This window comes from Agrobacterium sp. 22-214-1 (assembly GCF_053522465.1).
Genome location: NZ_JBNWCK010000010.1, coordinates 57,672 through 162,031, shown reverse-complemented (window position 1 = coordinate 162,031; position 104,360 = coordinate 57,672). Strand labels below are relative to the sequence as shown.

Below are 104,360 nucleotides of genomic sequence, written 5' to 3'. Positions count from 1 at the left end.
CTTGATTTCTTAAGAACGAAAGTCGCCGTCGCCAGCAGCGCCGCCGCCCTCGTTCAGTGAGCGGACTTATAAATCCACACCCTCAAACAAGTCAACACAGCAATATCAAAAAAAATCAGAAATGTGATAGGTAACTGATTATAAAGGCGAATTTGAAGATTGTCGTATAAATTAACGGCTTTTAACGGTTTTCCCGTCGGTGTCCGTCAAGCTTGATGGGCCGTCCCCTATATAGGGTCTCCATATCACAATAACAGGGACCGAGGCCTTGTAGATATCAGTCGGAAGACGGGCTGAAGCGGGCGACCAACGCATGCGCATTGCCGGGATAGGTGAAGCGCACATAGGTGACAGCGCCCGAATTGCTCCAGGTACGGCGCTCCACGACAAGACACGCCTGCCTGTCGGAAATGCCGAGCAGGCGCGCGATCTCCTTCGAGGGTGTTTCGGCGCTGATCCGGTGTTCGGCGGTGCTCCAGGGAACATGGCCGAGCAGCCAGGGGCCGGGCGCAATTTCGGTGAAGTCGGTTTCAGCCGCTTCCGGCACGGCCGCCAGATTGATGAGGCGCTGTTCGACACAGAATTCGCGTGCACCGGCGAAATGGATGCAGAGAATGTCGAGCAAGGGTGTCCCGACGGAAACGTCGAGCCGCTCACGATCCGCGCTTTTCGCGCTGCGCCTTTCGCGCTCCAGGATTTTGAAGCCATAGTCGAGGCCAAGGGATTCGACCTCGGCCCCGATATCGTGAATTTGGAGAACGGCGGACTGGATCTGCGGCTGGCGAACGAAACTGCCGGATTTCTTGCGACGTTCGATCAAACCGGCCTTGGCCAGCTGGCCCATGACCTTGTTCACGGTCATGCGCGAACAGTGATATTGATCGGCGAGGTCGACCTCGAAAGGCAACCGGTGGCCCGGCGGCCATTCTCCCGAAACGATCCGCCCCTCGATCTCACTGAGGATACGCTGGTGCAGGGTCTGCCCGGCTGATGCTTTCGTCACGTCCGCAATGCCTTTCCCCGCTGGCTTTTTCCCGTTTCTGCCGAGCCCATATCAGCTATCGAGAAGTTCAGCCATGACCTTGTTGAAACGATCGGATATTTCACGGCGATGGATATGCCGGCCGGCCTGCACGCGCTTTTTGCCGCGCACCCAAACGGAATCGACAGAAACGCCGCCCGCGAATATCCACTGATCGAGAATCTGGGATATAGGAAGATAAGAAACGGCGGAAACATCAAGAGCGACGAAATCGGCGCTTTTTCCACTTTCCAGACCGCTTCGCGACGCCAGAGCCCTACCGCCGCCTTCGAGCGCCTGCCGGAAAAGTTTTTCTCCCGTGGAATGACCGGCATCGGCAATGACATTGCGCGCGCGGTGCGAGAGACGTTGCGAATATTCAAGCGTTCGCAATTCTTCCGGCACGGAAATCAGAATGTTGGAATCGGATCCGACACCATAATGGCCGTTTTCAGCGAGAAACGCCGGAGCCGGGAAGATGCCGTCGCCGAGATTGGCTTCCGTGATCGGGCAGAGGCCGGCAACAGCGCCGCTTTTTGCCATGCCTCGCGTTTCGGTTTCCGTCATGTGTGTCGCATGGATAAGGCACCAGCGGCCATCGACCGGCGCGTTTTCAAGCAGCCATTCCACCGGTCTCGCACCGGAAAAGGCGAGCGAATCTTCCACTTCTTTCGTCTGTTCCGCCACATGAATATGGATCGGCCCGCCTTTTGCCAGCGGCTCGATGGCTGCCAGCTCGTCGCCGGTCACTGCACGCAGGCTGTGCGGCGCGATCCCGAGGGTGGCGCCCGGCAGCCTGTCCACCACGGCCTGCGCCCCCTGCATCAGCTTTCCGTAACTGTCGAGCGAATGGATAAAGCGCTTCTGCCCGTCGATCGGCGCCTGGCCGCCGAAACCGGAATGGGCGTAGAAGACCGGCAGCAATGTGAGGCCGATGCCCGTCTGCGAGGCGGCCGCGCCGATACGTTCGGCCATTTCGGCGATATTGCCGTAATGCGAACCATCCCTGTCATTATGCAGATAGTGAAATTCTCCAACCCGCCCGAAACCGGCCTCGAGCATTTCCATATAAAGCTGGGCGGCAACCGCCTCGACATGGTCAGGCGTCATGGAGAGCGCGAATTTATACATGACGGTGCGCCAGCTCCAGAAACTGTCATCGCCAGGACCACGGATTTCGGCAAGCCCCGCCATGGCGCGCTGAAAGGCGTGGCTGTGGAGATTGGGCATGGCCGGGACAATGACGGCATGTCGCTCATCCTGCGGCTGCGGGGAAACGCCGGTTTCCACGGATAAAATAGCACCTTCATCGCAGACGATGCGAACATCCTTCGCCCATCCATCCGCCAGAAGCGCTGCGCCCGCGTGAATTGCCGTCATGCCACCCTCTCCTTTGGTTCTGTCCGGCAAGGCCATTTCAAACAAGAAATTGCAGCTTGCCAAGCCGATTATTATGTATATACATTTAACTCACAAAGGAAAGGCGAAAAGCAAATGCCAGGGAACAAATCTGCAAACGGAACGGCGACGGGGAACGCCACGGCTTTGTGGCGCGACGCCCGGCTGGCAACCTTCAACCCCGACATGGAAGGCATCGGCGCCGTCGAAAACGCCGTGATTGCCGTGCGTAACGGCCGCATCGCCTTTGCCGGCCCTGAAAGCGATCTGCCCGCCGATCTGGCGAAAGCCGATGAGACCAACGATTGCGGCGGCCGCTGGATCACCCCTGCCCTGATCGACTGCCACACCCATCTCGTCTTCGGCGGCAACCGCGCCATGGAATTCGAGATGCGGCTGAATGGGGCGACCTATGAGGAGATCGCCAAAGCGGGCGGCGGCATTGTTTCTTCGGTGCGCGACACGCGCGCGCTTTCGGAAGATGCTCTGGTGGCGCAGGCTTTGCCGCGCCTCGACACGCTTCTTTCCGAAGGCGTTTCCACGGTCGAAATCAAATCCGGTTACGGTCTCGATATTGAAACCGAGCTGAAAATGCTGCGCGTCGCCCGCAGGCTCGAGACATTGCGGCCGGTCCGCATCGTCACCAGCTATCTTGCCGCACATGCGACACCAGCAGATTATAAGGGGCGCAACGCCGATTATATTGGCGATGTCGTTCTGCCGGGGCTGGAAAAAGCCCATGCGGAAGGACTGGCGGATGCGGTTGACGGTTTTTGCGAAGGCATCGCCTTTTCCGTCGAGGAGATCGACCGGGTTTTCAAGGCTGCAAAACACTATGGCCTTCCGGTCAAACTGCATGCCGAGCAGCTTTCCAACCTTGGCGGTTCCGAGCTTGCGGCATCCTATAACGCCCTTTCGGCCGATCACCTGGAATATCTTGATGAAGCCGGTGCGAAGGCACTGGCGAAAGCAGGAACCGTGGCCGTGCTTCTTCCCGGCGCTTTCTACGCGCTCAGGGAAAAACAATTGCCGCCGGTGCAGGCCCTGCGCGATGCCGGGGCCGACATTGCGCTGGCAACGGACTGCAACCCCGGCACTTCGCCGCTCACCTCCCTGCTGCTGACCATGAATATGGGCGCAACGCTTTTCCGCATGACCGTGGAAGAGTGCCTGACGGCGACGACACGCAACGCGGCAAAGGCGCTCGGGCTGCTTAGCGAAACCGGCACGCTCGAGGCTGGAAAATCCGCTGATTTCGCCATCTGGGATATCGAGCGTCCGGCGGAACTTGTCTACCGCATCGGTTTCAATCCGCTACATGCCCGCATTTTCAAGGGACAGAAGGTTTGCCCATGACCATGAAGACCATCACGCTTCACCCAGGCAATGTGACCTTAGCCAATCTCGCCGAGATATACTGGGAGAACGGCAGCGCCAGACTCGACCGCAGCTTCGATAAAGGCATTGAAAAGGCGGCGGCCCGCATCGCCGAGATCGCTGCCGGCAATGCGCCGGTCTATGGCATCAATACCGGCTTCGGCAAGCTCGCTTCCATCAAGATCGACGCGGCCGATGTGGCGACGCTGCAGCGCAATCTCATCCTGTCGCATTGCTGCGGGGTCGGCGCACCGCTTCCTGAAAACGTCGTGCGGCTGATCATGGCGCTGAAGCTGGTTTCGCTCGGTCGCGGCGCGTCCGGCGTGCGGCTGCAGCTTGTGCGGCTGATCGAAGCCATGCTGGAGAAGGGCGTCATCCCCGTCATTCCCGAAAAGGGTTCGGTTGGGGCTTCCGGCGATCTCGCGCCGCTTGCCCATATGGCGGCGGTGATGATGGGCGAAGGCGAGGCCTTTTATGCGGGCGCGCTTCTGCCAGCCGGCGAAGCGCTTGCGAAAGCCGGACTGACCCCGGTGGTGCTTGCCGCCAAGGAGGGGCTTGCGCTGATCAACGGCACGCAGACTTCGACGGCGCTGGCGCTGGCCGGTCTTTTCCGCGCCCATCGTGCGGCACAGGCAGCACTGATTACCGGTGCGCTTTCCACAGATGCCGCCATGGGGTCTTCCGCACCTTTCCATCCCGATATTCACAGCCTGCGGGGTCATAAGGGCCAGATCGACGCCGGAGCCGCCCTTCGCCGGTTGCTGGAGGGTTCAGAAATCCGCGTCAGCCATATCGAGGGCGATGAGCGGGTGCAGGATCCCTATTGCATTCGCTGCCAGCCGCAGGTGGATGGCGCCTGCCTCGATCTTCTGCGGCAGGTGGCCCGCACGCTGGAAATCGAAGCCAATGCCGTGACCGACAATCCGCTGGTGCTTTCAGACAATTCCGTCGTCTCCGGCGGCAATTTCCACGCCGAACCGGTGGCCTTTGCCGCCGACCAGACGGCGCTCGCCATTTGCGAGATCGGCGCGATCGCCCAGCGACGCGTGGCGCTGCTGGTCGATCCGGCCCTCTCCTATGGTCTGCCGGCCTTTCTTTCCAGGAAGCCCGGGCTGAATTCCGGCCTGATGATCGCCGAAGTCACCTCCGCCGCGCTGATGAGCGAGAACAAGCAGATGGCGCATCCGGCCTCGGTGGATTCCACACCCACTTCCGCCAATCAGGAAGACCATGTCTCCATGGCCTGCCATGGCGCGCGCCGCCTGCTACCGATGACGGACAATCTCTTCGCCATTCTCGGCATCGAGGCGCTTTCGGCCGTACAGGGCGTGGAGTTGCGCGGGCCGCTGAAAACCAGCCCCGAACTGCAAAAGGTAATTGCGGCATTGCGCGCGGCGGTGCCTTCGCTGGAGGAAGACCGCTATATGGCCCCGGACCTGAAGGCTGCGGCGGAATTGATTGCCTCCGGCGCGCTGGTCGCGGCAATTTCGGACGGCATTCTGCCAAAGCTGGAGGCGTGAAATGATGAGTACTTTATCCTCTTCTGCCGTGGGGTTACCCCCCTCTGCCCTGCCGGGCATCTCCCCCTCAAGGGGGGAGATCAGATGCCGCACCCGCTCGTTCTCAGATATTGTGGCGCAAGGTATTCGCCGCTTGCCGATCTCCCCCCTTGAGGGGGAGATGCCCGGCAGGGCAGAGGGGGGTAACCCCACGGCAGAAGAGGCCGATCGATGAACAGACCCTTCACGCTTCACCAGGGCACCTCGCCCATCATCCTCGGACTACCTCACACCGGTACGGATGTTCCGGCTGAGATTTGGGATCGTCTCAACGACAACGGCAAGATTCTCGCCGATACGGACTGGCATATCCATGAGCTCTATGCCGACCTTCTCGAGAGCGCGACAACCGTAAGGGCGACCTTCCATCGTTATGTGATCGACGCCAACCGCGACCCGGCCGGGGTAAGCCTTTATCCGGGCCAGAACACAACAGGGCTTGTTCCGGAGACCGATTTCGACGGCGAGCCGATCTGGAATGAAGGACAGGAACCCGCAGCGGACGATATTGCGTACCGTCTGGAAAACTTCCACGCGCCCTATCACGCGGCCCTTGCGGCGGAAATCGAGCGGGTCAAATCCATCCACGGCATCGCCATTCTCTATGATTGCCATTCTATCCGTTCGCATATTCCCTTCCTGTTCGAAGGCAAGCTACCGGATTTCAACATCGGCACGGATATGGGCAAAACCTGCGATCCGACCATCGAGAAGATCGCCGTCGAGGTGACCGCCGCAGCGGAGGGCTACGACAGCATTCTGAACGGTCGTTTCAAGGGCGGCTGGACGACGCGCCATTACGGAAAACCGCAGAGCGGCGTGCACGCCATTCAGATGGAGCTGGCGCAATCCACCCATCTTCAAAGCGAGACGCCGCCTTTTGCCTATGACACGGGCAAGGCCGAACGGCTTCGCTCCCATCTCAAAACCATTCTCACGCGCATGGAAAAATTTGCGCTCGACACGAAACGATAAGGGGAAAACACATGAACAATCCACGCCACAATATTCGCGATGTCCGCTCGCCGCAGGGCACTGACCTCAATGCCAAAAGCTGGATGACGGAAGCGCCGCTGCGCATGCTGATGAACAATCTCGACCCTGACGTGGCCGAGCGTCCGCATGAGCTGGTGGTTTATGGCGGCATCGGCCGCGCCGCCCGCACCTGGGACGATTTCGACCGTATCGTCGCGACGCTGAAGGATCTGAACGAGGATGAAACCCTCGTCGTGCAGTCCGGCAAGCCGGTCGGCGTGTTCCGCACCCATAAGGACGCGCCGCGCGTCCTGATCGCCAATTCCAACCTCGTGCCGCACTGGGCGAACTGGGATCATTTCAACGAGCTGGATAAGAAGGGCCTTGCCATGTATGGCCAGATGACGGCCGGTTCGTGGATCTATATCGGCACGCAGGGCATCGTGCAGGGCACCTATGAAACCTTCGTCGAGGCTGGCCGCCAGCATTATGACGGCAACCTTAAGGGCAAGTGGATTCTCACCGGCGGTCTCGGCGGCATGGGCGGCGCACAGCCGCTCGCTGCCGTCATGGCCGGCGCCTGCTGCCTCGCCGTCGAATGCGATGAAACCCGCGTCGACTTCCGCCTGCGCACCCGTTATGTCGATGCGAAGGCGCATACGCTCGATGAGGCGCTGGCCCTGATCGACCAATGGACCAAGGCGGGCGAGGCGAAATCCGTCGGCCTGATCGGCAATGCGGCGGAAATCTTCCCGGAACTCGTCCGTCGCGGCGTTCGTCCCGATATCGTTACCGACCAGACCTCGGCGCACGATCCCGTCCATGGTTACCTTCCGGCCGGATGGACCGTTGCCGAATGGCGCGCCAAGCAGGAAAGCGACCCGAAGGCCGTTGCGGCTGCCGCTCGCGCCTCCATGAAGGTGCATGTACAGGCCATGGTCGATTTCTGGAACGCCGGCGTTCCGACGCTCGATTACGGCAATAATATCCGCCAGGTTGCCAAGGATGAGGGCCTGGAAAACGCCTTCGCCTTTCCGGGCTTCGTACCGGCCTATATCCGCCCGCTATTTTGCCGCGGCATCGGCCCGTTCCGCTGGGCGGCCCTTTCCGGCGATCCGGAAGACATCTACAAGACCGACGCCAAGGTGAAGGAACTGCTGCCAGACAACAAGCACCTGCACAACTGGCTGGACATGGCGCGCGAGCGCATCGCGTTCCAGGGCCTGCCGGCGCGTATTTGCTGGGTCGGCCTTGGCGACCGCCACCGTCTCGGCCTCGCCTTCAACGAAATGGTCAGGAACGGTGAGCTGAAGGCGCCAATCGTCATCGGACGCGACCATCTGGATTCCGGCTCCGTCGCCTCGCCCAACCGCGAGACCGAGGCCATGAAGGATGGCTCGGATGCCGTTTCCGACTGGCCGCTTCTCAATGCGCTGCTCAACACCGCATCCGGCGCGACCTGGGTATCGTTGCATCACGGCGGCGGCGTCGGCATGGGCTTCTCGCAGCATTCCGGCATGGTCATCTGCGCCGATGGCACCGACGATGCCGCTCGCCGGCTGGAGCGCGTGCTGTGGAATGACCCGGCAACCGGCGTCATGCGCCATGCCGATGCCGGTTACGACATCGCCGTGGAATGCGCAAAGGAACAGGGCCTGCGCCTGCCCGGCATTCTCGGCAATTGATCCTCTTTCGGCCGGAAAGAGAAACACCTCTTTCCGGCCGATCCCTCTCAAAAGTGGAAAACCATGACCCTGCTGCGCGCAAGCGATTACAAGCGAATGCCCTGGAAAAACGGCGGCGGCGAGACGGTGGAAGTCGCCATCTTTCCACCCGCGTCTTCCGTCGAGAATTTCGACTGGCGCATCAGCATGGCGACGGTGGCGAGCGACGGGCCGTTTTCGATCTTCCCCGGCATAGACCGCACCCTCTCCATTCTTGAGGGAAACGGCATGGCGCTGGCAATTGCGGCCGGCGATCCGCTGCTGCTGACAATGGAAAGCCCACCCCTGCCCTTTCCGGCCGATGTTCCCGTGAATGCGACCCTGCCCGATGGCGCGATCACCGATCTGAACGTCATGACCCGCCGCTCGCGCTTTCGTCATGTCGTTAAAAGGCATTCCGGCCCGTTTTCGGGAAAAGCCGCCGGAAACACGACGCTTGTTCTGGCACTCGACCCGCTGACGATTTTAACCGGTGAAAGCAAGGACCGATTGGGGAAGCTGGATGGTCTGCTGATTGAAGGCGATTTACCGTTCACCGTCGAAGGAGATCAAAGCGAAAGCGCGTTTTTCCTGATCACCCTCGAGCGTCTCTGAAGCCTTCCGGAAAAGGCTTCACAAATTTCGTCCAGATAATGCCCAAACCGCTGCCGCCTCAGTCCAGCCCCAGCGGATCGGCCACCCGTGGCCAAAGCTCAAGGCTCGCCTTGCGATAGGGCGTTTTCGCCGGATCGGTCGGATAAGACGTCGGGGCCGCGATATAGACGATCTCGGAGGCGACCGGCGCAAACCCCGCATGGAAATGATTGGTGGACTTGACCAGCAGCACGTCTTTCTTCGCAAAATCGACGCCGAGATTGGAAAAGATATCCGGCTCATAAGTTTGCGTGCGGCTGGTGATGAGGATGATATCGATCTGCGTACCGAGCGGCCGGACGACAGCGGCACGGCCGAGCGTTACGCGGCTGTTGCGGAAACTCTGCCAGCCGGCCTCGGCCGTGCGCATCACCTTTATGCGGAAATCGAGCGGCTCGCCGCCTTCCGGGCTGGATTTGCCGCCGATGCGCAGGTCGATCTCGGCCCCCTCGCCCGCTGCATGACAGAAAGACACCGCAATCGGGTCCCAGATCGTCGCGACGGCGATATTGTCCATGCCGCGCTCCACCATGCGCCGCAGAATATGGGTGGCGTCACCGGCGACACCGCCGCCCGGATTGTCCCAGATATCCGATACGACGACCGGCCTGTCCGGATTATTGCTGCGAATGGCAAGAACCTGGTCGAGACCTGATTCCGTATCCAGCATCGGCATGGCGGTCAGCTTGCGCATGGCATAAAGCTCATGGCCGAGCTTTTCGGCCAGCGCATCGCCCTTTGCCCTGTCATTATCGGTCACGACAACGATACGCGTTCCCATATCCGGCACGTCGCCCGCCATGAAACCGTGAATGACGGAAATCGACAGGATGTCATCCTTGCCTTCCATGGCCTTCAGCCGGTCGACGTAAGAGCGCATCGGCTCACGGCTGGTGGGATAAATGGTGATCATGCGGCAATCGAAAGTGGAGATGACCGGCTTGATCTCCCCCCGAAGCGTGCGCAGCGCCATTTCCACCACATGCTCGCCGCGCTCTTCGAAATCCGTATGCGGAAACTCCAGAAACGTCGCCATGATATCGAGATTTTTGACCCGAAGCGCCGTCAGATGGCTGTGCGGATCGAATTCCGCCGCGACCAGCACATCCGGTCCAACCAATGCGCGGACGCGTGACAGGAAATCCCCCTCCGGATCGTCATAACCCTGCGCCACCATAGCGCCGTGCAGACCGAGCACCACGGCATCGACCGGCAGGGCGGCATTGAGTTCGGCGAGAATCGTATCCCGCAGCGTTTCATACGTCTGGCGCTGGATAAGGCCCGCCGGTTCCGCCCAGCAGGAGGTTCCCTCTATTACCGTGAACCCTTCCGCCTTACCGCGGCGGCGCAAGATCGGCACTGGCGATGAGCAAAGCGTCGGCGTTTCGGGATGCTCCCCCGGTCCGGCATAAAAAGCCGCGCGAAAAGCGTCCATATCCGTCGGGACGGGTGAAAACGTGTTGGTTTCGGTGGCGAGTGACGCCGTGAAGATGCGCATGTCTCTAGATTCTCGTTACCGCAATCTGCCCTTCGGCAGCTTTATTTCAGAATTTAATTAGCCGGGTAATTTTACCAGACCGTACCGCGCGCTGCGACCTGCTCAACCCGCGTCACGACGCCGTTTCGATGAAAAACCATCCTGTCGAAAAGATTGCTGACGACACAGGTGTGGTTCGGAACGACCCTAACCACATCGCCGATTTCAGGCCGGCCCGAGGCACAGCCGGATAGATCGACAACCGCATGTTCTTCCGAAAGCGAGATGATTTTCGCACCTTCGTAGCCTTCGAGCAGCCCGTAATCGCTGAAACCCAGAAGATCCGAGGTCAGAGCCTTGGAGCCGCAATCCAGCACGGCCCGGTCGGCTGTCGGTCGCGATACGACGGTGGCAAGAACATGCATGGCGAGATCGCCCGCCGTGCAATGTCCGGCGCGCAGCATGGCGCGATCATTATAGACATAGGTGCCGGCCCGATGTTCGGTGGCGGAAGGAACGAGATGCGCGGCGTAAAAATCCGGAGAACCGCCGCTGGATCGCACCGGGCAATCCATGCCCTTTGCCGCCAACAATGCCATCGTCTCGCGAAGGAAGTTTTCCACCGTCGCGGCTCCGCCCGGTGCCGGATAGGTCAAAATGCCCTTGAATGTGAGGCCCGGTGCCGAGGCAATCTTTTCCGCAAGCGCCAGTGCCGCTTCCGGCGTCTGCACACCGCAGCGCTTGCCGCCCGTGTCGCATTCGACCAGCACGGCAAGCGGCCTTGCCGCATCGAATGTATCGGCAAGGCCGGCAATCGTGACCGCGCTATCGGCAACCACGCTCAGCCGACCGATCCGCGCATTCAGCGCCTTCAGCCGCGACAGCTTTGCTGCACCGAGAATATTATAGGTGATCAGAATGTCATCGAAACCGGCATCCGCAAAAACCTCCGCCTCACTGACTTTCTGGCAATTAATGCCGATGGCGCCAGCCTGAAGCTGCTGCTTGGCGACAGCGGGTATCTTGTGCGTCTTGATATGCGGCCGAAAGGCCTTGCCGTGATCATCCAGATAGGATTGCGCCCTGAGGATATTGGCGGCGAGCCTGTCCTCGTCGATGACAGGCATCGGCGTCGAAATCGCATTGAGGGGTGTGCCCGCATCAGGCCAGGGATAGGTCATCATCTACTCTCAAACATCGGCAAATTGGGCTTCAGGCCAGCGGCTTATAGGCGATAACGTCCATTTCCACCTTGGCATCGACCATCAGCGGAGATTGCACGGTGGAGCGCGCCGGCGGATGATCGATGAAATATTTCTGGAAGACAGCGTTGAAGCTCGAAAAATCCCGGGCATCGTCCAGCCAGACATTGACCTTGACCACATCCGCAAGCGTACAATCGGCAAGCGCCAGAACATCCTTGATATTCGCAACCACCTGCTCGGTCTGCGCCACGATTCCGCCGGTCACCACCTCGCCATCGACGGTTGGCACCTGCCCGGAAACATAAACGAAATCGCCGGCCCGGACGGCCTTGGCAAATGGTCGCCGCTGTCCACCAGCCTGATTGTCCGCCGCCTCATATCGTATCAGTTTCGGCCCTTGCATAAGTCCTCGCAAATTATTTTCATAATTTCAGAAATTTTCGCGATTTGTAGCCGATTTCATGACGCATTTCCACAAGCAATGTAAATTATTTAGCAATCGCGCACATTACGTGCGAAATCCGCTGCCGTGCTTACCGCCGATACATTATAGGGAAATGTATGGCTCATGGTCGATATATGGCGTGATTCATGGGGGAACTGCATGCTTATAATGCGGTCCCCGTGGGCATTCGCGCTACATTCCACTCGCCAAATTCGACATCCATGGAATTTCCAGCACATTATTCAGAAAACGAGTTTGCCGCGGCTAACCTCTTAGGAGAGGTACTGGACACGTCTCGCTTCGGGCAGTCCTTCAACCAGCTCACCCGCGTGCGGAAAGCCGATCGCTCGCTGTCACCCTATCCGTTATCTCTTGCGCGATTTTCTGCGCCTGCACGCGAATATCCGGAACAGCGGTAATCTCCCAGAAGCGGCCCGCCGTCAGCGCACCGGCGGCGAAAAGACCGGGCCAGCTTCGTCCGTCCGTCCGCAGCAAACGGGACTGGCCGTCGACTTCCACCCCGAGCCCGAAGGGATCGAGCAAAATAACGCCGTCAGCGCGCATCGTTTCAAGAAGCCGCGAATGGCCGATGCCGGCCCGCTCCATCCCCGTGCAATTGACGACCCAATCGACCTGCAGTTCCTTCAATATCTGCGTATGTCTGCGGCGGTAACGCACGGCGATCCCCTCCTCTCCTTCTTCTATGGAGCGAAGGTAACCCGCATGGATTTCAAGAATACCATCTGAAAGCAATTTCCCGAAAGCGCCAGACACTTCAGGCGCGATACGGTGCCGATGGATGTTCCACCACGGCAAGGCATGCCGAAGGAACCGGCTGCGTTGCGCAGGTGTAAGACGCTGCCAAAGCGATTGAGTTTGCGGCCGCAAGCCATCCATGACAGTGCGCCACGGCGCACCGTCGCTCACTTGCTTGCGCAGAGAGTGCAGCAACCAGCTAATCTCCGTCGAGCCTTCGGGTAAATTCGGCTCCACAGGCGGTGACGGCGGACTGACATGCGGATGCGGCACCAGACCACGACGGGACAGGACATGGATTGGCCCTTGATGTCCTTTTCCCCTCAGAGTCAAAACCTGATCGATCATCGTCAGGCCCGACCCCAGAATACAGATGCGATCCCCGGCCTTGATTTTGGACAACCATCCCGGCTGCCAGCAGTGGCCAATGATACGTTGCGGCCCCTCTTCTTCCCTTGCGACAGTTTGCACCGGCAAACTCGCAGCGCCGACACCGAGACACAGAACGACATTCTGCGCGCGCAGCTGCTCACCATTTTCCAGTGTAAAAGAAAATCCGCCCATGCCATCCGGCCGACAGGCCGAAGCCTTGGCCCGAACGAAGTCTACTCGGGCCCGTTGCTCCCTGCTTCTAAGCAGGCCGGCCAGTCTGTCGCGAAGATAAAGACCATAGTCACCGCGCGAGGCGAACAGCAGGGGATTGTCCGCGATCCCGTTTTCCGCCAACCAGTCGACAAAATCATCCGGCCTGTCAGGGAAGACACTCATTCGCCCGGCCGGCACATTCAGACGATGATAAGGCAGCTCCGTGCGATAGGCGGTGCCCCGCCCGAAATCCGACTCATCGCCGACGATAGCGATAGAGGCTTCCGCAGGCAGGGACGATAAAAGATGGGCGGCGGTACAGATGGCCGAAAAACCCGACCCGACGAGAGCGACATCATAGGACATTCATTCCTCCAACCTGCGACAGCTTGAACAGCCAGACGACGGGTGTCGAACCCAACGATACTCTAGTCAACGAGTAGAGATTAAACAGATGCGAATGTCTACCCTTCACTTTCTGGCGCCGGGATTATCGGAAGCATAAAGGTCAAACCCAAAAGTTAGCCGCGGCAAACTTCCGCACGGGGCGGATATTCGGCGCACCAAAAGACGCGACAACGCCCTTCATTATGATCAACAACGAGAAGTTAGCCGCGGCTAACCGTCGAACCGTCACAAAAAGCAAATGTGATTCTTCCACAATGCTTTAGCGGCACTTTCCAACCTGAGAAAAAAGCCTATTGCGCCAAAAAGAGAATCGGCGCTTATATCTCAGTTGCGGAAAAAACCGCCTTTTTCGAAAAAAACCGCTACTGCAATTTCGAGCGAAAGAAGACCGATGACACAGAGTGCCGATTTAAGACGTGCCGCAGGAGCACCCGACCTGACGAGTCTTATACAACAGCATTCGGCTGCGTTGTCAGCCCAATTGCAGGCTCATAATGCAAATACATTTTCCCCGCACACCGAAAAGAGCATGCGCCATTTCTCGCCGGCGGAAACCGCCCGATTGATCGGCATCGGCGAAGCCTATCTTCGCCAGATCGCCGCCGAGCGTCCGGAGCTCGATGCGGCGCAGGCTTCCGGTCGTCGTTCCTATTCCGTCGAAGATATGGACGAGATCAGAAAATTCCTCGATCAGGGCGCGCGTGGCACACGCCGTTATCTGCCGCATCGTCGTGACGGCGAAGAGTTGCAGGTCATCGCCGTCATGAACTTCAAGGGCGGCTCGGGAAAAACCACGACATCGGCGCATCTGGCGCAATATCTGGCGCTGCGCGGTTACCGGGTGCTTGCCATCGATCTCGATCCGCAGGCCAGTCTGTCCGCTCTCTTCGGTCATCAGCCGGAGATCGATGTCGGTCCGAATGAAACGCTTTATGGCGCGATCCGTTACGACGACGAACGCCGGCCGATCGCCGAGATCGTTCGTGGCACCTATATTCCCAATCTCCATATCGTTCCGGGCAATCTGGAGCTCATGGAATTCGAACACGACACGCCCCGCGCCCTGATGCGTCGCGCGCCGGGCGATACGTTGTTTTTTGCCCGCATCGGCCAGGCGATAGCCCAGGCGCAGAACTTTTATGACGTTGTGGTCATCGATTGCCCGCCGCAGCTTGGTTATCTGACACTTTCGGCCCTGACGGCCGCCACATCGGTTCTCGTCACCGTTCATCCGCAAATGCTTGATGTGATGTCGATGAACCAGTTCCTTGCCATGACCGGCGATCTTCTCGCTGAAATCGGCAGGGCGGGAGCGCGTTCCGACTATAACTGGATGCGTTACCTGATCACCCGTTTTGAACCGAGCGATGGGCCGCAAAACCAGATGGTCGCGTTCCTGCGCTCGATTTTCGGTGAAAACGTCCTCATCCACCCGATGCTGAAGAGCACGGCCGTCTCAGATGCCGGACTGACCAACCAGACACTTTTCGAAGTGGAAAGAACCCAGTTCACCCGGTCCACCTATGACCGCGCGCTGGAAGCCATGAACAACGTAAACGCTGAAATCGAAGGACTGATTAAAAAAGCGTGGGGTAGGGCAGCATGAGCAGAAAACAGATCTTTGCCAATCTCGGTACGCCGGGCACCGACAGCAACGAGACTGCCACCGAGCGGTCGCGTCCGCGTATCAGGCCCATCCTCGGTTCTCCGGAACTTGTGACGGATGTTCTGAATTCCCCGGTCGGCATGATCGGCCAGTCGCTCAACGAAGTATCGGAACGGGCCAAGCGCGCAGAAGAGATCGAAAAGCAGCTCGCGGAAGGTCTTACGATCGTTTCGCTCAGCCCTGCCGATATCGATCCCTCTTTCATACCGGATCGCATGCCAGCCTCTGAAGAGGCGGATACTGGCCTGGTAGAAGCCATTCGTGAACAGGGCCAGCAGGTTCCCATTCTGGTGCGCCCGCATCCCGAATTCCCCGGCCGTTATCAGGTCGCCTTCGGCCATCGTCGCCTGCGCGCCGTCTCCAGCCTCGGTATTCCGGTCAAGGCGGTCGTTCGTGATCTCAGCGATGAGCAGCTCGTCGTTGCCCAGGGACAGGAAAACAACGAGCGTCGCGACCTCACCTATATCGAAAAGGCACGTTTTGCCCAGAAACTGCAGATGCGGTTTCCTCGGGATACGATCATGGCCGCCATGTCGCTGCACAAGGGCGATCTCTCCAACATGCTTTCGGTTGTCGGCCGCATTCCCGAGGATCTGGTCGATCTGATTGGCCCGGCCCCGACTGTCGGCCGTCGTAACTGGATGGATCTTGCCGATCAGCTTTCCTCCTCGCAGGTCAAGGAAGCAGCCCGCGCCTATGTCAAGGATACATCGGTTGCCGCCCTGCCATCGGAAGAACGTTTCAAGTCACTTCTGGATTTTCTGAAGCCCAAGGCGCAGGCGAAAAAAACCGGCGTGTGGACATCGCAAACCGGCGGCCGACTGGCAAAGGTGGTCGAGAGCGACCGCAAGCTGGATATCTCCATCGACAAGAACGAAGCCCCGGAATTTGCCGAGTTCGTTCTCGAACATCTTCAGACGCTGTTTGCCGAATACCGGTCCAAGCAGTGATTTTTAACTCGAACGACTAACAGGAGACGCATCACAAAAGAAAAAAGCCCCCGAACGTTGCCGCGCGGAAGCCTTTCTTTGATTTAAGCACCCGAAGAATCTCATTTCCGCGAATCATAGTCAAGAGTCTTGGCATCGAATTTTTCGGTGAGCGATTTTCTTTTGCCTTGTGAAAGGTGAAAGACATGAACAGCACATGTGTAACGACGCCCTTTGGGCGGCGAGCGATGTCGTTTGGCGTCCTCGCAACCCAGTTCGCCGCGCAGAAAAACAAGAAAATCGAAGCGGTCGATAAATGGAAACTCTATCGTTCGGTCTGCGAAGCCAGGCCATTGCTCGGTGTGACTGATCGCTCGCTTGCGGTCCTGAACGCGCTTTTGAGTTTTTATCCGAAAAACGAGCTTTCCAGCGAAGCCGGATTGGTTGTCTTCCCTTCGAATACGCAATTGTCACTCAGGGCCCATGGCATGGCCGAGCAGACATTGCGCCGGCACCTTTCGGCTCTTGTCGAGGCCGGTCTTATCATTCGCAAGGACAGCCCTAACGGAAAACGATACGCCCGCAAGCATAGGGGAGGGGAAATCAGCGAAGCTTACGGTTTTTCGCTGGCGCCGCTTCTTGCCCGCAAAGCGGAAATCGAGGAACTGGCCGAACGCATCGTCAGCGAGCGGCTCGATCTTCAGCGGCTTCGTGAAAATATCAGCCTTTGCCGCCGCGATATCCAGAAACTCTGCGAGATGATTGCCGCGAGCGGTGAAGTCGAAACCTTCGAAGGGTTTCAGACCCGCTATAATGGGATTGCCCGCTCTCTCGGCCGCAATTCCAAGCCTGCGGAGCTTCGGGAAATCGCAGGATTTTTGGCCTCTTTGCGCGCGGAAGTGACCAACTATCTGGAAAATATTGAAAAATCGGAAAAAACGGGCGGCAATGACTGCCAAAATGAGCGCCTCATAAAGAATTCAGAATCCGAATCCATATCTGAACGGCAGGATTTGTGCGAACCGGCAACCGTTGCACCTGCCAGCACGGCAAGCACCCAGCCGGCATATGTGGCACCCGTCAGTGCAAAAGCTTCGCCGCAGTCAGCAAAGCCTGTTCTTCATAAGCAATTTTTTGTTCCTGATATTGTTTTGGTTTTGAAGGCTTGCCCGGATATCTCGCTCTATGCCCCAGGCGGAGCGGTTACCGGATGGCGCGATCTCGAAGTGGCGACATCCGTCATCAAAACCATGTTCAACATCAGCCAGTCGGCGTATCAGGATGCGCTTGTCACATTCGGCCGACAGGGAACGGCAGCCATTCTCGCATGCCTTTTGCAGAAAGCGGACCAGATAAGCTCGCTCGGCGGATATCTGCGTAATCTGACCCGTAAGGCGCAGGAAGGCGGCTTCGATGTGCAGACAATGCTTCTGGCGCAGTTGCGAGGGCGTAAGGACACCATGGAGGCGAACATGCTTTCGTGAGTTCTCACGGGCCGCGGGAAATGGTCATCGCTTGCGGAAAAAGCAGACGGAAGTTACATTAACGCCGTTTCCGCAAGTAGAAAGAGATTCGCATGAGGCTACTGTAGCAACAGTGCAGCCGGTGGATTTCTATGGTTAATGCAAGGTAATGAAAACTAAGTTCGGTTTAGCTTTCGTTTGCGTTTTTCCATGATTGGTTTCAATCGCTTGAGTCGAGGGTGTTTTTCGTCGAAATTGCGACGAGAAGAGCGGAAAAGCGCAATCTGTATGCGCGGAGCACCTGGCAAAACAGGCATGTGGTACTGAATAGAAGCGCATGCCCGGGCGCCGCAGGACCGGGATATGGCCATCGGAAGTAAATGCACGGTCGACAGACAAAGCCTCGCGCCGAGGCGGCGAAGTTGAACTTTCTGCAAGGTCCTGCGTTTGCGCTTGATTGCTGGAACGGATGGCTGAGCTGATGAATTTTCCGGATGACATGGAACTGGCCGTCGCCCTCTACATGGCGGATAACGCCTTGCCCCGGGAAAGGGCTATCGAAAAGCTCCTGAGGGCAGAGCTCGAAAACACTGGCCATCTGCCCGGTGGCGAAGGGCGGCCGCCGGAGATCGTCGGTGGGCAACCGAGCGCCGACTATGTTCAATATAGCTCCTATCTCGATGGGGATAGCTGACGAGCGGCGGAACCAAAGCGGGCGAGGGCTGTTTATGGCGCAGACAATCGCGCCAGGATATGCGTCCCATGTTTCCCAGATCATTTCTTCTCTCAGCCGCACTCACCGCGATGACGAGCGTGCCGGCAATTGCCCAGCCTCTCGAGGTCAGCACGCTTGCGGTTTCCAGCGCCGACAGCATTCCACTTTCGCCAGAGGCCGCGACCCTGAACTACATTACCGACGTGTCTGGGAAGAAAGTCCGTCTGGTTGGGCCGCGCTTTTATCCCGACAGTGCGCGGGCGCTGGAGTTTCCCGGCCGAAGGTCGAACCCGGTTGCATCGGGCAGCGAAGAGGCTTTGTCGCAACGGTGAGGGGGCGTGTTGAGAAGACCGGTCGACATATTGCGGCGGAGGTGGAATGAGAACCGGGGGTGAGCTTCAAGAACACAAGGCGGATGCGGAAAGCTGGATAAGGCAGGAGGGCCAGGACGCCGGCAAGGCCAGTTTCCCCGAATTATTCTTCGATCTGGTCTTTGTTTTCGCGCTGATCCAGCTCTCCCACGCGCTGGCCAAGGATTTTGGGCCGACAGCAGCGCTTGAGGCCGGCATCCTGATATTGTCGCTCTGGTGGCTATGGATACACACCACCTGGATCACAAACCTGCTGAACACGGAAAAGGAGCCGGTCAGGATCCTGCTGTTCGTGCTGATGTTCGGCGGCGTTCTGCTGGCCATCGCGCTGCCGGAGGCTTTTGCGGAACAGGGTCTTGTCTTCGCCCTGATTTACAGCTTGATGCAGGTCGGTCGAAGCCTGTTCGCCCTCTATGCGTTCAGGGGTGAAGACCGGCAGTCTTTTCTGGTTTTCGTGCGCGTGACGATCTGGCTCGTGGTATCGAGCCTGTTCTGGCTGGCCGGTGGGTTCGTCGATCTGGCGGATCGCATTCTCCTGTGGGGCATTGCGCTTGCAATTGAATATGCCGGCCCCGCCTGCCGTTATGTCGTGCCGGGTGTAGCCTCGAGCGACGAGGACAGGCTGCATCTTTCCGGCGAGCATCTGGCGGAGCGATGTGCGCTCTTCGTCATCATCTGCCTTGGCGAAACGATCCTGACCACGGGACGCACGGCCACAGAATATATGAATTCGGGCCTGACATTCATCGTCTTCTGCTCCGCTTTCGTCAGTACCGTGGCGATGTGGTGGATTTATTTCCATCACGGGCAGGAGGAGGCTTCGAGAAAAGCCGAGAATGCCGAAGAAAAGGCGAAGATCGCCCATAATCTTTTTAACTACGGGCATTTGCCCATCGTAGCCGGTATCATCCTTACGGCGGTGGGTGAGGATTTCAGCCTCTCCCATGCGCGGGATGGCGCAACGATGCGCGAGGCGCTCGCCATTCTCGGCGGTCCGGTCCTGTTTCTGGCCGGCAATATCGGCGTCAAGATCGCCGTCGCCTATCAGCGACCGGTGTCGCATTTTGCCGGCGTGGCGGCGCTCTGCCTGCTTTTGCCGGTGCCGGGTGTTCCGCTTTTCGTGCTGCAACTGGCTAGCACGGGAATTCTTCTGCTTGTCGCCCTTTGGGAATATCTGGCGCTGAAAAGGGCCGTCGCCAATGCCTGATCGCTGATCAGGCGTTGACGAGATTGCGTGCCCTGTCGTTCCAGAGCCGAAGGCTGCGGGCATAGGCTTCCTCGAAGGGCAGAGCCATATCGTTGACCAGCATCAGCGCGATGGCTGCCGTCGAGATGATAATGGTTTCTGCCCTTTCGTCCCTTGCGGCGCCCGTCCAGACCGCCCGCCAATATTCGAAGGTTGTGAACATGGTCGGCATTTCGGCGGGCGGCGTTTCGCGTGCGGGAACGATAAATTCCACATCCCTGCCCTTTGAAAGACCGAAAATCCGGGTGCTGCGAAACGGCGTGAATTGCGCGAAATCCCGCGTATTGCCGAGAATGGCGAGGTTTTCCACCGAAAGCAGTCGCGCCGTGTCGCGATGAAGTTCCTGATATGACGGGCGGGCGACGCCGATGATCGTGCTTCTGGCGCGAAGCGGATTGAGAAGATGCACGACCGTGTTGAGCGGCAGACGCATCTCCAGAATGCCGTACAGGCCGAGCAGGCTTTGAAACTGCAGGGACAGACCACCGATCGGCAGGTAGGCGATGCGTTCCGAGGCTGTGGCTTTCGCCGCCTGCGAAAGCGAGTGGCAAAGGGGCATGCCGCAGGCCTGTGCTGCAAGTTCAAGCTTGCCGCCGTTTTCTCCCTGCCCCACATGCCCGTGCAGCAGGACGCTATATCCCGCCATGGCGACAAGACGCGCGGAATGGAGGAACCACGGCGCATCGCGATGTTTCGGCGACATATAAGCGGGCCAGTCGAGATCCGCCGATGCAGGAGCTTGCTGGTCCCTCTCTATATGTCGCCACATGGCTTCGATGAAACCGGCAAGCTCCGCCGCGGTCACGCCGCGATAATGCATGGTGGCAAGCAGCGCGCCTATCTGTATCGGGTCGGCATCGCCGTCGAGAATGATCGAGAGCGCATCCATCGCTTCCACCTGGCTGAGCGGGCGGCTGTTGCCGATGCCCATCGCCGAGGTTGCGATATATTTGGCAAGCCTCTGCTGCGGATCGGCATTGTGGCCGATGCGCGCAAGACGGTCGGCGATGTTTTCCGGTGTCGGCTGACCTTCCAGAAGAACGCTGGGGCGAAGCGAAAGCGGCGGCGCCTTCATCAGCACGGGCTGCTCCCAGCCGCTTGCACTGGCGTTGGCCGGGGCGGCGGGTTTTTCCTGCGAATAGTCGATAAGGTTCTCGGCCTCCGCCGCCAGCGAACGAATGCGCAGCCGCATGTTTTCGGCAAAGGGGGTGGGACGCAGGCCCTGGCCGGTGCGCAGAAAAAGCTGGTCGCCGTATCTTTCGCGCAGCTGCTGCAAGATGCGGCTCATGGAAGATGTCGGCAGTCCCATGCCCGCCGCCGCGCGGCTGACGCTGCCTTCCCGCAACAACGCATCGAAAGCGACAAGTAGTTTCAGCTGCCCAAGCCTGTCTGGCCTTGTCGTGGAAGCGGGTTCATCTTTTCTCTTGCCGGTTGTCATCTTGCGATTTTTTTACTCCGCCGCTTGTCCGGGGAGCCCTTTTTGCAATTTCTAGAATTTAGAACTGTTCGAAAACAAACGCGTTGCGCCCGCACTCCCTCCTAAATAAGTGGGGTTAAATTCTCAAGTTAAATGCGGGGGCATAACATGGAATTGAAGTACCGCGGCCACGAAAAGTCCGCGACGGTAATAAAGGCCGGTCTTTCGGCAGCAATGGCGGGAACGGCCCTTAGCATTGCTCTGCCCGTTTTTGCGCAGCAGGCGTCTGAGGGGAACACGGTTCTTCAGCAGATCGTCGTCACCGCATCCGGTTTCGAGCAGAATGTGAAGGACGCTCCGGCCAGCATCACGGTTGTGACGCGGGAAGATCTGGAAAAAGGGTCCTATCGCGATCTGACCGATGCCCTGCGGGAAGTTCAGGGCGTGTCCGTTACCGGCATTGCCAATGAAAAGGATATTTTCATTCGCGGTCTGCCCGGTGCTTACACGCTGGTTCTGGTTGACGGCAAGCGGCAGAGCACGCGCGATGCCCGCACCAACGGCAATTCCGGTTTCGAACAGAGTTTCGTGCCGCCGGTTTCGGCGATCGAGCGCATCGAAGTGGTGCGCGGGCCGATGTCCTCGCTTTATGGTTCGGATGCCATGGGCGGTGTCATCAACATCATCACCCGCAAGGTGGGCGATGTCTGGTCAGGTTCCGTCACCACCGAAGGCACGGTTCAGCAGCATTCCAAATTCGGCAATAGCGGCCAGGTCTCCTGGTACGCCAACGGACCGATCCTGAAGGACCAGCTCGGTCTGCAGCTCTGGGGCAGGGGTTTCACACGCGGCGAAGACCGTATTCTGAGCGGCACCACGGGCGCCAAGGAATATGATTTCAACGGTCGTCTGACGTTTACGCCGAACGAAGATCACGACATCTATCTCGAAGGCGGAAAGACGCGGCTGCGCCGCAGCGCCGAGCCCGGCGACACGCTGGCGGCGACCGACGCCAACGGCACCTACAATACCAATACGCGTGACCATTGGTCATTGTCGCATACCGGCCGCTGGGGGCCGACCACATCCGAATTCTCGTTCCAGCAGGAATGGGCGGAGCGTACCAACTTCACCAGAAATATCCGCACCGGCCGCGTGACAGAAAACCCGCGCTCGCCGGAAGTGCGCAACACCGTTCTCGATGGCAAGTTCACGACGCCGTTCGAATTGTTTGGCAACCACACGCTGGTCACGGGCGGACAATATTTCGAGGCGCGGCTGACGGACCAGAACCCGGGACGCCGCACCGGCCGCGATGAGACATTTTCGGCGACGCAATGGGCGCTCTTCCTTGAGGATGAATGGCGCATTGTCGATAATTTCGCGCTGACGGGCGGTCTTCGTCTCGATAATCACGAGAAATACGGCAATCATTTCAGCCCACGCCTTTATGGCGTCTGGAGCGCGACCGAGGAACTGACCATCAAGGGCGGCATCTCCACCGGTTTCCGCGCCCCGGAAATCCGCCAGATCGCACCGGGTTATGCCTATACGACGGGTGGTGGCGGTTGCACCTATGGCCCGAGCGGCACCTGCGGCGTGATTATCGGCGATCCCGACCTCGAAGCGGAAAAGAGCACGAGCTATGAAGTGGCCGCGCTTTGGGACAACGGCGACGTCGCTCTCGGCGCCACCTATTTCTACACCGATTTCAAGGACAAGATTTCCAACGCGCTGGTGCTCAATCCGGATGGAACGCCGGCCCGCTGGAGCGAAGACCGCAACTATCGTCTCTGGTACAATTACAACATCGACGATGCGGTCATTCAGGGTGTGGAACTGACGGCGACCTGGTATGCGACGCCGGACCTGACGCTGCGCGGCAACTATACCTATACGCATTCCGAACAGAAAACCGGCGATTATGAAGGCTTCCCGCTGGCGCGCACGCCGGAGCATATGGCCAATCTGCGCGGCGACTGGGTGACCCCAATCGACGGTCTGGAAGCCTGGGCCTCGCTGAACTACCACGGATCGGAAATCAATGCCGGCCCGCGCATCGGCACCAACGGCACGCCTGTGACGATCAACGGCAAGGCCGGGCGTAAATATGACGCCTACACCACACTGGATATCGGCGCGAAATATGCGGTCGCCGAAAATGTCGACCTCAATGCCGCCATTTACAATGTCTTCGACAAGGATGTCGGCACCGACGATTTCAACACCGTCATGGAAGGCCGCCGTTTCTGGATCAGCATGACAGCGAAGTTCTGACCCATGGCCACATTCACGAAATTTGGAGGCGCCTTTGGGCGCCTCTTTTTTTGGGCTATCGCCTATTGACCTCAACTATGGTTGAGGAATTATACCGGCTGCTCTTCACTATGTTTCCGCGTTTCCGAGCGGAAATCGTGACGGAAGCAGGAGCCAGAATGGAAAATACCGTATTCAAGCACAGCCTGACGGTTGGGGAGGTTGCCCGCCGCAGCGGCATTGCCGTGTCCACCATCCATTTTTACGAGGCGAAAGGCCTGATTGAAGGTTGGCGAACCGCCGGTAACCAGCGTCGTTATCATCGCGCCGTCCTGCGGCGTATCGCCATCATCCGCATCGCGCAACGAGCGGGTATACAGCTCAGCATCATCAGGGATGCGATGGCCGATCTGCCGCAGGATCGGGTGGCAACGACGGCCGATTGGCGCAGGTTTTCCCAATCCTGGCGGGAAATGCTGCAGCTTCGCATCAACAGCCTGATCATGCTGCGCGATCAGCTTACCGGCTGTATCGGTTGCGGGTGTCTTTCGCTGGATGATTGTCCGTTGCGCAATCCGAACGATGTTCTGGCCGATGACGGCGCAGGTCCGCGCCGCCTCGTTTCTGCGGAATGAACGGGATTTCCGAACCGGAACGCTTGTTCCTCACTCGGAGCCGGCGGCAACCCAGACGCTGACGCTGCCGCCATTGCTGGGAAAGACGCCCTTGCCGCTCTCATCGAGGGAAATCCGTTCTTCACGGTGCCCGAGAAAGTCGCGCCAGACCGCCCCAGCGTGATCGGGACCGAGATCGATCTGCTTTTCCGCCGGCTCGCCATTCGACATCACCACCACGCAGCCCGGCGCATCGGCGGCGCCGTGGCGAATAAAGGCGATGCAGCTTGCATCGTCGAGAATATCCGTCTGGGCTCCGTTGGCGAAACGGCTGCGGGCCTCGATGAGTTTCGGCAGGCATTCAATAGCGGGCATATCGATTTTATATTCGTTGCCATCATTCCCGGTGTCGGTATAGCTCGTGCCGAACAGATCGGGATAAAAGACGCAGGGCACACCTTCTTCGCGCAGCAGGATGATCGCATAGGCGAGAGGCTTGAACCAGGGCTCCACCGGCGCTTCCAGCGATTGCAGCGGCTGCGTATCGTGATTGTCGACCAGCGTGACGGCATGGTCGGGAACGGCGGAGACAAGCGAACCATCGAAGATGCTGCGCATGTCGAAATCGCCGCCCTGTTTCGAGGCGTCATGGAAGCTGTGGTGAAGGGCGACATCGAAAAGCATAAGCTGCTTATCGACGAGTTCGAGATAGCTTTTCAGCGCCTCGAGATCGGGGTGCCAATATTCCGCCACGACGAAAAGATCGGGATCGACCGTTTCGCGCATGTGGCCGACCCAGTCGCGGAAGAACCAGGCCGGAATATGTTTGGCGGCATCCAGCCGGAAGCCATCGACCTGCACCTGCTCGGAGAGCCAGCGGCCCCAATATTTGAGCTCTTCGTAAACCGCCCGGTTCCTGAATTCGACATCGGCACCCATCAGGTAGTCGAAATTGCCGTTTTCCTGATCGACTTCCTCATTCCATTCCCCATCGCCATACTCATTGACGAGGCGGAAAATGCCGTCTTCGGTCGGCTCCTCGATGTGGTCGACACCGCTGAAGCACTTCAGGTCCCAGATGAATTTGGAATGTTTGCCGCTGCGGCCGGGAAAGGTGAAGCGGGTAAAGGCCAGCGCCTGAAAGTCTTCATCGTCGATCTCGGTGCGGTCTTCGGGATTGACACGGCGAACCCGCACCTTCTCCTTTTCATCCGCACCCATCTTGTGATTGAGAACCACGTCATGAATGACGCGGATACCGTTTTCCTTCAGCGTTCTTCCGGCATATTCGAGCTCGGCGCGATCGCCATATTTGGTGGCGACGGTGCCCTTCTGGTCGAATTCACCGAGATCGAAGAGATCGTAGGTATCGTAACCCACCGAATAACCGCCGGCAGCACCCTTATAGGCCGGTGGCAGCCAGATATCGGTGATGCCCATTTTCGCAAGGCTTTCGGCCTTTTCGGCCACCTCGCTCCATAATTTCCCTCCGTCCGGATAATACCAATGGAAGAACTGAAGCAAGGTGCGTCCGGCCATATTTCCCTCACAGTCGTTAGCAGGTCGCGCCATAAACGGCCCGGCGGCGAAAGGGTTCCGCCGCCAGCCATACGCGATCCGCAATTGTGAGGCCGGTGGCCTGTCCGTATATTAGCCGGCTATGTCGAGAAGGGCAGCGCCCGCCTGCAGATAGTCGCCTTCCTTAACGATCAGGCGAACTTTGCCGGCCTTGGTGGCGACAATCTGCGTCTCCATCTTCATGGCTTCCATGACGGCCAGAAGATCGCCTTGCGAAACCGCATCACCGTCTTTTACCTTGAAGGATTGCAGGGTGCCGGAAACCGGGGCGGTGATTTCGCCTTCCTTTTCCTTGGGGGCGGCGGTGCCGGGAACAGCCGCGCTGCCGCCGCTAACCGCACCGAGGCTGGAGAGCAGCAGGCTGGGCAGACCGACCGATACACGCTTGCCGTCGATTTCCAGAAAAGTGCGGGTGACGGAAGGGTCGTCGGCCGGTGCCGGGCGCTCCATGGCATCCGGCATGGCGGCGAAATCGGTCTCGATCCAGCGGGTGTGAACCTTGAAACCGTCCGTGCCGATGAAGTCTTCGGTCTCGATTGCGGCGCGATGGAACGGCAGCACCGTGGCGATGCCTTCGATGCGGAACTCCTTCAGCGCGCGGCGTGCGCGGCGCAGGACCTGCTCGCGGTCGGCACCTGTGACGATCAGCTTCGCCATCAGCGAGTCGAATACGCCCGGCACGCTGGAGCCGCTGACGACACCGCTATCCACGCGAATGCCGGGACCGGAGGGGGCGTCGAAAACCGAGATCGAGCCGGGCGTCGGCAGGAAACCTCGGCCTGGATCTTCGGCATTGATGCGGAATTCCATCGAATGTCCACGCGGTTCCGGCGTTTCGAGAACCCGCAGCTTATGGCCTTCGGCGATACGGAACTGCTCGATGACGAGATCGATACCGGTGGTTTCTTCGGTAACGGGATGTTCCACCTGCAGGCGCGTATTGACCTCGAGGAAGGAAATCGTGCCATCGACGCCGAGCAGGAATTCGACGGTGCCGGCGCCGGAATAACCGGCAGCGGCGCAGATAGCCTTGGCGGCCGCATGGATTTTCTGCCGCTGTTCGTCGGAGAGGAAGGGGGCGGGAGCCTCTTCGATCAGCTTTTGGTTCCGGCGCTGCAGCGAGCAGTCGCGGGTGCCGAGGACGAGCACATTGCCGTGCGTGTCGGCCAGAACCTGCGCCTCGATATGGCGCGGACGGTCAAGGAAACGTTCAAGGAAACATTCGCCGCGGCCAAAGGCGGCCATCGCCTCGCGCACGGCGGATTCGTAGAGATCGGCGATCTCTTCCATCTTCCACGCAACCTTCAGGCCGCGACCACCGCCGCCATGGGCCGCCTTGATGGCGACGGGCAGGCCGTGTTCTTCGGCGAAGGCGGTGACTTCGGCAGCGGAAGCGACGGGGCCGTCACTGCCGGCGACCAGCGGTGCGCCGACGCCGGTGGCAATGCGCCGTGCCTCGACCTTGTCGCCCAGTGCCTCGATGACATGCGGATCGGGGCCGATCCAGATGAGACCGGCATCGAGAACGGCACGCGCAAACTCCGCGCGCTCGGACAGGAAACCGTAACCGGGATGCACGGCATCCGCGCCGGCGCGTTTGGCAATCGCAATCAGCTTGGCGATATCGAGATAGGTCTCGGCGGGACGCACGCCCTCCAGCGCATAGGCTTCATCGGCCAGCCGGACGAAAAGCGCATCCTGATCGGGATCGGCATAAACGGCGACCGATTGCAGGCCATAATCGCGACATGCGCGGATGATGCGCACCGCGATCTCGCCGCGATTGGCAATCAGCACTTTTTTCATCGCTCTTCTCCTCGGAATTCTGTGTTCCTGGCCGCGATTTCGGCGAAGGGGCCGATCGGGCGGAATTTGATTTTGGCGTTGACGGGGATTTGTCCCGCAAGATCGAGATGATATTCGGCGACCGCGCCGATGACGGGATAACCGCCAGTCAAGGGGTGATCGGCAAGGAAGAGAACCGGCTGGCCGCTATGGGGAATCTGGATCGCCCCTGTCGCGGTGCCTTCGCTCGGCAATTCGGCGCTGTCCTTGCGTTCCACCGGCACGTCGCCGGCTAGGCGGATGCCGACCCGGTTCGATTGCGGGGTGACCTGCCAGAGCTGGCCGGTCAGCGTCTCGACGCCCTTCTGCGTGAACCAGTCGGTGCGGGGGCCGAGAACGACGTCCAGCGTGACGACCTCACCCATTGCCGGCGGTTCGAAGGCCGAAACCTCGTCGATCGATACGCTGGAAAGGCAGGTCTTCTCGCCCTTAAGCGGCAGGATGGCGCCTGCACCCACTGGCTCTGGGCCGACGACAGCCAGCGTATCCGTCGCGAAACTGCCGAGCACCGGCTCGACATCGAAGCCGCCGCGCACCGCAAGATAACAACGCATACCCTTTGGCGGCTGGCCGAAAGTGACCACATCACCGGGTTCGAGGGACACCGGGCCACGGGTCTTGGCCGCGAAACTGCGATCTGCCGTGGTGATCGTGACGGGGCAGGGGGCGCCTGCAATGCCGATGACGGCGCGGCTCGTGCTTTTAAAGGAAAATCCGCCGAGCGTCAGTTCGAGACATGGCGTGTTGACGGGGTTACCAACGATGCGGTTTGCGGCATTGAACGCACCGCGATCCAGCGCGCCCGAGGCCGAAACGCCCTGTCCGGTCTGGCCGAAGCGGCCGAGATCCTGAAAGATGGCGGGCATGGGGGCTGCGAGCACCTCGAAATGCGGGCCTGCTTTTGCCCGGTCTTTCCCGGCGCTGCGCGGTGCCGAGACGGGGATGTCGACCGTTTTGCGGGCCTTGTCCATGTCGAAGAAACGCACGCGGTAACCCGGCTGAAAAAGCGCACCGGGATCGCGGTCTATATCCCACATCTTCACCGGCGTGGTGCCGATGATTTGCCAGCCGCCGGGGCTGTTTTGCGGGTAGACGCCGCTGAAGGCGCCGGCCAGCGCCACCGAACCTGCCGGAATGCGGGTGCGCGGGCTTTGCCGGCGTGGCACATGCAGCGCCGGATCGCCGCCGACCAGATAACCGAAGCCGGGGGCGAACCCGCAAAAGGCCACGGTGAATTCGCTTTCGGTGTGGCGGCGGATGACCTCTTCGATGCTCATGCCGGTCAATTCGGCAACATCGGCGAGATCCTCACCATTATAGTGGACGGGGATTTCCACGAGATTGTCCGAAGGCGCTATTTTTGCGGATAGATCGCGGCTTGCCAGCCGCGCGGCCAGCGCTTCGGCACCGATCTTTTCAGGGCGAAAGCGGATCATCAGGGTGCGGGCAGCCGGCACCGTCTCTTCGATACCTTCGACCGGATCGTTCTGAAGTGAGGCGAAAAGCGCCAGCGTTTCATCGAGATCGGCGAGTTCGACAAGAATGGTGGTGAGGCTGACGGGGAGAAAACGCATCATGTCCTCACGCGTGATAGGCTGAATCGGGAATATCGGTGATGAACATGTGCCCCGGCGCATGGGTGATCGCAAAGGGTACGCCCGACGCCATCACGGCGGCCTGGGGTGTGACGCCGCAGGCCCAGAACACCGGAACTTCACCCGGGTCGATCCGCACCGCATCGCCGAAATCAGGCTTTGCAAGATCGGTAATGCCGATCTCTTCCGGTGCGCCGACATGCACGGGCGACCCGTGTACGGCCGGAAAACGTCCCGAAATGGTCGCAGCATCGGCGACCCGCGAGGCCGGGATCGGCCGCATGGAAACGACCATATTGCCCTTCAGCCGACCAGCCGGGCGGCAGGGCCGGTTGGTGAGATACATCGGCACATTGCTCTTGTCGGTCATGTGGCGGATTTCGATGCCCGCTTCCACCATCGGCGTTTCGAAGGTGAAGCTGCAGCCGATCAGGAAGGCGACGAGATCATCGCGCTCCGCCCAGGCGGCGGTTGCATCCGCTGTTTCCTCGACGAGCTTGCCGTCCCGCCAGATGCGGTAGAGCGGCAGGTCGGTTCTCAGATCAGCGCCGGGCGCGAGCAGCGTTGTCGGCGAACCGGGATCGGAGACATCCAGCACCGGGCAGGGTTTGGGATTGCGCTGCGCGTAAAGCAGGAAATCGAAGGCCCAGTCGCGCGGCAGCACGATCATGTTCGCCTGCGTGAAGCCGGGCGCAATGCCGGAAGTTGGGGCGACGAGGCCGTCGCGATAGGTCGCACGGGCCTTGCGCGCGGCCTCCGCGTCGGTGTGGTTGAGATAGGATGTCGGTATCGTCATCGGCTATCCTTTCAGCGATTGGATGCAAAGGAACGGATGTCGATACCATCAGCCTCGAAACGGCGGCGGATTTCCCGGGCGATGGCGACGGCGCCGGGGCTGTCGCCATGTACGCAGATGGATTGCGCTTCGATTTTTATGATGCTGCCATCGATAGCCTCCAGCGTGCCTTCGCGGGCAAGCTGCACCATGCGGTCGGCGATTTTGGCCGCGTCATGCAGCACGGCACCGGCTTCGCGGCGGGAGACGAGCTGGCCCTGAGGCGTATAGGCGCGATCCGCGAAAGCTTCGGCAACGACGGCAAGACCTGCCTTGCGGGCAAGATCGAGGATAGGTGCATTCGCGAGACCCATCAGCACCAGCGAAGGATCGATGGCCTTGATGCCGTCAATGACGGCCTGCCCCTGTTTCGCATCGTTGGCGATGCGGTTGTAAAGTGCGCCATGCGGCTTGACGTAACGCACCGTGGTGCCGGCAGCGGCGGCAACGCCTTTCAGCGCGCCGATCTGGTAGATGACATCGGCAATCAGTTCTTCCGAGGTCGCGTCCAGATCGCGGCGGCCGAAGCCGACGCGGTCCGGATAGGAAACATGGGCGCCGACGACCACGCCTTTTTCGGCGGCCGCCTTGACGGTGCGGTAAATACCGGCCGGATCGCCGGCATGAAATCCGCAGGCGATGTTGGCGCTGGAAACGATGGCGAGCATCGCTTCGTCATCTCCCATGCGCCATGCGCCGTAACTTTCGCCAAGATCGCTGTTGAGATCGATAGCGGCCATGTTTGCCTCCCTTATTCTATCAGTAGCCGAGCAGGGCAAAGATCGCGCCCGCCGACTTATAGGCCATATACCAGGTGAGTGCGCAGGTCAGCACGCCAAGCACCAGCAGCCAGCGCGGATAATGATATCCGTGCATCAGATCCGTGCGTTTCCAGGCGGCATACATGAAGATCGAAAGGCCGATTGGCAGAACGAGACCGTTGAGGCCGCCGACGAAGACGAGCATGGCTGCAGGCGGTGTGGTGATGATGACATAGGCGATCAGCGAAATGGCTATGAAGCCAACCGTTGCCAGATTACGCTGGCGCTCCGTTATGTCAGGCTTGAAAGCGGTCAGGAATGACACGGAGGTATAGGCCGCACCGATGATGCTTGTCATGGCTGAGGCGAGGAAAACCGCGCCGAAGAGGCGGAAGCCGATATCGCCGGCAGCGGCATGGAAGGCCTGACCTGCGGGGTTTGCCGCCTTGCCCGAAAGATCGATGACCACGCCGCTGGCGACCACGCCCAGGATGGCAAGAAACAGAATGTAGCGCAATACGCCGGTGATGGCGATGCCGCTCAACGCCGCGCGATTGACCGCACTGATATTTTCAACACCCACCATTCCCTTGTCCAGCAGGCGATGCGCGCCGGCATAGGTGATATAGCCGCCGACCGTGCCGCCGACGATGGTCGTAATGGTGACGAAATCGATGGTGTCGGGCAGGAAGGTCTGGCGGAAGGCTTCCGCTACCGGCGGGCCGGATACATATGCCGCATAAAGGATCAGAGCCAGTTTGACGAAGGCCGCGACGAAAACCACGCGGTCCATCGCGATGCCTGCGCGACGGGACAGGAAGATGCCGATAGCCGCCAATGCGCCGATCGCGCCGCCGATCTTCGGATCGAGATCGATCATGGCATTGAAGCCGAGGCCAGCGCCGCCGATATTGCCGATGTTGAAGAACAGCCCGCCGACGATGACGAGAATGGCGAGCAGATAACCCGAGCCCGGAATGGCGGCATTGGCAATCGCCGGCGCCCGCATGCGGGTGATGGTGACGATGCGCCAGATATTAGCCTGCACGACGAAGTCTATGAGGATGGAAATAATGATGGCGAATGCGAATGCAGCGCCCAGTTTCACAGTGAAGTTCGCAGTCTGCGTGATGAAGCCCGGTCCGACGGCCGACATCGACATCAGGAACATTGCCGAAAGCAAGGCATACCGTTGATTCTTCGCCTTGCGCACAACCTCGTTCGGGTCGGCGGGCGAGAGCTTGTTCTGCTCCATGGATTTTCTCCGCTCCTGTCGCAATCCGCCCCTCGCGGATGCTTTATGCGGACGATCTTGTCCTGTTCCGTGAAATTGTCAACATTGTTCAACAATAAATAATAATCGTTCTCTTATTTTGTCTATTTGTTGGACGTTATGCGCGGGAATTCATCACGTTTTTTTCGTGCTTTGCTAATGCTTTGTGCTAAAGCATGTCGCGCAAAGTGTGCAGCGGTTTGCGATAACGACATGCGCCAACAATGGCTTAAAGCGTAAGGAGTAGGTCTGAAAGATCCGCGACACGCTTTAAGGGTAGATCATGCCGTGTCCGAACATGCCTGTCACGGAATTCCCGATGCTGCATTGCTCTTAAGGAAAGGAGCGCCATGACCGAAACGATAGAGGGTCTGCCGCTTGCGGATCGATTGGCCAAGGGTATTCGCACCCTGCTGATCTCCGGCGAGTTGATGCCGGGACAGCGCCTTTCAGAGGCAGCCTTCAGTGAACGTTTCGACGTCTCGCGCAATTCGCTGCGCGAAGCTTTCCGGCTGCTGACCAAGGACGGGCTTCTGCGCCATGAGGCAAATCGCGGTGTGTTCGTCGCCGTTCCCACCATGTCCTCGGTCATCGATATTTATCGCGTGCGACGCATGGTGGAATGCGGCGCACTTCGCCAGGCGTGGCACAAGCATCCCGCAATCAAGACGATGCGGGCAGCGGTCGAGGATGCCAAGGTCAAGCGCGAGGATGCAGACTGGCTGGGTGTGGGCAGCGCCAACATGAAATTTCACGCCGCCGTCGTCGATCTTCTCGACAGCGCCCGCCTCAGCGATTTTTACGAGCGTATTGCCGCTGAACTGAGGCTTTGTTTCGGCTTGCTGAAAGATCCCGAACAGCTTCATTCGCCCTTTGTGGACATGAACAGCAAGATCCTGTCGCTGATGGAAGAGGGCAAGGCGCAAGAGGCCGGCGACGAGATGGAAATTTATCTCAATCTGTCCGAGCGGACGGTTCTGAAGGCGCTTGAACGCGCCGTCGAACACGCTTCCTGACATGACGGGCGGCAGGGGAGAAAACGACCCTTGCCGCTCCCGCCATTTTTTGCATCCGCAGCCGATTGCCAAGCTTGCTGCGCTGCGTCATCAATGCTGACATGACGCTTCGCGACCTGACCATTCTCGTTATCGACGAAAACGCGATCCGCGCCTCCATCATCGAGGAGGGGCTGCGCGAGGCCGGCTATCATCGCGTCACGGTCATCCACGAGGTGAACGGGGTGGCGCGCACCATCGAGACGCTGCAGCCCGATGTCATCTTCATCGATCTCGAAAACCCCAACCGTGACATGATGGAGCATCTGTTCCAGCTTACCCGCACGGTCGGCCGGCCGATCGCCATGTTTGTCGATCGTTCCGATACCGCTTCCATCGAGGCGGCCGTCGAAGCGGGCGTTTCCGCCTATGTGGTGGACGGGCTGAAGAAGGAGCGGGTCAAGCCCATTCTCGATATGGCGGTCAGCCGCTTCAATGCCTTCAGCCGTCTGCAGCGGGAACTTGCCGAAGCGAAATCGGCGCTTGAGGAACGCAAGGTCATCGAGCGCGCCAAGGGCATTCTGATGAAGATGCGCGGCCTTTCCGAAGAGGAGGCCTTTGCGCTTTTGCGGCAAACCGCGATGAACGAGAAGAAGAAGATTTCCGAGATCGCGCAAAGCGTGGTCACCGCGGCCGGTCTGTTGATGTGACGAACCGCCGGTCGGACAGTGTGGAGTGAATGATATGGCGGCACCGGAAAAAACGGCCGGATCAGACAGCGGAGTAACGCAAGCACCGGCAATCGTCGGCAGCGACCGGCAGAAAATGCTGCGTGCCGGCTTTATTCCGCTTGTCGACGCATCCGTCCTGATCGCTGCGGCCGAATTCGGTTTCGCAGAACGCGAAGGCCTTTCGCTCGATCTCGTCAAGGATGTTTCCTGGGCGAATGTGCGCGACCGGCTGGCGTTTCGGCAATTCGATATCGCCCATATGCTGTCGCCGATGCCCGTCGCCTCCATGCTCGGGCTCGGTTCCAACCCGTCGCCCACGATCACGCCTTTTTCACTCGGACGCGGCGGCAATGCGATCACGCTTTCGACCCGGCTGTTTGCACGGATGAAAGCTTTGACCGGGCTTTCCGAAACGGCGGGAGCGCTCGAAAATGCCGAGGCGTTGAAGCGGGTGCTCGATGATATGCGCGCCCGCGGCGAACCGACGCCGACGCTCGGCATGACCTATCCGTTTTCATCGCATAATTACGAGTTTCGCTACTGGCTTGCCGCCGGCGGCATTCACCCCGATCACGATGTCAAGCTTGTGGTGGTGCCGCCGCCATTGACCTCGGATGCGCTTGCCGCAGGGGCCATTGACGGTTTCTGCGTCGGAGCACCCTGGAACATCGTCGCCGCCGAGCGCGGTGTCGGTCGCATCGTTGCGGCCAAGCAGGATTTGTGGCCTTCCGCACCGGAAAAGGTCATCGGCATGCGACCCGAATGGGCGGAAAACCAGCAGGAAACGGTCGGACGGCTGCTGACGGCGCTCGATGCCGCCGCGCGCTGGTGCGACCTTGCCGAAAATCACGATGATCTCAGCGCAGCCCTTGCCGATCCCCGCTATATCGGCGCACCGGAAGGCATCATCCGCCGTGTGCTTGCCGGTGAATTCAGCATCGACAGCCAGGGCAACCGCCGGGTGATCGACAATTATTTCATCTTCCACGGCGGTCACGCCAATTATCCGCGCCAGAGCCAGGCATTGTGGATCTACAGCCAGATGATCCGCTGGGGGCAGGCGGAATTTTCACAGGCCGGTGTGGAGGCCGCCCTGTCTGCCTACCGGCCGGATATTTATCGGGCGGCGCTGGGCGACGCCAATGCACCTGACGATGCCGATATCCGCATCGAAGGGCAGGAAGAGCAGGACCGTTTCGTGGATGGCCTCGTATTCGATCCCGCCGACATTACAGGTTACGTGAACGCCTTTTCCGTGCGCACCGCCGCGCCGTTTTCTCCGACTTCAGGCGAGACGTAAGCGGCGTCATGCCTTGCGGGCTGCGCAAATTTCAAGCGCAGGCTTCTTCTCTTTGCACAAATGGAAGACAGAAAACACGCTGGTTAAAATTTAATCAGTAGATCGATTTTCAAAAATACTCTTTCATTTTCAATAATATAATCTGGTTTTTATAAACTGGCACGCCTCTTGCTTCTTGTTTTTTGCACCGGTCAACGGCGATCGGGGCAAGCAAGGCGCGGCATAGGCGCTTTCAGAAGACACAGACGTCGCAAGGTTTTGCTGCCCGGAACCCCTCCCGTTCCGCAGGTGCAAACACCGAGCGGCGTTTTTTTATTTTCAGGTTTTTTCGCAAGCGAAAACGTCACCCGCAGAGGTGGCCCAATAAGGGGAACATGCGAATGAAAAAGATATTCTCCGGCGATGTCAGCCGCCGCACGATACTGAAGACGACAGCCGCCGCGGCCCTTGTCAGCGCCGTGCGCGTGGCCTTTCCGTCCGGTGCTTTCGCAGCCACCGCCGAGCCCGAAGTGAAAGGCGCGAAAATCGGTTTTATCGCGCTCACCGATGCCGCCCCGCTCATCATTGCGGCGGAAAAGGGCCTGTTCGCCAAACACGGCATGCCGGATGTCGAGGTTCTGAAACAGGCCTCCTGGGGTGCGACGCGCGACAATCTCGTGCTTGGTGGTGCATCGAACGGTATCGATGGCGCGCATATTCTGACGCCGATGCCCTATCTCATGCATACCGGCAAGGTGACGCAGAACAATGTGCCGGTGCCGATGACCATCCTCGCCCGCCTCAACCTCGACAGCCAGGGCATTTCCGTCGCTAAGGAATATGCAGAGACTGGCGTTCAACTGGATGCTTCCAAGTTGAAGGCGGCTTTCGAGAAGAAGAAGGCCGAAGGCAAGGAAATCAAGGCTGCCATGACCTTCCCCGGCGGCACGCATGATCTCTGGATCCGCTACTGGCTGGCCGCCGGCGGCATCGACCCGGACAAGGATGTCTCCACCATCGTCGTTCCGCCGCCGCAGATGGTCGCCAATATGAAGGTCGGCAACATGGACGTCTTCTGTGTGGGCGAACCCTGGAACGAGCAGCTCGTCAATCAGGGCATCGGTTTCACCGCCTGTACCACCGGCGAACTCTGGAAGGGGCATCCGGAAAAGGCGCTCGGCATGCGCGCAGACTGGGTGGAAAAGAACCCCAACGCCACCAAGGCGCTGCTGATGGCTGTCATGGAAGCGCAGCAATGGTGCGACGAGATGGCGAACAAGGAGGAAATGTCCACCATCCTCGGCAAACGCCAATGGTTCAACGTGCCGCCGAAGGATGTGCTTGGCCGCCTCAAGGGCAATATCAATTACGGCAACGGCCGCGTGCTCGAAAATACCGGCCTGCAGATGAAGTTCTGGCAGGACCATGCCTCCTATCCCTTCCGCAGCCACGACAGCTGGTTCATCGCGGAAAACATCCGCTGGGGCAAATTCGCACCCGATACGGATGTGAAGGCGCTGGTGGAGAAGGTGAACCGCGAGGATATCTGGCGCGCGGCGGCCAAGGATCTCGGCGTTGCCGATCTTCCCGCCTCCACCTCGCGCGGCAAGGAAACCTTCTTCGACGGCAAGGTCTTCGACCCGGAAAATCCGTCGGCCTATCTCGAAAGCCTGTCCATCAAGGCGGCCTCCTGAGGAGGAGACCCGGGGTGTCGCCCCTCATCTGCCAGATGCGCTGCCCAACCGGCGCGACTGAAGACCGGATGAGGGGCGAGCCCAGACCGCAACCGAAATCAAGAGGAAACGCCCATGTCCGCATTGGCCCGAAAATTCAACGAAGAGCCGCAGCAGCCGGTAGCGCAGAAGGCAAACGTCGTGTCGCTTGCGCCGAAACAGTCGCCGCGGATCGATCTGCGCAAATGGGGTGCGGCCGCTGCCCGCAACATCGTGCCGCCATTTGTCGTTCTCGCCATTCTGCTGGGCGTCTGGCAATTGCTCTGTTCCGCCCCCGGCTCATCGCTGCCGCCCCCGAGCCAGGTTTTCGAGGAGAGCTACGATCTCATCGTATCGCCGTTCTTCCATAACGGTTCGCAGGATATCGGCCTTGGCTGGCGCGTGCTGGTCTCGCTGGAGCGTGTGGCTTACGGTTTCGGCCTCGCCGCCATTGCCGGCATCATCCTCGGTGCGGTGATCGGCCAGTCGGTCTGGGCCATGCGCGGTCTCGATCCGATCTTCCAGGTGCTGCGCACCGTGCCGCCGCTTGCCTGGCTGCCGCTTTCGCTGGCCGCCTTTCAGGACAGCAATCCTTCGGCCATTTTCGTGATCTTCATCACCTCCATCTGGCCGGTCATCATCAATACCGCAGTCGGCGTGCGCAATATTCCGCAGGACTACCGCAACGTGGCGCAGGTGCTGCGGCTCAACCAGCTCGAATTCTTCTTCAAGATCATGCTGCCTTCGGCGGCACCCTACATCTTCACCGGCCTGCGTATCGGTGTCGGCCTTTCGTGGCTCGCAATCGTCGCGGCGGAAATGCTGACCGGCGGCGTCGGCATCGGTTTCTTCATTTGGGATGCGTGGAATTCCTCGCGCCTGCCCGACATCATCGTGGCGCTCGTCTACATCGGCGTCGTCGGCTTCGTGCTCGACAAGCTGGTGGCGGCGCTCGGCAAGGTCATCACCCGCGGCGCTGCGGCAAATTAAGAGGGCGACGATCATGAACGCTTATCTGAAGCTCGATCACATCGACAAATATTTTGACAAGGGCGGCTCGCGCGCCGAGGTGCTGAAAGGCATCAATCTCACCATCGAAAAAGGCGAATTCGTCTCCGTCATCGGCCATTCCGGCTGCGGCAAGTCCACCATGCTCAATCTCATCGCCGGACTGACGAAAGTGTCTGCCGGCGCGGTGCTTCTCGAAAACCGCGAAGTCAACGAGCCGGGTCCGGAGCGTGCCGTCGTTTTCCAGAACCACAGCCTGCTGCCCTGGCTTTCGGTTTATGAAAACGTCAACCTCGCCGTCGAGAAGGTCTTTCGCAACACGAAGACCCGGGCCGAGCGGCATGACTGGGTCATGCGCAACCTCGATCTCGTGCAGATGGCCCATGCCAGGGACAAGAAGCCTTCGGAAATTTCCGGCGGCATGAAACAGCGTGTCGGCATTGCCCGCGCGCTCGCCATGGAGCCGAAGATCCTGCTGCTGGACGAGCCCTTCGGCGCGCTGGACGCGCTGACCCGCGCCCATCTCCAGGATGCGGTGATGGAAATCCACGCCCGGCTTGGCAACACCATGGTCATGATCACCCATGATGTCGACGAGGCGGTGCTGCTCTCCGACCGTATCGTGATGATGACCAACGGTCCGGCCGCCCATATCGGCGAAGTGCTCGACGTGCCGCTGGCACGTCCGCGCAACCGCATCGAGCTTGCTTCCGACAAGACCTACCTCAAATGCCGCGAAGCCGTGCTGAAGTTCCTTTACGAACGTCACCGCTTCGTCGAAGCTGCGGAGTAACGACTATGGCGCAAAAACTCGTCATCATCGGCAATGGCATGGCGCCGGGGCGCATGCTGGAAAACCTGTTCGAAACCGCTCCCGGCCTTTACGACGTCACCATTTTCAACGCCGAGCCGCGCGTCAATTACGACCGCATCATGCTCTCGCCGGTGCTCTCGGGCGAAAAGAGCTACGAAGACATCGTCATTCATAATGACGAATGGTATGCGGCTAACAATGTCACGCTGCACAAGGGCGCGAAGGTCACCGGCATCGACCGCGACAGGAAGACCGTGACCAGCGAAAACGGCATCACGGTTTCCTACGACAAGCTGGTGATCGCCACCGGTTCGTTGCCTTTCATCATTCCGGTTCCCGGCCACCAATTGCCGGGCGTGCTCGCCTACCGCGATCTCGACGATGTGACGAAGATGCTGGCGATCGCCGAGGGCAAGGGCCGCGCTATTGTCATCGGCGCCGGTCTTCTCGGGCTGGAAGCCGCCTATGGCCTCAAGCGCCAGGGCATGGATGTTACCGTCATCCACCTGATGCCGACGATCATGGAGCGCCAGCTCGATCCGGCAGCGGCCTATCTTCTCGAAAAGGCGCTTAACGAGCGCGGCATCGACATCATCACCAAGGCCAATACCAAATGCATTCTCGGTGAGGAGAAGGTCGAAGGCATCGAGCTGGAAGACGGCCGGGTCATTAAGGGTGACATGGTGGTGATGGCGGTCGGCATCCGTCCTGCCTCGGGACTTGCCAAGGAGGCCGGTATCGCCGTCAATCGCGGCATCGTGGTGGATGACGGCATGATGACGTCGGACGCCTCGATCTATGCACTCGGCGAATGCGCCGAGCATCGTGGCATGTGTTATGGCCTCGTTGCGCCGCTTTATGAATCGGCGCGGGTGCTCGCGGACCGGCTGTGCGGCGGCTCGGCCGAATATCACGGCTCCGTCACCAATACCAAGCTGAAGGTTACCGGCATCAACCTGTTCTCCGCCGGCGATTTCGCAGAAGGCGACGACCGCGAGGAAATCGTGCTGCGCGATGCCACCGCCGGTGTCTATAAGCGCCTGATCCTCAAGGAAAACCGCATCATCGGCGCGGTGCTTTACGGCGAGACGGCGGACGGCTCGTGGTTCTTCGATCTGATGAAGAAATCGACCGATATTTCCGCCATGCGCGAAACCCTGATCTTCGGCCAGGCCTATCAGGGAGGGTCGCCGCTGGACCCTATGGCGGCCGTTGCAGCCTTGCCGGATGATGCGGAAATCTGCGGCTGCAACGGCGTCTGCAAGGGCAAGATCACCTCGGCCATCACTTCCAAGGGGCTGACCTCGCTGGATGATGTGCGCGCTCACACGAAGGCATCCGCCTCCTGCGGCAATTGCACCGGCCTTGTCGAGCAGCTGATGACGATAACGCTCGGCGACAGCTATAATCCCGCTGCCGTGCAGCCCATGTGCAAATGCACCGATCTCGGCCACGACGATGTGCGCCGTCTGATCAAGGCCAAGGGGCTGAAGACCATCCCAGCCGTAATGCAGGAGCTGGAATGGAAGACCTCCTGCGGCTGCGCCAAATGCCGGCCGGCGCTCAATTTTTACCTCGTCTGCGACTGGCCGGATGAATATGCCGACGATTACCAGTCGCGTTTCATCAATGAGCGCGTCCACGCCAATATCCAGAAGGATGGCACCTATTCCGTCGTGCCGCGCATGTGGGGCGGCGTTACCTCTTCCTCCGAACTCCGGGCGATTGCGGATGTGGTCGACAAGTTCGAAATCCCGATGGTGAAGGTGACCGGCGGCCAGCGCATCGATCTTCTCGGCATCGAGAAAGAGGATTTGCCGGCGGTCTGGGCCGATCTCGGCAAGGCCGGCTTCATTTCCGGCCAGGCCTACGCCAAAGGTTTGCGCACGGTCAAAACCTGCGTCGGCCAGCAATGGTGCCGCTTCGGCACGCAGGATTCCACCGGCCTTGGCATCCGCATCGAAAAATTCATGTGGGGTTCGTGGACGCCCGCCAAGTTGAAACTTGCCGTTTCAGGCTGTCCGCGCAACTGCGCGGAGGCGACCTGCAAGGATATCGGCGTGATCTGCGTCGATTCCGGTTTCGAGATCCATTTCGCCGGTGCCGCCGGTCTCGATATCAAGGGCACGGAAGTTCTGGGTCTTGTCAAAACCGAGGATGAGGCGCTGGAGCACATCGTGGCGCTGACGCAGATGTATCGCGAACAGGCCCGCTATCTCGAGCGCATCTACAAATGGGCCAAGCGCATCGGTTACGACGAAATCCGCCGCCAGATCATGGACGATGCGGAAAAGCGCAAGGCCTATTTCGACCGTTTCGTCTTCAGCCAGAATTTCGCGCAGGTCGACCCCTGGTCGGAACGTGTATCCGGCCACGACAAGCACGAGTTCAGGCCCATGGCAGCAATCGGTTTCAGTGAGGCGGCGGAGTGACAACGATGGACAGCAACTGGATCGATATTGGCGATATCTCCGACATTCCGCTGCGCGGCGCGCGTTGCGTAAAAACGCCGATGGGCAAGATCGCCGTGTTCCGCACGGCGGAAAATCAGGTCTTCGCCATCGAGGACCATTGCCCGCACAAGGGCGGGCCGCTGAGCCAGGGCATCGTGCATGGCGCATCGGTGACGTGTCCCTTGCATAATTGGGTGATTTCGCTGGAAACCGGTAAGGCGCTGGGAGCGGATGAGGGCGAGGTAAGGACCATTCCGGTGCGTAATCTGGATGGTCGGCTTTCCATCGCGCTTGAAACCTTGATGATCGCGGCGGAGTGAATTGTGATGGCGGTGGCGTTACCCCCCTCTGTCCTGCCGGACATCTCCCCCACAAGGGGGGAGATCGACAAGGTGAATGCTCCCAGCATCTCTACCGGCGGCGGCGCGAGCTGTGAATGGAAGCCCGTGCCGCAGTTGATCTCCCCCCTTGTGGGGGAGATGTCCGGCAGGACAGAGGGGGGTAAACGCCACGCACCGAGAGGGCAAACCCATGCCCACTGAAACCAAAACCACCTGTCCCTATTGTGGCGTCGGCTGCGGCGTCATCGCCACTGTCAACGACGATGGCGCGGTGTCCGTCCGGGGTGATCAAGACCACCCCGCCAATTTCGGAAGACTGTGTTCCAAAGGTTCGGCTCTGGCCGAAACCATCGATCTCGACGGTCGCCTGCTCCACCCCGAAATCAGCGGCAGGCGGGCGTCATGGGACGAAGCGCTCGATCTCGTCGCTTCCCGGTTTTCTCAAGCCATTGCCGAACACGGCCCTGACTCCGTTGCCTTTTACGTCTCCGGCCAATTGCTGACCGAGGATTATTACCTCGCCAACAAGCTGATGAAGGGTTTCATAGGTTCGGCCAATATCGATACGAATTCAAGGCTCTGCATGTCGTCCTCGGTTGCCGGCCATCGCCGTGCCTTCGGGGCCGATACGGTGCCGGGCACCTATGAGGATATGGAGCTTGCCGATCTGGTGATCCTCACCGGTTCCAATCTCGCCTGGTGCCATCCGGTTCTCTACCAGAGGCTTGCGGCGGCAAAGGCCGCGCGGCCGGAAATGAAAGTCGTTGTCATCGATCCGCGTCGGACGATGAGCGCCGATATTGCCGATATGCACCTCGCCATCCGCCCGGATGGAGACGTGGCGCTGTTTACCGGCTTGCTGGCGCATCTTTCAGATAGTCCTGCAATCGATCGCGGTTATGTGGAAAATCACACGGTCGGTTTTGATGCAGCGATGCAGGCAGCAACCGGACACAGCCTGCCGGAGATCGCCGAAGCCACCGGCCTGACAGTCGCCGAACTGATTTCCTTCTACGAATTGTTCGAACGCACCGAAAAAACCGTCACCTGCTACAGCCAGGGCGTCAACCAGTCGCAAAGCGGCACCGACAAGGTCAACGCGATCATCAATTGCCACCTTACCACCGGCCGCATCGGCAGGCCGGGCACGGGGCCTTTTTCGCTGACTGGCCAACCGAACGCCATGGGCGGGCGTGAGGTCGGCGGGCTGGCCAACATGCTGGCCGCCCATATGGCCATTGAAAATGCCGAGGATCGCGACCGCGTGCGGCGTTTCTGGGCCTCGCCCGCCATTGCGGAAAAACCCGGCCTGAAGGCGGTGGACATGTTCAGGGCCGTGGCTGACGGCCGCATCAAGGCGCTGTGGATCATGGCGACCAATCCGGTGGTTTCCATGCCGGATGCCGGTGCCGTCGAGGCGGCCATCAAGGCCTGTCCTTTCGTCGTGGTGTCCGATGTCATGGCGAGTACCGATACGGCCCGCCATGCCCATGTGCTTTTGCCATCGCTTGGCTGGGGCGAAAAGGACGGCACCGTCACCAATTCCGAGCGGCGCATTTCCCGCCAGCGCGGTTTTCTCGATGTGCCCGGCGAAGCGAAAGCGGACTGGTGGCAAATGGCGGAAGTGGGCCGGCGCATGGGTTTCGAAGCCGCCTTCGCTTACCTGCGGCCATCGGAGATTTTTGCCGAACATGCCGCGCTTTCCGGCTTCGAGAATGCCGGCAGTCGCGATTTCGACATCAGCGGTGTCGAATGGAATTCCTATGATGCGATGACGCCCTTTCAATGGCCGAAGGCCGGACCGGGCGATGCCGTCGTTACCCGCTTTTTCGCGGATGGCCGGTTTTACCATGCCGATGGTAAGGCGCGGTTCATCGCCACCACCCTGCCGGAGACCGGCAGGACATCGGCGGATTATCCGCTGACACTGAATACCGGCCGTATCCGCGATCAATGGCACACCATGACCCGCACGGGCAAAAGTGCACGCCTTACTGCCCATATCGCCGAACCCTTCGCCGAGCTTCATCCGCGCGATGCGCAGGCGCTGGGAATCGAAAGCGCCGATCTGGTGGAGCTGGAAAGCCCCCATGGCAAGGTTCTGCTGCGGGCGCTGGTGAGCGAAAGGCAGGCGCGCGGATCGATGTTTGCGCCGATGCACTGGAACGACCAGTTCGCCTCGCAGGCGCGCATCGATGTTGTGGTTGCCCCGGTGACGGACCCGCATTCGGGCCAGCCCGCCTCGAAAAACGTGGCAGTAAGGGCACGGCGCTTCGAAGCGAAGGCCTATGGTTTCGCCATCTCCCGCATCCGGCCGGATGCGCCGGATTGTGCCTATTGGGCCACGGCCAAAGCGGATGGCGGCTATCGTATGGAGCTCGCCTTTGCCGAGGAGCCGCAGGACTGGACACTCTGGGCGCGGCAGGTCTTCGGCATCGAGGCCAGGGTTGAGCCGCTGGGTTACAGCGACCGGCAGACAGGTGACCTGCGCCTTGCCTTCTTCGACGGCGATATCCTGCTGGCGGCGCTGTTCATCGCCAGGCAGCCGGTTGCCGTCGCCCGCAACTGGGCGATCTCGCAGCTTGCCGAACGCCATGAGGACCTGCGCATGCGTTTTGCGCTGGTTGCCGGTCGCCCCGGTGCCGGCCGCGCCGATCCGGGCGCCACCGTCTGCTCCTGCTTTAACGTCGGGGTGAACCAGATTACCGCCGCCATCCGTGAGGGTTGCCACAGCGTCGAAGCCATCGGCAAGGCGTTGAATGCCGGAACCAATTGCGGCTCCTGCCGCGCCGAAATCAGGGGGATCATCGATGGATGCCTTAAAACCGCAGCGGAATGAACCGGCCCGCATGGAAAGATTAGCCAAGTTGCCGGTCTTCTGGGGGCTTGAGGGCAAGCGCGTGGTGCTGGCTGGCGGATCGGATGGGGCCGCCTGGAAGGCGGAACTGCTGCTGGCCTGCGGGGCGGAATTGCATCTTTATTGCGAGGCAAGCGAGCTTTCGGAAAGCTTTGCAGTGCTTGTCGCAAAAAGCCAGATGCTGACATGGCATGACCGTCTCTGGGGTCCGGATGTCTTCGATGGCGCGGAACTGGCGCTGGCGGATTGCGAAACCGATGCGGAAGCCGAGAGCTTCTACGATGCCGCAAGGGCGGCCGGCGTTCCCGTCAATGTCATCGACAAGCCGGAATTCTGCCAGTTCCAGTTCGGCTCCATCGTCAATCGCTCGCCGGTGGTGGTATCTATTTCCACCGATGGTGCAGCACCCATTCTGGCGCAGGCCATCCGCCGGCGCATCGAGACATTGCTGCCGCTTTCGCTGAAGGACTGGGGCGCGCTTGCCCAGACAATCCGCGAGCGCGTCAATCTGCGGCTCGCTCCCGGTGCGTCGCGGCGCTCTTTCTGGGAAAAATTCGTCGATCGGGCTTTTACCGAAAGGCTGGGTGAGGGCAGCGAGGAACGGCTGCTTGCGGATATCGGAATGCAGGCTGCGCGGGCGGGATCGGGGCGCGGCCTTGTGACGCTTGTGGGCGCCGGACCGGGCGATGCCGAACTGCTGACACTGAAAGCGGTGCGCGCTTTGCAGGCGGCCGATGTCATCCTGTTCGACGATCTCGTTTCGGCGGAAGTGCTGGAACTGGCGCGGCGGGAGGCGAAACGCATGCTGGTCGGCAAGCGTGGCGGCCGGGAAAGCTGCAGGCAGGAAGACATCAATGACATGATGATCCGTCTCGCGAAGGCAGGCAAACGGGTGGTGCGGTTGAAATCCGGCGATCCAATGATTTTCGGGCGCGCCGGCGAGGAAATCGCTGCGCTGGAGGTTGAAAATATCCCGGTCGAGATCGTGCCCGGCATCACCGCCGCAAGCGCCATGGCCTCGCGCCTGGGTGTTTCCCTGACCCATCGCGACCATGCCCAGTCGGTTCGCTTCGTCACCGGCCATTCCCGGCAGGGAAAGCTGCCGGAGAATATCGACTGGCAATCCCTGTCGAACCCCTCCGTGACAACCGTTTTCTATATGGGCGGGCGAACCGCGGGCGATATCCAGTCCTGCCTGCTCGCCCACGGAATGCCCGCTTCGACGCCCGTGGTGGTGATGATTTCCGTCAGCCGCGCCAATGAGCAACGATGGTGCGGTTCGCTTGCGCAACTGGCTGTCGCGGTAGAGAGACTGGGTGTGAACGAACCTGTGTTGATCGGCATCGGGGATACGTTCCATGCCGCTTCCGCGGCATTTTCGGTTACCGGCAGTGAGGAAGCCTATTCTGTCTCTGTACAAAAAGCGGGCTAACAAGATTTTTGACAGTTTCCGCTAACCGGCGATCCTTCCCGCCGTACACCCTCCCTTGACATTGGTTTTTCGTTCGCTCTTCAATAAAACGAAAAAATTGAAAGAGGAGGGAGGGTGAAATGCTGCTCACACCGCGTCAGGATGAAATCGTTGCGCTGGCGAAAGCGAACGGGCGGGTGCTGGTCGACGAGCTGGCGGCGCGGTTCTCAGTCACTCCCCAGACGATCCGCAAGGACCTGAACGATCTCTGCGATACGCGGGTTCTGACCCGCATCCACGGCGGCGCGCTTTTTCCAAGCGGCAATGAAAACGTCAAATACGAGGCGCGTCGGGCGATCGCCTCTTCCGAAAAGCAGGCGATCGGCGCCGCCGCTGCCGCCCTCATCCCCAACAACTCGTCACTCTTCATCAATATCGGCACGACGACCGAAGCCGTGGGCGAAGCGCTGGCGGATCATCACGAGTTGATGGTCATTACCAACAACATCAATGTTGCCAACAGGTTGAGGGTTTTCCCCGGTATCGAGGTGGTGATTGCCGGCGGTGTCGTGCGCGGTTCCGATGGCGGTATCGTCGGCGAGGCGGCGGTGGATTTCATCCGCCAGTTCAAGGTGGATTTTGCCGTCATCGGCGTTTCGGCCATCGATGAGGATGGCGCTTTGCTGGATTTCGACTTTCGTGAGGTCAAGGTCGCGCAGGCAATCATCTCCAATGCACGCCATGTCATTCTGGTGTCGGATTCGCTCAAATTCGAGCGCACGGCTCCGGTTCGGATCGGCCATCTTTCCCAGGTGCATACTTTCATCACCGATCATTGTCCGGTGGATTCGATCCGGTCCATCTGTGCCGATCATGACGTCCGGTTGATCGAAACCGAGATGGTCGAGTCCTGATCGGGACAGCCCATGAATTTCGTTTGACATTCGTTTTATCTTCGAATTAGATGTCCGTGCTTTCAGTATATCGATGAGGAGAGCGTCGATGAAAGCGCGGGAGGGTCCATGTCTGACGAGGCAATCCACGATATTTTCGTGATCGGCGGCGGTATCAATGGCTGCGGCATCGCGCGTGACGCCGTCGGCAGGGGCTATTCCGTCGCGCTTGCGGAAATGAACGATTTCGCCTCCGGCACCTCGTCCGCCGCCACCAAGCTTATCCATGGCGGTTTGCGTTATCTCGAACATTACGAGTTTCGTCTGGTGCGCGAAGCGCTGATGGAACGTGAGGTGCTGTGGGCCATGGCGCCGCACATCATCTGGCCCATGCGCTTCGTACTGCCGTTCCAGAAAGGTGGCGTGCGCCCGGCCTGGCTCGTGCGTCTCGGGCTATTTCTGTACGATCATCTCGGTGGCCGCAAGCTTCTGCCTGCGACCCGCTCGCTCGATCTGCGCCGCGATCCCGCCGGTAAACCTTTGAAACCGATTTTTGCCCGCGCCTTCGAATATTCGGATGGCTGGGTGGACGATGCCCGCCTGGTGGTGCTGAATGCCCGCGACGCCGCCAATCGCGGCGCGCTCATCCTCAACCGCACGCAGGTGGTTTCGGCCCGGCGCGAAGGCGCCTTCTGGCATGTCGAAACGAAAAATGCGGCCGGAGAGACCAAGACCTACCGGGCGCGTATGCTGGTGAATGCCGCGGGTCCCTGGGTGGACAAGGTGCTGTCCTCGGCATTCGGCAAAAACAATGTCCATAATGTCCGCCTGGTGCAGGGCAGCCACATCATCGTGCGCAAGAAATTTTCCGATCCGCGCGCCTATTTTTTCCAGAATCCGGACGGGCGGATCATCTTCGCCATTCCCTATGAACAGGACTTTACGCTGATCGGCACGACGGATCGCGACTATACCGCCGACCCCCGGGCTGTTAAGATCAGCGACGAGGAGATTAGCTATCTTTGCAATGCGGCGAGCGAATATTTCGCTGAACCGGTGGAGCCGGCGGATATCGTCTGGACCTATTCCGGCGTGCGCCCGCTGTTCGATGACGGGGCATCGAAAGCGCAGGAAGCGACCCGCGATTATGTGCTGAAAACCGAAGGGGCGGAAGGCGAAGCGCCGCTTCTCAATATTTTCGGCGGCAAGCTCACCACCTATCGGCGGCTTGCCGAACATGCTCTTGAAAAAATCGGCGATGCGCTGGGTGAAAAGGGCGCGCCATGGACGGCGGGCTCGCATTTGCCGGGTGGAAATTTCGGCGCCGAGACCTACACCGCGGAAGTTTCGGCGCTGCGGTCGCGTTACCCCTTTCTTGAAGAGCGTCATGCGGAGCGGCTTGTGCGCTGCTACGGAACGGATGCGGCGGTGCTGATCGGCAATGCGACAGAGGCGGCGGCGCTGGGGCGGTATTTCGGCGGTACGCTCTACGAGGCTGAGGTTCGCTGGCTGATGGCGCGGGAATGGGCGCTGACGGCGGAGGATATTCTGTGGCGCCGCACCAAGCAGGGGCTCTTTTTTACCCCGGAAGAGGTGCGTGGGCTGGAGGATTATGTCGAAGACATTGCAGGTGGGCGCTTAAGGGCAATCTGACGATCCGGATAAAAGCGGAGGAGGCTTTGGATCACCATGCTTGAATTGCGAAACGTCTCGAAGATGGTTGGCGGTGAATATCATATTCACCCGACCGATCTGACGTTGCAGCGCGGAAGCCTGAACGTCCTGCTTGGACCGACACTTTCGGGCAAGACGACGCTGATGCGGCTGATGGCCGGGCTGGACAAGCCGAGCGCCGGCTCGATCTTTTTCAATGGCGAAGATGTGACGGGATGGCCGGTGCAGAAGCGCAACGTCGCTATGGTCTATCAGCAGTTCATCAACTATCCGGCGCTGAGCGTTTACGAAAACATCGCCTCGCCGATGCGGGTTGCCGGCAAGGACCAGTCGACAATCGACAGGGAGGTCAGAAAAGCCGCCGAGCTTTTGAGGCTGACGCCTTATCTTGATCGCACGCCGCTCAATCTTTCCGGTGGCCAGCAGCAGCGAACGGCACTTGCCCGCGCCATCGTCAAGAACGCCAATCTGGTGCTGCTCGATGAGCCGCTGGCCAATCTCGATTACAAGCTGCGCGAAGAGTTGCGCGAAGAACTGCCGCGCATTTTCGCCGAATCCGGCGCCATCTTCGTTTATGCCACCACGGAACCTTCCGAGGCGCTGCTTTTGGGCGGCAATACCGCAACGCTCAACGAGGGCAGGGTAACGCAGTTCAGCCGCACCATCGAGGTTTACCGGCGTCCGGTGGATATCGTCACCGCGGAAATTTTTGCCGACCCGCCGCTCAACACCATCGAGGTCGTCAAGGCGGGCGCTGCATTTACCCGTGCCGACCAGGCGGTGATTGCGGTGCCGGCGCATCTTGCCGCCGTGCCGGATGGACCTTTGACCATCGCTTTCCAGCCGCATCATCTTTTCCCGCAGGCAAAGGGCGAGGCCCGCCAGTCGATCCGGGCGCGGACGCTGATTTCGGAAATCGCCGGATCGGAAAGCTTCGTGCATGTGGAATTTTCGGGTCGGCGCTGGGTCATGCTCGCGCATGGCATTCACGACATCGAGCCGGACAGGGACATAGAGCTGTTTCTCGATACAAAACACCTGATGGCCTTTGACGCGAATGGCCGCGCCATCGGCGAAGCGGCTTGAGGGAGATCGGTCATGGCACGCATCACGCTCGATCACATCCGACACGCCTATAACGCCAAGGCGCAGGCTGCCGGCGACTATGCACTGAAGGAAGTCCATCATGAATGGGAGGACGGCGGCGCCTATGCGCTGCTCGGCCCTTCCGGCTGCGGCAAGACCACGCTGCTCAACATCATTTCCGGGCTGCTGCGCCCCTCCGAAGGCCGCATCGCCTTTGATGGAACCGACGTGACGGATTTTGCGACTGAAGACCGCAATATTGCGCAGGTGTTCCAGTTCCCGGTCGTCTACGACACGATGACGGTTTATGACAATCTCGCCTTTCCGCTGCGCAACCGGCAGGTGCCGGAAGCGGAGGTCGACCGCCGGGTGCGGGAAATTCTCGAAATGACCGATCTTTCCGGCATGGCCAAACGCCGTGCGCGCGGATTGACGGCAGACCAGAAGCAGAAGATTTCGTTGGCGCGCGGCCTCGTACGCTCCGACGTCAACGCCATTCTCTTCGACGAGCCGCTGACGGTCATCGATCCGCATATGAAATGGGTGCTGCGCTCACAGCTGAAGCGGTTGCACCGCCAGTCCGGTTTCACCATGGTCTATGTTACCCATGACCAGACCGAAGCGCTGACCTTCGCCGACAAGGTGGTGGTCATGTATGACGGGCAGATCGTTCAGATCGGCACGCCCGCCGAGCTTTTCGAACGGCCGGGGCATACCTTCGTCGGTTATTTCATCGGCTCACCGGGCATGAATGTGCTGCCCGCCAGTATCGAGGGCACGACGGCTGTGGTCGGCGGTCTTGGTGTGCCGCTGGCAGGTGCGCCGAAAGTTGACACGGGGCAACGCATCGAAATCGGCATCCGCCCGGAATTCGTCCGGCTGGAACGGGGCGGCATGCCCATCACTGTCGACAAGGTCGAGGATATCGGCCGGCAGAAGATCGTGCGTGCCCGGTTCGCCGGCCAGAAACTCGCGATCGTCGTTGCCGAAGACGAGGAAATCCCGGCGGAAGCGGGTGTTCGCTTCGATCCGGCTGCCATCGGCGTCTTCGCCGACTCGTGGCGTGTAAAGATGGGGGCCTGACCATGGAAAAGAGCTGGAACAACAAGGCGTGGTTCATGGTGCTGCCGGTGCTGGTGCTGGTTGCCTTTTCCGCCGTCATTCCGCTGATGACCGTCGTGAATTATTCGGTGCAGGATACGTTCGGCAATAACCAGTTCTTCTGGGCCGGAACGCAATGGTTCGAGGAAATTCTGGCCTCGGACCGTTTCTGGGATGCGCTGGGGCGCAATCTGCTGTTCTCCGGCATCATCCTGGCGATTGAAATTCCGCTCGGCATCTTCATCGCGCTCAAGATGCCGAAATCCGGCATCGGCGTGCCGGTCTGCCTCGTCACCATGGCGCTGCCGCTGCTGGTGCCGTGGAATGTCGTGGGCACCATCTGGCAGGTTTTCGGCCGCAGCGATATCGGCCTGCTCGGTTATTACGCCAATCAGCTCGGGCTCGATTACAACTATGTCAACGATCCGGTCGATGCGTGGATCACCGTCGTCATCATGGATGTCTGGCACTGGACGAGCCTTGTCGTGCTTTTGTGCTATGCCAGCCTCGTCTCCATTCCGGATGCCTATTATCAGGCGGCAAGGATCGATGGCGCGTCGCGTTTTGCGGTGTTCCGTTACATCCAGCTGCCGAAGATGAAGCGGGTGCTGCTGATCGCTTTCCTGCTGCGCTTCATGGACAGTTTCATGATCTATACCGAGCCTTTCGTCGTCACCGGCGGCGGCCCGGGCAATTCCACCACCTTCCTGTCCATCGATCTCGTGAAGATGGCGCTCGGCCAGTTCGACCTCGGGCCTGCGGCGGCCATGTCGCTGATCTACTTCCTCATCATCCTGCTGCTGTCCTGGGTGTTCTACACCGTCATGACCAGCCACGACGCGGAGACTTGAGACATGAGCGCCTCGAATGTCACCACAAGCGTGGAGCGCAACGGCATCGGCAGTTCGCCGGTGAGAGCCACTGCGGCGGGACGATCCGGCCTTGCCGTCAATGCGCGCCGTCGCCACCATGGGCCGTCGCGTTTTTCCTGGCTGGTGCCGACGATCTATATCCTGCTGCTGCTTGTTCCGATCTACTGGCTCGTCAATATGAGCTTCAAGACGAACACGGAAATCGTGTCGTCCATGACGCTTTATCCGCATCAGCCGACGTTGCAGAATTACCGGACGATCTTCACCGATTCATCCTGGTATTCGGGCTATATCAATTCGATCATCTATGTCGTCATGAACATGGTGATCTCGGTCGCGGCGGCCCTTCCGGCCGCCTACGCTTTCTCGCGCTATCGTTTTCTGGGCGACAAGCATTTGTTCTTCTGGCTTTTGACCAACCGCATGGCCCCGCCGGCCGTCTTCGCGCTGCCCTTCTTCCAGCTCTATTCGGCCTTCGGGCTGATCGACACGCATATCGCCGTGGCTCTGGCGCATTGCCTGTTCAACGTGCCGCTGGCGGTGTGGATTCTCGAAGGTTTCATGTCCGGCGTGCCGAAGGAAATCGACGAGACCGCCTATATTGACGGCTATTCCTTCCCGAAATTCTTCGTGAAGATTTTCATGCCGCTCATCGCTTCCGGCATCGGTGTCGCCTGCTTCTTCAGCTTCATGTTCTCGTGGGTCGAGCTTCTGATCGCCCGCACGCTGACGACGACGGACGCCAAGCCGATTGCCGCGACCATGACGCGCACGGTCTCTGCCGCCGGCATGGACTGGGGCCTGCTTGCCGCCGCCGGCGTGCTGACACTGATCCCCGGCGCGCTGGTGATCTGGTTCGTGCGCAATTACATCGCCAAGGGCTTCGCGCTCGGGAGGGTTTGACCATGACGAAGATGCCCGATTTTACCTGGATGGCGTGGACTTGGCAGACGGCGGCCTTTTTCGGCGCGATTGCGCTGCTGCTCGTCGGCATGTGGTTCTGGGAATATCTCTCGCCCGGCGGCAATCCCCGCTTCGGCCTCTTGCGCTTCGAGACCACGCGCGGCGACAGGCTGTTCATCTCGCTGCTCGGCAGCGCCTTCATTCATCTCGCATGGCTCGGGCTGGTCGGCCCGAACCTGTGGTGGGCTCTCGCTCTATCCTTGGTTTACGCCATCGGCGTTTTCCGTTTTGTCTAGAGCAGGAAAACGGTGCGGCGGAGGAAAACCGCACCCGCAGACTTCATGCAATCGCAAACCCCTGGGAGGACTGATATGCGACGGCATCTGATGACGACGACGGCGGCCATGCTGCTGGCAATGACGGGTTCCGCTTTCGCCGGAATGGAGGAAGCAAAGCAGTTTCTGGACAAGGAAATCGGCGATCTTTCGTCGCTTTCACGTGGCGATCAGGAAAAGGAGCTGCAATGGTTTGTCGATGCCGCGAAACCCTTCGCGGGCATGGAAATCAAGGTCGTTTCCGAATCTCTGACGACCCATGAATATGAATCCAAGGTTCTGGCTCCGGCCTTCACCGCCATTACCGGCATCAAGGTCACGCACGACCTGATCCAGGAAGGTGACGTCGTCGAAAAAATCCAGACCCAGATGCAGACCGGCCAGAACCTTTATGACGGCTGGGTCAACGACAGCGACCTTATCGGCACGCATTGGCGCTACCAGCAGGTGCGCAACCTGACCGACTTCATGGCCAATGAAGGCAAGGACGTCACCAATCCCGGCCTCGACCTCAAGGACTTCATCGGCAGCGCCTTTACGACGGCGCCGGACAAGAAGCTTTACCAGCTTCCCGACCAGCAGTTCGCGAACCTCTACTGGTTCCGTTACGACTGGTTCAACAACGAAAAGAACAAGGCCGATTTCAAGGCCAAATATGGTTATGACCTCGGCGTGCCGGTCAATTGGTCGGCCTATGAGGACATTGCCGAATTCTTCACCGGCCGCGATGTCGACGGCAAGAAGGTCTTCGGCCATATGGATTACGGCAAGAAGGATCCGTCGCTCGGTTGGCGCTTCACCGATGCCTGGCTCTCCATGGCCGGCAACGGCGACAAGGGCCTGCCGAACGGTCTGCCGGTCGATGAATGGGGCATCAAGGTCAACGACAAGTCGCAGCCGGTCGGCTCCTGCGTGGCGCGCGGCGGCGATACCAACGGTCCGGCTTCGGTCTATTCCATCGAGAAATATCTCGAATGGCTGAAGAAATATGCGCCGCCGGAAGCGCAGGGCATGACCTTCTCCGAATCCGGTCCGGTGCCGGCGCAGGGCAATATCGCCCAGCAGATCTTCTGGTACACGGCGTTTACCGCCGATATGGCCAAGCCCGGCCTGCCTGTGGTGAACGAGGACGGTTCGCCGAAATGGCGCGTCGCGCCTTCGCCGCATGGCGTCTACTGGAAGGACGGCATGAAGCTCGGCTATCAGGACGTGGGTTCGTGGACGCTGATGAAATCCACCCCCGACGACCGCGCCAAGGCCGCCTGGCTCTACGCACAGTTCGTGACCTCCAAGACGGTGGATGTGAAGAAGAGCCATGTGGGCCTGACCTTCATTCGCGACACCACCATCCACCACAAGAGCTTCACGGATCGGGCATCCAAACTCGGCGGTCTCATCGAGTTCTATCGTTCTCCGGCCCGCGTGCAATGGTCGCCGACCGGCACCAACGTTCCGGATTATCCGAAACTGGCGCAGCTGTGGTGGCAGGCGATCGGCGATGCTTCGTCGGGTGCGAAAACCGCGCAAGCCGCGATGGACTCTCTCTGCGCCGAGCAGGAAAAGGTCATGAGCCGTCTGGAACGCGCCGGCGTGCAGGGCGATATCGGCCCGAAACTGGCGGAAGAGCACGATATCGAATACTGGAACAAGGATGCCGTTTCGAAGGGCAATCTGGCGCCGCAGCTGAAGATCGCCAACGAAAAGGAAAAGCCGGTCACCGTCAATTACGACGAACTGGTCAAAAGCTGGCAGAAGTAATGTCTGCGTAAAATCTGAAACCGGGGCGGCTTGCCGCCCCGGTCATTGCGTCTGAAAGGGAGTGGCATGATGGGCGGTTATATTCTGGCGATCGATCAGGGAACGACATCGACACGGTCGATGGTCTTTGATCGCGACATGCGGGTCATCGGTGTCGGACAGCGAGAATTTCCGCAACATTTTCCGGCCTCCGGCTGGGTCGAACACGATGCCGAGGATATCTGGAAAAGCGTGCTCGAAACCATCCGGCTGGCGCTTGCCGATGCCGGCATCGCCGCCTCCGATATCGAGGCGATAGGCATTACCAACCAGCGCGAAACGACGGTGCTGTGGGACCGGAACACGGGCGAGGCCGTGCATCGGGCCGTGGTCTGGCAGGATCGTCGCGCCGCGCCCGTCTGCGAGGATCTGAAAAAAAGGGGGTTGGAGCCGCTCTTTTCGAAAAAGACCGGACTGCTGCTCGATCCCTATTTTTCCGGCACGAAGCTGAAATGGCTTCTCGATAGTGTCAGCGGCCTTCGCGAAAAAGCCGTGAAGGGCGAAATCTGCTTTGGCACGGTCGACAGTTTCCTGATCTATCGACTCACCGGCGGCCGTCGCCATGTGACCGACGCCACCAATGCCTCGCGAACGCTGATCTACAATATCGAGGAAAATACATGGGACGATGAACTCCTGTCTATCCTCGACATTCCCCGCGCCATGCTGCCGGAGGTGCTGGATTGCGCCGCCGATTTCGGCGTGACGGATAAATCGCTGTTGGGTGCGGAAATTCCGATCCTTGGCGTCGCCGGCGACCAGCAGGCAGCGGTGATCGGCAATGCCTGCTTCGAGCCGGGCATGATGAAATCCACCTATGGCACGGGCTGCTTTGCGTTGCTCAATACCGGCACGGATCGCGTCGCCTCCACCAACCGGCTGCTGACAACCATCGCTTACCGTCTCGACGGCGTCACCACCTATGCGCTGGAAGGCTCCATCTTCATTGCCGGTGCCGCCGTGCAATGGCTGCGCGATGAGCTTGGTTTCATCTCGGTCGCTTCCGAGGTCAGCGCGCTTGCGGAAAAGGCTGACGCCAATCAGCGTGTCTATCTGGTTCCGGCCTTCACCGGCCTTGGCGCACCCTATTGGGACGCGGAAGCGCGTGGCGCTATTTTCGGGCTGACGCGTGGCACCGGTCCGGCGGAATTCGCCCGCGCGGCGCTGGAAAGCGTCGCCTATCAGACCTTCGACCTGCTAGACGCGATGCGCAAGGACTGGGCGGGTGACAATGGCAAGACGGTGCTCCGGGTCGATGGCGGCATGGTCGCTTCCGATTGGACCATGCAACGGCTGGCGGATATTCTTGCGGCACCGGTCGACCGGCCGGTCTTCCTGGAAACGACCATTCTCGGGGCGGCCTGGCTTGCCGCCTCGCGCGCCGGCATCTGGCCGGATCGCAAGGCCTTTGCTGAACATTGGCGGCGTGACCGCCGTTTCAGCCCCGCAATGGAAGAGGCTAAACGGAAAGACGCCATTGCCGGCTGGCGCGACAGTGTCGGCCGCTGCCTGTCGCGACGAGAGAATTGAACAGACTATACGAAACTGCCGGGTGCGATGCTCTTGCTGGAAACGAGATCGGAAAGGGCGCGCACCAGCTTCGCATCCGCACCCTTGCTCGGCTGAAGCACGAATTCCACGTCCTCCAGCGGCGGTAGCACGCCTGCGGCAATCTCCTTCAGGCCTGCCGGCGCCATGCTGCGCGGCTGCACCAGAATGCCCATGCCCGCTCTTGCCGCGGCGGTCAGCCCGCTGAGACTGCCGCAGGTGCAGACGATCCGCCAGGCGAGACCGGCCCGGTCGAGCGCCTCCTGCGCCGCTTTTCGGGTGATGCTCGGCGGCGGAAAGGCAATCAGCGGCAGGGCATCCGGCTGGTTCAGCATCCGCTCCGGGTCGCGCGCCAGCCACACGAGCGGTTCGCGGTAGAGAAAGTGCCCGAGCTTGTCGCCGAGACGGCGTTTGGCGAGCACCACATCCAGTTCGCCATTATCCTGCATCTGGTAAAGCACGCCGCTCAGCGAAACCGTCAGTTCCAGATCCACGAGGGGATAAAGGCGGATGAACTCTTCCAGAATGGCGGTCAGCCGGCTGGCGACGAAATCTTCCGAAACGCCAAGCCTCAACCGCCCGCGCAGACGGTTCTCGCTGAACAGCGACGACACCTTGCTGTCGATTTCCAGCATATTGCGGGCATAACCCAGCAGCGCCTCACCTTCACCCGTCAGTTTCACCTGATGGGTGCTGCGCGCGATCAGCCGGCGGCCAAGTGCGGCTTCAAGCCTTTGAATATGCTGGCTGACAGTGGACTGGCCAATCCCCAGCCGTTCGGCCGCCAGCGTGAAGCTGCCGGTCTGCTGAAGCATCACGAAGCTCGCAAGATGTTGAAGGTTCAGCATTATCCTGAATCGCGATAACTGTTAATCTTTGCATCGGAATTCATGATGAGCGATAGTAGCGCGCGTTTCAAGCAAAACCGATGCCGGAAAGATCTCCCATGACCCGCTTCCTACCTGATCGCTTCACCATGATGCTGGTCGCCACCGTGATTTTGGCCTCCATTTTGCCGATCAGCGGCGAGCCGGCGGAGTATTTCGGGCTGGCGACAAAACTCGCGATCGCGTTGTTGTTCTTCCTCCACGGCGCGCGGCTTTCCCGGGATGTGGTGATTGCCGGTATCCTGCACTGGCGACTGCATCTGGCGATCCTTCTCGTCACCTTCGGCCTGTTCCCGCTGCTCGGCGTGGCGATTGGCTTCATTCCCGAGAATATTCTGCCTGCGCCGCTTTATATGGGCGTGTTGTTCCTCTGCGTCCTGCCATCCACCGTGCAGTCCTCCATTGCATTCACCTCCATGGCGGGCGGAAACGTGCCGGCTGCGATCTGTTCGGCCTCGGCTTCGAATATTTTCGGCATGTTCCTGACCCCGCTGCTGGTCGGCCTGCTGTTTACGGTGGGCGGCCATGGCGGTGGATTTTCGCTGGATGCGTTCCTGCAAATCTTCCTGCAGCTGCTTTTGCCCTTCATCGTCGGTCAGGTGCTGCAGCCGTGGATCGGCGACTGGATCAGGGCGCGCAAGAAATTGCTGGCTCCGGTCGATCGCGGCTCCATCCTGATGGTCGTTTATCTGGCTTTTTCCGATGCGGTCATCGAAGGCATCTGGCACACATTTTCGCTCAGGGATATCGGCGTGGTCATCGTCATCAATATCCTGCTGCTGGCGCTTGTCCTGTGCGTGACGATGTTCGGCAGCCGTTTGCTGGGTTTCGACAAGGCCGATGAAATCACCATCACTTTTTGCGGCTCGAAAAAGAGCCTCGCCAGCGGCGTGCCCATGGCGGGTGCCATCTTCGCGGGCCAGAGCATCGGCGCAATCGTCTTGCCGATCATGCTTTTCCACCAGATTCAGCTGATGGTCTGCGCGGTTCTGGCTCAACGTTACGCGCGCAAGGCCCATGAAAAAGCGGCGATGCCGGAACCGGTTGCCACGGAAGGTGCGGCCGCTTCCAGCCGCTGACGCGAGGGTTCTCCGCAAATAAAACGGCCCCATGAAGGGGCCGTTCGTTTTGCATGTAAGGAAAGCTTAGTTGACCTGAGCCGGCGAAATCTGGGCTTCGATGGTCTTCGGCGCATCGGCGCTGTCGGACGAGATCGCGATGCGGCGCGGTTTCATGGCTTCCGGAATATTGCGGACGAGATCGATGTGGAGCAGGCCGTTCTTCAGGGAAGCGGTCTGGACCTCGACATGGTCGGCAAGCTGGAAGCGGCGTTCGAAAGCGCGCGTGGCAATGCCGCGATAGAGAAACTCGCCTTCCGTGGATTTCTCGTCCGCGGATTTCTCGGCTTTCACGGTCAGCGCATTGGCGCGGGATTCGATGCTGAGTTCGTTCTCGTCGAAACCGGCAACGGCCATGGTGATGCGATAGGTGTTTTCGCCGGTCCGCTCGATATTGTAGGGCGGATAGGACTGCGCCTGTTCGGGCTGGCCGAGGCCGTCAAGCATCGAAAAAAGACGGTCGAAGCCGACGGTGGAACGATAGAGGGGGGAAAAATCAACGTGACGCATGGTGTCCTCCTTAAGAAGCGACTGTTTGCGGTTAAGCCCGGCGTCCCGTTCTGGCGACGGCCGGACATGTGGCGCGGTCCCGTTTTGGCGACCGCATGAATGAGATGGGAATGGCCTGCCGCTGCGTCAAGGGGGCGTGAAAAGGCGAAAGCAACATGAACCATGGCTGAACGTCAGGTTCCGGCATCGTTCAGTTTGAGAGCCATAAAACATCGGTCATCGGAGACATTCTCCGTGGACAGAAGCAATAACGTCCCTTCTTCTTCTGTCTTATTCGCCGGAACCGCGACTGCTTTAACCGACGGTTCCGGCAATTTTTTCTTTGACCTTCCCGCGCCGCCGACCTATCCCGAAAAGGCAGAAAAGCCGGAAAAGACCGATGATCGAAGCCACATTGCGCGAGAGCGAAGACAACCCGGTTCCCGGCAACCATACCGTCGGATATTTTACCGGCGATCGCGGCAAACAGCTTCGCTACGCGATCTTTCGCGCCAGCCGCCAGGTGGCTCGCGGAACCGTGGTTCTGCTGCATGGCAGGAACGAATGTATCGAGAAATATTTCGAAACGGTTCGCGATCTCACCGCCATGGGTTTCTGGGTTGCGACCTTCGATACGCGCGGGCAGGGCGGTTCCGAAAGATTGCTGAAAAAACCGGGTGCCGGGCATGTGCGGCGCTTCTCCGACTATCAGCGTGATATCAGCCTTTTTCTCGAACAGGTGGTGTTGCCGGATACGCGGCTGCCATTCTTCATGATCGCGCACTCCACCGGCGCGCTTGCAGCGCTTGCCGCCGCACCCGGCCTGTCGAACCGGATCGACCGTCTGGCGCTTTGTTCGCCCTTCATCGAGCTGGACAGCCAGCAATCCGTCCCATCATCCGTCATTCGGGTGGTGGCGACGGCTCTAAGTCTCGTTGGCCTTGGGCGGGTGCAGCTCGGCAAGGATCAGCGGGAGCGGGATTTCGACGGTAATCCGCTCACCTCGGACGCCAGACGTTTTAAAAGAAATCTTTCGCTGCACAGGCAGTTTCCGGAACTTTTCATCGGTGCGCCGACGGCGCGCTGGGTCTATGAGGCGCTGAAGACCATGGGACGGGTGGTCCGTCAGGACCATCTGACGAATATCACCATTCCGACCCTCATTCTGGCGCCGATGCTGGATACCATCACGCCCTATAAGGCGCAGGAGGAACTCTCACGCAATTTCCGGGCAGCGCAGCTTCTTCCGATCACCGGTGCGCGCCACGAATTGCTGCACGAGCGCGATGTTTTCCGCAAACAGGCGCTGGCGGCCATCGACGCCTTTTTTGCGCCGGAGTGATGGCCGCTTAAGCGGGCTGCCTCAGAGTTTTGAGAGAATGGCGAGCGCCTGCTCGTGCACTGCCTTTGAGCCGGCTGCGAGAATGCGGCCGCCATTTTCCGGACGCCCGCCATCCCAGGTGGTCATGATGCCGCCAGCCTGTTCGATGACAGGGATCAACGCGCCGACATCATAGGGCTTCAGGCCGGATTCGATCACCAGATCGACGTGGCCGGCCGCAAGCAGGCAATAGGCGTAACAATCCACGCCGTAGCGGAAAAGGCGAACCTGATCCTGCACTTTTTCATACAGGGTCCTCTCTTCCGCGGTGAAGATGTGGGGGCTTGTGGTGAACAGCACCGCGTCTGACAGCGAAGCACAGTCGCGCGTACGGATTTTCCGCTCGCCATCCGGCCCGAAATACCATGCGGCCTCGCCATCGGCGAAATAACGCTCTTTGGTGAAGGGCTGGTCCATGATGCCCATGGCGGCGCGGCCGGCTGACTGGAAGCCGATCAGCGTGCCCCAGACCGGCACGCCGGAAATGAAAGCGCGGGTGCCATCGATCGGGTCGATGACCCAGATATGCTCGCGGTCGAGACCGATATTGCCGTGTTCTTCGCCCAGAATGCCATGCTGCGGAAAACATGCCTCGATCAGGGCGCGAATGGCTGTTTCTGCTGCCTGATCGCCTTCCGTCACCGGATCGTAGCCGCCATCCTGCTTGTTGGCGACGGCAATGCCCGTGCGGAAGCGGGGAAGCGTTTCAGCGCTGGCGGCATCGGCAAGTTTGAAGAAGAAATCCCGGTCGGGCAGCATGCGAAACCTCATTGCCTGAATATTGGGTCTGAATTCTATGGGGCAATGCATAGACCGGAATCGCATCCGCCGTCCACTCATACGAATGAAGGCGCCGGTGTTTCCATATTTTCAGCATAAGCCTAAAAAATATGCATAAAATAAAATGATTGACAATTGTGCAATTACTGCGTAGCGTGATCCTACAGTCTTTGACTGTAAATACCCTCCTTGGGTGTTTCCTCCCTAGACTTGACCGCGCCAAGGCGCGGTTTTTTTTGTCCGGCGGGCCACCAGACGATCCGGGATAAAAGATTGAAATAGCGGATAATTCGAGCTGCTATTCGGCAGCGAGCGACGTTTCTATCGCGTATTCGGAAACGAAGGCGCCGAGCTGACGTATGAAGATTTCAAGCGACGCCTGAATGGCGGGAAAATCGGCTTTTTTCAAAAGCGTCTTTTCGTCCACGTAAAGTGCCCGGTTGACCTCGATCTGCAGCGCATGGAGAGAGCGGATGGGCCGGCCATAATGTTCGGTGATGAAGCCGCCGGCATAGGGTTTGTTGCAGACCGCGACGAAACCCAGTTCCTCAAGAAAATGCAGCGCGGCGCGGGAGACTTCCTGGGATGCGCTGGTGCCGTAGCGATCGCCGATGATTACATCCGGCCTGAGATTCGAACCGGCAACGCGGATATTGCCCGGCATGGAATGGCAGTCGATCAGCACCGCCATTCCGAAATTGGCGTGGGTGCGAGACAGCAGGCGGCGCAGGCAGGCATGATAGGGCTTGTAGATCGTCTCGATCCGCGAAAGCGCCTCGTCGACCGGCAGGCGGTGGGCATAAATATCCATATTCTCGGCGACGATGCGCGGCACCGTTCCCAGACCGCCGGCGACCCGCATGGAGCCGATATTGGCATAAGGCGGAAGCGTGCCTTCGAACATGCGGGGATCGAGTTCGTAGGGCTCGCGATTGACGTCCAGATAGGCGCGCGGGAAATTCGCTTTGAGAAGCGGCGCGCCGATCTCCGGTGCCGCCGCGAACAACTCGTCGACGAAGTGATCTTCGGAGCGGCGGATCTCATGCGAATCGAGCCTTGCCGATTCCAGGAAGGAAATCGGGTAGCAGCGGCCGCTATGGGGGGAATTATAGACGAATGGCAGGGTTTGAACGGCAGGTTCCGTTACTTCGAACAGCTCATATTCACCCGTTATCCAGTCCATTCAGGGTCATTTACCATGTCGCAAAACTATCAGGATGTTCATGTTGCCAGTTACGGCGCGGCAAGTCCATACTATCGCCCAATCAGCGCTATACCGATTCACGCGTTCACAGGATATTTACCGTGAAAATCCTATAATCGGGCTAGGGTATTCCAAACATTGAGTAGTTACGGTCACTTATGATGAATCAGAAAATTCTTCTCGCTGAAGACGACAACGATATGCGCCGCTTCCTCGTCAAGGCGCTGGAAAAAGCCGGTTACAAGGTTTCTTCCTTCGACAATGGCGCCAGCGCCTATGACCGGCTTCGCGAAGAGCCCTTTTCGCTTCTGCTGACCGATATCGTCATGCCCGAAATGGACGGCATCGAGCTTGCACGGCGCGCGACCGAACTCGACCCGGACCTGAAAGTCATGTTCATTACCGGCTTTGCAGCCGTTGCGCTGAATGCCGATTCGAAGGCCCCGAAGGACGCCAAGGTGCTTTCCAAGCCGTTCCATCTGCGCGATCTGGTGGATGAGGTCAACAAACTCCTTGTGGCGTAAGGCCTCTCAAAAAACCTTCACAAAACCGAAAAAAAGCAGTTGACGCATGAACCGGTTTTGTGGTCTATCCGCCGCCACGGAGGGCGTGTAGCTCAGCGGGAGAGCACTACGTTGACATCGTAGGGGTCACAGGTTCAATCCCTGTCACGCCCACCATCCGAATTCTTGAGTATCAAGGCCTTGCGAGAGATCGCAGGGCCTTTTTGCATAGTGGCCCCCAGCGAGTGACACTTGCATCTGCCTTACCGTCTTCGACGCCACGCAGTTCGGAGATAACGTTCGTATCGCGCAGGTCTTTCACGATAGATTGACCCCGGGTTCCGATTTCTGCTCTGGGGTATTCAGATCAGTTGTCGACAGTCCGGGCATTGAAAGAGCATCGACGAGGTTACGGCGCTTTCCAGTCAGGCGTTCGAACCGGCTTTAGGTCATCAACACCGGGGACGGCTTACCGCGATCTGTAGCGATCACAGGTCCCATTTAGGCGGTTTTCTTTGTCTGCTGAGGTCACGGCTTCCCATCAACTCACAATTTATTGTTGTTGCGCTTCGGAGCAATATCGCCTTGTTTGTAGACTCAAAATCTTCACGGGGAGAGAAACGATGTCCATAAAAACAACAACTCGCGCCACTCTGCTGGTAGGATCGCTTCTGATTGGGGCGAGTTCTGCACTTGCAGAAACAGTTCTACACCGCGGCAATGCCGGGGAACCGCAGACGCTCGATCAGGCACAGACCTCCATCAACATCGAAGCCTTTATCCTGAAAGACCTTTATGAAGGTCTCACCATTTACGATGCCGCCGGCAAGATCGTTCCTGGTACGGCGGAAAGCTGGACACTGTCTGAGGATGGTACCGTCTACACGTTCAAACTGCGTGCGGATGCGAAATGGTCGGATGGCACGCCGGTAACGGCCGGAGATTTTGTGTTCTCCTACCAGCGCGTCGAAGATCCGAAGACCGCCGCAAAATATGCAAATATCCTTTACCCGATCAAGAACGCCGAAAAGATCAACAAGGGCGATGTTCCGGTTGACCAGCTTGGCGTCAAGGCGGTGGATGACAAGACCCTTGAGATCACACTTGAGCGCCCGACACCTTTCTTCCTTGAACTCCTTTCTCACCAGGCGGCTCTGCCAATCTCCAAGGCAAGCTACGAAAAGAATGGCACCGACTTCGTAAAGCCCGGCGTCATGGTCTCGAACGGTGCCTATAAACTCGAAGCGCATGTTCCCAATGACAGTTTGACGGTCGTCAAGAACACCAGTTTCTGGGATGCATCCAACACCAAGATCGACAAGGTCATCTTCTACCCGATCGACGATCAGGCCGCATCCGTTCGTCGTTTCGAAGCAAAGGAAATGGACCTCGCCTACAACTTTTCCGCGGATCAGATTGACCGTCTGCGCAAGGCCTATGGCGAACAGGTTCACGTTTCGCCGACGCTTGCCACCTATTACTACACCTTCGATACCCGCGAAGCGCCGTATAATGACGTCCGTGTCCGCCAGGCGCTCTCCATGGCAGTAGACCGCGATTTCCTTGCCAAGGAAATCTATAGCGGTTCTCAGATTCCGGCCTATTCCATGGTTCCTCCGGGCATGGATTCCTACAAAGAGCCGGCAAAGGCCGACTTTGCCACGCTGTCTCAGCTTGATCGTGAAGACGAAGCCCTCAAGCTCATGAAGGACGCTGGTTACGGTGAGGGTGGCAAGCCGCTTTCCATCGAAATCCGTTACAACACCAACCCGAACCATGAACGCGTCGCGACGGCTATCGCTGATATGTGGAAGAACACCTTCGGCGCGAAGGTGTCGCTGGTGAACCTCGACGTCGCCTCGCACTATGGCTACCTTCAGGAAGGCGGCAAATTCAATGTGGCGCGTGCCGGTTGGGTTGCCGACTATGCGGATGCCGAAAACTTCCTGGCGCTTTCGGTATCTTCCAACAAGACCTTCAACTATTCCAAGTTCAACAACGCCGAATACGACGCGCTGATGCAGAAGTCTTACGACGAGAAGGATCCTGCCGCTCGCTCCAAGCTGCTGCATGAGGCAGAAACCATCCTCATGAAGGAACAGCCGGTTGTTCCGCTTCTGACGCAGGCCGATCTCTGGCTGGTTTCCAACCGCGTCAAGGGTTGGGTCGACAATGCTGCCAACGCACACCTCAGCCGCTTCCTGAGCGTTTCCGAATAAGCAGCGTCGGCACGGTGGCTCACACCACCGTGCCATGCCGGAGTCCGAAAAAGCATGATCTCGTTTATCCTGCGCCGTTTGGCGAGTGCGGTGCCGACTTTGTTTATCGTCGTCACGATTTCGTTTTTCCTGATGCGTTTCGCACCGGGCGGTCCGTTCAATCTTGAACGTCCCCTGCCGCCGCAGACGATGGAAAACCTGATGAGAACCTATCATCTGGATGAACCATTGTGGCGCCAGTATCTCATCTATCTCGGCAATGCCGTCACCGGCGATTTCGGTCCGAGTTACGTCTACAAGGACAATACCGTCGCGCAATTGATCGGCAAGGGTCTGCCTTATTCGCTGGAACTCGGCAGCTATGCTCTTTTGCTGGCGCTGGTGGGCGGCGTTCTTGCCGGTACTCTGGCTGCGCTCAGGCAGAATAGTGTCTTCGATTTTTCGATCATGTCGATTTCGACGGTTGGCGTTACCGTGCCGAACTTCGTTGTCGCACCCGTTCTCACGCTTGTCTTTGCCGTCATACTCGGTCTTCTGCCCGCCGGCAGCTGGGGCGACGGATCGCTGCGATATCTCATCCTTCCAATGATCGCGCTCGCTTTGCCGCAGCTTGCGGTCATCGCGCGTCTGACACGCGGTGCAATGATCGAGGCTTTGCGGATGGACCACATTCGCACCGCCAAGGCTTATGGCCTTCCGGCGCGCAACGTGGTGGTATTCCACGCCATGCGCGCGGCGATGCTTCCGGTCGTTTCCTATCTGGCTCCCTGCGCCGCAGCATTGTTGACGGGTTCGGCGGTCATCGAGACGATCTTCACTATTCCGGGTGTCGGCCGCTACTTCGTTCTTGGTGCGATCAATCGTGACTACACCCTGGTCATGGGAACCGTCGTTCTCGTCGCCATTTTTGTCATCCTGTTCAATCTCGTGGTCGATATTCTCTACGGCCTGCTGGATCCGAGGGTCAGACATGACTGATATCCCCGGCAATATTGCCCCTCAACCATTGGTAAAAAGCCGAAGCCTGTTCCAGCTGGCAGCCCTGCGTTTCAAACGAAACAAAGCCGCCATGGCAGGTTCCGTCATGCTGCTGCTGATCACGCTTTTCTCGTTCATCGGTCCGCATTTCCTCACACATACCTACGATCAGGTGTTTTCGTCCTATGTCTCCGTCCCGCCGAGCCTTGAGCCGCGCCCGGATGTGAACAACCTTCAGGGCGTGATGGAGGGTGTTGCCAGCCGGGCGCGCGTGGAGTTGAAGGAATTCTCCGTCGAAGGGCAGACCTTCACGGCAACCGTCACCTCCAGCAGCCCGATTGACCCGCGCACGACACGCTATTTCGACCGCGCCAACGAATTCGAAAACACAAAGGTCGTCGCCACCGAAGATGAGGGTCGAACGCTGAAGCTGGAAGGCGACGTCAACCGCGAGTACTTCTTCTTCGGCACGGATTCGAACGGTCGCGACATGCTGGCGCGCGTGATGCTGGGTGGGCAAATCTCAATCGCCGTCGGCGTTCTCGCCAGCCTCGTTTCGCTCGGAATCGGCGTGCTTTACGGCGCAACTGCGGGGTATATCGGTGGGCGTGTCGATAATGTCATGATGCGTTTCGTCGAAATCCTCTATTCGCTGCCTTTTGTCTTTCTGGTGGTCGTTCTGGTGGTCTTTTTCGGCCGCAGCTTCATCCTGATCTTTCTGGTCATCGGTGCGGTGGAATGGCTGGATATGGCGCGTATCGTCCGCGGTCAGACGCTTGCCCTGAAACGGCGGGAATTTGTGGGCGCCGCACAGGCTTTGGGTTTGAGCGACTGGCAGATCATCCGCCGTCACATCATCCCGAATACGATCGGGCCCGTCGTCGTGTTCGTCACGGTCGTCGTACCCAAAGTCATTCTTCTGGAAAGCTTCCTCTCCTTCCTCGGTCTTGGCGTGCAGGCGCCGCTCACGAGCTGGGGTGCGCTGATTTCCGAAGGTGCCAACAATATCCAATCGGCCCCCTGGCTCCTGATATTTCCGGCGATCTTCTTCGTACTGACCCTGTTTTCGCTCAATTTTGTGGGCGACGGGTTGCGCGATGCACTCGATCCCAAGGATCGTTGACATGAATACGACATCTGAAACCATCCTCACCGTCCGTAATCTCAAGGTCGATTTCACAACGCCGGATGGCACGGTGAAAGCCGTCAAGGGCATCGATCTTGACGTCAAGCAGGGTGAAACGCTTGCCGTCGTCGGAGAATCCGGTTCCGGCAAAAGCCAGACCATGATGGGCATCATGGGGCTGCTGGCATCCAACGGCGTTATTGAAGGCTCGGCAAAATATCGCGGACGAGAGCTGATCGGTCTGCCGGTCGGCGAGCTGAACAATATCCGGGGTGCGAAAATCACCATGATTTTCCAGGAGCCGATGACCTCGCTCGATCCTCTCTATAGGATCGGCGCGCAAATCGCCGAACCGATCCTCCACCACAGGGGCGGCAGCAAAAAAGAGGCGCGCGCCCGCGTTCTCGAACTCCTGAAGCTCGTGGGAATTCCCGATCCGGAGCGGCGTATAGACAGCTATCCCCACGAACTTTCCGGTGGCCAGCGCCAGCGCGTCATGATCGCCATGGCTCTCGCGAATGAACCGGATATTCTGATTGCGGATGAGCCGACCACTGCGCTTGACGTGACGATCCAGGCGCAAATCCTCGACCTTCTGAAGTCGTTGCAACAACGCTTCGGCATGGCCATCGTCCTGATCACACATGATCTTGGCGTGGTTCGCCATTTTGCCAATCGTGTGGCTGTCATGCGCCGTGGGGAGATTGTCGAGGCCGGTACGACGGAAGATATCTTCGATCGCCCGCAGGCGGATTACACCAGGATGCTTCTCGATGCGGAACCCAGCGGACACAAGCCGGCAATTAGTGCAGAGGCGCCGGTCGTGCTCTCCGGCCAGGGCGTGACGATCGATTATACAATTCCTGGTGGCTTCTTGTCGAAGTCTCGTAGGTTCCGAGCCGTCGACGGCGTCAATGTCAACCTCCACCAGGGACAGACCATAGGCATCGTCGGTGAGTCCGGATCAGGCAAGTCCACGCTCGGTCGTGCGCTTCTGCGTCTAATTGTGGCAGATGGCCGCATTTTCTTCGGCGGGAGGGAAATTACTGGACTTGATCGGAAGGCAATGCGGCCATTGCGGCGGCGTCTGCAGCTTGTGTTCCAGGACCCCTATGGCTCGCTTTCGCCAAGACAGACGGTCGGAGAGATCATCACGGAAGGCCTGTTTGTGCATGAGCAACGGCTGAGCCGAGCGGAACGGGACAAGCGGGCAATAGAAGCACTGAAAGAAGTCGGTCTCGATCCCGCCGCTCGCAACCGTTACCCTCACGAGTTCTCGGGCGGACAACGTCAGCGTATCGCAATCGCCCGCGCGATCATCCTCAAACCGGATGTCGTCATTCTCGACGAACCGACATCCGCACTGGACCGATCCGTTCAGGGACAAGTTATCGATCTACTGCGTGATTTGCAGAAGACGCATGGCCTTTCTTACATCTTCATCAGCCACGACCTTTCTGTCATCAAGGCGATTTCGGATTACGTCATCGTCATGAGAAACGGGAAGATTGTGGAGGAAGGAGAAACGGATGCCATATTCAACAGTCCGACGGCTGAATATACCGAAACACTCATCAAATCTGCTTTTTCAGTGGAAGCGGCACCATAGATTATAGCACGGCCGTGGCAGGCCTTCTCTGGCCCTGAACCACTTGAAAAAAGAGCGGCAACGTCATGCGGCCAGGCTAGTTGCACCTATTTTCGACGGAATCCGTAACCCGCCGCTCGGGAATACTGCTCTGACTGCCTTTTCGCGAGCATGTCAGCGCCGCATCGCCGCCTTGAGCGGCAAGCCGCGCAAGCACGGCGACGAAACAATCGCCGGCTGCCGTTGTGTTCCTGTACGTCGACGGAGGTGATGATCATGACGCGGTTTCCCTAAGCGATCTGAACGAAGTGACCTTCGCCGGCTTCTTCATAGGTCCGCTTCGGCGGCACATAATCGGCAGCGCGGAACGGGCTTTTGATCTCGTCATTGGAGATACGGCGTGTCTGTCGGCGCGAGGGATCGGCAATCGGGACCGCCGCCATCAGCCGCTTGGTATATTCGTGCTGCGGGTTTTCGAAGACGGCCTGACGCGGGCCAATTTCGACGATCTCTCCGAGATACATCACGGCGACGCGGTGGCTGATGCGCTCTACAACCGCCATGTCATGGCTGATGAAGAGATAGCCGAGGCCGTATTTTTCCTGAAGGTCGAGCATCAGATTGATGACCTGTGCCTTGACCGAGACATCGAGCGCAGACACCGACTCGTCGGCAATCAGGAGCTTCGGCTCCAGCGCCAGGGCGCGGGCGATACAGACGCGTTGACGCTGGCCGCCGGAAAATTCGTGCGGGAAGCGGTCCGCCATCGAAGCGGAAAGGCCGACACGTTCCAGAAGGTCACCCACGCGCTGACGCGCTTGCGAAGCTGGCGCCAGACCATGGGTGATCATCGGCTCGGCGATCGCCTGGCCGACGCGGATGCGCGGATTGAGGCTTTCGAACGGGTCCTGGAAGATCATCTGCGCTTCGCGGCGGATATCGGCGAGATCACTCTTGCCGGCCGTGAGTACATTCTTGCCGCCAATCTGCACTTCACCGGATACCGCATCGGTAAGCCGAATGATCGAGCGGCCGGTGGTAGATTTGCCGCAACCGGATTCGCCGACCAGCGACAGGGTTTCCCCCTGACGCAGTTCCAGCGATACGCCTTCGACCGCGTGGATGCAGCCGACGGTCTTGCGCAGGAAGCCCTTCCGGATCGGAAAGCGCGTAATCAGGTTGTCGACCTTGAGGATCGGTGGGTGATCGCGCTTGACCGTATCCTCGGTCGGCTTGACCGGCTGAATCTCCCCGGTTGCCATGTCCACCTGCGGGAACCGCAACGGGCGATCCTTGCCGGTCATCGAGCCAAGCTGTGGTACTGCCGACAACAGCGCGCGGGTATAGGGATGTTTGGCGCCGGCAAAGAGATCATGCGTCGTGCCGGTCTCAACCTGTTCGCCACGATACATCACCACCGTACGGTCGGATATTTCCGCAACAACGCCCATGTCATGGGTGATGAAGAGAACGGACATGCCTTCCTCTTCCTGCAGTGTCTTGATGAGTTCGAGGATCTGGGCCTGGATGGTCACATCGAGCGCCGTCGTCGGTTCGTCGGCGATCAGCAGCTTTGGATCACAGGCAAGCGCAATCGCGATAACGACACGCTGGCGCATGCCGCCCGAAAAATTCATCGGATATTCGTTAAGGCGCGACTTTGCCGAGGGAATGCGGACCTTTTCCAGAAGCCGCACGGCTTCCGCCTGAGCTTCGGTTTCCGTCATGCCGCGGTGCTGGCGCAGGACCTCGGTGATCTGCGCACCGATCTTCAGCACCGGGTTGAGCGAAGTCATCGGCTCCTGAAAGATCATGCCAATGCGATTGCCGCGGATTTTCTGCATGTCTTCAAGCGGGATCGTCAGAAGATCCTTGCCCTCGAACTCGATCCTTCCGGCCACGCGTGAATTGCCCGGCGACAGAAGCCGCATGATCGACATCGCCGTGACGCTCTTGCCCGAACCGGATTCACCGACAACGGCGACGGTTTCCTTCGGCGCGATATCGAAGCTGACATCATGCACGACATTGCGCCACTCGCCACCGACGCGGAAGGCCGTGTTGAGATTGGAAATCGAAAGAATTGGATTGGTCATGATCTTAGCCCTCACGACGCGGATTGAGGATATCGCGCAGGGAATCGCCGATCAGGTTGATCGCGACGATGAGCAACAGAAGGGCGATGCCCGGGAATAGGCTGATCCAGTAGTCACCGGAAAGCAGGTATTCGAAGCCGTTCGAGATCAGCAGACCAAGGGACGGCTCCGTCACCGGCAGGCCGATGCCGAGGAAGGAAAGCGTTGCTTCCAGCATGATGGCATAAGCGACGCGCATGGTGGCGACGACGATCAGCGGCGGCAGGCAGTTCGGCAGGATGTGCCGGAACAGGATGTTGCGGTCCGGCAGCGCCATCGAGCGGGCGGCATCGACATAGGCGCGTTTGCGCTCGACCAGCGCCGAACCGCGGATCGTGCGGGCATAATAAGCCCATTGCGTCACCACCAGAGCCAGAATGATCTTGTCGACACCCTGGCCGAGAATGGCGAGGAAAATCAGCGCAATCAGGATCGCGGGGAAGCTGAGCTGGATATCGACGATACGCATCAGCACCGAGTCCAGCCGGCCGCCGACATAGGCGCTGGTGAGGCCGGTCGATGCGCCGATGACGAGCGCGATTGCCGCACTGGAGAGGCCGACGAGGATACTGGTGCGCAGGCCATAGAGAATGGCGCTGAACAGGTCGCGGCCCTGCGTGTCGGTGCCGATCAGATAGGTCATGCCCGACATGCTTTCCGAACCCGGTGGCAGGCGACCGTCGAGAATGTCGAGCTGAGCCAGATCATACGGATTTTGCGGTGCGATGACCGGCGCGAAGATGGCAGCCACGATAAAGATCGTCACCAGTATGATGCCGACGAGCGCGAGCTTGTCGTGCAGCAGCGCATGGACGACTTCCCGGGTGGGGGAACGCGAGGTGGATCTCGCGCCGCTGTTTGCGGCGGCATGAACCGAAACGGTCGAGCTGTTGTTGTCGGTCATCACGAATTCCCCTCAAGGCGAACGCGGGGGTCGACGATGGAGTACAGAATGTCGACCAGAAGATTGATGATGCTGAACATCACCACGGTGATCATCAGGTAGGCGAGGATGACGGGACGGTCGAGAACGCCGATAGCGTCGATGATCAGCTTGCCCATGCCCGGCCAGGCAAAGATCGTTTCCGTGACGACAGCGAAAGCGATCAGCGAGCCGAGTTCCAGACCGATGACGGTGATCAACGGGATCAGCGTGTTCTTCAGCACATGCACGGTAACGATACGGCGTTCCGGCAGACCCTTGGCGCGGGCGAAACGAACGAAATCGAGCTGCATGGTTTCCATCACGCCGGCGCGTGTAAGACGAATGACCAGCGAAATCTTGAACAGCGCCAGATTGAAGGCCGGCAACAGCAGATGCGTCAAGCCATCGAACGTGAAGAGGCTGAGCGGCACGCCAAGGACGTTGACAGTCTCACCGCGACCCGATGCGGGCAACCAGCCTAAATAGACGCTGAACAGCATGATCATGACGAGCCCGATCCAGAATGTCGGCAGACTGAAACCGAGGATCGAGAAGGTCATGATCGACTTGGAGATAAAGCCCTTCGGCTTGAGGCCGGCATAAACGCCGAGCGGAATGCCGATAACGAGCGCCATGAACAGCGCGACGAAGGCAAGTTCCAGCGTTGCCGGCATGCGGTTCAAAATCAGGGTCAGCGCCGGCTGGTTGAACACAAAGGAATTGCCGAGATCGCCGGAAAGCGCTCGCGTGAGGAACAGCCAGTATTGTTCCCAAACCGACTTGTCGAGGCCGAAGGACTGGATGACCTGCAGGCGTTCCGCCGGTGTCGCAGTCGGGCTCAGCAGCACGTCAACCGGATTGCCGACGAGATAGAGGCCGACAAAGACCAGAACCGACATGACAAAAAGCGTGAGCACGGTTTGTAGCGACCGGCTTAGAAGATATCCGCTCATGAGCTTGAGCCTCCCAGGGTTTTTCTGCCGAGCGCTGCACCGCCATGGCGGGCGATGCGCTCGATCAGCAATTCGATGAAACCGGCCTCGTCGACATCGGTAACGACGGTGGTGTTCGCCGCCCGGTCCATCTTCTTGTAGAAATCGGCGTAGGTGTAACCCATCGTGAGACCGGTGACCTCAACGCCGACAAAAGCCTCCCGGCTGGTAAACAATTCGGGTCGGATCAGCCACGCGATCGTCGTCGCATCGTGGATCGGTCCGCCGGGTCGGCCGAAACGTTTGACGTCGCTGCGGTCGAAGGTCGAGAAAAGATTGAAAAGGGCGTCGCCCGCTTCGCCGCCGGCACGGAACCGTTCAAAATGTTTGGCCGTAAACAGCGCCTGGAAGGTCATGTCGAGCGGCATCAGTACAATCGGAACGCCGGACTGGAAGACGATTTCGGCGGCATGCGGATCGGCATAGATGTTGAATTCGGCCCATGGCGTGCGATGGCCAAGTGCGGTGAACGCTCCCCCCATCGAAACGATCCGGCGGATGCCGCGGGCAACGTCCGGATGCTGGATCAACGCCAGCGCCACATTCGTCATCGGCCCGATAGCGCAGATGGTGACCGGCTCGCCTGCCGCTGCCGCCGCCCGCGCCGTTCGGACGATAAAACGCACCGCGTTTTCTTCCGCCGCAACGATATCGCCGGCCTTGACCAGCGTATCGTCGAAAGCGCCGATGCGGGCATATTTTCCATAGACCTGTTGGCGCACCAGCGGACCGCTGGCACCGGCATAAACCAGCACATCACGCCGTCCGCTCAGGCCGACAAGCTTGCAGGCATTGGCGACCGTATCGCGAAGCGGCACATTGCCGGCGACAATGGACAGTCCCAGAACCTCGATTTCCGGCGAGGCAAGCGCCATCAGAATGGCGGCGGCATCGTCCACGCCCGGATCCGCATCGATGATGACCTTGTGGGGTTTCATGCGACGACCTTTTCGGCATAACGCGACAGGCGCTCGAGGAAGAAAGCGATCACGCCTTCCGCATCGACCTTGGTGACGATGTCGGCATTCGGCTCCAGGCCGCTCTTGCCGTACCAGTCGGCAATCGTCTGGCCCATGCAAAGCTCGCTTTCATATTCGACGAAAACACGTGCCCTCTGGGTTTCGAACAGATGTGGCGCAAGAATATAGGCCATGACCAGGGGATCGTGCAGCGGGCCGCCTCGCGAACCATAACGGCGCACATCGTTGCGATCCCAAAACGCCATCAATTCGGCCAATGTTTCGGAAATACGGCCGCTGACACGCGAAAACTCGGCGACATGCTCCGGCTTCAACATGACCTGATGCGTGGCATCCAGCGACAGGGCAACAAGCGGAATTCCGCTCGAAAACACCACATGTGCGGCATGTGGGTCGGCCAGAACGTTGAATTCCGAGGTCATGGTGCGGTTGCCCGGTTCGCGATAAGCGCCGCCCATCATGACGATGCGTTCGATGCCTTCGGCAATCTGTGGCTTCATGCGCAAGGCAACCGCGACATTGGTGAGCGGCCCCAGGCAGCAGAGCGTGATACGCTCGCCCTGTTCGGCGGCCTTGCCCAGCGCGTCGATCAGGAAATCGACGGCGGACGTCTCTTCCGCCTTCTTCACCGGTTCCGGCAATACGGTGTTGCCGAGACCCGTCTTGCCATGAAACTGCCCGTGGATCGGCTCACGCAGCATCGGCCGGAAGCAGCCGGCATAGACCGGGATGTCGGCACGATTGCCGAGTTCGCAGACCTGCAGCGCATTGCGCACCGTGCGCTCCAGCGGCTGGTTGCCACAGACCGGCGTGATGCCCAGAATCTTAAGTTCCGGCGACACGAATGCAGTCAACAGGGCAATCGTGTCATCGATACCGGGATCACAATCGACGATGATCGAAATCGGCTTCATTCTCAATGCCTTCAATGTGTGGGATCAGAAAACTCAGAGCGCGCCGACATCGCGCAGCACACTGGCGATTTCCGCTCGCGCGGCTTCGCCGAGCGGCATTTGCGGATGCATCGGCGCACCGACGGCAAAACCCTGCAGATCGAGCGCCGTCTTGATGCAGGCGGCGATCGAATATTTCGCAAAAATCTCGTTGACCTTCCACATCGGCCGCTGAAGGTCCATCGCACGCGTCCAGTCACCGGCCTTGGCCGCCTCATAGAGCGCAATGCTCTGCCTGGGCACGATGCAGGCCGGACCGGCCATCCAGCCCACGCCACCAATCGTCATCACGCAGACAGGGATGTGCGCGGAGGCTGCAAATACCTCCATCCGGCCGCGGGTCCGCTCGATGATGGAAAGCAGGCGCCCCGTATTGGTCGAGGCGTCCTTGATGTAGCGGATATTATCGACCCGGCTCAGTCGCTCGATAACCGGCAACGAAAGATCGGAACGCTGGAACTGCGGATTGGTATAGAGCACCACCGGACGGCCTTTGGCCGCCCTGGCGATCGCAGTGAAATAGGCTTCCACACCCTCGTCGCTGACCGGAAAATAAGCTTCGAGGATCGCCAGAATGCCATCCGCGCCGGCCGCGACCATATATTCCGTCTGGGCAACGGCGTCGGCAGTGGAAGTCGACGCCACGCCGGCGACAACGGGAACCCGGCCGCGATTGGCCGAGATCACGGTATCGACGACGCGGCGTCTTTGCTCCTGGGAGAGATAGGCAAATTCGCCGGTGCTGCCGAGCGGCGTCAGACCATGCACGCCCGCGTCGACCAGGTGGTCCACCAGATCCGTCAGCACACCTGGCATCACCTCGCCGGCGCTATCGACCGGGGAAACGAGATAGGGAAATACACCGCTGAAAGACATGGTGGACCGCTCCTTTTCTTCGATCAGTTCGGCTTCACGTAATAGGGAAGCGTGTAACCGTCGGAACGACCCGCATAGTTGATATCGCCCTTCACCGCCCAGGTGTTGGCGAGATAGAAAACCGGAATGACACCGAGATCCGTCATCGCGATTTCCGTGGCCTTCTTCAGAAGTTCCTCACGCTTGGCGTCGTCGAGCGTCGAGCGGGCTTCGTTCAGGGCCTTGTCGAATTCCGGGTTGGAATAACGACCGCGATTGCCCTGACCGGCCTTTTCGCCGTAGGTCTCGAGGATCGGTCCAAGAACGCCCGAAGCCTCACCGGTTTCGACGGCGGCGCCGCCCATGATGAACGAAAACTCGAGGTTCGAGGCGCGGGTGAAATAGACGCTGCCCGGCAGGGTGGCTACTTCGGTCTTCACGCCGACGCGGCTGAAGAACTGGCCGATGGCCTGCGCAACCTTGCTATCGTTCGGATAGCGGTCATTCGATGCATGGAAGGTCAGCTGGAAACCGTCGGGATAACCGGCCTTCGCCAAAAGTTCCTTGGCCTTTGTCGGGTCATAGGCGTCGACTTTGATGGCGGGATCATAACCGAAATAACCTTCCGGCACGACTTGGCCGGCGGGCACGCCCTGCCCGTCCATGATGCGGTCGACCAGCGCTTCGCGGCTGATCGACAGGGATAGAGCGCGGCGCACTTCCGGTTTCAGGAGCGGGTTCTTGCCATCCGGACCCTTGGCGAAAGGCGATTCTTCGCGGGCTTGGTCCATGTGCAGATACATGATGCGGTTACCGGCAATGTTGACGACCTTGAGCTTGTCGGATGCCTCAAGCCGGCGGGTATCGGCCGTCGGGATGCTTTCGATCATGTCGACATCGCCCGAAAGCATGGCGGCAACGCGCGCGCTCGGGTTCTTGAAGACCCGGAAGGTCACCTTGTCCCAGGCAGCTTTTTCGCCCCAGTAAGCATCATTGCGCGCCACAACGACATTGTCGTCCGGCGACCAGGAAACGAACTTGAACGGGCCGGTGCCGACAACACCCTTGCCGGTGTTCATTTCGCCCGTCGTAACCTTTTCCATTTCGGCCGGAAGCATCGCGATACGACTGAGATTGTTGAGCAGAAGCGGCGTTGGGCCGGCAGTCTTGATACGGACCGTCAGCGGATCGACGACTTCGACCTTGGTTATAGCCTTCACGTAAGCGGCAAACGAGCTTGGGCTGTTGGTCGAGGCAAGTGGAATGCGCTTGATGCTGGCGACCACGTCTTCAGCGGTGAAATCGCTGCCGTCGTGGAATTTCACGCCTTCGCGCAGCTTGAATTCCCAGGTCTTGTCATCGACGATCTTCCAGGAAACAGCGAGCGCCGGCTGGATCTGCTGCTTGTCGTCCTGATTGACGAGGCCATCGAAAATGTTGCGCGCCATCGCACTGTTCGGGCCGACGACATAAAATTGCGGGTCCATGGACGTCGTGGAGGCGGACAGACCAACGGTCAGATCCCGGGCCTCACTCGCGAACGGCATGGCGAAAACAGACGCTGCCAATGCGGCTGCGAAAACAGAAAACTTCATGACGGGGACTCCTCCAGGTTGTCCGACCCGCGCTCCCTGCGGGTAAAAGACGAATTAACGTTTTACCTGGCAAAAGAAAAATTGCATTTTGTACTTAAGCCATGCCGCAATGTTATGGAAGGAAACCAGGTGAGACTGAAACCAAGGCAGGTCGAAGCGTTTCGAGCCGTGATGATGACCGGTGGCATTACCGCTGCGGCCGAAGCCCTGAACGTCACCCAGCCGGCCGTCAGTCGCCTTATCCGCGATCTCGAAGAGATCGTTCAAATGCGGCTGTTTGAACGCGTGGGCGCCAGATTGGTACCAACCGCCGAAGCCACACAGTTTTATCGGGAGGTCGAGCGGCTTTATCTCGGCCTCGATCAGATTGCTCAGGCCGCCGATGACATACGCGCCCACAAGAACACCGTTCTGCGCATTGGCAGCGTGACGTCGCTGGTTCGCCCCTACCTGCATCGGGCGATTGTCGAAACCATTGGCGACCGGCTGGATATTCCGCTGGTGATCGACGTCGAAAACAGCCGGCATATATGGGATATGGTCGACCAGAACCGCTACGATCTCGGGCTGGTTTTCGGCTCTCCCAGAATGGCGGACAAGAACGCCACGCCTCTGCACAGTTCCTATGCCGTTGCCGCAATGACGGCAGATCATCGACTGGCATCCCGCCGGGTCGTCACGCCAAATGACCTTCTCGATGAACGAGTGCTCATTCCTGGCCGCAATTCTCCGCTCAGGCTCGCGCTCGACCGCGCCTTCTCAATCGAAGATCACCAACCGACAAGCACGATGGAAACGTCAATGCTGAACTGCTGCCACTTTGCATCGGCGGGCATGGGCGTTGGCATCGTGGATCATACCAGCCTGCGCTCTGCCGGTGCCGAAGTGGTGGCGATACCATTCGAACCGAAGATCGAAGTGTCCTACTACGCGATACGGCCAATCGGTGCGCAGAGAATTGCTGTTCTTGATGAGTTGATTGAGCGCATCCGTCAAATGATGAGCGCCGCAGGAGACCTTGGTTCGTATCTAACATTACGAGAGTCTTGAGGAGATACGGATCGTTCCCGGTTATTTCCTCAGCCTTCCATGCATTCTCGTATCCGCAATAAATTTCACATTATAAAATAAAATTCAAACGGCATTGACGGCCGCTCGGTTTCCGGCTATCCCAATTCACATGCAATAAATTACATCGAATAAAATTTATTGCGGACTAAGTCATTATCCTTGGGAGGGGAATATGTTGGCTTTTCTGAAATCGACCGCTGCCGCGGGTGTTTTAGCCGTGACGATTGCCGCTGGTGCCGGTTCGCAGGCCACCGCTGCTGCGGGCAAATTTGCCTGCGAGCCGGGTGAGACCTATGTGATGAACGTCATGGTTTCCAGCCACCCCTACTGGGTGCCGGTCTTCGAGGGGTTCAAGCAGGCCGCAAAGGCGCTCGGCTGCGAGGCCGTTTTCACCGGCACCCCGGAATATGACATCACCAAGCAGATCGCATCTTTCGAGCAGGAACTGGTGAAGAAGCCGAAGGGCATTCTGCTGCATCCGATGCAGGCCGATCCCTTTATCGAACCGATCAACAAGGCGATCGGCTCCGGCGTTTCGGTAACGACTTTTGCGGCGGATTCTCCGAAGTCGAAGCGCACCGCCTATATCACCTCGGACAACGTTGCCGAGGCGAAATTCGCGGCTGACGAAATCGTCAAGAAACTTGGTGAAAAAGGCGAATATGCCGTTCTGGAGAATCCGGGACAGAGCAACCACGATCTGCGCGTCACCGCCCTCATCGACTATATGGGACGCACCTATCCGCAGATGAAGCTGGTCGGCCGCCAAGCGACCAACCAGGATGCGAATGTCGCCTATCAGGCAGTTGGCGCCCTGCTGCAGGCCAATCCTAATCTCGGCGCATTGTGGATACCCGAGGCCGGTTCGGCTGAAGGCGCGACCACCGCTGTTCTCGAGGCAAAAAAGAAGGTCCTGATCCTGCATGCGGATATCACCCCGGCTACGCTGGAACATATCAAGCAGGGCAATATCTACATGTCCATCAATCCCAATCAGGGCGTGCAGGGCTTCATGGGTTTCATGAACACGTTTCTGGGCGCCCATTCGGACCTGATCGACCCGTTCAACGACTACAAGGTTTCCGGCTTCAACCCGATGCAGGTTCCTTCGATGGACAATGGTTTCGCTGTCATTACCAAGGCGAACGCCGCTTCCTTCGATCTCAACGACTATATGAAGGGGCGCTGACGCGTCGCTCTGGACCCGGCGGGGTTTGCGCCTCGCCGGCCACAAGGGGAAGCAGGTTCGGGAGGGCGTTATGGGTGAGGTCATCCTCAGCATGACGAATATTCACAAGGCGTTCGGCCCCGTGCGGGCGCTGCGCAATGCGGCACTTGAGCTGCGACGTGGCGAAATCCATGCGCTGGCGGGTGAAAACGGCGCCGGCAAATCGACGCTGATGCATATCATCGACGGCATTCTGCAGCCGGATGGCGGGGAAATCGTGCTGGATGGCAAACCGGTCAAGATATCCTCGCCCAATGCGGCGAACCGGCTCGGCATCGGTTTCGTGCATCAGGAAATCGCGCTCTGCCCGGAGATTTCGGTCGCCGAGAACATGTTTATGTCGCAGACGGGCCAAAGCCGTTCCTGGTTCATGAACTATCGCGATCTCGAAAAGCGGGCGGCAATTGTGCTGCGGGAAATCGGTGATATCGATCCCGCCCGCCGGGCCGGCGACCTGTCGATTTCGCAACAGCAAATCGTCGAAATCGCCAAGGCGCTGACACTCGATTGCCGTATCCTCATCCTCGACGAGCCGACGGCGGCTTTGACCGAGACCGAAGCCCAGACACTTTTCAGGATCATGCACCGGCTGGCGGAACGGGGCATCGCCATCATCTATATCTCGCATCGTATGGCGGAGATTTTCGAACATTGCGACCGCATCACGGTGATGCGCGACGGCTGCCATATCAGGACGGAGAATATTGCCGATATTTCCCCGGAAGAGGTCGTCAACAGCATGGTGGGACGGGTGCTCGACAAGCTCTACCCGCCAAAGCTTTCGGAGGATGAAAAATCGGATGACGTCATTCTCTCTGTGCGGGGCCTGAACGAAGGAAAGCGGGTTTTCGATGTCGATTTCGATCTGCGCCGCGGCGAAATCCTGGGGCTTGCCGGGCTGATCGGCGCGGGAAGAAGCGAGATCGCCCGGGGGGTCTGCCGGCTGGAGGGGAAGCCGAGAGGCGAGGTTATGCTGCGGGGCCGGCCATTAAGGCTCAAGGATTATCGCGACAGCATCCGCGAGGGGCTGGTCTATCTGTCCGAGGATCGCAAGGGGGATGGGCTTTTCCTCAATATGTCCATCGCCTCGAATGTCTCCGCGCTCGATATCGGCAGGGTGTCGAACGGCATGGGCTTCATCGAACGGCGCAAGGAAATGAAGCGCGCCGATGAGCTGGGACGCCGGCTGAAATTGCGGGCGAACAGCATCGGCGATGCGGTATCGACCCTGAGCGGCGGCAACCAGCAGAAGGTGGCGCTGGCGAAGATGCTCTCGGTGGAGCCGGAGGTCATCTTTCTGGATGAGCCGACACGCGGGGTGGATGTGGGCGCGAAGGCGGAAATCCATCGCCAGATCCGGGAACTGGCGCGTGAGGGGGTCGGTGTGGTCGTCATCTCTTCGGAGCTGCCGGAACTCATCGGTGTCAGCGACCGCGTGCTGGTCGTGCGCGAGGGGCGCATCACGGGTGAGGTCGAGGGCGAAGACATGACGGAGGAAAAGATCATGCAGCTCGCATCGATCAATATTGTGCATAGCCCGGAAAGGGCCTGAGGGAGCGGGAAAATGGCAACATCGGAAACACCTTCGGGCATAGCTGAGACGGCGGTTCGCCGCACCGCCTGGTGGGAGCCGGCGCTGAAAGCGCGCGAAACCGGGCTGATCGTCATCATCCTCGCGCTTTTTGCAGTGATGTCCTTCATATCTCCGTATTTCCTGACCGTGGACAATCTGCGGGCCATGGCCATGGTCTTCGCCATCGAAAGCATCGTCGTGGTGGGCATGACGATCCTGCTGATCTCTGGCGGTATCGACCTTTCGGTTGGCTCCGTCACCGCACTTGCGATGGTGGCGGCTGGCTGGCTGTTTCTCAATGGCGTCGACCCATGGGTGGCGGCGGGGCTGGCGATCTGCCTTACGACCTTGATCGGCATGGCCATGGGATTCCTGACGACGGTGATCGGCCTGCATCATTTCATCGTGTCGCTGGGCGTCATGGTGATTGCGCGCGGTGTGTGCCTGCTGGCGACGGGCGGGCGACCGCTTGGGCTCTATTCCCTGCCGCCGGAATTCAAGTTCATCGGTCAGGGCGCGCTTGGCGGCATTCCGCTGGTGCTGATCATCTTCGCGGTGGTGGTCGTTGTTTTCGATCTGCTGCTGCGACGCACGACCGCCTTCCGCAAGGTGTTCTATACCGGCAGCAATCCGAAGGCCGCGGCCTATTCCGGTATCCGCGTCGGTCGGGTGGTGTTCGCCACCACCACGCTTTGTTCGATGTTGTGCGGTGTTGCAGGCGTTATCTATATGGCCCGTTTCGGTTCTGCCCAGCCCAGCTTCGGCGTCGGCATGGAACTCAACGTGATTGCGGCGGCGGTCATCGGTGGCGCGAGCCTTTCGGGCGGCTCGGGCACCATTCTCGGCGCGATCCTTGGGGCGATCCTTCTTTCGGTGGTTTCCAGTTCGCTTGCCTTGCTCAATGTGTCTGTCTACTGGCAGGACATCATCAGGGGCAGCATATTGCTGACTGCGGTCCTGTTCGACCACTATCTGGTCAGGCGCCGCCGTTGAACGCCCTTCGCTCGCCCGAGGGTAACTGGAGAAAGACGACCATGCTGGATATCAAGGACGATTTCGATCAACAGAGGCAGATGTATTCCGTCCTGGTGCTGCATTTCATCGAGGGTGTGAAGCAGTCGGAAATCGCCGAGCGGCTCAATCTTTCCCATACCAAGGTGAACCGCATGATTGCGGCCGGCCGCAAGGCGGGCATGGTGAAGATCACCATCGCCAGTCCCTATCAGAGGCTGGTGGACCTTGAAAACGAGATCACCCGCCGTTTCGGCCTCAGGCAGTCGGTGGTAACGCCGACGGTCTCCGATAATCCGGAAACCGCCTTGCAGATGGTGGGTCGGGTGGCCGCCAACCATTTGCTGGAGACCATTCGTGACGGTGATGTGATCGCGATTACCGGCGGCAAGGCGGTGAGTGCCGTTGTCGACAATCTGGAGGCGGAGCGTCGTTTCGATGTGCGGGTGGTGCCGCTGACCGGCGGCGTGCAGGGCAAGCACTATACGGATGTCAATCATCTCGCCACGCAACTGGCGGAGAAGCTCGGCGGCAGCGCATCGCTCGTTCATGCGCCGCTGTTTGCCGAGGATGAGGAACAGCGCGATCTGCTGATGAATGTCGCATCGATCCGCGAGGTCTTCGATCTGGCCCGGCAGGCGCAGGTGGCGCTGGTCGGCATCGGCTCCGTGGAGGCTCCGGGCTCCGGCTATTACGATCTTCTGCCGGATGCGGCCCGTGGCGGGCAGGCGCTGGTGGATGCGGGCATTGCCGGCGAGTTTCTTGCCCATCTCACCATGGCGGACGGGCAGCTGGCGCGCATCGATCTCAACTCGCGCGTGGTGGCGCTGGACCCCGGGCAGCTCGCCCGGTGCCCGAATATCATCGGTGTGGCGGCAGGCGCCATCAAGGCCGGACCGGTGGCGGCCACGCTTGCCGGCCGCTATCTGACCTCGCTCGTTGTGGACGAGGCGATAGCCGGCTATTTACTGGATCATGAAGGAGGGGAAACCGCGTGACGGACAATGCAATATTGACCCGGACGATCGGCAGAAGCGGCATCGGCGCATCCGCCGTGGGGCTCGGCACCTGGGCCATCGGCGGCTGGATGTGGGGCGGCACCGACGAGCGGCAATCCATCGCCGCCATCCAGGCCTCCATCGATGCGGGTATTTCCCTGATCGATACCGCACCGGCCTATGGCATGGGGCTTGCGGAAACCATCGTTGGCAAGGCAATTGCCGGCAGGCGCGAGAAGGTGGTGTTGGTTACCAAATGCGGGCTGGTCTGGCATGTGAACGAGGGTGCTTATTTCTTCCATCAGGATGGCAAGCCCGTTCACCGTTATCTCGGTGCCGCTTCCATCCGGCATGAGGTCGAAGAGAGCCTGAAACGGCTCGGAACCGACTATATCGATCATTACGTGACCCATTGGCAGGACGCCACGACGCCGATTGCCGAAACGGTCGGGGCTTTGGTGCGGCTGAAAGAGGAGGGGAAGATCCGCTCCATCGGCGCAAGCAATGTCTCGCCCGGCGATCTCGAAGCCTATGTCGCCACCGGCGCGCTGGATGCCATTCAGGAAGAATATTCCATGGTGAAGCGCGATATCGAGGTGACGCTGCTGCCGCTTTGCCGAAAGAACGATGTCTCGGTCCTCAGCTATTCGTCGCTGGCGCTCGGTCTCCTCTCGGGCAAGGTCGGGCCTGAACGGGTCTTTGCGGAAGACGACCAGCGCCACGGCAACCCGCGCTTCAGCCAGGCGAACCGTCAGAAGATTGCACGGTTGATGGGCGTGCTGGAACCGGTGGCGGCCGCCCACGGGGCTTCGGTCGCGCAGGTGGTGATTGCCTGGACGATTGCGCAACCGGGCATAACATTCTCGCTGTGCGGCGCGCGCGATCCGGCTCAGGCGGTCGAAAACGCCGCGGCCGCACGTCTTCGCCTCACGGAGAGTGAGCTGGCGCTCATCAGCGCCGGTGTCGCGGAGCATCTTGTGGGGCTCGATACCTGATTACGTAGGCTGAGACGGGACTTCAGGCGAACAGCGCATCATTTTCGTCCCGTCTCTCATGTCGCTTTAAACGGTCAACAACATTGGGACGCTGGTCATCAGCCGGCGAACGGTATTTCTATGCCCAGTTTTCGCGAGGACGCTCTGCGCCGTATCCGGCTCGATGGTGATTTCGATGCCGTCGTTATCGGCGGCGGCATCAACGGAATTGCCGCCTATCGCGATCTCGCCTTGCAGGGGCTGCGGGTGCTGCTGGTGGAGCGCAACGATTTCTCCTCCGGTTGCAGCGCCGCACCCTCACGCATGATCCATGGTGGCCTGCGTTATCTCGAAAACGGTGAATTCGGCCTCGTGGCAGAATCGTTGCGGGAGCGGGATGCGCTTCTCAGGCTCGCACCGCATATGGTTCATCCGCTGCCGACCACGATCCCGATCTTTTCGACTTTCAGTGGCCTGTTCAACGCGGCGGCAACCTTTGCCGGCTCCGGCGGAAAACCCGCAAGCAGGGGCGCTCTCGCGATCAAGGCGGGTCTGATGCTCTATGATTTCGTCACCCGCAAAAACCGTATCCTGCCCCGTCACGCGTTTCGCAGTGCGTCCGGGACTTTGCAGCATTGGCCGGATTTGACGCCGGAGATCAGATATTCGGCCACCTATTACGATGCGTGGATCAGCCAGCCCGAGCGGCTTGCACTGGAGCTTCTGATCGACACCCATGCCGATGCGCCGCAAAGCATTGCGCTCAACTATGCGGAGCTTATCCGTCTCGGCGACGAGTACCGTCTTCGGCTGGAGGGCATGGATGAAGCCTTGCCCATCCGCCCAAGGATCGTCGTCAATGCGACCGGCGCCTGGATCGACGAGACGATTGGCGCGCTGGCCGCTTCCCCGGTGGCGGAGACAGCAAAACCGACTGTCTCCGGAACCAAGGGATCGCATCTGATCATCGCCAACGAGGCGCTTTTGAAGGCCCTGAACGGCCATATGATCTTCTTCGAGAATGACGATAATCGTGTCTGTATCCTCTTTCCCTATCTCGGCCGGGTTCTCGCGGGCTCGACCGATATCAAGGTGGATCGTCCCGAGCGGGTGCGCTGCGAGCCCGAGGAACGGGATTATATTCTCGACGCCATCCGTCAGGTCTTTCCGCAGATTGCCATTACCCATTCCGACATCGTCTTCAGTTTCAGCGGCATACGTCCGCTGCCGCGCAGCGATGCCGCCTTTACCGGAAGAATTTCCCGCAGCCATTTCATCTACCGCGTTGCGGGCGATCCGCCGCAGCTCTGCATGATCGGCGGCAAGTGGACCACTTTCAGGGCTTTTGGCGAGCAGGTGACCGACGAGGTTCTGGCCTTTCTTGGACGCCGGCGGCTGACCGGCACCATGGACCGCCCGATCGGCGGCGGCAGGCATTTTCCCACCGGTGCCAGCACCCTGCCCGCCTTGCTGTCGGAGGAGTTTTCGCTTGCCGGAGACCGGGCGGAACATCTGGCTCTGGCTTACGGCTCCCGCGCCTTCGATATGATGGGCTTTTGCCGGGACCGTGCGGATGATGTGCGGCTTTCAGAAAAATCACCGATCACGGCCGCGGAGGTCGTCTGGCTGATCCGCTTCGAACACGTGCGCCACCTGACCGATCTCGCCCTGCGGCGCACGACGCTCGCCATCACCGGCGTCATCGATGTCGATCTGATCGACGCGATCCTCGCCGTTACGGCCCGCGAGCTTGGCTGGCCGGCCACCCAGGCGGCGGCGGAACGGCAGCGGCTTATCCATGAGCTGGAGACTTTTTATGGGGTCACGCCGGCAATGCTTCAACACAGATGCAAGGAGAATGCATGATGATGCGGATTTCGAAAAAGGCGCGCATGAACCGGCTGTTCCGCAATGGCGGTTGCCTGGATGTGGCCATCGATCACGGGGTTTGCAACGAGCCGAGCTTCCTCGTCGGGCTGGAGGATATGGCGCAGACCGTGAACAGGCTGGTCGAGGCCGGTCCCGATGCCATCCAGATGGCCTATGGGCAGGCGGATTTGCTGCAGCAGAGGCCGGAGCGCGACAAGCCGGCCCTCGTCATGCGTATCGACATGGGTAACCCTTACAATTCCACGCGCCACAGAACCATGTGGTCGCAGCTCCAGAACCATCACGATCCGATCATCGGTGCGCTGGAAATGGACGCCGCCTGCGTCGTCGTGAACCTGTTCATGCTGCCGGACGAGCCGGAGCTGTTTCGTCAATGCGTCGAAAACATCAGCCGCGTGCGGGCAGATTGCCATCGTTTCGGTATGCCGCTGATGATCGAACCGCTGGTGATGCTGCCCAATGATGTTAGAGGCGGTTATCAGGTGGATGGCGACGCCGAAAAGATCGTCACGCTGGTGCGTCTTGCCTCGGAAATGGGAGCCGATATCATCAAGGCCGATCCGACCAGCGATCCGCGCGATTTTCACAAGGTGATCGAAGCCGCGCGGTGCCCGGTGCTGGTGCGGGGCGGGGGGCGTGAGGACTTGCGTAACGTGCTTACAAAATCGGCGGCTCTGGTGGCCGAAGGTGCGAACGGGATGGTCTACGGGCGCAATATCTACCAGCACGACAATCCCAAGGCCGTCGTTGCGGCGTTGATGGCTATCATCCATCAGGGTGCGGGTGGCGAGGAAGCATGGGATATCTATAATCGTGGCTGACAAAAATCACATATTGGGTCTCGATGTCGGCAACACGGTCATCAAGGCCGTGCTGTTCGACACGGAAGGCCGGCAGGTTGCGCAACACGCCATCGACGGACAGTCGACATTTCCGCAGCCCGGCTATGTCGAGCGCGATCTCGAGGAATTATGGCGGAACGGCTGCGAGGCGATCCGCCAGCTTCTGGTGAAATCGTCCGTCGATCCCCGCAGCATCCTGGCCGTGGGCTGCGCCGGCCACGGCAATGGTCTTTACCTTCTGGACAAGGACCGACAGCCTCTGATCGGCATCCAGTCGCTCGACAGCCGTGCTGCCGATGTGGCGGCCGAGTTTGACCGGAAAAGCGGTGCGTTATTGCAGGCCCGTTGCCTGCAGCGGCCATGGCCTGCGCAAACACCCAGCCTTCTCGCTTGGGTGAAGCGACATGCACCCGATCTCTATGCCCGGACCGGCACGGTCCTGTTCTGCAAGGATTTCGTCAATTTCCGCCTGACGGGGTGCCTTGCCAATGATATTTCCGATCTCAGCGGCGCGGGGCTGCTTGCCTTGCCGGAAGCGCGGCTCGACCGGGAGCTTCTGTCACTTTACGATCTTGAGGACGCGTTCGCGTTCTTCCCCCGTTGCGTGGAATCGGCTGACATCGTCGGCCAGGTGACGGGCGAGGCTGCGGCTATGACGGGACTGTCCGAAGGCACGCCCGTCATCGGCGGTTTCTTCGATGTGGTCTCCAGCGCCATGGGGTCAGGGGTCATCAATGCCGGGGAAGCTTCCATCATCGCCGGCACCTGGAGCATCAACCAGGTTTTCGCGGACAGGCCGGTCATCAGCCCCGATGTCTTCATGGTCACCACCTTCGGCCGTGACCGCTATGTCAATATCGAATCCAGCGCCACCTCCGCCGCCAACCTCGAATGGTACGTGCACCGTGTTCGCGGCGACCATGGCGATCACGCCTTCGAGCGCTGCAACGAATTGGTCGGCTCCGTCACACCGCGCGCCGACGATCCGTTCTTCCATCCGTTCATTTTCGGCTCGCGGCTGGGTGCGGAATTTCGTGGCGGCTTTTACGGCCTCGCGGGATGGCACGGCGAAGGCCATATGTTGCGCGCCCTGTTCGAAGGGGTGTGTTTCGAGCATCGCCGCCATATCGGCGTCCTGCGCGAAGCGGGACTGCCGGTGGAAAGCGCCGTGATGTCCGGCGGCGGTTCCCGCAGCCAGCATTGGCCGCAGATCATGGCGGATGTTCTGGAAATTCCACTGCGCGTCGCGGAGGCCCGCGAGACGGGCGCGCTCGGCGCGGCCATTGGCGCGGCCGTGGCGATCGGGCTTTATCCTGATTATGAAGAGGCGGTTGCGGCGATGACACGGGTTGCGAATGCTTACCGGCCGAATGTTGCGCAAGTCTCGCACTATGGGCGGCGCTATGGTCTCTATGCAGAATTGACCGCACAGTTGCGTGGCTTCTGGAGCGCTTTGCGGTTACCGCAATAGTTTCCGGCTTCGGCAGAGCGCAATCACGCGCCCGCATCAATCAGAGCCCCTGCGCAGAGAGAAAGTATCTGTGCAGGGGGTGAGGATATCGCGCAATAGTTTGTATATACTTTAATATTGCAACTTTATAAAGTATTGATGTTTGTTTATGGCGCTTGAAAAATAGAATTGAAAGTAAATTATTAAACATAACTTCTTAAGCTCACCCTCCAGCCCGGTCGCCAACAGTTGCGCACCCGTAACTTTCGCCACCGTCGCAGCATAGTTTTGGGGGATGGGACATGCTTTTTAAATCGACAACTGGTCGGAATATTTTTGCGGTCGCCGCATGCGGCGTCTTTGCGACGATCGCGGCCTCGGCCGTGCTGTTTTATCGGTCAATTGAGGATACCAGGGCCAACAATCTCGAGCGTATGCGGCAGATCGCCCATAGCGAAGCCCTGGCGACCGAAAAGAATATCGGCGGCACGATCCATATCGTCAACAGCCTCGCTTCGGTTCTGGAATCGATGAAGCAATCAGGCGATGCCGACCGTGGTAAGGCCGATCAGATCATTCACCACATGCTGGCAAACAACCCCGATGTGCTCGGTCTCTGGACCGGGTGGGAGCCAAACGCGTTTGACGGCAAGGATGCGGATTTCGCCAACAGGGAAGGGCATGACGCGACAGGCCGGTACATACCCTATTGGGTGCGCAGCGGCGGCAAAATAAGCAATACCGCTTTGACCGACTATGCCACCGCAGGTCCGGGCGATTATTATCAATTGCCCTTCACCCTGAAGAAAACGGTCGTCGTCGAGCCCTATTCCTATGCAATCGACGGCAAGGAAGTACTGATTACCTCGATTGCCAAGCCGGTTATGGTCGATGGCAAACCTCAGGGGGTCGCCGGCCTCGACCTGTCGCTCGATGAAACAAGCAAGGCGCTTTCGACGGTGCGGCCCATGGGAACGGGTTTCGTCAGTCTCGTCAGCGGCGGCGGCAAGATCATCAGTCATCCGGATGCGGCGATCATGGGAAAAAGCCTCGCGGATGGCGGTGCGCAGACCGCTGGCTGGGACCAGCTGATTGCAAATCCCGGTGCGGAGCGCGAGATCACCGCTCAGGATGGAACGGCGTCCTTCGCCATCGCCTTGCCCGTCATGCTTACCCAGGACATGAAATGGTACGCAATCATCTCGGTGCCGGAAGAAACGGTGTTTGCGCAGCTACATGCCATGATGCGTGACGCCGCTTTGACCATCGTGACGGCCACCGCGCTGCTGGCGCTGGCGGGATGGTTCATCGCGCGGCGATTCATCGGGCGCATCGCAAACATCATCGATGAGACCGCCAAGATTGCAGAGGGAAATCTCCATCTGACACTGAAGGATATCGAGACAAGGGACGAAATCGGCGATCTTGCCCGCTCTCTCGATGTTCTGCGCGAAAACAATCGGCAGAAGGCCTCGCTGGAACAGGAGGCCGAGACCAACCGCACGCTTGGCGAAGAAGAGCGTGCGGCGCGGGAACGCAGGGCCACCGATGAGGCGGGCAGCATCCGCTTTGCCGTCGACAGCCTGGCTTACGCGCTGGCGAAGCTCGCTGACGGCGACCTGTCCTGCCGTATCGACAATCCCTTTGTCGAGCAGCTCGACGCGGTGCGTGGCGATTTCAACGGCTCGGCCGGGAAATTGCAGGACGCGCTTCTGCGGGTATCGGAAAACGCCTCCGGCATCGACGCCGGCGCCAATGAAATCAAGGCGGCGTCCGATGATCTGGCGCGGCGAACGGAGCAGCAGGCGGCGGCCGTTGAAGAAACCGCCGCGGCCCTTGAAGAGATTACGACAACGGTAAAAGACGCCGCGAACCGTGCGCATGAGGCGGGCCGGCTGGTTTCCCGCACGCGCATCGGCGCGGAACGGTCGGGTGAGGTCGTGCGTCAGGCCGTGATGGCGATGGAGCGGATAGAGAAATCGTCAAACGAGATTTCCAGCATCATCGGCGTGATCGATGAGATCGCCTTCCAGACGAATTTGCTGGCGCTGAATGCCGGGGTGGAAGCGGCGCGTGCCGGTGAGGCGGGCAAGGGTTTTGCCGTGGTGGCGCAGGAAGTGCGGGAGCTTGCCCAACGCTCCGCCGCCGCGGCGAAGGAAATCAAGTCGCTGATCACCAAGTCGAACCAGCAGGTCGAAGACGGCGTGCATCTTGTCGGCGATACCGGCAAGGCGCTCGATGTCATCGTTGCCGAAGTGCAGGAGATCAACCAGCACGTCGCCGCGATCGTGGAATCCGCGCAGGAACAGTCATCCGGCCTCCAGCAGATCAACGTCGCCGTCAACCAGATGGATCAGGACACGCAGAAAAATGCCGCGATGGTCGAGGAGATGACCGCCGCAAGCCACACGCTGGCAACGGAGGTCGATGCGCTGAACCGGCTGCTCGGTCAGTTCGAACTCGGTCAGGGAACAGGTGTCCATCGGAGTTCTCTAAAGGCGGCTTGACGGGGCGCCCTGAGCGGCCGTGTCCATCGGCGTCGATGGGCACGGCGGGGAAATGGAAGATGGACTTTGTCTGCAAATTGAGCATCTTATTTCCTGTAAGCAAGTAATGGGATGATCAACAGCAGATGGATATCAGGCGCCTGAAATCGTTTATCACGATTGTCGACATGGGTAGCATAACAAGAGCGGCCGATGTGCTGCATATTGCCCAGCCGGCGCTCAGCCAGCAACTGGCAAGCATCGAGGAGCATTTCCGCCAGAAACTGCTGACCCGAAGCCAGCAGGGCGTGGTCATGACCGATGCCGGCAAGGTCGTCTACAGGCATGCTCAGGTCATTTTGCGGCAGATGGAGCAGGCGCAGGCGGAGGCTCTGGAAGCGGGCGCTGTGCTTTCCGGCAAGGTATCCGTGGGCCTTGCGCCCTTCAGCAGCGCCGCCACGCTCTCGCTGCGTCTGATGGAGGAAACCAAGCGGCTTCATCCCGGCATTCTGCTGCACATCACGGAAAGCGTCAGCCAGCCCTATAGCCAGATGATCATGAACGGCCGTCTGGAAATGGGTTTGATCCACGGCGTCGGGCCGATCCGGGGTGTCAAGTTCACGCCGCTGTTGCGTGAGGAATTCGTGCTGGTCGTCCATCGCAGCTTCGGCGTGGAACCGGGCGATGCGCCGATCACGGTCGCTGACCTGGCGTTTTTACCCTTCCTTCTGCCGCCGACCTATAATTTCGTGCGCCGCGCCATCAATCTCGCCTTCACCCGCAGCCGAAAGGATCTGATCGTGATGGCGGAGCTGGAATCGGTAAGGACCATCGCGCGCGGCGTGGATGCCGGGCTTGGCGCGACCATAACGCCCAAGGCCATTGCCGACCGTATCGTGGCGGAATCCAATGAGGACATCGTCGTCAGGCAGATCGCCAGCCCGATGATCGAGGAAACGCTGTCCTTCTGCGTATCGGACAATACACCGCTCTCCGAGCCGGCGCTTGCCGTGAAGGAGATATTGCTGCAACTGGCGGAGACCCTGAAATAAAAGGGTCAGGCCGGTTTTAAAGCCACGCGCAGCACCCTTTCCCGGTGCCGCGCGTGGAAAAGATCAAAGCATTGCTTCCTTGCGGCAGTTCACCAGCAATTCGGCCACCGAAAGGTTGTTCGGCAGGCGAAGCAGGGTTTCCACCATTTCGGCAAGATCGTCCGGCTGGGTCATGTCCTCGCGGCTGACTTCCGTTTCGCCGACGGTCATATCGGTTGCGATGTAGCCGGGGCAAAGCGCGGTGGCGCGCACGCCGCTGTCCCACAATTCCTGCCGGATGCCGTGGGTAAGGGCGACGACGGCGAATTTCGTCATCGCATAACCCACATTCGACCCCACGCGGCGTCCCGCCAGCGAAGCGACATTGATGACCCTGCCCTGTCCGGTTTTTACGAGATGGGGAATGGCGGCGCGGGTTACCCTCAGCGGACCCTTGACGTTGATACGCCACATCTGGTCGAGGCTTTCTTCACCCGCATCCATGACCCGGACTTTGGGGTTGATGCCGGCGCAATTCACCAGCCCGTCGATCCGGCCATATCTGGCGGCAACGGCGTCAACCCAGGCCTCCGCCGAGCCAGCCTCTTCCGCATCGTAGCGATCGGCCGAAAGCCGGTCCTTTACCGCAATGGCGGCCGGATTTCTCGCTCCCGCCGCGACGGTGAAACCGGCTTCGTGAAGCCTTTTGGCGATCGCAAGGCCAAGGCCCCGCGATGCGCCGGAAACCATGATGACACGGCCACTTCCTCCCAACATGCTGTTCTCCCTATTTCATTCCATTGCAGAATTCGGCGATGCGGGCGCAGCCTTCGGCAAGGTTCTCCATGCTGGTGGCATAGGAAAGCCGGAAGAAAGGGCTGAGGCCATAGGCCCCGCCCTGCACTGTCGCAACATGATGTTCGGCGAGAAGCGCCATGACGAAATCGGTATCGTTCTCGATCTTCGTGCCGCCCTTCGTCGTCTTGCCGATCAGCGCGGCAATGTTCGGGAAGATATAGAAGGCGCCTTCGGGCTTGTGGCAGCGAAGGCCGTCGATCTCGGCCAGCTTGCCTAGTACGAAGTCGCGACGCGTCTTGTAGATATCGGCGCGCTCCTTCAGCAGATCCTGCGGGCCGTCGAGAACCGCAACGGCAGCCGCCTGAACGATGGTGGCGACACCGCCGCTGTTCTGGGTATTGACGTTGCTGATGGCCTTGATGAGATCTTTCGGGCCGCCGCAGAAACCGAGCCGCCAGCCGGTCATGGCATAGGCTTTCGATGCGCCGTTGACGGTCAGTACCCGGTCATAGAGGCGCGGCTCGACTTCGGCGATGGTGCAGAATTCGAAGTCGTCATAGATCAGGTGCTCATACATGTCGTCGGTCATGATCCAGACATGCGGATGCCGCAGCATGACCTCGGCGATTTCCTTCATCTCCGCGCGGGAGCAGGCGGCGCCCGTAGGGTTATTGGGGAAGTTGAAAAGCAGCCACTTGGTCTTCGGGGTAATGGCGGCTTCGAGATCTTCGGCGCGCAGGCGGAAACCGTTATTCTCCGGGCAAACCACCGGCACGGGCACGCCGCCGGCGAACTTCACGATATCGGCATAGCTGATCCACGACGGCGCGGGAATGACGACCTCATCGCCCGGATCGCAGGTGGCCATGATGGCGTTGAAGATGATCTGCTTGCCGCCGCCCGCCACCAGAATCTGGCTTGGATCGTAGTCGAGATTATTGTCGCGCTTGAACTTCCGCTGGATCGCGGCCCGCAGCGCCGGGGTTCCGTCGGCTGGCGGATATTTCGTGTCGCCGGCAAGGGCAGCCGCATGCGCTGCCTCGACCGCGTGGGCAGGCGTCGGGAAATCCGGCTCGCCGGATGACAGGCTGATGACCTTGATTCCCTGAGCGGCAAGATCGCGGGCTTTCTGGGTCATGGCGAGCGAAGCTGACACGGTGACGTTGTTAAGGCGTTGGGCGATGGTGGGCATGGATTATTTCCGATTGTAACGGTGAAGGCAGGCATCGTCGCGACGCCAGTGCATGACAAGGAGGTTACGGGAATTTTCCGCCGTTTCCCCAATACGACTTCGATGTGAGGTCATACGGGATTTTGATGCATCGCCGCCAAAATGGGGTGGGCAGTCCATATGCGTATGCGATGACCTCAGAGGAATAAAATATTATGCAGCCCGTCGGCTTAGCCCCTAAGCTTGGCTCAACAACAAGGGAACGACGCGTCGGGCAATATTACCCAGAGAGGTAACCGGCGCGAAAATGCAGAAATATGCGACAGGCGCCGGCAAAAGACCGGATGCCTCGACAGGGAGCACACCCAGCAAATTCTAGTCATAGGGCCTGGACGATCTCGTTCGGCTCAAAGCGATGCCTCGTGCCGTATTCAACGCGACGGGAGTATAGATGTCGGATATTGCGATCATGGAACCACATGCCCCGCCACGCCGTGGAGTTTCCGGCTGGAAAGCCCTTGAGCGTCGGCTGTTTTCGCCCGGCATCCTCATCCTGCCGCTGCTGATCTTCCTGCTGATCTTTTTCTTCTGGCCGGCGGTTCGGCTGATGAGCTTCAGCGTCATGACCCAGAATTCGCAGGGGCTGATCGGCTCCCCCTTCACGCTTGCTCATTATGTCAGGTTTTTCGAGGTCGATCTTTACCAGAAGGTGCTTTGGGCGACGATCCGCATCAGCCTGATCACCTCGGTTCTTGCGGCGATACTGGCCTATCCGGTTGCGACCGTTCTCGTGCGCGGCAATATCGTCACGACCCGTATCATCACGTTGATCGTGATCGCGCCGCTGGCCGTCAGTGTCGTGGTGCGCGCCTATGGGTGGCAGCTCATTCTTGGCAACGGTCCGACCGGCCTTCTGAATTACGTGCTGATGAATCTGGGCATCATAGACAGTCCCATGACGCTGCTGTTTTCGGATGCCGCCGTGGTTATCGGCTCCCTGCACATTTTCTTCCCGATGATGGTGCTGCCGCTATCCTCGGCTCTCGGAAAGATCGATCCGAATTTGCAACAGGCCGCCAGAACTTTGGGCGCGCCGGCATGGAAAGTGTTCCTGCGGATCACCTTCCCGCTCAGCCTTCCCGGTCTGGTCGCGGGTTTCACGCTGGTCTTCTCTCTGGCCTCGGCATCCTATGTCATTCCCGCTTTGATCGGCGGTCCCGGCTCGCAGATGCTCGGCAACATGGTCGAACAGCAGGTTCTCGCGGTCTATGACTGGCCGTTCGGCGCCACCATCGCCACCATCCTCGTCTTCATCGTCATTCTGATCAACGCCGTCTCGATGCGGCTGCTCGGCGGGCGTCGTATCAAGGCAAGCGCGTCATGAACAACAAGCTGACCGGCACTTCCGCCATCGTCCTTTACGCGATCACCGCCGCCATGATGGTCTTCATCCTGGCCCCGATCGTCCTCGTCGTCGCCATCTCGTTTTCCGACAGTTATTTCGTCACCTTCCCGCCGCAGGGTTTCACCTTCCGCTGGTATGCGGCGGTCATGCAGAACGAGGAATTCACCGCTGGCCTCACCTTCAGTGCAGCACTGGCGGTGGCGACCACCATCCTTTCACTGGCGCTCGGCGTTCCGGCAGCCTTCGCACTCTCCCGTGGAAAGTTCATCGGCCGCTCGTTGATGAAGGGGCTGCTGCTTTCGCCGCTGATCTTTCCCGTGCTGGTGACCGGCCTGGCATTGCTGCAGCTTTTCTCCGGCTATGGCTGGATGGATACCAAGCTGAAACTTCTGATCGCCCACACCGTCGTAACGTCGCCCTATGTGATCCGCACGGTGCTGACCAGCCTTCAGCTCGTCAATGTCAGCCTCGAGGAGGCGGCGCGCACGCTTGGCGCCACGCGCTGGAAAACCTTCACGCGGGTGATCTTTCCGCAGATCGCGCCCGGCGTCGCCTCCGGCTCGATCTTCTGCTTCATGGTTTCTTTCGACAATTATCCCGTTTCGATGTGGCTGGCGGATTCCGCGAACCTGCCGGTGCCCATCGTGCTCTATCGCCAGATCGGCACGGTCTTTGATCCTTCGGTCGCGACCATGTCCACCATCATCATTCTTCTGGCGGTGACCGTCGTGCTCGTCCTCGACAGGCTGGTGGGTCTGCGCCGGGCAATGGCTATGTAAATCAACAACAAGAGGGGTACCGGAAATGACAGACAAGACCATCATCATGAAACGGCGCAGTTTCCTGACAGTCACCGCAGGCGCGCTCGCCACACCCTATTTCTACACCGCGGCTTCCGCACAGGACCGCACCATGTATGTCGGCGTCTATAATTCGGCGCAGGGCGGACTGATCAAGAAGGAAGTGATCCCGGCTTTCGAAAAGGAATATAAGTGCCGGGTGCTGACGACCGAAGGCGCGACGCTCGCCAATATCGCCACGCTGCGCGCCACCCGCGAAAATCCGCAATATAGCGTGATGTCGATGGACGATGTCGGCGTGCCGCAGGCCAAGGAGGAAGGCCTGATCGAGCAATTGCCGGTGGACGAAATCCCCAACCTCAAGAACGTCTATTCGCGCTATCTTTTCGAAGACAATTTCGGCGTCGGTTTTGCGATTTCGATTGCCGGCCTGTTCTATAATCCGACGACGGGCAAGCCGTTCGAAAGCTACGAACAGATGTTCGACAAGAAATATGCCCGCCGCATGCTTCTCAACACACCGAAGAACACCCAGAGCGTTCTGATGCTGATGGTGGCGGCCGCCCTTGCGACCGGCAAGCCGCTGAAGGACGCGCAATATGATACCGATGCCGGCTGGGCGAAACTCGCCGAGCTGAAGCCGAACGTGCTCTCGATCTATGACGCGGAAGCGCAGACGATGATGGTGGCGCAGGGCCAGGCGGATTTCGGCGGTATCGAATATTCCAAGGCGGTTTATCCGCACACCAAGAAGGGCGTGCCGCTGGACATGACCTTCCCGAAGGAAGGCGCATTCACCGGCATCAATTCCATCGCGCTGGTAAAGGGCGGACCGCACCGCGATCTCGCGCTTGCCTATATCAACCGCATCCTCGATCCCGGTGTGCAGAAGATGCTTTCGGAAGCGACGCTGAGCGCGCCCTCCGTCAAGGGCATCGAGTTCGGCGCAGATACGGCGAAGTTCCTTGCCTATCCGGAAGCGAAGATGGAATCGCTCAACCTCTTCACGCCGGACTGGAAATACATCATTCCGCGCCGCGCCCAATGGCTCGAAAAATACAACCAGACCTTTAACGGCTGAGGAACGCTGATGAAATCCGTAGAAGTCCGCCTGGAGAGACTGACCAAGCATTACAGCGGTCAGGTCGTTGCCGTCGATGATGTTTCGCTTACCGTCAAGGCAGGGGAAATCCTGGCGCTTCTCGGCCCGAGCGGCTGCGGGAAAACGACCTGCCTGCGCATGATTGCAGGGCTTGTCGATCCCACCTCGGGTGAAATCGTGGTCGGCGGCAAGCCGACCACGCGTACCCCGGTTCACCGCCGCAATGTCGGCATGCTTTTCCAGAACTACGCCCTGTTTCCCCACATGACCGTTGCCGAAAATGTCGCCTTCGGTCTCGAGATGCGGGGCATCTCGAAGGCCGACCGTGAAGGGCGCGTGAAACAGGCGCTCGATCTCGTTCAGCTGCACGCCTTCGGCGACCGACTGCCGGTGCAGCTTTCCGGCGGTCAGCAGCAGCGTGTGGCGCTGGCGCGCGCTCTGGTGATCGAACCGTCGATGCTGCTTCTCGACGAGCCGCTCGGCGCACTCGACAAGGGCCTGAGAGAAAGCATGCAGGTCGAGATCCGTAGCCTGCAGCAGCGGCTTGGCCTCACCACCATCATGGTGACCCACGATCAGGACGAGGCACTGACCATGGCGGACCAGATCGCCGTGATGCGGGATGGCAATCTCGAGCAGATCGCCCCGGCCGGCGAAATCTATCAGAAGCCGCTGACACGCTTCGTCGCGGGTTTCATCGGCGCCTCGAACTTCTTCGAGGCGAGCGTGGCGGAGCGCAATGGTCGTTCCGCAGGGCTGGTCACCGGTTCGGGCGTGCGGCTCGATGTCGAGGATATGGGGGCGGTTCAGGGCGACAAGGTCGTCGTGACCGTTCGCCCCGAAGCGATCTCGGTCTCGCCGCTTGCGGTGGACGCAGGTGAAAACGCCAGCAATTCCACCACGGCGCGGGTGGAGCAGGTCGTCTATCGCGGCTTCATGCTGCATTATTACCTGCGTCTGGACAATGGCGAGCCGATGATCGCCTACCGGCAGACCCAGACGGAAGGCTTTACCAATGCCGTCAGCGCCGCTGGCGACCGGGTGAGACTGAGCTGGACGAGCGACAGCAATCACGTGATCCAGCTGAATTGATGCTTCTGCGGCCGGGCCTCTCACGCGACCCGGCTGGCGACGGATCGAAATCCGGGCCGTATTCCATAGCCGACAAAATTACTGCACCGCGCTCCTGACATGGAATGCGGTGCCTTAATTTTTGTGCTTCAGGATATGAGGCGTATCCCGCTTCAGGCGACTACTTCGCGAGCCGGCACGACGCTGCCGCCGCAGGCTTCCACTTCGCTGCGCACCGTGCGCGCAAGCTCCAGCGAGCCGGGCGTATCGCTATGGACGAGGATCGATCTGGCGCGAACGGGGATGGTCTCGCCCTCGATGGTCGTGACCGTGCCTTTCTCGAGAAACTGGCGCACGCGTGCGCGAACTTTTCCTTCTTCCTTGATGACGGAATTGGGCAGCTTGCGTGGCACGAGCTGGCCCTTCACATCATAGGCCCGGTCGGCGAGAAAGAGGTTGAGCACCTTCAGCCCGCAATCCAGCGCCGCCTTTTCGATCAGCATGTCCGGCATCGAAAAGACGATGAGATCGGGATCGACCGCTTTGATCTTTTTCATGATCCGTTCGGCAAGCGCCGCATCGCGATTGATCATGTTGCCCATGGCGGCATGGAAGCTGATATGGGAGAGCGCGACCTCCTGCGCCCTGGCAATCGCCGAAAGCGCGCCGAGCTGGTAGAGAACCTGCTGTTCCATTTCTTCCGCATCGACGGGAATTTCGCGGCGGCCGAAGCCGAGACGGTCGGCGAGGCCGGGATGGGCGCCGACGCCGACGCCGTTCTGTTTGGCGAGACGCACCATGCGCGCCATCATTTCCGGATCGCCGGCATGGAATCCGCAGGCGATATTTGCCGAAGAGACGACTTCCATAAGCTTCTCGTCGTCGCAGACCTTATAGACGCCGAAACCTTCGCCCATATCGGAATTAACATCGATCTTCATGGTTCCCTCTCCGTGTTCTTCAGGATTATCGTTTCGTGAGCGTGTCGAGTGCGGCGGTGACCAGTGGCAGGGTCTTGCGGATATCGGCGAAATAGACGTCGATTGCCTGCTCGACCTCCAGCGCCTCGCGTACCGTTGCCTGCACGAAACGGATGCGGCTGCCGATGCGCGCCTGTCCGAGCCGCCAAAGATCGCTGTCGATGATACCCGCCATCTTGGGATAACCGCCGGCGGTGTTGGCGTCGCTCATCTGGATGATCGGCTCGCCGCCCGGCGGCACCTGAACCACGCCCGGAATGACGCCATAGGAGCGCAACTCGACGGGAGCCGAAAGCATAAGTGGCGTGCCGGCAAGCCTGTAGCCGGTGCGGTCGCTCTGCGAGGTGATTTTCCAGGCTTCGGACCAGAAACGTTCCGCACCTTCGCCGAAAAGATCGTGTTCGGCGGCGGGAATGGCTCTCAGCAGCAATTCGCCATTGTCGGATACCGGAAACATGTCCGGCATCGCCTCGGCAAGCGGCAGGACTCCGAGGCCGCTTGCCGGCAGCGCCGGCGGTGCGGATGGCAGAACGGACAGCCTGTCGCCGGTGGTGAGATGGCGTCCCTCGTGGCCGCCGAAGGAGCCGCGAAGCGAGGTGCTTCGTGATCCCATCACCACCGGAACGTCTATGCCGCCCTGAAGGCAGAGATAGGTGCGCGCATTTTTCATGGGCGTCGAAAGCTCAAGGGTTTGCCCCTTCTCGGCTCTAACGCACCAGTAGGGCGGCAGATCGGCACCATTGAGCCGGGCGGCGCAATCCGCACCGGTTACGGCGAAGGTCAGCGCCTCTTCGAATTCGATGCGGAAAGGAAAGGTCTGGATTTCAATCGCCGCGGCATCCTCGCCATTGCCGACAAGAATATTGCCGACCCTGAGCGCGATGGGGTCCATCGCGCCCGTGGCGGTGATGCCGATATTGCGATAACCCGCGCGGCCGAGATCCTGCACGGTGTTCAGCGGCCCGCAGGCAAGAATATGGATCATAGTTCGATCCTTTCAGGAAGGAAACGAACGCGGTCACCGGGCGCCAGCACCGCCGGCTGTTCGGCGGTGGCGTCGAACATGGTGATTTCGGTGAAGCCCAGCGAATTCCAGCCATTCGGTCCGGTCAGAACCGAGATGCCGGATTGCATGCCGCCGATCGTCACCATGCCCTTCAACATGCGCAGCGACGGAACTTTTTTGCGCGGCATGAAAATGCGCGGATCGAGACCGCCGAGATAACCGAAGCCCGGCGCACTGCCGACGGCAAAAACCGTATAGGTCCGCTCGAAGTGCAGGCGCACGACTTCCCTGTCCGGCAGGCCGGAATAATCGCAGATCGCCGCAAGGTCGATGGCGTGTTCGCCGCCATAGGTCGTCGGCACCTCGATGGTCTTGCCCAGAAGATCGAGTTCCGCGGTTGTTTGCCAGATGTCGAGAAGCTCGTCCTGCAGATGCCCGGCATCTTCGGGCGTACCGCGCAGCACGATCAGGAGATTGGTCATGCCGGGAATGAGTTCCAGCACGTCGGGGCGGTCCTTCAATGCGCGCGTTAGCGCCCAGATACGCCGCTGGGCGGGCAGGTCCAGCTCGCCGGGCGCTTCGATCAGAAACGTTTTGTTGCCGATCATCGAGATTTTCGGCAGGCCCAGATGGGCGGGGGTGAGGTGGGGCGTTTTCAGCGGGAGGTTGCTCATCGACGTCACCATCATGTTTCGGTCTTGAGAAGGGTGGAGCCATAGCCGACAAGCGCGCCGGCTTCCGTCACGATTTCGCCGACGGTACCGGCTTTTTCGGCGATGACCGGAACAAGCACGGGTCCGGCCGCGATGAATGCGACGATCTCGCCTTTCGCTACGGATTGTCCTGTCTGAACCGCCCGGTCGGGGCGCTGCGGATGCGCGGGCGTGAAGATGCCGGCCATCGGTGCACGGGCAAGAATGTCCCCGGCCTTTACCGGCGCTTTGGCCGATTCGATGGGCCGCTGCGCTGCGGGGGGCTGAGCGCCTGCCATGGCAACGATCTTCAATGATCCATCCGGCGTCTCTATTTCAATTGCGGAGACATTGTTGCGCTCGAGGTAAGCGGCAAGATCGGCAATCGTGCCGGGCTCGCTGTAGCGGGATATGGAAACAGGCTGTCGCTTCACTTTGCACTCCGCGCTGCAAGCCAATGCTCGAGGTAATGAATATCCGTGCCGCCTTCGGAAAAGGCCGGGTCCTGCAATATTTCCCGATGCAGCGGCAGGTTGGTGGAAACGCCTTCGATGCGCATTTCGCCAAGCGCGCGCCGCATGCGCAGGATTGCCTGTTCGCGGGTCGGCGCATGGACGATGAGCTTGGCGATCAGGGAATCGTAATGTGCCGAAACCCGATAACCCGTCGTCACATGGGTATCGACCCGCACGCCGGGGCCGCCCGGCAGGTGCAGAGCCGTGATCAGGCCGGGGCAGGGAATGAAGCTATAGGGGTCTTCGGCATTGATGCGGCATTCGATGGAGTGGCCTTCGCAGACGATATCCTCCTGCGAAATCTCGAGCGGATGGCCGAGAGCGACGAGAAGCTGCTGGCGCACCAGATCCACGCCCGAGGTCATTTCCGTGACCGGATGTTCGACCTGCAGGCGGGTATTCATCTCGATGAAATAGAATTCGCCATTCTCGTAAAGAAACTCGAAGGTGCCGACGCCGCGATAACCGATCTGGCGGCAGGCTTCGACGCAGCGATTGCCGACGAAAGCCGCAACATCGGGCGGGATGCCGATGGCCGGGCCTTCTTCGACGACCTTCTGGTGGCGGCGCTGCATGGAACAATCGCGCAGCCCCACCCAGACCCCGCCGCCCTGACCATCGCAGAGAACCTGAATTTCGACATGACGCGGATGTTCGAGGAATTTTTCGATATAGAGTTCCGGCGTTCCGAAGGCCCGGCTTGCCTCCTCGCGCGTGACGAGAATGGCATCCTGCAGGGTGGAGGCCTCGTGCACGACACGCATGCCGCGCCCGCCGCCGCCGCCAGCCGCCTTGACGATAACGGGGTAACCGATTTCGGCGGCGATTTTCGAGACTTCGGCCATGTCATCCGGCAAGGCAGAATCAGGGCCGGGAACGCAGGGCACGCCGGCCTCCATCATCGCCCGCTTCGCCGCGATCTTGTCACCCATAGTGCGGATGGCGTCGGCGCGCGGGCCGATGAAGACCGCCCCTGCCGCCTCCACGGCTTCCGAAAAAGATGCTCTTTCGGACAGAAATCCATAGCCGGGGTGAACCGCGCCAGCGCCGGTCAGCTCCATCGCAAGCAGTATGGCCGGCGCGTTGAGATAACTCTGGCCGGGCGAGGCCGGGCCGATGCAGATGGCGGTATCGGCCGCCTTCAGATAGTCGGCGTCCTTATCGGCTTCCGAATAGACCATGACGGTCTTCAGGCCGAGTTCGCGGCAGGCGCGTTGCACGCGCAGTGCGATCTCGCCACGATTGGCGATGAGAACGCTGTCGAATGCTCTTTGTTCGGCCGCCACCTTTGGGAGTGTCGCATCCATCATTCAAACTCCAGCACCGGCTGTCCGAGTTCGACGTCTTCGCCGTCATTAGCGATAAATCTGGCGATCCTGCCGCTTCGTTCGGCCCTCACGGTGTTGAACACTTTCATCGCCTCGATGATGAAGAGTTCCTGTCCTTGCCTGACCTCATCGCCGATCTCGGCGAAAGGTGCCGCACCCGGGCTGGGGGCGCGATGGAAAAGACCGAATGACGGTGCTGCGACGATGCCGGATGACGCCGGCGCGGCTGCGGCGGATGCCGGCGCCTGTTCTTCGGCACGGGGTGTCTCGGATGCCGTTTCGGCCACCGCAACGGGCCGGGGCTGCGATGATGGCGCCCGCAGTGAAAGGGCATTGTTTTCGCGGATGATCCGGACCGTGGTTCCCTCCTGGCTCACGGTCAATTCGGATACTCGCGAAGAGCCGACGAACTCGATCAGTTTCTTGATCTTTTCCAGATCCATATTGGTTTCCAACGTCTTTTTTGTCCCCACGGCGGCAGGCGGGCGGAGCGGAATCCGCACCCTGTCCATCAGCAATAGCTACCATGGGGGCGGGATTGATGGGGTCAGACGAAGTTCCTATGGACACTGCTTTGCGGTTTGATATCCCGCCTTTGCGTGGTGAAACGGTTCAAAGACGTCCGAAGGAAACGAACCATGGATTCCCGCAAAGGCATTCTCCTCAAAATCTCCGCAGCGCTCGCTCTGGTGCTGATGGGCGCCTGCATCAGCGGCCTCAGGGGCGAGATACCCATCGGGCAGGTGGTCTTCTTCAGGTCGGCTGTGGCCATGCTGCCGCTCTGTCTGTGGATGGCGGCGCAGGGCGGTTTTCGAAGGCAGGTGGCAACCAGCCATATTGGCGGCCATCTGGTGCGAAGTTTTTCCGGCACCGGCGGCATGGTCTTCAGCTATCTGGCGCTCGCCTATATTCCGCTGGCTGACGCGACGGCCATCAGCTACGCGACACCGCTCTTCACCGTCATTCTGGCGGTGCTGCTTCTCAAGGAAGTTGTCAGGATTTACCGCTGGACAGCGGTGGTCGTCGGGCTCTGCGGCATCGTGCTGATCCTGTCGCCGCATTTTTCCTTCGATGTTTCGGATGTCGCTTCCGGCTCCGGCGTCGCCATGCTCGGCGGCCTGTTCGGTCTGGCGGCGGCTTTTTTCTCCGCCATATCGATGATCCAGATCCGGCATTTGACGCAGACGGAAAATACCGGCGCGATCATCTTCTATTTCACCCTGCTCACAACCGTCATCGGCTTTGCCAGCATCGGCATGGGCTGGAAAATGCCGACCGCGTGGCAATGGACCCTGTTGATCGGCACCGGTCTCATTGGCGGAACCGCGCAGATACTGGTGACGCTCAGCCTGCGTTATGCCGAGGCCTCGCTGCTGGCGCCGTTCGATTACACCACGATGATCTGGGCGCTGTTGATCGGTTATGCCTTCATGGATCAGGTTCCGGCCCTGACGACCATTCTGGGGGCTGCTATCGTGGTTGCCGCCGGTTTGTTCACGCTGTGGCGGGAAAGGCGGTTGCACAAAAAACGCGTCACGGAACAGCTGACGCTGTCGGCTCCCTGACGGCCTGTTTCGCCAGCCGGTTTTCGCGCCACATGGCAAAAAGTCCGGCGGCGATGACCGTCAAGGCGCCGATGATGGTCGCACCCGTCGGCACTTCTGCCATGAAGAGATAACCGAGGGCGATTGCCCAAATCATCGTGGTGTAATCGAACGGCGCCAGCAGCGAGGCCTGGGCGTGGCGCAGACTGAGCGTCATGGCGATCTGGCCGATGCCGCCGGCAAGGCCGCCGCCGGCGAGCAGCAGGAACTGATGAAAATCCGGCATCTTCCATCCAAATCCGAGCGTGGCGAGGCCGGCCACCACACCCGTCAGCGTATAGATGAGAACGATGCGCGACGGCTTTTCGATACTGTTCAGATGGCGGACAGCGATGGAGGAAAAGGCGGCGCAAAGCGCACCGGTCAGCGCCAGTGCGGTTCCGATCATCGCGACCCTGTCGATTTGAGGGGGGCCTGAGGCGGCATCGAAGATCAGTTTCGGCGAGAGCGTGATGAAGACGCCGATGAAGCCGGTCAGCACGGCGGACCAGCGGTATATCCGCACTTTTTCGCCAAGCAGCAGCGCCGCCAGCATGATGGTGAAAAGCGGTGTCGTGTAGCTCAGCACCGTCACATTCACCAGCGGCAGATAGGCGAGCGCCAGAAAGCCGAAGAACATGCCGCCAAGCCCGGCCGAGCTGCCCGCAAGCAGGCTGCCGATGTTCTTTGCGGCCGGCACCGTTATCCGC

Annotated in this window: 88 protein-coding genes and 1 tRNA gene (1 of these 89 only partly in view); 56 read left to right on the top strand and 33 right to left on the bottom strand. The window is 59.6% G+C overall.

Annotated features, from left to right (window positions below):
- Positions 1-277: 277 nt before the first annotated feature.
- On the bottom strand, positions 278-1,003 hold the full coding sequence (gene hutC, locus ACQZ5G_RS24310) for a histidine utilization repressor (protein ID WP_448737888.1): 726 nt from the start codon (positions 1,001-1,003) through the stop codon (positions 278-280).
- Positions 1,004-1,054: 51 nt separating this feature from the next.
- Positions 1,055-2,401 (bottom strand): formimidoylglutamate deiminase, encoded by a 1,347-nt coding sequence (locus tag ACQZ5G_RS24305; RefSeq protein WP_174058307.1) that lies wholly within the window; start codon positions 2,399-2,401, stop codon positions 1,055-1,057.
- Positions 2,402-2,515: 114 nt separating this feature from the next.
- Here ACQZ5G_RS24305 and hutI point away from each other — a divergent pair, with 114 nt between their 5' ends.
- From hutI to ACQZ5G_RS24280, 5 genes are all read left to right on the top strand, one after another.
- Positions 2,516-3,775, top strand: coding sequence for an imidazolonepropionase (gene hutI / locus ACQZ5G_RS24300; RefSeq protein WP_448737887.1), 1,260 nt, complete (start codon positions 2,516-2,518; stop codon positions 3,773-3,775).
- Positions 3,772-5,316, top strand: a complete 1,545-nt coding sequence (hutH, locus tag ACQZ5G_RS24295; RefSeq protein ID WP_448737886.1) for a histidine ammonia-lyase — start codon at positions 3,772-3,774, stop codon at positions 5,314-5,316. The genes hutI and hutH overlap by 4 nt, the downstream gene beginning before the upstream one ends.
- 210 nt (positions 5,317-5,526) lie before the next feature.
- The gene (gene hutG / locus ACQZ5G_RS24290) at positions 5,527-6,330 is read left to right on the top strand and encodes an N-formylglutamate deformylase (protein ID WP_448737885.1); all 804 of its coding nucleotides are present in this window, start codon (positions 5,527-5,529) and stop codon (positions 6,328-6,330) included.
- Positions 6,331-6,341: 11 nt separating this feature from the next.
- Positions 6,342-8,015: a urocanate hydratase gene (gene hutU, locus ACQZ5G_RS24285; protein ID WP_065656680.1), complete on the top strand. Its 1,674-nt coding sequence runs from the start codon at positions 6,342-6,344 to the stop codon at positions 8,013-8,015.
- Between the two features lie 63 nt (positions 8,016-8,078).
- On the top strand, positions 8,079-8,648 hold the full coding sequence (locus ACQZ5G_RS24280; protein WP_448737884.1) for a HutD/Ves family protein: 570 nt from the start codon (positions 8,079-8,081) through the stop codon (positions 8,646-8,648).
- A 58-nt stretch (positions 8,649-8,706) separates the two neighbouring features.
- On the opposite strand, the gene ACQZ5G_RS24275 is transcribed toward ACQZ5G_RS24280, so the two are convergent.
- The 4 genes from ACQZ5G_RS24275 to ACQZ5G_RS24260 form a co-directional block, all read right to left on the bottom strand.
- Entirely contained in the window at positions 8,707-10,185 is a 1,479-nt protein-coding gene (locus ACQZ5G_RS24275) for a M81 family metallopeptidase (protein ID WP_448737883.1), read from the bottom strand.
- Positions 10,186-10,256: 71 nt separating this feature from the next.
- Complete coding sequence (locus ACQZ5G_RS24270) at positions 10,257-11,345, bottom strand: D-TA family PLP-dependent enzyme (RefSeq protein ID WP_448737903.1); 1,089 nt, start codon at positions 11,343-11,345, stop codon at positions 10,257-10,259.
- 31 nt (positions 11,346-11,376) lie between these two features.
- Positions 11,377-11,772, bottom strand: a complete 396-nt coding sequence (locus ACQZ5G_RS24265) for a RidA family protein (RefSeq protein ID WP_448737882.1) — start codon at positions 11,770-11,772, stop codon at positions 11,377-11,379.
- Positions 11,773-12,135: 363 nt separating this feature from the next.
- Positions 12,136-13,521, bottom strand: a complete 1,386-nt coding sequence (locus ACQZ5G_RS24260) for an FAD/NAD(P)-binding protein (protein WP_448737881.1) — start codon at positions 13,519-13,521, stop codon at positions 12,136-12,138.
- Positions 13,522-13,954: 433 nt separating this feature from the next.
- Between ACQZ5G_RS24260 and repA the strand changes: the two genes are divergently transcribed.
- From repA to ACQZ5G_RS24230, 6 genes are all read left to right on the top strand, one after another.
- The gene (gene repA / locus ACQZ5G_RS24255) at positions 13,955-15,169 is read left to right on the top strand and encodes a plasmid partitioning protein RepA (protein ID WP_026363408.1); all 1,215 of its coding nucleotides are present in this window, start codon (positions 13,955-13,957) and stop codon (positions 15,167-15,169) included.
- Positions 15,166-16,179, top strand: coding sequence for a plasmid partitioning protein RepB (gene repB, locus ACQZ5G_RS24250; RefSeq protein WP_448737880.1), 1,014 nt, complete (start codon positions 15,166-15,168; stop codon positions 16,177-16,179). Before repA ends, repB begins: the two co-directional genes overlap by 4 nt.
- 185 nt (positions 16,180-16,364) lie before the next feature.
- Positions 16,365-17,642: a plasmid replication protein RepC gene (gene repC / locus ACQZ5G_RS24245; RefSeq protein ID WP_448737879.1), complete on the top strand. Its 1,278-nt coding sequence runs from the start codon at positions 16,365-16,367 to the stop codon at positions 17,640-17,642.
- A gap of 460 nt (positions 17,643-18,102) precedes the next feature.
- Complete coding sequence (locus ACQZ5G_RS24240) at positions 18,103-18,315, top strand: hypothetical protein (protein ID WP_035260560.1); 213 nt, start codon at positions 18,103-18,105, stop codon at positions 18,313-18,315.
- Between the two features lie 68 nt (positions 18,316-18,383).
- A complete protein-coding gene (locus tag ACQZ5G_RS24235) occupies positions 18,384-18,668 on the top strand; it encodes a hypothetical protein (RefSeq protein ID WP_448737878.1) in 285 nt (94 codons plus the stop codon).
- A gap of 46 nt (positions 18,669-18,714) precedes the next feature.
- Positions 18,715-19,914 carry a low temperature requirement protein A gene (locus tag ACQZ5G_RS24230; RefSeq protein WP_448737877.1) on the top strand — a complete coding sequence of 400 codons (1,200 nt, stop codon included), beginning with the start codon at positions 18,715-18,717 and terminating at the stop codon, positions 19,912-19,914.
- A 7-nt stretch (positions 19,915-19,921) separates the two neighbouring features.
- Here the strand turns inward: ACQZ5G_RS24230 and ACQZ5G_RS24225 are convergent, their stop codons facing one another.
- A complete protein-coding gene (locus ACQZ5G_RS24225; protein ID WP_448737876.1) occupies positions 19,922-21,391 on the bottom strand; it encodes a glycosyl transferase family protein in 1,470 nt (489 codons plus the stop codon).
- A gap of 147 nt (positions 21,392-21,538) precedes the next feature.
- Here ACQZ5G_RS24225 and ACQZ5G_RS24220 point away from each other — a divergent pair, with 147 nt between their 5' ends.
- Positions 21,539-23,647: a TonB-dependent receptor domain-containing protein gene (locus tag ACQZ5G_RS24220; protein WP_448737875.1), complete on the top strand. Its 2,109-nt coding sequence runs from the start codon at positions 21,539-21,541 to the stop codon at positions 23,645-23,647.
- Between the two features lie 158 nt (positions 23,648-23,805).
- The gene (soxR, locus tag ACQZ5G_RS24215; RefSeq protein WP_003519761.1) at positions 23,806-24,261 is read left to right on the top strand and encodes a redox-sensitive transcriptional activator SoxR; all 456 of its coding nucleotides are present in this window, start codon (positions 23,806-23,808) and stop codon (positions 24,259-24,261) included.
- A 30-nt stretch (positions 24,262-24,291) separates the two neighbouring features.
- Here the strand turns inward: soxR and amyA are convergent, their stop codons facing one another.
- The 6 genes from amyA to ACQZ5G_RS24185 all read right to left on the bottom strand — a co-directional run bounded on the left by amyA (position 24,292) and on the right by ACQZ5G_RS24185 (position 32,109).
- Positions 24,292-25,779 (bottom strand): alpha-amylase, encoded by a 1,488-nt coding sequence (amyA, locus tag ACQZ5G_RS24210; protein ID WP_448737874.1) that lies wholly within the window; start codon positions 25,777-25,779, stop codon positions 24,292-24,294.
- A 111-nt stretch (positions 25,780-25,890) separates the two neighbouring features.
- Complete coding sequence (locus tag ACQZ5G_RS24205; RefSeq protein WP_448737873.1) at positions 25,891-27,624, bottom strand: acetyl/propionyl/methylcrotonyl-CoA carboxylase subunit alpha; 1,734 nt, start codon at positions 27,622-27,624, stop codon at positions 25,891-25,893.
- The gene (locus ACQZ5G_RS24200) at positions 27,621-29,237 is read right to left on the bottom strand and encodes a 5-oxoprolinase subunit B/C family protein (protein ID WP_448737902.1); all 1,617 of its coding nucleotides are present in this window, start codon (positions 29,235-29,237) and stop codon (positions 27,621-27,623) included. Before ACQZ5G_RS24200 ends, ACQZ5G_RS24205 begins: the two co-directional genes overlap by 4 nt.
- A 7-nt stretch (positions 29,238-29,244) precedes the next feature.
- Positions 29,245-30,054 carry a putative hydro-lyase gene (locus ACQZ5G_RS24195; protein ID WP_448737872.1) on the bottom strand — a complete coding sequence of 270 codons (810 nt, stop codon included), beginning with the start codon at positions 30,052-30,054 and terminating at the stop codon, positions 29,245-29,247.
- Positions 30,055-30,065: 11 nt separating this feature from the next.
- Positions 30,066-30,833 (bottom strand): LamB/YcsF family protein, encoded by a 768-nt coding sequence (locus ACQZ5G_RS24190; protein WP_448737871.1) that lies wholly within the window; start codon positions 30,831-30,833, stop codon positions 30,066-30,068.
- Between the two features lie 19 nt (positions 30,834-30,852).
- The gene (locus ACQZ5G_RS24185; RefSeq protein WP_448737870.1) at positions 30,853-32,109 is read right to left on the bottom strand and encodes an NRAMP family divalent metal transporter; all 1,257 of its coding nucleotides are present in this window, start codon (positions 32,107-32,109) and stop codon (positions 30,853-30,855) included.
- Between the two features lie 368 nt (positions 32,110-32,477).
- Between ACQZ5G_RS24185 and ACQZ5G_RS24180 the strand changes: the two genes are divergently transcribed.
- From ACQZ5G_RS24180 to glpK, 19 genes are all read left to right on the top strand, one after another.
- Positions 32,478-33,143, top strand: a complete 666-nt coding sequence (locus ACQZ5G_RS24180) for a GntR family transcriptional regulator (RefSeq protein WP_065656665.1) — start codon at positions 32,478-32,480, stop codon at positions 33,141-33,143.
- Between the two features lie 101 nt (positions 33,144-33,244).
- Positions 33,245-33,832, top strand: coding sequence for an ANTAR domain-containing response regulator (locus tag ACQZ5G_RS24175; RefSeq protein WP_003519752.1), 588 nt, complete (start codon positions 33,245-33,247; stop codon positions 33,830-33,832).
- Between the two features lie 34 nt (positions 33,833-33,866).
- Positions 33,867-35,153 carry a CmpA/NrtA family ABC transporter substrate-binding protein gene (locus ACQZ5G_RS24170; RefSeq protein ID WP_448737869.1) on the top strand — a complete coding sequence of 429 codons (1,287 nt, stop codon included), beginning with the start codon at positions 33,867-33,869 and terminating at the stop codon, positions 35,151-35,153.
- A 380-nt stretch (positions 35,154-35,533) separates the two neighbouring features.
- Positions 35,534-36,826 (top strand): CmpA/NrtA family ABC transporter substrate-binding protein, encoded by a 1,293-nt coding sequence (locus ACQZ5G_RS24165; protein ID WP_080857579.1) that lies wholly within the window; start codon positions 35,534-35,536, stop codon positions 36,824-36,826.
- A 114-nt stretch (positions 36,827-36,940) separates the two neighbouring features.
- Positions 36,941-37,834: a nitrate ABC transporter permease gene (gene ntrB, locus ACQZ5G_RS24160; RefSeq protein ID WP_448737868.1), complete on the top strand. Its 894-nt coding sequence runs from the start codon at positions 36,941-36,943 to the stop codon at positions 37,832-37,834.
- A 13-nt stretch (positions 37,835-37,847) separates the two neighbouring features.
- Positions 37,848-38,645, top strand: a complete 798-nt coding sequence (locus tag ACQZ5G_RS24155; protein WP_448737867.1) for an ABC transporter ATP-binding protein — start codon at positions 37,848-37,850, stop codon at positions 38,643-38,645.
- A gap of 5 nt (positions 38,646-38,650) precedes the next feature.
- On the top strand, positions 38,651-41,098 hold the full coding sequence (nirB, locus tag ACQZ5G_RS24150; RefSeq protein WP_448737866.1) for a nitrite reductase large subunit NirB: 2,448 nt from the start codon (positions 38,651-38,653) through the stop codon (positions 41,096-41,098).
- A gap of 5 nt (positions 41,099-41,103) precedes the next feature.
- Complete coding sequence (nirD, locus tag ACQZ5G_RS24145; RefSeq protein ID WP_003519747.1) at positions 41,104-41,439, top strand: nitrite reductase small subunit NirD; 336 nt, start codon at positions 41,104-41,106, stop codon at positions 41,437-41,439.
- A 211-nt stretch (positions 41,440-41,650) separates the two neighbouring features.
- Positions 41,651-44,299, top strand: coding sequence for a nitrate reductase (locus ACQZ5G_RS24140; protein ID WP_448737865.1), 2,649 nt, complete (start codon positions 41,651-41,653; stop codon positions 44,297-44,299).
- Entirely contained in the window at positions 44,271-45,749 is a 1,479-nt protein-coding gene (gene cysG / locus ACQZ5G_RS24135; protein ID WP_448737864.1) for a siroheme synthase CysG, read from the top strand. Before ACQZ5G_RS24140 ends, cysG begins: the two co-directional genes overlap by 29 nt.
- Before the next feature lie 119 nt (positions 45,750-45,868).
- Positions 45,869-46,642 carry a DeoR/GlpR family DNA-binding transcription regulator gene (locus ACQZ5G_RS24130; RefSeq protein ID WP_020812079.1) on the top strand — a complete coding sequence of 258 codons (774 nt, stop codon included), beginning with the start codon at positions 45,869-45,871 and terminating at the stop codon, positions 46,640-46,642.
- Positions 46,643-46,750: 108 nt separating this feature from the next.
- Complete coding sequence (locus ACQZ5G_RS24125) at positions 46,751-48,274, top strand: glycerol-3-phosphate dehydrogenase (RefSeq protein ID WP_448742685.1); 1,524 nt, start codon at positions 46,751-46,753, stop codon at positions 48,272-48,274.
- Between the two features lie 36 nt (positions 48,275-48,310).
- A complete protein-coding gene (locus tag ACQZ5G_RS24120) occupies positions 48,311-49,381 on the top strand; it encodes an ABC transporter ATP-binding protein (RefSeq protein ID WP_448737863.1) in 1,071 nt (356 codons plus the stop codon).
- Between the two features lie 12 nt (positions 49,382-49,393).
- Entirely contained in the window at positions 49,394-50,464 is a 1,071-nt protein-coding gene (locus tag ACQZ5G_RS24115; RefSeq protein WP_448737862.1) for an ABC transporter ATP-binding protein, read from the top strand.
- A gap of 2 nt (positions 50,465-50,466) precedes the next feature.
- Entirely contained in the window at positions 50,467-51,333 is an 867-nt protein-coding gene (locus ACQZ5G_RS24110) for a carbohydrate ABC transporter permease (RefSeq protein WP_035261095.1), read from the top strand.
- 3 nt (positions 51,334-51,336) lie between these two features.
- Positions 51,337-52,257, top strand: coding sequence for a carbohydrate ABC transporter permease (locus ACQZ5G_RS24105; protein WP_448737861.1), 921 nt, complete (start codon positions 51,337-51,339; stop codon positions 52,255-52,257).
- Positions 52,258-52,259: 2 nt separating this feature from the next.
- Positions 52,260-52,553 carry a DUF2160 domain-containing protein gene (locus ACQZ5G_RS24100; protein WP_003519736.1) on the top strand — a complete coding sequence of 98 codons (294 nt, stop codon included), beginning with the start codon at positions 52,260-52,262 and terminating at the stop codon, positions 52,551-52,553.
- 75 nt (positions 52,554-52,628) lie between these two features.
- Positions 52,629-54,350 carry an ABC transporter substrate-binding protein gene (locus tag ACQZ5G_RS24095; RefSeq protein ID WP_003519735.1) on the top strand — a complete coding sequence of 574 codons (1,722 nt, stop codon included), beginning with the start codon at positions 52,629-52,631 and terminating at the stop codon, positions 54,348-54,350.
- A gap of 69 nt (positions 54,351-54,419) precedes the next feature.
- Positions 54,420-55,919 carry a glycerol kinase GlpK gene (glpK, locus tag ACQZ5G_RS24090; RefSeq protein ID WP_448737901.1) on the top strand — a complete coding sequence of 500 codons (1,500 nt, stop codon included), beginning with the start codon at positions 54,420-54,422 and terminating at the stop codon, positions 55,917-55,919.
- 5 nt (positions 55,920-55,924) lie between these two features.
- On the opposite strand, the gene ACQZ5G_RS24085 is transcribed toward glpK, so the two are convergent.
- On the bottom strand, positions 55,925-56,785 hold the full coding sequence (locus ACQZ5G_RS24085; protein WP_003519733.1) for a LysR family transcriptional regulator: 861 nt from the start codon (positions 56,783-56,785) through the stop codon (positions 55,925-55,927).
- A 98-nt stretch (positions 56,786-56,883) separates the two neighbouring features.
- Between ACQZ5G_RS24085 and ACQZ5G_RS24080 the strand changes: the two genes are divergently transcribed.
- Positions 56,884-57,903: a bile acid:sodium symporter family protein gene (locus ACQZ5G_RS24080; RefSeq protein ID WP_031233554.1), complete on the top strand. Its 1,020-nt coding sequence runs from the start codon at positions 56,884-56,886 to the stop codon at positions 57,901-57,903.
- Between the two features lie 66 nt (positions 57,904-57,969).
- Here ACQZ5G_RS24080 and hspL read toward each other — a convergent pair whose 3' ends face one another.
- Positions 57,970-58,452 (bottom strand): heat shock protein HspL, encoded by a 483-nt coding sequence (gene hspL, locus ACQZ5G_RS24075; protein WP_003519731.1) that lies wholly within the window; start codon positions 58,450-58,452, stop codon positions 57,970-57,972.
- A 379-nt stretch (positions 58,453-58,831) separates the two neighbouring features.
- Between hspL and ACQZ5G_RS24070 the strand changes: the two genes are divergently transcribed.
- The gene (locus ACQZ5G_RS24070; RefSeq protein WP_448737860.1) at positions 58,832-59,773 is read left to right on the top strand and encodes an alpha/beta fold hydrolase; all 942 of its coding nucleotides are present in this window, start codon (positions 58,832-58,834) and stop codon (positions 59,771-59,773) included.
- A 21-nt stretch (positions 59,774-59,794) separates the two neighbouring features.
- On the opposite strand, the gene hisN is transcribed toward ACQZ5G_RS24070, so the two are convergent.
- Entirely contained in the window at positions 59,795-60,571 is a 777-nt protein-coding gene (hisN, locus tag ACQZ5G_RS24065; protein WP_448737859.1) for a histidinol-phosphatase, read from the bottom strand.
- Between the two features lie 319 nt (positions 60,572-60,890).
- Positions 60,891-61,775 (bottom strand): N-formylglutamate amidohydrolase, encoded by an 885-nt coding sequence (locus tag ACQZ5G_RS24060; protein WP_425645791.1) that lies wholly within the window; start codon positions 61,773-61,775, stop codon positions 60,891-60,893.
- Between the two features lie 182 nt (positions 61,776-61,957).
- Between ACQZ5G_RS24060 and cpdR the strand changes: the two genes are divergently transcribed.
- The 6 genes from cpdR (at position 61,958) to ACQZ5G_RS24030 (ending at position 68,231) form a co-directional block, all read left to right on the top strand.
- On the top strand, positions 61,958-62,320 hold the full coding sequence (cpdR, locus tag ACQZ5G_RS24055) for a cell cycle two-component system response regulator CpdR (protein ID WP_003497910.1): 363 nt from the start codon (positions 61,958-61,960) through the stop codon (positions 62,318-62,320).
- A gap of 81 nt (positions 62,321-62,401) precedes the next feature.
- Positions 62,402-62,476: transfer RNA gene (locus ACQZ5G_RS24050), tRNA-Val, on the top strand.
- A gap of 446 nt (positions 62,477-62,922) precedes the next feature.
- Positions 62,923-64,518 carry a peptide ABC transporter substrate-binding protein gene (locus ACQZ5G_RS24045; RefSeq protein ID WP_078052177.1) on the top strand — a complete coding sequence of 532 codons (1,596 nt, stop codon included), beginning with the start codon at positions 62,923-62,925 and terminating at the stop codon, positions 64,516-64,518.
- Positions 64,519-64,572: 54 nt separating this feature from the next.
- Positions 64,573-65,496: an oligopeptide ABC transporter permease OppB gene (gene oppB / locus ACQZ5G_RS24040; protein WP_448737858.1), complete on the top strand. Its 924-nt coding sequence runs from the start codon at positions 64,573-64,575 to the stop codon at positions 65,494-65,496.
- A complete protein-coding gene (locus ACQZ5G_RS24035; RefSeq protein WP_059758035.1) occupies positions 65,489-66,619 on the top strand; it encodes an ABC transporter permease in 1,131 nt (376 codons plus the stop codon). The genes oppB and ACQZ5G_RS24035 overlap by 8 nt, the downstream gene beginning before the upstream one ends.
- Before the next feature lies 1 nt (position 66,620).
- A complete protein-coding gene (locus ACQZ5G_RS24030) occupies positions 66,621-68,231 on the top strand; it encodes an ABC transporter ATP-binding protein (protein WP_448737857.1) in 1,611 nt (536 codons plus the stop codon).
- 269 nt (positions 68,232-68,500) lie between these two features.
- Here the strand turns inward: ACQZ5G_RS24030 and ACQZ5G_RS24025 are convergent, their stop codons facing one another.
- From ACQZ5G_RS24025 to ACQZ5G_RS23995, 7 genes are read right to left on the bottom strand one after another with little or no spacing between them, the layout of a single operon-like run.
- The gene (locus tag ACQZ5G_RS24025) at positions 68,501-70,306 is read right to left on the bottom strand and encodes an ABC transporter ATP-binding protein (RefSeq protein ID WP_448737856.1); all 1,806 of its coding nucleotides are present in this window, start codon (positions 70,304-70,306) and stop codon (positions 68,501-68,503) included.
- A 4-nt stretch (positions 70,307-70,310) separates the two neighbouring features.
- Complete coding sequence (locus ACQZ5G_RS24020; protein ID WP_448737855.1) at positions 70,311-71,249, bottom strand: ABC transporter permease; 939 nt, start codon at positions 71,247-71,249, stop codon at positions 70,311-70,313.
- On the bottom strand, positions 71,249-72,223 hold the full coding sequence (locus ACQZ5G_RS24015) for an ABC transporter permease (protein WP_003519720.1): 975 nt from the start codon (positions 72,221-72,223) through the stop codon (positions 71,249-71,251). The genes ACQZ5G_RS24020 and ACQZ5G_RS24015 overlap by 1 nt, the downstream gene beginning before the upstream one ends.
- Complete coding sequence (locus ACQZ5G_RS24010) at positions 72,220-73,200, bottom strand: nucleoside hydrolase (protein ID WP_448737854.1); 981 nt, start codon at positions 73,198-73,200, stop codon at positions 72,220-72,222. The genes ACQZ5G_RS24015 and ACQZ5G_RS24010 overlap by 4 nt, the downstream gene beginning before the upstream one ends.
- Entirely contained in the window at positions 73,197-74,156 is a 960-nt protein-coding gene (locus ACQZ5G_RS24005) for a nucleoside hydrolase (protein ID WP_196378597.1), read from the bottom strand. Before ACQZ5G_RS24005 ends, ACQZ5G_RS24010 begins: the two co-directional genes overlap by 4 nt.
- A 33-nt stretch (positions 74,157-74,189) precedes the next feature.
- The gene (locus tag ACQZ5G_RS24000; protein WP_448737853.1) at positions 74,190-75,071 is read right to left on the bottom strand and encodes a dihydrodipicolinate synthase family protein; all 882 of its coding nucleotides are present in this window, start codon (positions 75,069-75,071) and stop codon (positions 74,190-74,192) included.
- A gap of 23 nt (positions 75,072-75,094) precedes the next feature.
- Entirely contained in the window at positions 75,095-76,645 is a 1,551-nt protein-coding gene (locus ACQZ5G_RS23995) for an ABC transporter substrate-binding protein (protein ID WP_448737852.1), read from the bottom strand.
- A gap of 129 nt (positions 76,646-76,774) precedes the next feature.
- On the opposite strand from ACQZ5G_RS23995, the gene ACQZ5G_RS23990 reads away from it, so the two are divergent.
- From ACQZ5G_RS23990 to ACQZ5G_RS23940, 11 genes are all read left to right on the top strand, one after another.
- Positions 76,775-77,695: a LysR family transcriptional regulator gene (locus ACQZ5G_RS23990; RefSeq protein WP_448737900.1), complete on the top strand. Its 921-nt coding sequence runs from the start codon at positions 76,775-76,777 to the stop codon at positions 77,693-77,695.
- Positions 77,696-77,888: 193 nt separating this feature from the next.
- Entirely contained in the window at positions 77,889-78,905 is a 1,017-nt protein-coding gene (locus ACQZ5G_RS23985; RefSeq protein ID WP_003519712.1) for a substrate-binding domain-containing protein, read from the top strand.
- A gap of 70 nt (positions 78,906-78,975) precedes the next feature.
- Complete coding sequence (locus ACQZ5G_RS23980) at positions 78,976-80,496, top strand: sugar ABC transporter ATP-binding protein (RefSeq protein ID WP_448737851.1); 1,521 nt, start codon at positions 78,976-78,978, stop codon at positions 80,494-80,496.
- Between the two features lie 12 nt (positions 80,497-80,508).
- Positions 80,509-81,510, top strand: a complete 1,002-nt coding sequence (locus ACQZ5G_RS23975; RefSeq protein ID WP_065656643.1) for an ABC transporter permease — start codon at positions 80,509-80,511, stop codon at positions 81,508-81,510.
- 41 nt (positions 81,511-81,551) lie between these two features.
- Positions 81,552-82,526: a sugar-binding transcriptional regulator gene (locus ACQZ5G_RS23970; protein ID WP_059757988.1), complete on the top strand. Its 975-nt coding sequence runs from the start codon at positions 81,552-81,554 to the stop codon at positions 82,524-82,526.
- A complete protein-coding gene (locus ACQZ5G_RS23965) occupies positions 82,523-83,521 on the top strand; it encodes an aldo/keto reductase (protein WP_003519708.1) in 999 nt (332 codons plus the stop codon). Before ACQZ5G_RS23970 ends, ACQZ5G_RS23965 begins: the two co-directional genes overlap by 4 nt.
- Positions 83,522-83,641: 120 nt before the next feature.
- Positions 83,642-85,366, top strand: a complete 1,725-nt coding sequence (locus tag ACQZ5G_RS23960) for an FAD-dependent oxidoreductase (RefSeq protein ID WP_448737850.1) — start codon at positions 83,642-83,644, stop codon at positions 85,364-85,366.
- Positions 85,367-85,368: 2 nt separating this feature from the next.
- Positions 85,369-86,211 carry a class I fructose-bisphosphate aldolase gene (locus tag ACQZ5G_RS23955; protein WP_433822377.1) on the top strand — a complete coding sequence of 281 codons (843 nt, stop codon included), beginning with the start codon at positions 85,369-85,371 and terminating at the stop codon, positions 86,209-86,211.
- Complete coding sequence (locus ACQZ5G_RS23950; protein WP_448737849.1) at positions 86,204-87,703, top strand: FGGY-family carbohydrate kinase; 1,500 nt, start codon at positions 86,204-86,206, stop codon at positions 87,701-87,703. Before ACQZ5G_RS23955 ends, ACQZ5G_RS23950 begins: the two co-directional genes overlap by 8 nt.
- A gap of 281 nt (positions 87,704-87,984) precedes the next feature.
- Positions 87,985-90,189, top strand: coding sequence for a methyl-accepting chemotaxis protein (locus ACQZ5G_RS23945; protein WP_448737848.1), 2,205 nt, complete (start codon positions 87,985-87,987; stop codon positions 90,187-90,189).
- A gap of 125 nt (positions 90,190-90,314) precedes the next feature.
- Complete coding sequence (locus ACQZ5G_RS23940) at positions 90,315-91,220, top strand: LysR substrate-binding domain-containing protein (RefSeq protein ID WP_059757973.1); 906 nt, start codon at positions 90,315-90,317, stop codon at positions 91,218-91,220.
- A 63-nt stretch (positions 91,221-91,283) separates the two neighbouring features.
- Here ACQZ5G_RS23940 and ACQZ5G_RS23935 read toward each other — a convergent pair whose 3' ends face one another.
- Together ACQZ5G_RS23935 and ACQZ5G_RS23930 are read right to left on the bottom strand one after the other, a co-directional pair.
- Entirely contained in the window at positions 91,284-91,976 is a 693-nt protein-coding gene (locus ACQZ5G_RS23935) for an SDR family NAD(P)-dependent oxidoreductase (protein ID WP_080838645.1), read from the bottom strand.
- 10 nt (positions 91,977-91,986) lie between these two features.
- Positions 91,987-93,189: a pyridoxal phosphate-dependent aminotransferase gene (locus ACQZ5G_RS23930; RefSeq protein WP_448737847.1), complete on the bottom strand. Its 1,203-nt coding sequence runs from the start codon at positions 93,187-93,189 to the stop codon at positions 91,987-91,989.
- 430 nt (positions 93,190-93,619) lie between these two features.
- On the opposite strand from ACQZ5G_RS23930, the gene ACQZ5G_RS23925 reads away from it, so the two are divergent.
- Genes ACQZ5G_RS23925 through ACQZ5G_RS23910 form a run of 4 tightly spaced genes read left to right on the top strand, consistent with a single transcriptional unit; the run spans position 93,620 to position 97,567 of the window.
- Entirely contained in the window at positions 93,620-94,552 is a 933-nt protein-coding gene (locus ACQZ5G_RS23925; protein ID WP_448737846.1) for an ABC transporter permease, read from the top strand.
- Complete coding sequence (locus ACQZ5G_RS23920; protein ID WP_003519698.1) at positions 94,549-95,352, top strand: ABC transporter permease; 804 nt, start codon at positions 94,549-94,551, stop codon at positions 95,350-95,352. The genes ACQZ5G_RS23925 and ACQZ5G_RS23920 overlap by 4 nt, the downstream gene beginning before the upstream one ends.
- A gap of 25 nt (positions 95,353-95,377) precedes the next feature.
- Positions 95,378-96,454, top strand: a complete 1,077-nt coding sequence (locus tag ACQZ5G_RS23915) for an ABC transporter substrate-binding protein (RefSeq protein ID WP_448737845.1) — start codon at positions 95,378-95,380, stop codon at positions 96,452-96,454.
- A gap of 9 nt (positions 96,455-96,463) precedes the next feature.
- Positions 96,464-97,567, top strand: a complete 1,104-nt coding sequence (locus ACQZ5G_RS23910) for an ABC transporter ATP-binding protein (RefSeq protein ID WP_448737844.1) — start codon at positions 96,464-96,466, stop codon at positions 97,565-97,567.
- A 152-nt stretch (positions 97,568-97,719) separates the two neighbouring features.
- Here ACQZ5G_RS23910 and ACQZ5G_RS23905 read toward each other — a convergent pair whose 3' ends face one another.
- Genes ACQZ5G_RS23905 through accB form a run of 6 tightly spaced genes read right to left on the bottom strand, consistent with a single transcriptional unit; the run spans position 97,720 to position 102,510 of the window.
- Positions 97,720-98,487 carry a 5-oxoprolinase subunit PxpA gene (locus ACQZ5G_RS23905; protein ID WP_080819634.1) on the bottom strand — a complete coding sequence of 256 codons (768 nt, stop codon included), beginning with the start codon at positions 98,485-98,487 and terminating at the stop codon, positions 97,720-97,722.
- A 25-nt stretch (positions 98,488-98,512) separates the two neighbouring features.
- Positions 98,513-99,511, bottom strand: a complete 999-nt coding sequence (locus ACQZ5G_RS23900) for a 5-oxoprolinase subunit C family protein (protein ID WP_448737843.1) — start codon at positions 99,509-99,511, stop codon at positions 98,513-98,515.
- Positions 99,508-100,221 carry a 5-oxoprolinase subunit PxpB gene (gene pxpB / locus ACQZ5G_RS23895; RefSeq protein WP_448737842.1) on the bottom strand — a complete coding sequence of 238 codons (714 nt, stop codon included), beginning with the start codon at positions 100,219-100,221 and terminating at the stop codon, positions 99,508-99,510. The genes ACQZ5G_RS23900 and pxpB overlap by 4 nt, the downstream gene beginning before the upstream one ends.
- Complete coding sequence (locus ACQZ5G_RS23890; RefSeq protein ID WP_448737841.1) at positions 100,218-100,658, bottom strand: acetyl-CoA carboxylase biotin carboxyl carrier protein; 441 nt, start codon at positions 100,656-100,658, stop codon at positions 100,218-100,220. Before ACQZ5G_RS23890 ends, pxpB begins: the two co-directional genes overlap by 4 nt.
- Positions 100,655-102,049, bottom strand: coding sequence for an acetyl-CoA carboxylase biotin carboxylase subunit (gene accC, locus ACQZ5G_RS23885; RefSeq protein WP_448737840.1), 1,395 nt, complete (start codon positions 102,047-102,049; stop codon positions 100,655-100,657). The genes ACQZ5G_RS23890 and accC overlap by 4 nt, the downstream gene beginning before the upstream one ends.
- On the bottom strand, positions 102,046-102,510 hold the full coding sequence (accB, locus tag ACQZ5G_RS23880; RefSeq protein ID WP_448737839.1) for an acetyl-CoA carboxylase biotin carboxyl carrier protein: 465 nt from the start codon (positions 102,508-102,510) through the stop codon (positions 102,046-102,048). Before accB ends, accC begins: the two co-directional genes overlap by 4 nt.
- Positions 102,511-102,705: 195 nt before the next feature.
- Here accB and ACQZ5G_RS23875 point away from each other — a divergent pair, with 195 nt between their 5' ends.
- On the top strand, positions 102,706-103,632 hold the full coding sequence (locus ACQZ5G_RS23875) for a DMT family transporter (RefSeq protein ID WP_448737838.1): 927 nt from the start codon (positions 102,706-102,708) through the stop codon (positions 103,630-103,632).
- Here ACQZ5G_RS23875 and ACQZ5G_RS23870 read toward each other — a convergent pair.
- Positions 103,601-104,360, bottom strand: partial view of a DMT family transporter gene (locus ACQZ5G_RS23870; protein WP_448737837.1) — the 3' portion only. Its footprint extends 170 nt past the window's final position; only the last 760 of its 930 coding nucleotides appear in the window; its start codon lies off the right edge, out of view — the gene reads right to left on this strand; its stop codon occupies positions 103,601-103,603. The genes ACQZ5G_RS23875 and ACQZ5G_RS23870 overlap by 32 nt on opposite strands.

Bases quoted from the DNA above. Each gene is read 5' to 3' on its own strand.
- cysG (WP_448737864.1), top strand. From the start codon at position 44,271: ATGGATGCCTTAAAACCGCAGCGGAATGAACCGGCCCGCATGGAAAGA.
- ACQZ5G_RS24280 (WP_448737884.1), top strand. From the start codon at position 8,079: ATGACCCTGCTGCGCGCAAGCGATTACAAGCGAATGCCCTGGAAAAAC.
- soxR (WP_003519761.1), top strand. From the start codon at position 23,806: ATGGAAAATACCGTATTCAAGCACAGCCTGACGGTTGGGGAGGTTGCC.
- ACQZ5G_RS24270 (WP_448737903.1), bottom strand. From the start codon at position 11,345: ATGACCTATCCCTGGCCTGATGCGGGCACACCCCTCAATGCGATTTCG.
- ACQZ5G_RS24000 (WP_448737853.1), bottom strand. From the start codon at position 75,071: ATGTCTTTCAGCGGTGTATTTCCCTATCTCGTTTCCCCGGTCGATAGC.
- ACQZ5G_RS23935 (WP_080838645.1), bottom strand. From the start codon at position 91,976: ATGTTGGGAGGAAGTGGCCGTGTCATCATGGTTTCCGGCGCATCGCGG.
- repA (WP_026363408.1), top strand. From the start codon at position 13,955: ATGACACAGAGTGCCGATTTAAGACGTGCCGCAGGAGCACCCGACCTG.
- ACQZ5G_RS24025 (WP_448737856.1), bottom strand. From the start codon at position 70,306: ATGACCAATCCAATTCTTTCGATTTCCAATCTCAACACGGCCTTCCGC.
- ACQZ5G_RS23940 (WP_059757973.1), top strand. From the start codon at position 90,315: ATGGATATCAGGCGCCTGAAATCGTTTATCACGATTGTCGACATGGGT.
- ACQZ5G_RS24230 (WP_448737877.1), top strand. From the start codon at position 18,715: ATGAGAACCGGGGGTGAGCTTCAAGAACACAAGGCGGATGCGGAAAGC.
- ACQZ5G_RS24265 (WP_448737882.1), bottom strand. From the start codon at position 11,772: ATGCAAGGGCCGAAACTGATACGATATGAGGCGGCGGACAATCAGGCT.
- ACQZ5G_RS24195 (WP_448737872.1), bottom strand. From the start codon at position 30,054: ATGACGATACCGACATCCTATCTCAACCACACCGACGCGGAGGCCGCG.
- ACQZ5G_RS24110 (WP_035261095.1), top strand. From the start codon at position 50,467: ATGGAAAAGAGCTGGAACAACAAGGCGTGGTTCATGGTGCTGCCGGTG.
- hutI (WP_448737887.1), top strand. From the start codon at position 2,516: ATGCCAGGGAACAAATCTGCAAACGGAACGGCGACGGGGAACGCCACG.
- ACQZ5G_RS24070 (WP_448737860.1), top strand. From the start codon at position 58,832: ATGATCGAAGCCACATTGCGCGAGAGCGAAGACAACCCGGTTCCCGGC.
- ACQZ5G_RS24095 (WP_003519735.1), top strand. From the start codon at position 52,629: ATGCGACGGCATCTGATGACGACGACGGCGGCCATGCTGCTGGCAATG.
- ACQZ5G_RS23955 (WP_433822377.1), top strand. From the start codon at position 85,369: ATGCGGATTTCGAAAAAGGCGCGCATGAACCGGCTGTTCCGCAATGGC.
- hutH (WP_448737886.1), top strand. From the start codon at position 3,772: ATGACCATGAAGACCATCACGCTTCACCCAGGCAATGTGACCTTAGCC.
- ACQZ5G_RS24220 (WP_448737875.1), top strand. From the start codon at position 21,539: ATGGAATTGAAGTACCGCGGCCACGAAAAGTCCGCGACGGTAATAAAG.
- ACQZ5G_RS24125 (WP_448742685.1), top strand. From the start codon at position 46,751: ATGTCTGACGAGGCAATCCACGATATTTTCGTGATCGGCGGCGGTATC.
- ACQZ5G_RS24240 (WP_035260560.1), top strand. From the start codon at position 18,103: ATGAATTTTCCGGATGACATGGAACTGGCCGTCGCCCTCTACATGGCG.
- ACQZ5G_RS24105 (WP_448737861.1), top strand. From the start codon at position 51,337: ATGAGCGCCTCGAATGTCACCACAAGCGTGGAGCGCAACGGCATCGGC.
- ACQZ5G_RS23900 (WP_448737843.1), bottom strand. From the start codon at position 99,511: ATGATCCATATTCTTGCCTGCGGGCCGCTGAACACCGTGCAGGATCTC.
- ACQZ5G_RS24080 (WP_031233554.1), top strand. From the start codon at position 56,884: ATGACCCGCTTCCTACCTGATCGCTTCACCATGATGCTGGTCGCCACC.
- ACQZ5G_RS24130 (WP_020812079.1), top strand. From the start codon at position 45,869: ATGCTGCTCACACCGCGTCAGGATGAAATCGTTGCGCTGGCGAAAGCG.
- repB (WP_448737880.1), top strand. From the start codon at position 15,166: ATGAGCAGAAAACAGATCTTTGCCAATCTCGGTACGCCGGGCACCGAC.
- ACQZ5G_RS24170 (WP_448737869.1), top strand. From the start codon at position 33,867: ATGGCGGCACCGGAAAAAACGGCCGGATCAGACAGCGGAGTAACGCAA.
- ACQZ5G_RS24010 (WP_448737854.1), bottom strand. From the start codon at position 73,200: ATGAAACCCCACAAGGTCATCATCGATGCGGATCCGGGCGTGGACGAT.
- accC (WP_448737840.1), bottom strand. From the start codon at position 102,049: ATGATGGATGCGACACTCCCAAAGGTGGCGGCCGAACAAAGAGCATTC.
- ACQZ5G_RS24155 (WP_448737867.1), top strand. From the start codon at position 37,848: ATGAACGCTTATCTGAAGCTCGATCACATCGACAAATATTTTGACAAG.
- hspL (WP_003519731.1), bottom strand. From the start codon at position 58,452: ATGCGTCACGTTGATTTTTCCCCCCTCTATCGTTCCACCGTCGGCTTC.
- ACQZ5G_RS23970 (WP_059757988.1), top strand. From the start codon at position 81,552: ATGCTGGATATCAAGGACGATTTCGATCAACAGAGGCAGATGTATTCC.
- ACQZ5G_RS24175 (WP_003519752.1), top strand. From the start codon at position 33,245: ATGACGCTTCGCGACCTGACCATTCTCGTTATCGACGAAAACGCGATC.
- ACQZ5G_RS24020 (WP_448737855.1), bottom strand. From the start codon at position 71,249: ATGACCGACAACAACAGCTCGACCGTTTCGGTTCATGCCGCCGCAAAC.
- ACQZ5G_RS24260 (WP_448737881.1), bottom strand. From the start codon at position 13,521: ATGTCCTATGATGTCGCTCTCGTCGGGTCGGGTTTTTCGGCCATCTGT.
- ACQZ5G_RS24200 (WP_448737902.1), bottom strand. From the start codon at position 29,237: ATGCGTTTTCTCCCCGTCAGCCTCACCACCATTCTTGTCGAACTCGCC.
- ACQZ5G_RS24030 (WP_448737857.1), top strand. From the start codon at position 66,621: ATGAATACGACATCTGAAACCATCCTCACCGTCCGTAATCTCAAGGTC.
- glpK (WP_448737901.1), top strand. From the start codon at position 54,420: ATGGGCGGTTATATTCTGGCGATCGATCAGGGAACGACATCGACACGG.
- cpdR (WP_003497910.1), top strand. From the start codon at position 61,958: ATGAATCAGAAAATTCTTCTCGCTGAAGACGACAACGATATGCGCCGC.
- ACQZ5G_RS24085 (WP_003519733.1), bottom strand. From the start codon at position 56,785: ATGCTGAACCTTCAACATCTTGCGAGCTTCGTGATGCTTCAGCAGACC.
- accB (WP_448737839.1), bottom strand. From the start codon at position 102,510: ATGGATCTGGAAAAGATCAAGAAACTGATCGAGTTCGTCGGCTCTTCG.
- ACQZ5G_RS24140 (WP_448737865.1), top strand. From the start codon at position 41,651: ATGCCCACTGAAACCAAAACCACCTGTCCCTATTGTGGCGTCGGCTGC.
- nirD (WP_003519747.1), top strand. From the start codon at position 41,104: ATGGACAGCAACTGGATCGATATTGGCGATATCTCCGACATTCCGCTG.
- amyA (WP_448737874.1), bottom strand. From the start codon at position 25,779: ATGGCCGGACGCACCTTGCTTCAGTTCTTCCATTGGTATTATCCGGAC.
- ACQZ5G_RS23985 (WP_003519712.1), top strand. From the start codon at position 77,889: ATGTTGGCTTTTCTGAAATCGACCGCTGCCGCGGGTGTTTTAGCCGTG.
- nirB (WP_448737866.1), top strand. From the start codon at position 38,651: ATGGCGCAAAAACTCGTCATCATCGGCAATGGCATGGCGCCGGGGCGC.
- hisN (WP_448737859.1), bottom strand. From the start codon at position 60,571: ATGCTGCCCGACCGGGATTTCTTCTTCAAACTTGCCGATGCCGCCAGC.
- repC (WP_448737879.1), top strand. From the start codon at position 16,365: ATGAACAGCACATGTGTAACGACGCCCTTTGGGCGGCGAGCGATGTCG.
- ACQZ5G_RS24045 (WP_078052177.1), top strand. From the start codon at position 62,923: ATGTCCATAAAAACAACAACTCGCGCCACTCTGCTGGTAGGATCGCTT.
- ACQZ5G_RS23980 (WP_448737851.1), top strand. From the start codon at position 78,976: ATGGGTGAGGTCATCCTCAGCATGACGAATATTCACAAGGCGTTCGGC.
- ACQZ5G_RS23960 (WP_448737850.1), top strand. From the start codon at position 83,642: ATGCCCAGTTTTCGCGAGGACGCTCTGCGCCGTATCCGGCTCGATGGT.
- hutG (WP_448737885.1), top strand. From the start codon at position 5,527: ATGAACAGACCCTTCACGCTTCACCAGGGCACCTCGCCCATCATCCTC.
- ACQZ5G_RS23975 (WP_065656643.1), top strand. From the start codon at position 80,509: ATGGCAACATCGGAAACACCTTCGGGCATAGCTGAGACGGCGGTTCGC.
- ACQZ5G_RS23915 (WP_448737845.1), top strand. From the start codon at position 95,378: ATGACAGACAAGACCATCATCATGAAACGGCGCAGTTTCCTGACAGTC.
- ACQZ5G_RS23945 (WP_448737848.1), top strand. From the start codon at position 87,985: ATGCTTTTTAAATCGACAACTGGTCGGAATATTTTTGCGGTCGCCGCA.
- hutU (WP_065656680.1), top strand. From the start codon at position 6,342: ATGAACAATCCACGCCACAATATTCGCGATGTCCGCTCGCCGCAGGGC.
- ACQZ5G_RS24225 (WP_448737876.1), bottom strand. From the start codon at position 21,391: ATGACAACCGGCAAGAGAAAAGATGAACCCGCTTCCACGACAAGGCCA.
- ACQZ5G_RS24060 (WP_425645791.1), bottom strand. From the start codon at position 61,775: ATGGACTGGATAACGGGTGAATATGAGCTGTTCGAAGTAACGGAACCT.
- ACQZ5G_RS24235 (WP_448737878.1), top strand. From the start codon at position 18,384: ATGTTTCCCAGATCATTTCTTCTCTCAGCCGCACTCACCGCGATGACG.
- ACQZ5G_RS24100 (WP_003519736.1), top strand. From the start codon at position 52,260: ATGACGAAGATGCCCGATTTTACCTGGATGGCGTGGACTTGGCAGACG.
- ACQZ5G_RS24005 (WP_196378597.1), bottom strand. From the start codon at position 74,156: ATGAAGCCGATTTCGATCATCGTCGATTGTGATCCCGGTATCGATGAC.
- ACQZ5G_RS23995 (WP_448737852.1), bottom strand. From the start codon at position 76,645: ATGAAGTTTTCTGTTTTCGCAGCCGCATTGGCAGCGTCTGTTTTCGCC.
- ACQZ5G_RS23910 (WP_448737844.1), top strand. From the start codon at position 96,464: ATGAAATCCGTAGAAGTCCGCCTGGAGAGACTGACCAAGCATTACAGC.
- ACQZ5G_RS24015 (WP_003519720.1), bottom strand. From the start codon at position 72,223: ATGAGCGGATATCTTCTAAGCCGGTCGCTACAAACCGTGCTCACGCTT.
- ACQZ5G_RS24305 (WP_174058307.1), bottom strand. From the start codon at position 2,401: ATGACGGCAATTCACGCGGGCGCAGCGCTTCTGGCGGATGGATGGGCG.
- ACQZ5G_RS24165 (WP_080857579.1), top strand. From the start codon at position 35,534: ATGAAAAAGATATTCTCCGGCGATGTCAGCCGCCGCACGATACTGAAG.
- ACQZ5G_RS23930 (WP_448737847.1), bottom strand. From the start codon at position 93,189: ATGCCCACCATCGCCCAACGCCTTAACAACGTCACCGTGTCAGCTTCG.
- ACQZ5G_RS24185 (WP_448737870.1), bottom strand. From the start codon at position 32,109: ATGGAGCAGAACAAGCTCTCGCCCGCCGACCCGAACGAGGTTGTGCGC.
- ACQZ5G_RS24275 (WP_448737883.1), bottom strand. From the start codon at position 10,185: ATGCGCATCTTCACGGCGTCACTCGCCACCGAAACCAACACGTTTTCA.
- ACQZ5G_RS24035 (WP_059758035.1), top strand. From the start codon at position 65,489: ATGACTGATATCCCCGGCAATATTGCCCCTCAACCATTGGTAAAAAGC.
- ACQZ5G_RS24180 (WP_065656665.1), top strand. From the start codon at position 32,478: ATGACCGAAACGATAGAGGGTCTGCCGCTTGCGGATCGATTGGCCAAG.
- ACQZ5G_RS23875 (WP_448737838.1), top strand. From the start codon at position 102,706: ATGGATTCCCGCAAAGGCATTCTCCTCAAAATCTCCGCAGCGCTCGCT.
- ACQZ5G_RS23920 (WP_003519698.1), top strand. From the start codon at position 94,549: ATGAACAACAAGCTGACCGGCACTTCCGCCATCGTCCTTTACGCGATC.
- ACQZ5G_RS23925 (WP_448737846.1), top strand. From the start codon at position 93,620: ATGTCGGATATTGCGATCATGGAACCACATGCCCCGCCACGCCGTGGA.
- ACQZ5G_RS24120 (WP_448737863.1), top strand. From the start codon at position 48,311: ATGCTTGAATTGCGAAACGTCTCGAAGATGGTTGGCGGTGAATATCAT.
- ACQZ5G_RS24205 (WP_448737873.1), bottom strand. From the start codon at position 27,624: ATGAAAAAAGTGCTGATTGCCAATCGCGGCGAGATCGCGGTGCGCATC.
- pxpB (WP_448737842.1), bottom strand. From the start codon at position 100,221: ATGATGGTGACGTCGATGAGCAACCTCCCGCTGAAAACGCCCCACCTC.
- ACQZ5G_RS24190 (WP_448737871.1), bottom strand. From the start codon at position 30,833: ATGGCCGCTATCGATCTCAACAGCGATCTTGGCGAAAGTTACGGCGCA.
- ntrB (WP_448737868.1), top strand. From the start codon at position 36,941: ATGTCCGCATTGGCCCGAAAATTCAACGAAGAGCCGCAGCAGCCGGTA.
- ACQZ5G_RS23905 (WP_080819634.1), bottom strand. From the start codon at position 98,487: ATGAAGATCGATGTTAATTCCGATATGGGCGAAGGTTTCGGCGTCTAT.
- ACQZ5G_RS24115 (WP_448737862.1), top strand. From the start codon at position 49,394: ATGGCACGCATCACGCTCGATCACATCCGACACGCCTATAACGCCAAG.
- oppB (WP_448737858.1), top strand. From the start codon at position 64,573: ATGATCTCGTTTATCCTGCGCCGTTTGGCGAGTGCGGTGCCGACTTTG.